The organism is Arthrobacter sp. zg-Y844, from assembly GCF_024385465.1.
GTDB lineage: Bacteria > Actinomycetota > Actinomycetes > Actinomycetales > Micrococcaceae > Arthrobacter_B.
Genome location: NZ_JANFLS010000002.1, coordinates 338,451 through 452,941, shown reverse-complemented (window position 1 = coordinate 452,941; position 114,491 = coordinate 338,451). Strand labels below are relative to the sequence as shown.

The following is a 114,491-nucleotide window of genomic DNA, read 5'->3' as shown; positions in this document are numbered from 1 at the left end:
GACCGCGTCCCTGCTCGATGAGGTGCCCGGACTGGGACCGTCCAAGCGGCAGGCGCTGCTCAAGCACTTCGGCTCCGTGAAGAAACTGCGTGCCGCGACCGAGGAGGAACTCCTGGAGGTGCCGGGCATCGGCCCGGCCATGGCCGCCAACCTGCGCAGCCGCCTGGCGGACAAGGAAACGGCGGGAGTTCCGGCGGTCAATATGGCCACCGGCGAAATCCTGGAAACTTAGTTAGGCTTGGGAACCGGCGTGTCGGCTTCGAACCGTTCGGAGTTCTTCGAAAAGCAGGACAATCAGGATGGGATCACAGTAATGACGCAAGAGGACGGCTTGACCGTAGTCAAACCGGAGGAATCGGAGCTGCTCGTAGTCACGGGCATGTCCGGAGCCGGGCGCAGTACCGCCGCCAATGCGTTGGAAGACCACGGCTGGTACGTCGTCGAGAACCTGCCTCCGATGATGCTCGGCACCCTCACCGAGCTGGTCTCCCGGATGCCCCAGTCCATCCCGAAGCTGGCCGTGGTGGTCGACGTCCGCAGCAAGGAACTCTTCCAGGACATCCGCGAAGCCCTGCGCAACCTGCGCGCCGCCGGCGTCACCTACCGCCTGCTGTTCCTCGACGCCGATGATTCCACCCTGGTCCGGCGCTTTGAACAGGGACGCCGCCCGCATCCCCTGCAGGCCGACGGCAGCATCCTGGACGGCATCGCCGCCGAACGCGAGGTCCTGACGGAGCTGAGGGAGTCCTCCGACATCGTCCTGGACACCTCCAAGCTCAATGTCCACGCACTGGCCACCGCCGTCACGGAGCTGTTCACGGAGTCCGGCCCGATTGTGCTGCGCCTGAACGTGATGAGCTTCGGTTTCAAATACGGACTGCCGGTGGACGCGAACTACGTCGCCGATGTCCGCTTCATCCCCAACCCGCACTGGGTTCCGCAGCTGCGCCCGCACACCGGACTGGACGAAGACGTCCGCGACTACGTCCTGCAGGCCAAGGGCACCGCGGAGTTCCTCGACCGCTACGTGGACGCCCTGGAGCCCGTCATTGACGGCTACCGCCGGGAAAACAAGCACTACGCCACGATCGCCGTCGGCTGCACCGGCGGCAAGCACCGCTCCGTGGCCGTCACGGAGGAACTGGCCAAGCGCCTGGCCCAGCTTCCGCACGTAACGGTCAGCTCCCACCACCGGGATCTGGGGCGCGAGTAATGTCCTTCCTCACCGGACCCCTGCCCCTGATTCCCGAGGGGAAGGGGCGTGAGAGCGGGAGCGGATCGATCGTCGCGCTCGGCGGCGGCCACGGGCTGTCCGCCTCCCTCTCGGCCCTCCGCCTGCTCACTACCGACCTCACGGCCATCGTTACGGTGGCGGACGACGGCGGCTCCTCCGGCCGCCTCCGCCGGGAACTGGGCGTCCTTCCGCCCGGGGACCTTCGGATGGCCCTGGCGGCGCTCTGCGACGACACTGACTGGGGGCGCACCTGGCGCGACGTCATGCAGCACCGCTTCCGGTCCCAGCCCGGTGTCGAAGGTTCCCTGGACGACCATGCCCTCGGCAACCTGCTGATTGTCACGCTCTGGGAGCTGCTGGGGGATCCCGTCGCCGGACTCCAGTGGGCCGGCGCCCTGTTGGGTGCCCGCGGCCAGGTACTGCCGATGTCCACCCTGCCGCTGACCATTGAAGGAGACGTCCTTCGGCGCACCGCCGACGGAGACCTGTTCGAGACCATCAGCGGCCAGGCCAGCCTCGCCGCTGCCGGTGCGCGCAGCAACGTCAGCGACGTCCGGCTGCTGCCCGTCGACGCGCCGGCGTGCCCGGCCGCGCTGGAAGCAATCGACCTGGCCGACTGGGTGGTCCTGGGACCCGGCTCCTGGTACACGTCGGTCCTGCCGCACCTGATGCTGCCGCAGCTTAGGGACGCGTTGTGCGCCACATCGGCCAAACGCTGCCTGACCATGAACCTCAGCAATGAGACAACCGAAACGTCGGGGATGACCGCCGTCGACCACTTGGCCGTCATCCGCCGCTACGCACCGGAGTTCAAGGTGGACGCCGTGCTGGTGGATCCGTCGGTGGTGGCGGACAAAGCGGCCTTCGAGGACGCTGTAGCAGAAATGGGCGGCCGTCCGGTCTTCGGTAAGGTGGGGGCAGCGTCGGGGCGTCCGATCCATGATCCGCTCCGCCTCGCGACCGCCTTCCACGATATTTTTGGGGAGAATTAGGAGTGTATTTGTGGCGTTAACCGCAGCTGTAAAAGAGGAACTGTCGCGTCTGGACGTGAAGAAATCCTCAGTCCGCAAGGCCGAGGTGTCGGCAATGCTACGTTTTGCCGGCGGCCTGCACATCATTTCCGGACGGATAGTCATCGAAGCCGAGGTAGACCTCGCGTCTACTGCCCGACGGCTGCGGGCAGCCATTGCCGAGGTCTACGGCCACGCCAGCGACATCATTGTGGTGTCCGGCGGGGGACTGCGCCGCGGCAACCGCTACGTGGTTCGGGTGGTCAAGGACGGCGAATCACTCGCCCGGCAGACCGGCCTCCTGGATGCCCGCGGACGTCCGGTGCGGGGGCTGCCCTCCGTCGTCGTGAACGGTTCCGCGGCCGACGCGGAGGCCGTCTGGCGGGGCGCCTTCCTTGCCCACGGTTCACTCACCGAACCCGGGCGCTCCTCCTCGCTTGAAGTCACCTGCCCGGGACCTGAAGCTGCCCTGGCCCTGGTTGGATCCGCCCGTCGGATCGGCATCGCTGCCAAGGCACGCGAGGTGCGCGGTGTGGACCGCGTGGTAATCCGCGACGGCGACACCATCGCGGCCCTGCTCACCCGGATGGGTGCGCATGACGCGCTCATGGTGTGGGAAGAGCGCCGGATGCGCAAGGAAGTACGCGCCACGGCGAACCGGCTTGCCAACTTCGACGACGCCAACCTCCGCCGCTCCGCGCAGGCCGCCGTCGCGGCCGGCGCCCGGGTGGAGCGTGCCCTGGAGATCCTCGGCGAGGACGTCCCGGAGCACCTGCGCTACGCCGGCGAACTGCGCGTGGCCCACAAGCAGGCCAGCCTGGACGAGCTGGGCCACCTGGCCGACCCGCCCATGACCAAGGACGCCATTGCCGGGCGGATCCGGCGGCTGCTGGCCATGGCTGACAAGCGGGCAGCGGAACTGGGCATTCCGGGTACTGAGTCGAGCGTCACTCCGGAAATGTTGGACGAATAGCGTTATTGCATAGGATGGAAGCCTGCTGCCTTTCGGCGGCACAACGAGTTTCCGGACGGGAATTCCGCCCGGAACTTTGATCCGACACCAACGGAGGATTTTCGTGAACGAATACACACTGCCGGAACTGCCGTACGATTACGCGGCCCTTGAGCCGCATATTTCCGCACGCATCATGGAGCTGCACCACGACAAGCACCACGCCACCTACGTGGCCGGCGCCAACACCGCCCTCGCCCAGATGGCAGAGGCACGCGACAAGGGCGAGTTCGGCACCATCGGCAAGCTGTCCAAGGATCTGGCCTTCCACCTTGGCGGCCACACCAACCACAGCATCTTCTGGAACAACATGTCCCCGGACGGCGGCGACAAGCCCGAAGGCGAACTGGCAGCAGCCATCGATGAGTTCTTCGGTTCCTTCGACGGTTTCCGCGGCCAGTTCACTGCCGTGGCCAACTCCATCCAGGGCTCCGGCTGGTCCATCCTGGCCTATGAACCGCTGGGCAAGAACCTGGTCATCGAGCAGCTCTACGACCAGCAGGGCAACATCCCGGTGGGCACCATCCCGCTGCTGATGCTCGACATGTGGGAGCACTCCTACTACCTGGACTACGCCAACGTTAAGGGCGACTACGTCAAGGCATGGTGGAACATCGTGAACTGGGCCGACGTCGCCGCGCGCTTCGACGCCGCCCGCACCGGCGCCAAGAGCCTGATCGTCCCGGCTTAGTCTTGAGCCCCTGCCGCACATTTGTGCGGGTGCCCCGGTCCCTACGGAGACTGTGACGCGTAAGATAAATCCGTAGGTCCGGTCCCGCCCGGTGCTTTCGGGCACCGGCGGGACGGGGCCACGGCGCCGCGGCCGGAAGGGTTTCCCAAGCGGAAGTGTCAGGCCGCAGTCAGTCCGGTGGCTTCTTACCATGAGGTCACGCAGCTCTCGATTGAACCCCTACTCAAGGAGACAGAACAGTGACTACTCGTGTTGGAATCAACGGATTCGGGCGTATCGGCCGCAACTACTTCCGGGCGGCCCTGGAGCAGAACGCCGACCTCGACATCGTCGCGGTAAATGACCTCACCAGCCCCGAGACCCTCGCCCACCTCCTCAAGTACGATTCAGTCACCGGACGCCTGGGTGCCGATGTCAAAGTCAGCGAGGGCAACATCGTTGTCGGGGGCAAGACCATCCGCGTACTGGCCGAGCGGGATCCCTCGAACCTCCCCTGGCGCGATCTCGGCGTAGACATCGTCATTGAGTCCACCGGATTCTTCACCAAGGCCGAGGACGCCAGGAAGCACATCGACGCCGGCGCCAAGAAGGTCCTGATCTCCGCGCCGGGCAAGGGCGCCGACCTCACGGTTGTTATGGGGGTCAACGACGGCGACTACGACCCGGCGTCCCACAACATCATCTCCAACGCCTCCTGCACCACCAACTGCCTCGGCCCGCTGGCCATGGTCCTGCATGAGGCGTTCGGCATTGAACGCGGCCTGATGACCACCGTCCACGCCTACACCGCAGACCAGAACCTGCAGGACGGCCCGCACCGCGACCTCCGCCGGGCCCGCGCCGCAGCGCTTAACATCGTCCCGACCACCACCGGCGCCGCCAAGGCCATCGGCCTGGTCCTGCCGGCCCTTGACGGCAAGCTGGACGGCTTCGCGCTGCGCGTGCCGGTACCCACCGGTTCGGTCACCGACCTCACCGTGACGGTTTCCAAGGAGGCCACGGTGGAACAGATCAACGATGTCTACAAGACCGCGGGCAACGGACCGCTGGCGGGCATCCTGCGCTACACGGACGAGCCGATTGTCTCTTCCGACATCGTCACCGATCCTGCCTCGTGCATCTTCGACTCCGGCTTGACCCGCGTTATGGGGAACCAGGTGAAGGTCGTGGGCTGGTACGACAACGAGTGGGGCTATTCCTGCCGTCTGGTGGACCTCACCAAGCTTGTCGGCTCAAAGCTTTAATCAACCGAGTACGCAAAGGTAGACATGACTGTCAAAACTCTCCCCGACCTGATCAGCGAAGGCGTTGACGGCAGGTACGTCCTCGTCCGCTCCGACCTGAACGTCCCGCTCGACGACGGCCGGGTTACCGACGACGGACGCATCCGGGCGTCGATTCCCACCCTGCAGACCCTCGTGGAGCGCGGTGCCAAGGTTATTGTGATGGCCCACCTCGGCCGCCCGAAGGGCAAGCCGGACGAGAAGTACTCGCTGCGTCCCGCCGTCGACCGCCTCGACGAACTCTCCATCTTCCCGGTGGAGTTCGCCGAGGACGTGGTTGGCGACAGTGCCCGCAGCCTGGCAGCCTCCCTGGCCGCCGGGTCCGTCCTGGTGCTGCAGAACATCCGCTTCGATCCGCGCGAGACCTCCAAGGACGACGCGGAACGCCAGGCGCTGGCAGGGGAGCTGGCGGCCCTGACCGGCGGCAACGGCGCCTACGTGGATGATGCCTTCGGTGCCGTGCACCGCAGGCACGCCAGTGTTTACGACGTTGCCGAGGTGCTGCCCGCCTACGAAGGAGGGTTGGTGCACACCGAGGTCGAGGTCCTCAAGCGCCTCACCGAGAACCCGGAGAAGCCCTATGTGGTGGTTCTGGGCGGTTCCAAGGTGTCCGACAAGCTGGCAGTGATCGAGAACCTGATGGACCGGGCCGATTATCTGCTGGTGGGCGGCGGCATGGTCTTTACCTTCCTGGCAGCACAGGGCCACAAGGTCGGCGCATCACTGCTCGAGGCAGACCAGATCGAAAACGTGAAGGGTTACCTGAGCCGGGCCAAGGAGGTGGGCTGCGAGTTTGTGCTGCCCACCGACATTGTGGTGGCGGATAAGTTCGCTGCGGACGCCGACGTCGACACCGTTCCGGCCGAGGGCATGGAGGACAGCCGCTTCGGCGCTTCCGGCATCGGCCTGGATATCGGCCCCGACTCCGCTGCCGCCTTCGCCGAGCGGATCCGCCACGGCAAGACCATCTTCTGGAACGGCCCGATGGGCGTGTTCGAGTTCGAAGCCTTCGCCAACGGCACCCGTGCCGTGGCCCAGGCTTTGAAGGACTCCAGCGGCTTCAGTGTCGTCGGCGGCGGCGATTCAGCAGCGGCCGTCCGCAAGCTGGGCTTCTCGGAAGCCGACTTCGGGCACATCTCCACCGGCGGCGGCGCCAGCCTCGAATACCTCGAAGGCAAGGCCCTTCCCGGCCTTACCGTCCTCGACAAGTAAAACCCAAGGTGCGGGTCCGCTGTTCCAGCGGGCCCGCACCCGCATGTCCCATCCCGCCCGGCCTCAGCGCCGGCGCACCGCGAGTAAGAAACCGGAGTAACCATGACCACCTCCACGAACGGCAAGTTCGACCGCACACCCCTGATCGCCGGCAACTGGAAGATGAACATGGACCACGTCCAGGGCATCACCCTTTTGCAGAAGCTGGCGTGGACGCTGAGCGACGCACGGCATGATTACGGCCGCGTGGAAGTTGTGGTGTTCCCTCCGTTCACCGACCTGCGCAGCACGCAGACGCTGGTAGCGGGCGACAAGCTGAAGGTGGAATACGGCGCGCAGGACCTGTCGCCCAACGATTCCGGCGCGTACACCGGTGACATCTCCGGCCAGTTCCTCGCCAAGCTCGGCTGCAGCTACGTCCTCGTGGGGCACAGCGAACGCCGGTCCGTCCACGGCGAGAGCGACGAGCTGCTGAACGAAAAGCTCAAGGCTGCCTACCGCCACAACCTCGTGCCCATCCTCTGCGTTGGCGAAGGTCTCGAAGTCCGGCAGGCCGGGGATCACGTGATCCACACCCTGGAGCAGGTCCGCAGGGACCTCGCGGGACTGGATGCCGAGCAGGTGTCACGCCTTGTCATTGCCTACGAGCCCATCTGGGCCATCGGTACCGGTGAAGTTGCCGGCCCCGAGGACGCCCAGGAAATGTGTGCCGCCATCCGTGCCGAAATCGCGGACCTGTACGACGATGCCGTTGCTGCCAAGACGCGCCTGCTCTACGGCGGCTCGGTGAAGGCGGCCAATGCAGCAAGCATTCTGGGGGAGCGGGACGTGGACGGCGTGCTGGTAGGCGGCGCCAGTTTGGATGTAGGCGAATTTGCTAATATTGTCAGGTTCGAACAACATCTGGTGACTGACTGAACTGCAGCTGAAGGGCGCCGCAGCGGCGTCTCCAATCCATGAGTCACCCGAAAGGCCGTAAGTGGAAATTCTGAAGATCGTCCTGCTGGTGCTCCTTGCGATCACGAGCCTGCTGCTGACGCTGCTCATCCTGCTCCACAAGGGCCGCGGCGGCGGCATGTCGGATATGTTCGGCGGCGGCATGACCAGCAGCCTCGGATCCTCCGGTGTTGCCGAAAAGAACTTGAACCGCTTCACGGTGGCGCTGGCGCTCTCCTGGGGCTTGGTCATCGTGGCCCTCGGGCTGATCCAGCGCTTCGCCGGCGAAGCGTAGGCAGCAGCGCAGCAATAGCTTAAAAGGAATGGCCCCCGGATGAGTCCGGGGGCCATTCCTTTTAAGCGGGTCGGGCCTAGTCCTCGTCGCCGGCGTCGCGGTCTTCGGAGTCGAAGAGCCGCTGGGACAGCTGCGATGCCGCTGCCTGGTCAATCAGCCACCGGGTCTTGGTGCGGCCGTGGGCACCCGCGGCCGGGACCTGGATTTCCCCCGCGCCGGCGAGAGCCAGGCCCACGGCGCCGGCCTTGTCATTGCCGGCGACACCCAGCCACACCTCGAACGCCGTGTTGATGCTCTCCAGGGTGAGCGAGATCCGCTCCGGCGGCGGCTTGGGAGCATCCCGCACGGCGACCGTGGTGGCGCCGACGGTCCGAACGCCCGGGGTTTCGGGGAAGAGGGACGCAATGTGCGCGTCCGGCCCTACCCCGAGCAGCAGGACGTCAAAGCGGGGGAGCCGCGGGTCCACAGGTTCGAACCCGGTTGCCAGGTGTTCGGCGGCGGCGGCGTCGGCCAACTGCCGGGCATAGTCGGCTGCGGCGTCTTCCACCGTCTCCGCCTCATTGGCGGAAGCGACCGCGTGGATGCGGCCGGCCGGGACGCCAAGCGGATCCAGCATCGCCTGCCGCGCCTGCAGTGAGTTCAGCTCCGGATCGCCGGCCGGCAGGAACCGTTCATCGCCCCACCAGAAGTTGACCTTCGTCCAGTCCACCGCTGTCCGCGCCGGATTGGCCGTCACAGCCTCCAGCGTCGCGATGCCCACGGTTCCGCCCGTGAGCACCACGGTGGCCTCTCCGCGCCGGCTCTGGACGTCTACGAGCTTGGTGATCAGCCGCGCTGCCGTTGTGGAGACGAGCGCCTGGGGATCCGGGTGGATGCTGACGCCTTTGGGGGAGTGCTTCATGCGTCCGCCCCTTCCTTGGACAGGCACGCAGCCAGCCCCTCGGTAAGTACTTCTCCGAACACTTCGTCCGGATCCAGCCGACGCAGTTCCTCCGCCAGGCAGTCGCGCAGGGTGCGGCGCGGCAGCGCAATCTGCTGCTCCGGCTGCCCCGGCTGGGTCAGATGCGCGGTGACCTGGTCCGGCCGGGCCAGTTCCACGTCTCCGTCGCCGCGGCTAAACACTACCCTGTGGATGCCGGTTCCGGCTTCCCCTTCGATGATCTCCAGCGGTACTTTCAATGCCTTTTTCAGCCAGGCGGCCAGCAGGAAGGTGCTGGCCGAGTCCGAGGCACCCTCGACGACGACGGACCGGACCTGGGCCGCTCCGCCACCGTCCAGGACGGCGGCGAGCTGGACGCGCCAATTCGTCAACCGGGTCCAGCTCAGGTCGGTATCCCCGGCAGCGTAGCTGTCCGCCAGGCCCAGCAGCGCCTTCTTCGGATCATCCTCCGTGGCGGCATCGGTAATCCGGCGGTGGGCAATGCAGCCCAGCGGAGTCTGCGCCGGATCGGAAGGAACTCCGTGCGGCCACCAGACCACTATGGGAGCGTCCGGCAGCAGCAGGGCGGACACCAGGGATTCGCTTTCCCCCGTAAGTTCGCCGTACCCGGACAACACAATCACTTCCGAGGCACCGGCGTCGCCGCCCACCCGGATCTGCGCGTCAAGGCGGGTTTTCTCGTCCGGGCTGCCCTCGGCCAGCACGATGATGCGGCACGGGTGTTCCCTGCTGGCCTCGTTGGCGGCGGCGATGGCCTCCTCGACGAAGTCCGGCTGGGTATCCACCACCAGGGTCAGCACACGGCCGAGGGTGACCACGCCGCCCTTTTCGCGCATGGCAACTATTTCCTTGGACACCTTGGAGGTGGTGGTGTCCGGCAGTTCTACTATCACGGCCTTCTCCAGGTCCTTCCGTCTTGGGCGAGCAGCTCGTTGGCGGAGTCCGGCCCCCAGCTACCGGGAGCGTAAGGCTCGGGCTGGGTGTCGAGCGACGCCCAGTATTCTTCGAACGGATCCACGATCTTCCAGGACAGCTCGACTTCCTGGTGCCGGGGGAAGAGCGGAGGCTCACCCAACAGCACGTCCAGGATCAGCCGTTCATAGGCCTCGGGGCTGGACTCGGTGAAGGAGTGCCCGTAGCCGAAGTCCATGGAAACGTCGCGGACCTCCATCTGTGTGCCCGGTACCTTGGAGCCGAAGCGGATGGTGGCACCTTCGTCCGGCTGGACACGGATGACGACGGCGTTCTGGCCGAAGTCGTCACCGTTGTGTTCGCGGAACAGCAGATTGGGGGCACGCTTGAAGACGACGGCGATCTCGGTGACGCGCCGGCCCAGCCGTTTACCGGCCCGCAGGTAGAACGGGGCTCCGGCCCATCGGCGGGTATTGATATCGAGCCGGATCGCGGCGAACGTCTCGGTCTTGGAATCCGGGTTGAACCCTTCCTCTTCCAGGAAACCGGTGACCTTCTCACCGCCCTGCCAGCCGCCTGTGTACTGGCCGCGGGCGGAACTGCGGGAGAGGTCCTCCGGCAGCCGGACGGCAGCCAGGACCTTCTCCTTTTCCGCGCGGAGGTGGTCCGCATTGAAGGAAATGGGTTCCTCCATAGCGGTCAGCGCCAAAAGCTGCAGCAGGTGGTTTTGGATCACGTCACGGGCGGCGCCCACGCCGTCGTAATAACCCGCCCGACCGCCGATGCCGATGTCCTCGGCCATGGTGATCTGCACGTGGTCCACGTAGTTGGCGTTCCAGATCGGTTCGAACAGCTGGTTCGCGAAACGCAGCGCCAGGATGTTCTGGACCGTCTCCTTGCCGAGGTAGTGGTCGATGCGGAAGACCGAATCGGCGGGGAAGACCGATTCCACCACGTTGTTGAGTTCCCGGGCTGAGGCGAGGTCGTGGCCGAACGGCTTTTCAATGACCACCCGCCGCCACTTGCCCTCGGAGGTCTTGGCGAGGCCGTGTTCGGAAAGCTGCTGGCAGACCTGTTCAAAGGACTTGGGCGGCACGGAAAGGTAGAACGCGTGGTTCCCGCGGGTTCCCCGTCGTTCGTCCAGGTCCTCGAGGGTCGCCTTGAGTTCCTCGAAGGCTTCACCGCTGTCGAATCCGCCTTCGACAAACCGGATACCCTCAGCCAGCTGCTTCCACACGCCCTCATTGAAATCGGTCCGGGCATGCGCCTGCACCGCTTCCTTCACCTGGGCGGCGAACTCCTCGTGGCTCCACGGCCGGCGGCCGAAGCCCACCAGCGAGAAGCTGGGCGGAAGCAGGCCGCGGTTGGCGAGATCGTAGACCGCCGGAATGAGCTTCTTCCGGGCCAGGTCTCCGGTGACGCCAAAGATCACCAGGGAGGACGGACCGGCGATCCGGCTCAGCCGGCGGTCCCGTGGATCCCGGAGCGGGTTGCCCTTCCTGGTCTTTTCCTTGGCGGGCATTTACTTACTGCCTGCTTCTACGGCGAGGGCCCGCACGACGTTTTCGATTTCACGGACCCCTTCGTCGCGGTTCAACAGGTGCAGCCGCAGTACCGGGCGGCCCTGGTCCGCGAGGACCTGCGCGTCACCGGCAGCCTGCGCACTGATGAGTTCACCGAAGGTGAAGGGCCGGTCCGGGATGCCGATGTCCTGTGCCGGCTTACCGGTGATCTGCAGGTAAACTCCCTGCGCCGGGCCGCCCTTGTGGAACTGGCCGGTGGAGTGCAGGAAGCGCGGACCCCAGCCGAAGGTCACGGGACGGCCGGTGGCTGCAGCAAGCTCCGGACGGATCTGCTCCAGTTCTGCCTGCCGGAAACGGTCGAGGTAGGCCTGGACGCTGAGGTAGCCGTCCGTGCCGAGTTGCCGGAGCAGGGCTGCCAGCGCGCCCCGCAGGGTGTGCGCCGTGCCGAGGAGGTCAGCCGGCCCGCGCACCTCGACGGACCCGTCAATGAAGGACGGTTCCGTGGGCTCCGGGGTAGCGTCAAGCAGGCCGCGTGCCGCCTTCTTCGCAGCTTCGACATCCGGCTGGTCAAACGGATTGATGTTCAACAGGCGTCCGGCCACCGCGGTCGCGAATTCCCAGAGCATCATGGAGCTGCCCAGACTGCCGGAAACCACTATCTGGTCTCCTTCGGGGAGGACCTCGGAATCAACGGGGACAATCCGTACGGTAAGCACGTCGCCGGCACCGGAAACCATCTCCGGGGCGCCGGGTTCGACGGCGACGGGCAGCAGGCCCGTGCCGAGCTTGCCGGTGGATTCCGCGATCAGCTGCTCTGCCCAGTCGGGGAAGCCGGCCAGTCCGGAGCCTTCGTCCACAATGACGATCTTGTTGCGCAGCGGGTCGGTCCCGCCGAGTGCTGCGCCGAGTTCCAGGCCGATGTTGTCCGGCGCGTCGTCCCGCAGGATTTCCGCCGTCATCTCGGCGTCGTCCAGCAGGGTTTCAATGTCGGCTCCGGCCAGGCCCGAAGGCACCAGGCCAAAGGCCGTCAGGGCGGAGTAGCGTCCGCCGACGTTGGGGTCGGCGTTGAACACGGCGCGGTAACCGGCCTCGCGGGCCGCCGCGTCCAGCGGCGACCCGGGGTCGGTGACAACCACTATGCGGGACCTGGCGTCGATACCGGCGTCGGTGAAGGCCTGTTCGAAAACCCGGCGCTGCGAATCCGTCTCCACCGTGGAACCCGATTTCGAGCTCACGACAATGACGGTTTCGGCCAGCCGGTCTCCAAGGGCGGCCGCAACGACGTCCGGGTCGGTGGAATCCAGGACTGTCAGGTCCACGCCCGCAGTGCGGGTAATGACCTCGGGTGCCAGGGAAGAGCCGCCCATGCCGGCCAGGACCACGCGGGTCACTGACTCGGCGGCGAGCTCTTCCCTCAGCGCCGCTATCTGTCCCACGAGCGGCCGGGAGCTTTCTCCGGGGTTGAGCCAGCCCAGGCGGATGGACGCCTCGGCTTCGGCATCGGGTCCCCAAAGGGTGGGATCCTGGGCCACGAGGCGGGAGGCAACTTCATCCCCCACGAGTTCGGGCACCTTGGCATCGACGGCAACGCTGGCCGCCCCGGCTGCTTCAAAGGACAGTGTGGTCATTTTTTCCTATGCCTCTTTCGCGGTATCCAGTGCGGTCTGAACGGTCTGGAGGAGTTCGCCCCAGCTGACCACGAACTTATCCAGGCCTTCGGTCTCCAGCTGCTCCACAACGTCGTTGTAGGAGATGCCAAGGCCGTCCAGCTGGTCCAGGACGGCATTGGACTCGGCGTACGTGCCGGTGATGGTGTCACCGGTGACTTCGCCGTGGTCCGCAGTGGCTTCCAGCGTCTTTTCCGGCATGGTGTTCACCGAGTTCGGCGCCACGAGGCCGGTAACGTACAGGGTGTCCGGCAGGGCCGGATCCTTCACGCCGGTGGAGGCCCAGAGCGGGCGCTGGGCGTTGGCACCGGCCGCGGCCAGCACCTGCCAGCGTTCGCTGGCGAACTGCTCTTCGAAGACCTGGTAGGCCAGGCGGGCGTTGGCCAGGCCGGCCTTGCCCTTCAGGCCCTTGGCCTCGTCGGTGCCGATGCCGTCCAGGCGCTTGTCGATTTCCGCGTCCACGCGTGAGACGAAGAAGGACGCCACCGAGTGGATGGTGGAGAGGTCGTGCCCGTTTTCCTTCGCCTGCTCAATGCCGAGCATGTACGCGTTGATGACCTCGCGGTAGCGCTCGAGGGAGAAGATCAGGGTCACGTTGACGCTGATGCCCGCGGCCAGCGTGGCAGTGATTGCCGGCAGGCCTTCCTGGGTGGCAGGAATCTTGATCAGCACGTTGTAGCGGCCAACCTTGTCGAAGAGTTCCTTCGCCTCATTGATGGTGCCCTGCGTGTCGCGTGACAGGCGCGGATCAACCTCAATGGACACCCGGCCGTCAACGCCGTGCGTGGCCTCGGCTACGGGGGCGAAGACATCGCAAGCCTGGATGACGTCGTCGGTGGTGATCTCGAAGACGGACTTGTCGACGTCGGCGCCCGACCGCGAGAGCTGCTGCACCTGTGCGGCGTAGGACTCGCCGTTGGCCAGTGCGGCAGCGAAGATGCTCGGGTTCGTGGTCACGCCGACCACGTTGCGCTCATCGATGAGCTTCTTCAGGGAACCGGAAACAATCCGTTCACGGGAGAGGTCGTCGAGCCAGATGGAGACTCCGGCTTCGGAAAGCCGGGCGGTGGGAGTGGAAGTCATTGTTTGATGCTCCTTAACTAAGGGGATTACTGCTGGTCGCCGGTCTCGGTGGACTGTGCTCCGGAAGCGGCACCGGTTGTGCCGTCGGGGGCGGATCCGGTGCCGCCGACAGCGGCGAGGGAGTCCCGGGCAGCCTGGGCCACGGCGTCGGCAGTGATGCCGAATTCGCGGAACAGCGTCTTGTAGTCGGCGGAGGCACCGAAGTGCTCCAGGGAGACGCTGCGGCCCGCGTCGCCGACGATTTCACGCCAGCCGAGGGCAATTCCCGCCTCGACGGAAACCCGGGCTCGGATGTCCTTGGGCAGTACCGACTCGCGGTATTCCTTGTCCTGCTTGTTGAACCACTCGATGCTCGGCATGGATACCACGCGGGCGGCTACGCCTTCGGCAGCGAGTGCTTCGCGGGCTTCAACAGCCAGCTGGACCTCGGAACCGGTGCCGACCAGGATGACGTCCGGCGTTACGACGCTTCCGTCGCGGACGGCTTCGGCAAGCACGTACCCGCCGCGGGCGGCACCTTCGGCGGAGCCGAACTCGGTGGCGGTGGCAGCGCCGGCGCCCCGCGCATAGGTCGGGATGTTCTGGCGCGTCAGCACAATGCCGGCCGGGTTCTCGGTGTTCTCCAGGATGGTCCGCCACGCGACGGCCACCTCGTTGGCGTCGCCCGGACGGACGACGTCGAGCCCCGGGATTGCGCGCAGGGAAGCGAGCTGCTCCACCGGCTGGTGGGTGGGACCGTCTTCGCCCAGGCCGATGGAATCGTGGGTCCAGACGTAGATGGCAGGCACGCCCATCAGTGCGCCGAGGCGGATGGCCGGACGCTGGTAGTCGCTGAAGATCAGGAACGTACCGGAGAAGGCGCGCGTGTTGCTGTGCATCGTGATGCCGTTGACGATCGATGCCGCGGCGTGCTCGCGGATGCCGAAGTGCAGCACCCGGCCGTAGGGGTTGCCGGACCAGGCGTTGGTCTGCTTCCCCGCGGGGATGAAGGAGGGGGAGCCTTCAATGGTGGTGTTGTTGGACTCGGCGAGGTCGGCGGAGCCGCCCCACAGTTCCGGCAGTGCCGGGCCGATGGCGGAGAGGACCTTGCCCGAAGCCGCGCGGGTGGACATGTCCTTGCCGGCCTCGAAGACGGGCAGTGATGCCTCCCAGCCCTCCGGCAGCTCGCCCTTTTCCAGGCGGGCCAGCAGTGCGGAGCCTTCGTTGTTGGCTTCCTCCCAGGCCTTGAAACCTTCGTTCCACTTCTCGTGCGCCTCGGCGCCGCGGGCGACTGCCTGGCGGGCGTGCTCGAGGACCTCGGGGTCGACGTCGAAGTTCTTGGCCGGGTCGAAGCCCAGGGTTTCCTTCAGCGCGGCCACTTCATCGGCGCCCAGTGCGGAACCGTGGATCTTGCCGGTGTTCTGCTTGTTCGGCGCGGGCCAGCCGATGATGGTGCGCAGGGAGATGATGGACGGCCGGCCCGTTTCGGCCTTGGCTGCCATCAGGGCGTTGTAGAGCTCGTGAACGTCCTCGACGTATTCGCCCGTCTTGGTCCAGTCCACCCGCTGGGTGTGCCAGCCGTAGGCTTCGTAGCGCTTGAGCACGTCTTCGGTGAAGGCAATGTCGGTGTCATCTTCGATGGAGATGTGGTTCTCGTCGTACAGGACTACGAGGTTGCCCAGTTCCTGGTGCCCGGCCAGTGAGGAGGCCTCGGCCGTAACGCCTTCCTGCAGGTCGCCGTCGGACGCAATGACCCAGATGGTGTGGTCGAACGGGCTGGTCCCTTCGGCGGCGTCGGCGTCGAGCAGGCCGCGCAGGCGGCGCTGGGCGAACGCGAAGCCAACCGAGGACGCCAGGCCCTGGCCCAGCGGGCCGGTGGTGATTTCCACGCCGTCGGTATGGCGGTATTCCGGGTGGCCGGGGGTCTTGGAACCCCAGGTGCGCAGGGACTGCAGGTCCTCGAGTTCCAGGCCGTAGCCGGAAAGGAAGAGCTCGATGTAGAGCGTGAGGGAGGTGTGCCCGGGGGAGAGGACGAAGCGGTCGCGGCCAATCCACTGCGGATCGGACGGGTCATGGCGCATGACCTTCTGGAACAGAAGGTAGGCGGCCGGAGCCAGGCTCATGGCCGTGCCGGGATGGCCGTTGCCGACCTTCTCCACGGCGTCGGCAGCCAGGACGCGGACGGTGTCCACTGCCTTGCGGTCCGTCTCGGTCCAGATCAGTTCTTGCTCTTCCATATGTGGCACGTTTACCGGGCCCCTCTCTCTACAGACAACCGGCGCCGTACAGCGCCGGACATGCCCGGAAGCCCCCGTGAACGGGGTGCGTCCGGTTCCATTACCACTACAACCAACGGCAGACGCAAATCGATACCGCGTTCACGGCATAACTTGTTCCGCGTTCCGCAGCCGAGGCCGCGGATACTGCTTAATGCTGTTTGTTGCTTTTCCCGTGCCGCAGCGTAATTAGCCGCGGGAAAGGTCCGTTCCAACCTTATCGTCTAAGGCTGCTTCCTGCCCGCCCCTGCGGCATGATCCCGGCCTTCGGGCCGGCGCCGTTCCGATTCCTGCACGTGTGCAGGCGCATGCGTATTCCATGCTTCGATTTCTACAGCCGATAGAGGTTATGATGAGGACGGACTTTTTCGTTCCAGATTGGATAAAGTGATCGCTTCGTGACTACCCAGCATGCCGAGTCCCCGGTCCACACGGGGAAGATGACGGCGGGCCGCAAGGTCCGGGCATACGTGGCGCTCACCAAACCGCGTGTCATCGAACTCCTGCTCGTGACCACCCTGCCCACCATGATCTTCGCCGAGCAGGGACTTCCGTCCCTGGGCCTGATCCTGGTCACCATGATCGGCGGCGCACTGGCAGCAGGAAGCGCCGGTGCCTTCAACTGCTATATCGACCGCGACATGGACAAGCTGATGAAGCGGACAAAGAACCGTCCGCTGGTCACCGGCGAGGTGTCCCCGCGGGAGGCCATGGTCTTTGCGTGGGTGCTGGGCATAGTCGCCATTGCCCTGCTCTGGTTCGGGGCCAACCCGCTCACCGGCCTTCTGGGCCTCGGAGCAATCCTCCTGTACGTGGTCTTCTACACGCTGATCCTCAAGCGCCGCACCACCCAGAACATTGTCTGGGGCGGCGCCGCGGGCTGCATGCCCGTACTCATCGCGTGGGCTGCCGTCACCGACAAGGTGGAATGGCCGGCCATCATCCTGTTCATGATCATCTTCCTGTGGACGCCGCCGCACTACTGGCCGCTGTCCATGAAGTACGGCGAGGACTACCGCAACGCCAGCGTGCCGATGCTCGGCGCGGTTGCGGGCGCCAAGCTCGTCTCCGTCCAGGTGGTGTTGTACGCCTACGCCACCGTCGCCTGCTCGCTGCTGCTGGTTCCCGTGGGCGGTGCCGGCTGGGTCTACACCATTGCCGCCCTGCTCTCCGGCGGCTGGTTCGTGGCCGAGGCCCACAAGCTGCATTCCCGTGCGCAGCGCGAAGAGCTCAATGACAAGTCCGCCATGAAGGTCTTCCACCTGTCCATCAGCTACCTTACGATCCTCTTCCTGGCCCTGGCCGTGGATCCGTTCGTGGGCGGCGCGCTGGTCTAGCCTTCCGCTTTACGGTGGCCGGATCCCCTTAGGGGTCCGGCCATTGTTGTGTCCGGGCTTCTCTGTTTCCAGGGTTCGCCGGGGCGTTCCGGGGGCAGAACGCGCTCCGGGCGCCGCGCGCTTCGGGCGCCGTGCGCTTCGGGCGCCGTGCGCTTCGGGCGCCGTGCGCTTCGGGCGTTCCGGAACGGCGGCAACGAAACTCCCTGCTCGCAGAGCTCGCAGGGAGTATTAAAGCCGCCTAACCCGGAACGTCCTCCGCGCCCGTTACAGCACCCCGTGCCTCTCCCGTGCCGGTCCGTGCGTGTGTTCACCCAGAACGTGCCGCATCCTCCGTTAGGACGTGCCGATCCACTGCCCTTTGAATGCAGCAGCCCCGGCCAGTGCAGTTCCGAGCGGGTATTCCCACCACATGGTGTGCTGTTGCTGCGGAAGCGGTTATGCCAGCCGGAACCTCGTTGTGAAGCGTCGAAAGAGCAGATAACGGCCTTCAGAACCCGGCATAGCCCCGTTATCTGCTCAGCCGATCCAGTGTCGGGGTGGGGCGGGACAGGGGCCGGCCGGCAGAAGACCCGGCCGGGCCGACCGGTCCCAGCCAGGCCCGGAGACAGAAGAAGGGCCGGACCCCGTCAGGAGTCCGGCCCTTCTTCGGAAAGTGCGCCCGTTACCTGCGAACGGTCCGGGTCTTCCGCGCCCGCCGGGCCTGCTGGACCGCAATCGCGGCCCCGCCGGGAACCTGCTTGTTGAAGCCGATATAGACGGCCTGGGCGGCTGCGGCCGTCAGCAGGCAGGCGCCGAGCATGTGCAGGGCCACCAGCGCGATGGGCAGGTGCAGGAAGTGCTGCACGTAGCCGATGGCTGCCTGTGCCAGTACGACGACGCCCAGCACCATCACGGCCCGGCGCACCCGGGCATCGGTCGCCCTGCGGACCACCAGGTACAGGGCCACGGCCAGCGCAAAGACCAGCAGGTAGACGGGCACCACGTGGATGCGGGTGATCAGGTCCGGGTTCAGGCCGTTACGCGCAGCTCCGTGGTCGCCGGCGTGCGGGCCGGAACCGGTTACTACAACGCCCAGCACCACGGTCAGGGCGGACAGGACGCCGATGGCACCCAGTACGGGGCGGAGGTTTTTATCCGCCAGCGGAGCATGGCGTGCCTGGAGGTCCATCGCGGAAAGCCTTGAGCGGTTCACCATGACCACGGCCACGGTGATCATGATGGTGGAGGCAAGGAAGTGCAGGCCCACAACCCACGGGTTGAGGTCCGTCAGGACGGTGATCCCGCCGATGACGGCCTGGGCCGGGACGCCGGCCAGCAGGGCGATGGAAAGCCACCAGAGATCACGGCGTTCGGACCGCAGGCGCCACACGGAGAAGACCATCGCAAAGGCAATTGCCGTCAGCACGAAAGTGAGTAGCCGATTGCCGAACTCGATGACGCCGTGCAGCCCCATCTCGGGGGTCGTAACGAGGGAATCGGCCGTGCACAGCGGCCATTCAGGACAGCCGAGCCCGGACGCCGTCAGGCGCACGGCACCGCCGGTCACCACGATTACTATGTTGGCCACCAGTGAGGCCACGGCAAGGTTGCGGATAAGGCGTCCGGCCACCGGCAGCTGGCTGTTCGATTGCCGGGCGGGGACACCGGCCGAGGTTGATGACACGGTTTCTAACTCCATTTGAACCAGCGGACAGCACCCAGGCCGCCCAGTATTGTCCACGCCAGAAGGATCAGCGTGGCGGAAATGTTGAACTGCGAGTCGATCAGGGCCGAGCGCAGTGCGTCACCAAGGGCCGCAGAGGGGAGGACCTCGATAAACGGCTGCAGTACATCGGGCAGGTTGCCTACCGGGATGATGATACCGCCGGCCGCAGCAAGGAGGATCCACAGCAGGTTGGTTATGGCCAAGGTGGCCTCAGGCCGTACGGTGCCGGCGACCAGGAGGCCGAGGGCAGTGAACGCCACCGCGCCGAGCACCAGCTGCACGGCGGCCGGCAGCAACCCGCTCAGCTCCGGCTGCCAGCCGAACAGCAGCGCCGCTACGGAGACCAGTACCACCTGGATGGCCAGGACGGCCAGGACCGCAATGACCTTCCCGGCAATCAGACCGGTGCGGCCCAGGGGAGTGGTGGACAGGTAGCGGAGCACGCCGTACCGGCGGTCAAAGCCGGTGGCGATGCCCTGCCCGGTAAACGCGGTGGACATGGCGCAGAGCGCGAAGATGCCCGGGGCTGCCATGTTGATCCGGCTGGTTCCGTAGCCGTCCAGCAGGGGAGTGACCACCAGGGCCACCATGGCCAGCAGCGGCAGGACCACGGCGAGGATCAGCTGTTCGCCGTTGCGCAGCATCGTCAGTGCCTCATACCGGCCCTGGTTCAGGATGCGCGCCGGCAACGATGCGGGAGCACTCAACGGATGGTCCTTCCGGACAGGTCGAGGAAAACGTCCTCGAGGGTACGCGAAGCCATGTGTACTGAAGAAGGCAGGATGTTCCGTTCCGCCCACCACACGGCCAGTGCGGCCAGGTCGTGGGGCGTCAGCGCCCCGCGGACGGCGTAGTGTCCGGGTGCGGCCTCCTGCACCTCCAGATGGTGCAGCCGTCCTGAGGCGAGGGCGACGACGTCGAGCCCGGGTTCAGCGTCGAACGTCAGCAACCGCTGCTCGGCGGGGGAGCCGGTGGCGGAGGTGAGTTCGGCTACGGTGCCCGAGGCGACGGTCTTGCCGGCGTCGATGATGTAGACGTAGTCGGCCAGCTTCTGCGCGTCGTCCATCAGGTGGGTGGTGAGGATGATGCCGAGACCCTCGTCGCGCAGCTCGGAGATCAGGTCGAACACGATCTGGCGGGACTGGGGATCCAGGCCGGCGCTGGGTTCGTCCAGGAAAAGGACCTCGGGGCGGCCGATCAGCGCCGCGGCCATGGCCAGTCGCTGCTTCTGCCCGCCGGAGAGGCGCCGGATGCCGGTGTTGGCGAAGCTGCGGATACCCAGGCGGTCCACCAGCTCGGCGACCGGCCGGGGTGCCTCGTACATGCGGGCCACATGCTCAAGCAGGGCTACGGGACGGGCCGACGGCGGGAGTCCGCCTTCCTGGAGCATCACGCCTACGCGGCTCCGGAGGCGGGCATCCGCACGGTAAGGATCCTGTCCGAGCAGGCGGATTTCCCCGCCGTCAATGGACTGCAGGCCCTGGGCGCATTCAAGCGTGGTGGTCTTCCCCGCTCCGTTGGCACCAAGGAGGGCAGTGACGGATCCGCGGCGGGCACTGAAGTCGACGCCGGCCAGCACACGGATCATTTTGCCGTCGAGACCAGCAACCGGGCCGCAGTCCTTGATCAGACCTTTAATGGTCAGGCAGGGTTCATCGATAGGCACCTGCATATTCTACGTTAGGTAGTACAGGACCCCGGCACAGGCATCACGCGCGATGGACCTTGGCGATGGCAAGCCTTGCCTTAGTGGAATCGGGGAACAGATTAGGTCATGCTTGTGTTGTGTATTCTGTGAGCAACTCTGAGACTAAGGCGGCGGCCGTGCCGAGCGCTGCCCGCGAAGCGGAGGAGCGCACCCGGGACAAAGTGCTGGGTGCGGTTCTGGAGCACGGCCCGGTCAGTGCCGCGGAGCTCGGGGAACGGCTGGGCTTCACGCCCGCCGCCGTGCGCCGCCATCTTGACGCCCTCTCAGGGAAGGGCCTGATCCAGGTCAAGCTTGTCCGCAATTCCTCATCCGGTGCAGGAAGGCCGGCCCGGCGGTACGTATTGAGCCCGCAGGGACAGGCCCACCTGGGCAACGATTACCTCGACATCGCCACCGAGGCGCTGCGCCAGCTTGGTGCAGCCCTTGGCCCCCAGGCAATCGAGGCGTTTGCCGCGGAACGGTTCGGCCGGATGGAGGATCGCTACCGACCCGTCGTCGACGCCGCCGGTCCCGAACTCGCCGACCGCGCCGAAGCGCTGGCCGCCGAACTGACGAAGGACGGTTTCGTCGCGTCGACCACCATGATCGGCGCCACGGCGAAAAAGAGCACGCTGCTGAGTATCCAGCTGTGCCAGGCGCACTGCCCCATCCAGGGACTCGCCACGGCCTACCCCGTCTTCTGTGACAAGGAGACCGAAGTTTTTGCCCGCCTGCTGGAGGTGGACGTCCGCCGACTGTCCACGCTCTCCCGCGGCGGCCATGTTTGTACGACCCACATTCCCGTGGGTCGGACCCGATCCGCGCCGCAGGTTCCACTGCACGCCGAGACCAACCAGTCCACATCCATTCATCAGCAAGAAAGGCCGTGATGACGGATCAAGTAACCCAGAAGCCAACGGCACCTTCCATGGTGCCGGAGTCTGTGATTTCAGACATCCTGGAGAAGAACCCCGAACTCGAGGGCATCGGTACATACGAGTACGGATGGGCAGACTCGGACGTCGCCGGTGCAACCGCCCGCCGCGGCCTGAGTGAGGAAGTCGTCCGCGACATTTCGGCTAAGAAGAACGAGCCGCAGTGGATGCTGGACCTTCGCCTCAAGGGCCTGAAGTACTTTGAGCGCAAGCCGATGCCGACCTGGGGCGCAGACCTCTCCGGCATCGACTTCGACAACATCAAGTACTTCGTCCGATCCACGGAGAAGCAGGCCAACACCTGGGAAGACCTCCCCGAGGACATCCGCAACACGTACGAGAAGCTCGGGATCCCCGAGGCTGAGCGCGGCCGCCTGGTTTCCGGCGTCGCAGCGCAGTACGAGTCCGAGGTTGTCTACCACCAGCTCCGCGAGGACCTGGAACGCCAGGGCGTCATCTTCCTGGACACCGACACCGCGCTGAAGGAACACCCGGAAATGTTCCAGGAGTACTTCGGCACCGTCATTCCCGTCGGTGACAACAAGTTCGGCTCGCTGAACACTGCCGTGTGGTCCGGCGGTTCCTTCGTGTACGTCCCCAAGGGCGTCCACGTGGAGATCCCGCTGCAGGCCTACTTCCGTATCAACACGGAGAACATGGGCCAGTTCGAGCGCACCCTGATCATTGCGGACGAGGATTCCTACGTCCACTACATCGAGGGCTGCACCGCACCGATCTACACCTCGGACTCGCTGCACAGCGCCGTCGTCGAAATCATCGTGAAGAAGGGCGCACGCGTCCGCTACACGACCATCCAGAACTGGTCCAACAACGTGTACAACCTGGTCACCAAGCGCGCCATTGCACACGAGGGCGCCACCATGGAATGGATTGACGGCAACATCGGCTCCAAGGTCACCATGAAGTACCCGGCTGTCTACCTGGTCGGCGAGCACGCCAAGGGTGAGACCCTGTCCATCGCCTTTGCCGGCGAGGGCCAGCACCAGGACACCGGATCCAAGATGGTCCACATTGCCCCGAACACCAAGAGCTCCATCATTTCCAAGTCCGTGGCCCGCGGCGGCGGCCGCGCCGCCTACCGCGGCCTGGTCCAGGTCCGCGAAGGCGCCACGCACTCGGCCAACACCGTGCGCTGCGACGCCCTGCTGGTGGACACCATCTCCCGCTCGGACACGTACCCGTACGTGGACATCCGCGAAGATGACGTCACCATGGGCCACGAAGCCACTGTCTCCCGCGTCAGCGAGGAGCAGCTGTTCTACCTCATGTCCCGCGGCCTTCCCGAGGACGAGGCAATGGCAATGATCGTGCGCGGCTTCATCGAGCCGATCGCGCGTGAACTGCCGATGGAATACGCCCTTGAACTCAACCGCCTCATCGAACTCCAGATGGAAGGAGCCGTCGGTTAATGTCGAAGCTTAACGACGTCGTCGAAACCGTGACCGAAAAGGTCAGCAATGTAGTGGAGGAGGTCAAGGCCAAGGTTGGTTCCCCCAAGGAAACCAGCCGTGTGCGCATTGACGGCTTCACCGAGGAGGGCGAAAACCTCTCCCCGCTGAACGAGGCCTCCTCACCGCTGGGCGGCGACAGCAGCAAGTCCCACAGCCACGGTGGCGGAGAGGGCATCCCGGACAGCTCGCGCGCTGGCCGTACCACCTCGTTCCACCGGGCTGACTTCGGCAAAATGACCGGCCGCGAAGAAGACTGGCGGTTCACCCCGCTCAAGCGCCTGCGCGGACTGCATACTGCGGACCTCGACGGAACAGCTCCCGAGCTGGCAGTCGTCGCCCCCGACGGCGTGCTGGTCGAGAGCATTGCCCGCACCGACGCCCGCATCGGCTCGGCCGGCATCCCCGAAGACCGGGTTGCCGCCGCCGCGTGGGAAGACTTCCGCGAGGCCACTGCCGTAACCATTCCCGCCGAGACCGTAGTTGAAGGCAGCGTCACGCTGACCATCAACGGTGTCAGCAAGGATCCGGCCGCGCAGCACATCGTCATCACCGCGGAGAAGTTCTCCAAGGGCGTTGTGGTCCTGGACCACAAGGGTTCGGCAGTGCTGTCCCAGAACGTCGAAATCGTGGTCGGTGACGGTGCGGAACTGACCGTCGTCTCCGTCCAGGACTGGGACGACGACGCCGTGCATGCCTCCGCGCAGTACGCGAAGATCGGCCGCGACGCGAAGTTCAAGCACGTCGTCGTCAGCCTTGGCGGCGACCTGGTGCGCGTCACCCCGTCTTCCAAGTTCACCGCCACCGGCGGCGACGTGGAAATGTTCGGCCTGTACTACGCCGACGCCGGCCAGCACCTTGAGCAGCGCCTGTTCGTGGACCACGCAGTGGCGAACTGCAAGTCCCGCGTTATGTACAAGGGCGCCCTGCAGGGCCGCGACGCGCACACCGTGTGGGTTGGCGACGTCCTGATCCGCAAGGAAGCAGAAGGCACCGACACGTACGAAGTCAACCGCAACCTGCTGCTGACCGACGGCGGCCGCGCCGACTCCGTACCGAACCTGGAGATCGAAACCGGACTGATCGAGGGTGCCGGCCACGCCAGCGCCACCGGCCGGTTCGACGACGAGCACCTGTTCTACCTGATGGCACGCGGCATCCCCGAGGACACCGCCCGCCGCCTGGTGGTCCGGGGCTTCCTCACCGAGATCATCCAGCAGATCAAGGTACCTGCCCTGGAAGAGCGTCTCACCGACGCTGTCGAGCGCGAGCTCGAAGCCTCCGGAGCCTACTGAGACCCTAGTCCGGGTGCCGGATCATCCCGGCACCCGGACCCTCTCGCCTTCCATCCCCAAAGCTTAGTAACGCACCCGCGGGTGCAAAGGAGAAAGCCAACTCGCATGTCTACTCTTGAGATCAAGGATCTTCACGTCAGCATTGAGACCGAACAGGGCCGCAAGCCGATCCTGAAGGGTGTCAGCCTGACCATCAAAACCGGTGAGACGCACGCCATCATGGGCCCCAACGGCTCCGGCAAGTCCACCCTGGCCTCCACCATTGCCGGTCACCCGCGCTACAGCGTGGACAGCGGCTCCATCACGCTCGACGGCGAAGACGTCCTGGCCATGAGCGTTGACGAGCGTGCCCGCGCCGGTCTCTTCCTGGCCATGCAGTACCCGGTAGAGGTTCCCGGCGTCACCATGACCAACTTCCTGCGTACCGCCAAGACCGCGCTCGACGGCGAAGCCCCCTCCCTGCGCCACTGGACCAAGGACGTCAAGGCGGCCATGGCCGACCTTCGCATCGATGCCGACTTCGCCCAGCGCAACGTCAATGAAGGCTTCTCCGGCGGCGAGAAGAAGCGCGTCGAGATCCTCCAGATGGAACTCTTCCACCCGAAGATCGCCATCCTGGACGAGACCGACTCCGGCCTCGACGTCGACGCCCTGAAGATCGTTTCCGAAGGCGTTAACCGCGAGCACTCCAAGGGCGGCATGGGCACGCTGCTCATTACGCACTACACGCGTATCCTTCGTTACATCAAGCCCGACTATGTGCACGTCTTCGTTGATGGCCACATCGCCGAGCAGGGCGGGCCCGAACTTGCCGACCGCCTCGAAGAAGAAGGCTACGACCGCTTCACCGGCGCCAACGCCGCAGCCGGCGCGTAGTAAAGACAGCTGAAGGAGCAAATATGAGCGACTCCGATCTGGCCTCCACGTCCCTTGAGGACGTCGAAGAGGCCCTCAAGGACGTCATTGACCCCGAGCTCGGGGTGAATGTCGTTGACCTTGGCCTGCTCTACGGCTTGAAGTACGCCGAGGACGGCGCACTGCTGATCGACATGACGCTGACGACGGCGGCCTGCCCGCTGACCGATGTGCTTGAAGAGCAGACCGCCCAGGCCCTGGACGGCGTCGTTGATGAGTGGCGCCTGAACTGGGTATGGATGCCGCCGTGGGGACCTGACAAGATCACCGACGACGGCCGCGACCAGATGCGGGCCCTCGGCTTCAACATCTAAAGGTTCGGCAGCTAGCTAGTCGAACAGGCAGGGCCGCTTCCCCAATGCGGGGAAGCGGCCCTGCCTGCGTGCTAGCGTGTGCGCCATGGGGAACAGCACACATTTTCATGACCAGTATCTGGCGGCGTGGAACGAAGCCATGGCAACGGGCGACAGCGCTCCGATCGAATCCTTCCTGTCGCCGGAGTACCACGGCTGGCTGGGGCAGGACGCAACCGCCACGGAGCCGTTTGATGCGGCGACGGCGCGCGAGGGATTTGGCGGCACAGTGTCCGCCCTGCGGGGGAGTACCGTGCATGCGGACTTCCGGACCGTTACGCCCCGCGGCCGGGACGAGGCTGTGGTGTTCTACGAGATGACCTACCGTTCGGGCGGCGAGGTGACAGGGCGGGCCCTGCTGATGGAATCCTGGCGGCTCCAGGACGGCCGGTGGATGCTCTGCCGCGATTTCACCGAAGTGAACGTCGGGCAGCCGGCTTCCTAGGATGCAGGAGCAGTCTTTGCCGCCGCTTTACGCCCACATGATCGAGTGCGGCGTGGTTGATCTGGATCCGTGGCACCTGCTGCGCGGGGAAACGCAGGTGAGGCGGGCACGGCACATTGAGCAGGTTTTCCCGGGATGGGGGATCGTTCCCTTTGCCCGCAGGACCGACAACGATGACGTTGCGTGCTGGACCGGCAGCAGCGTTGTGGTGATCGACGACTGGGACGTGTGGTCGACCGACGGAAAGCCGATACGCCACGTTCAGGATGAATACCCCTCGATGGAGGAGTGGCTTTTGGCTGCCGTGCGTGACTTCGTTGAGTTCGACTGGAGCTGAGGAAAGTGGAACCGATGGCTAAGCCACCAAGCCGGACAGGGATCAGCCGGGTGTTATCCCATGCGCTCCGCCATGCTCCGGAAGAGTATTCGCTGGAGCTGGATCCGGAGGGTTGGGCGCCGGTTTCTGACGTGCTCGCTGCGCTGCACCGGCTGGGACCGGAGTGGACATCCGTTGATGAGAAGGAACTTCACGAGGTGCTGGAAGCTGCGGAGAAAAAGCGGCACCAGATAAGGGACGGTCGAATTCGTGCCGTGCACGGGCATTCCGTACCGGTGGAGCCGGCAGGGGAGCCAGGTTCACCGCCGGCGGTGTTGTTCCATGGGACTTCGCCTGCTGCTGTGCCGCAGATCCGTGCAGCCGGAATTCTGCCCATGCGGCGGCAGTACGTCCATCTGTCGGACTCCGTGGAGCAGGCGCGTCAGGTGGGACAGCGCAAGGACGCCGATCCCGTGATCCTTACGGTGGATACCGGGGTCGCCGTGGCCCAGGGGGTATCTTTCTACCAATCGGATTCAGGAGTCTGGCTGGCCGGGGCCGTTCCAGCGTCCGCTGTTGGGCTGCTGGAAGCCTGAGCTGAGGGGCAGGTTCGGTCGGCGTCGGCCCTTGTGCCCGAGTCGATGGTCCGTGAACAGGCCAACGGAACTGCCGTGTCCGGGGTAGGTAGTTGAGTTGGAAAAACGGGTATTTCCGGTTTCGGGGTCAGGCCGGTTTGGGCCAGTTTTCGGGCCTGGAATGTCAGTGCGGGATGAAATCCTGAGGTATGGATCACCTCGGGAACACCGAACGGACAATCGAAGAACCAGGCAGTGAACGCCCCCAGCCGGAAGGCATGGCGGGTGAAGGGGATGCGCCCCGTGCTGCCTGCACCCTGGCGGTGTATCGGGCGGAACTGGACGCCGAGCCAGACGCTGATGGTGCCGCTCAGGTCGGAAGTCCTGACGCCGAATATCCGGACGGCTTCACCGGGACACTGGCACTGCAGAACCTGGAAGCCTTTGACGAACAGACAGTCGGCGAAGCCCTGTCCCGGATGGCCCATTTGATGTCCTGGGTGCAGGCACTGCAAGCCCGCCTGATCAACCGCATGGAAGAGATCTTCCGGGAGGACTTTCGTGCCGCGTCGGGGCGGCTCGAGCCCGGGATGGCGTTCAGCCTGGCGGCTTCCGAATGCGCCGCCATCCTGAATATCCCGCAGGTCACCGCCCAGCGGATGATGTTCGAAGCGGACAGGCTGTGCAGCACCCACACGGCCACCCTGACCGCCTTGGAAGAAGGACAGCTGAGTTACCAGCACGTACAGGTCGTACTGGACCAGTGCCTGAACGTTCCACCGGATCAGCTCCCGGAATTCGAGGCGGACCTGCTGGCGGCTGCGGCCGGGCAGACGCGGGCCCAATTCTCCTGCAAGGCACGGCGTCTGAGGGAACGGAAGTTTCCGGAGACCATAAGCAAGCGGCACCTGACCGCGTTCGAACAGCGCAAGGTCACTCTGGACCGGGAAGAGGACGGCATGTCCTGCCTGTCCGCGCACCTGCGTGCGGCTGAAGCCCAGCAGATCTACACGGCCCTCAGTACTGCAGCCTGGGGCGAGCAGTCCGCGGGGGATTCCCGGACAGCAGACCAGCTCCGTTCCGACATCCTCGCCCAGCTGCTGATGGGCAGCAGCCGTGGACTCTTCGCCGCGGCGGGAACCCAACGTGGGGCCGGAACCCGAAATAGGGCCGGGCACGCCGAAGATTCCGGGTGCTTCGCCGGTGGCGGGGACACCGGCGATGACACCGGAGGTGCCACCCAGCGCAACGGAGACATCGTCGGCTCGGAAGGCACCAACGTTCTAACGACCGGGCCGGACGAGGGGATCATCCCACGAACGGAAATCATGGTCCTGATCAACGCCGAAACCCTCTTCGGCGCCGACGACCAGCCAGCAGAACTGCACGGTTACGGTCCCATCAGCGCTGAAGCCGCCCGTAGGTTGGCTAGGAACGCCGTCGGGTGGACCGGACTGGCGCAGGACCCGCACACCGGAGAAATCCTCGGGGTGGGACGACGCCGAAAGGTCCCGGCCGGGCTCCGGCGTTGGCTTCGGGCCAGGGACGGAACCTGCAGATTCCCCGGCTGTCGGGTCAGTACAGCGAATTCGGACGTTGACCACACCATCGACTGGGCACAGGGCGGGCCTACAGACCATGGGAACTTGGAACACCTGTGCCGTCGACACCACCGGTTCAAGACCCTGGGTTATTGGAAGGCCTGCCAGCCCGAGCCTGGAGTTATTGAGTGGACTTCGCCTACCGGAAGGGTTTACCGGACCGAGCCGTTCCTGGAACTCGGACCGCCGGACGCGGGTCCGGGTCCGGGTACGGGTACGGGTACGGGTACAGATTTCAGGCAAGTGCCACAGACGGACGCGGTGCTACAGGATGACGTGCTGCAGGACTCTCTGCCGGAACAAGCGCCACCATTCTGATGCCGCCTTCCCGCCCGGCGAAACGCGACCGGAAGGCAGGCCCAGGAACGGGACAGCCGCCCGCCAGACCCTACGGGCGGGATCCGGCCAGACCCTACGGGCGGGACAGGTCCGCAGCGCTGAAGGTATCGCACTTTTCCAGGCTGCCGCCATCGTTATAGCCGGCCAGGAACCAGGCCTGGCGCTGCGCGCTGGAACCGTGGGTCCAGCTCTCCGGGTTCACCTGACCGGTGGCCGAAGCCTGGATCCGGTCATCACCGATAGCGGACGCCGCAGAGAGGGCGTCACTGATATCGGCTTCGGTGAACGGAGCCAGGAAAGGCACGTCCGAGCCCGGAGCCGGCTGGTCCGCCGCATGCCGTGCCCACAGGCCGGCATAGCAGTCGGCCTGCAGCTCGGTGCGTACGGAGGCGGAGTCCGCACCCTGCGGATCGGCGTTCCGGCCGGCACTGGAGCCGGTGATCTGCTGGATGTGGTGGCCGAACTCGTGCGCGACCACGTATTCCTGCGCCAGCGGACCGCCGGAGGAACCGTAGTTGGTGACGAGGTCGGAGAAGAACGCGGTGTCGTAATAGGTCTGCTCGTCTGCCGGGCAGTAGAACGGCCCGACAGCGCTGGTTGCCGTGCCGCAGCCGGTGGTGGTCCGGTCGGTAAAGAGCACCACGCCGGGCTCCGTGTAGGTCAGGCCGTAACCGTCCAGGTACGGTTCCCAGAAGCTGTCCAGGCTTTCGGCGGTGCCCAGGATGCGGCAGTCCAGCCGTTCGTTGGCGTCTTCGCCGTTCAAGCAGGTGTCGATGCTCTCCGACTGCGCCTGGCCGGCGGCTACACCGGAGCCGTCGCTCAGGCCGAGGCCGTCAATCACGTCCGACCCGAAGAACAGGGACAGGATCAGCAGCAGCCCGCCGCCCAGTCCGCCGCCGACCGCAATGCCCTTACCCTTGCCGCGCCGGTCACTGACCCGGGAGGAATCCAGGCGCGCGTTGTTATTGAAACTCATGCCCTCAGGTTATCGGTTGCCTTGGTCAACCTTCGTGTCGGAGCTTTCCCCGATACCGCGTGCGGCCAGCGCATCACCGGTCTGCCGGGCATAGGCAACCGCACGGATCACCACGGGGACGGTCAGTGCGCGGGGATTACGCTCCAGTCCGCGGGCCATGGCAGATTCACGGACATCCCGGGCGGACCCGAGGAGGAACGGAATGCTGCGCAGCATCAGCGCCAAGGTCAGCCCGAAACGTTCCGGGTCCGCACCGAGCGGTTGCAGCGGGCGGACCAGCGACACGAGCCCGTCCAGCAGCACCTGCGGTGCAGTGGTCAGTGTCAGCAGCCGAGCCGCCACTACGCAGACCGCAATGCTGCCGGTCACCAGGACCGCTGCCAGCACGCCGGACGCCCACCACTGGAAAACCCCCAGCAGCAGCAGGACCGGCCACATCAGCTTCAGCGGCACCCAGGCCTCCCGCAACAGCCGGGCGCCGGCATAGGCGGCCAGCACCAGGACTGCGGCAACCACCAGCACCACAGGGGAGCGCGCCGCCAAAACAGCAACGGACAGCACAACCAAAGCGCCCGCCTTCATGCCCAGCGGTGCCGCATACACGGGCGTAACGCCGGGGCGGTAGGCGCCCAGCAGGTCGTAGGAGCCAGTGGAACGCTTCATCGCACCCCCAGCGCCAGCGCCCGGTACGCCGCAATACCTTCGCGCGGGCCGCCGTCGAACACCACCGCGCCGGCATCCATCACCAGCACCCGATCGGCGTCTGCGGCGAACTCCAGGTCATGGGTGGTGTAGATGACCTGCTGCGGCAGGGAGGCAAAGACTTCCCGCAGCCGGGCGGTGTTCCTCAGGTCCAGCAGTGTGCTGGGTTCGTCTGCCACCAGCACTGCAGGCTCAACCGCCAGCACCGAGGCCAGGGCCATCAACTGGCGTTCACCGCCGGAAAGGTCGTAGATGCTTCGGTCCGCCAACTCCAGCAGCCCCAGCGCCGCCAGCCGGGCCTCGGCCGCTGCGCGCCGCTGGGACCTGTTCCGGATCGAGGCACGCAGGGACAGTTCGACGTCGTCCCGCCCCGTGGGCATCACGAGCTGCGAGAGGGGATCGGTGAAAACGAACCCGACCCGCCGCCGTACATCCGCGCCTTGCCGGGCAGTGTCCAAGCCGTCCACGCTGACCGTGCCGGTATCCGGCAGCACCAGCCCGTTCAGCAGCTTCAGCAGCGTGGACTTGCCCGAACCGTTGGCGCCGACGACGGCGGTGCGGGGAGTGTCCAGCGTCAGCGACAGCAGGTGCAGTATCGGTTCCGCGGACTCCCCGGCTGCCCCGGGTGGAATGACGGAAACGTCCTGCAGCTGGATGCAGGGCATCAGCGGCCGCCGCGATCCGGAACAGCCATACGCGGAAAGGCCTTGAAGACACTGACGGCCACCGCAGCGGCAAGCAGGTTCTTGACCACGTCACCGGGCCAGAACGCCATGTCCGCTGCCAGCGCTGCCGGGAACGACAGGTGCCCGTTGAGCATGAGCCCCGCGATGCCGGCCGGATGCACCACTGCGAAGCTCGTGGCCAGTCCCGCTGCGAACAAGAGAACCGACCTCCCCTTACGGGCACGGCGCAGCACCAGGCCGGCAAGCAGGCCGACGACGGCGGCCGCCACCGGGAAGGACAGCAGGTACCCCGCCGACGGTCCGGCCAGGACACCCAGGCCGCCGCGGAATCCGCTGAAGACCGGCAGGCCGGCCAGGCCCGCTACCAGGAAGAGGCCCACAGCCGCTGCTCCGCGTCCGGGACCAAGGAGCATTCCGGTCAGCATGACCGCCAGCGTCTGCAGGGTGATCGGCACACCGGCTCCCAGCGGCACGCCGGGAAGGATCGAGAAGACGGCGGTGAGGGCGGCGAAGACAGCGATCAGGGACAGGTCGGCCGAGGTCCACCGGGAGCGCCTGTAGCCGGGGGAGCCGGGGGTGCCAAGGGCGCCGGGGGTGCCGTGGGAGCCCCTGGAGCCGTGCGTGCCAGTGCCGGGGAGGGGTCGCGGCGCGTTGGCCGATGTGTTGTTCATCGCTGCACTTTTCCTTGTAGGGGAAGAAAAACGGTCCGGATTTCGTTTCGAACATTAGCTGCGCCGGAGCGGGATTCCATTGGAGGTTTTCTACAAATGGGCATCGGCGGCTAGACTGGAAAGGCTGTTACGGCCAACCAGGCCCCCATGACCGGTCATTGTGACCCTTCCCGCCTCGGTGGAATCCCACCGTTCAAGGCCCGCGCACCGCGCAGCGTATCTGCAATACAAAAACCTTCGAAAGGTCCACTGAGTGATTTCCGTATCTGGTCTCGAGCTGCGTGCAGGCGCACGGCTGCTCATGGAAGCGGTTTCATTCCGTGTTGACAAGGGAGACAAAATCGGACTGGTCGGCCGCAACGGCGCCGGCAAGACCACCCTCACCAAGGTCCTCGCCGGTGAAGCCCTCCCGGCCGCCGGCACGGTGAAGCGCGTCGGCGAGATCGGCTACCTGCCCCAGGATCCGCGCACGCCGGACATGGACCAGCTGGGCCGGGACCGGATCCTCTCCGCCCGCGGCCTGGACAAGGTTTCCGCGCAGCTGAAAAAGTGCCAGGACGAGATGGCCAGCGATGATCCGAAGATCTCGCAGAAGGCCATGAACCGGTATGACCGGCTGGAGTCCGAGTTCCTCTCGGCCGGCGGCTACGCGGCAGAGTCAGAGGCAGCCTCCATTTGTGCCAACCTGGCGCTGCCGGACCGCTTGCTGAACCAGCCCCTGAAGACCCTCTCCGGCGGCCAGCGCCGCCGTGTGGAACTGGCCCGCATCCTGTACTCCGATGCCGAGACGATGCTCCTCGACGAGCCCACCAACCACCTCGATGCCGATTCCATCGCCTGGCTCCGGGAGTTCCTCAGGAACCACACCGGCGGGCTGATCGTGATCAGCCACGATACCGAGCTGCTTGAAGCGACCGTCAACAAGGTCTTCAGCCTGGACGCCAACCGCGCCACCATCGATATCTACAACATGGACTGGAAGCGCTACAAGGTCCAGCGCGAGACGGACGAGCGCGCCCGCAAGCGCGAGCGTGCCAACACCGAAAAGAAGGCCGGCATCCTGCTGGCCCAGGCAAACAAGATGAAGGCCCGTGCGTCCGGTGCCTCCGCGGCCCAGAGCATGCTCAAGCGCGTGGACCGCCTGATGGGCGGTTTGGACGCAGTCCGCGCCAGTGACCGCGTTGCTGCGCTGCGCTTCCCGGATCCGGCACCGTGCGGCAAGACGCCCATGACCGCCGAGGGCCTCAGCAAGAGCTACGGGTCCCTGGAAATCTTCACCGACGTGGACCTCGCCATTGACCGCGGTTCAAAGGTAGTCATCCTGGGCCTCAACGGCGCCGGCAAGACCACCCTGCTGCGCATGCTGGCCGGCGTCGACAAGCCGGACACCGGCAAGGTCATTGCCGGACACGGGCTGAAGGTGGGCTACTACGCCCAGGAGCACGAGACCCTCGATACGGACCGGACCGTTCTGGAGAACATGCGTTCCTCCGCACCCGATATGGACGACGCCGAGGTCCGCAGCGTGCTGGGTTCCTTCATGTTCAGCGGCGACGACGTCGAGAAGAAGGCCGGAGTCCTTTCCGGCGGCGAGAAAACCCGCCTTGCGCTGGCTACCATCGTGGCGTCCTCCGCCAACGTCCTGCTGCTGGACGAACCCACCAACAACCTGGACCCCGCGTCGCGCGCCGAGATCCTGGGCGCCCTGAGCAACTACACCGGTGCCGTGGTGATGGTCAGCCACGATGAGGGCGCGGTTGCGGCGTTGAACCCGGAACGCGTAGTGCTCCTGCCGGACGGCGACGAGGACCACTGGAACGAGAACTACCTCGACCTGGTGACCCTGGCCTAACCGCCGGCCCATCCCGCACATAAAGGCGGCCCTGCTCCAATCGGAGCAGGGCCGCCTTTATGTCTCTGGGAGCAGATGCCTGCGGAAGCGGCGGGCTAGAACCCCTGGGCGTCCAGGATCGCGTCCTCTTCCTCTTCGCCGGTGGGCCCGCGCTTTTTGCGGCGCGGCGGACGACGCCGGGACGGAGTCGGGTGGGCGGCGATTATTTCATCGTCGTCCTCCTCGTCTTCATCGTCGATGCCGTCGTAATAGCGGTTCAGGGCTTCCTGGCGTGCGGCGTACCCCAGCCCGATGAACATCATCAGCGCGAACCCGTACCACTGCAGTCCGTACGAAAGGTGCAGGCCCTCGTCCACCTCCGGCCGCGGTGCGCTTTCTGGTGCGACGGCGGCCCCCGGGTCCTCGCTGGCCATGAGCCCGTAGGAGCCCTGGTGCAGCGGATAGTCCAGCTGCTCCGCGAAGGCGCCGAGATCGATGGAGGGAAGCTGGCCTTCAGGGGCGCTGCGGGCCAGGGTGGGTTCGGTTGCCTTGATCCGGGCCACCACGCTCACCCGTCCCTCGGGGGCGGCAGGGATGCTGTCCGGCCGGCCGGCCTCGTCGTCGCCGATCGGCAGCCAGCCGCGGTTGACCGCCACGCTGGTGCCGTCGTCAAGCTTCAGCGGTACCAGGACCTCGTAGCCGGGCCGGCCCTTCAGCGGGCGGTTGCGGATGATGCGCTGCTCGGAGGAGTCATACGTTCCCTCAAGCTTCACGGGCAGCCATTCGGCTGCTTCGTCGTACGTGTCGAAGTAGTCCCTGGCCTCGTCATAGGGGACCGGTGCGGCGTCGTAATTGGATTCGATCCGGGCGCTGTCGGCGAGGGAGGCTTCGCGGCGGTCCATCTGCCACCGGCCCAGCCCCACACAGGCGGCCGCAAGGATGCAGACGAGGACAAACCAGCCCAGCCACCGGGGCGAAAAGAGGAAACGGTACATCTACGCCGTACCGCCTTCAGTGCTGCCGTCCAGCGGGAGGGTTTCCTTCCAGAGGCCGCGGGTGCGCAGGTAATCCTCCAGCCAGTCCCGGTGCTCATCGCAGGCAAGCCAGGTCTTGCGGCGTTCCGGGGTATGGATGCGGGGGTTGTTCCACAGCAGCTGCCAGCTCGCGTTGAGCCGGCACGCCTTCCGGGAGCACACCGGGGTCCCGGCGCCGGCGTCCGGGGTGCCGGAGAGGGAATCGAGGAGGTTCATGCTGGGGGATCAGGCCTTGTCTTCGTCGTCATTGATGTTGTCGTCATTGTCTACGATTTCGCCCGACAACACAGTGGTTTCGGGGCTTTCACCGGGTTCTTCGGCTGCCCGCGGAGCGTCCAGCGCAGTGGCCGGCGGACGCTCTATCATCGCATCAGAGCCGGTCATAAGCCGGGTATCCGAGCCTCCGTTGGCGATGACGACCGCGAAGTAGGGGAGCACCACCGCTCCGGCAATCACCACCCACAACAACCAGCCGTGCACGAAGAACATCAGGAACAGGCAGACCACACGGATACCCATGGACACGCTGTACTTGATCATGCGGGCGCGCATTTCGTCCGTGTGCGGGCTGGGCGCGTCAGTGATTCTGGGGACGCTGTCCCCGCGGTTTGTGTCCCTAACCATCAGTAGCCATCGGTAGTCTTCCTCACCCTCCAAACAGGTTCGTTCATTCTCTCACTAGCGGCGGCGTTGCAGAAGTTGAATCCGTCGCACGTAGGATCGAGGAAACCCCCAATCGCTGGCTGAAAGAAGGAACATCCGTGCAGAACACGACAGAGAACTCATCCGGCCGCAGCGTCCTGGTGACCGGAGGAAACCGCGGAATCGGGCTGGCAATTGCCAAGTCGTTCCTGGCCGCAGGTGACCGCGTGGCCATCACATACCGCAGCGGCGAGGTTCCCGACGGGATGCTGGGCGTCAAGGCTGATGTGACGGATATGGCATCGGTCGACGCCGCATTTACCGAGGTGGAGGCCGCTCACGGGCCGGTCGAAGTCCTCGTAGCCAATGCCGGGATCACCCGGGACACGCTGCTGCTGCGGATGAGTGAAGAGGATTTCTCCGACGTCATCGACACCAACCTCACCGGCGCCTTCCGTGTGGTCAAGCGTGCCTCCAAGGGCATGCTCCGGATGAAGAAGGGCCGGGTGGTGCTGATCTCCTCGGTGGTCGGACTGTACGGATCGCCCGGGCAGATCAACTACGCCGCCTCCAAATCCGGGCTGATCGGCATTGCCCGTTCCCTCACCCGCGAACTGGGTTCCCGCAACATCACGGCAAATGTCGTGGCTCCGGGGTTCATCAACACCGACATGACCCGCGCCCTGCCCGAGGATACGCAGAAGAACTACCTGTCCTCCATCCCCGCCGGCCGGTTCGCCGAGCCGGAGGAAGTTGCCAACGTGGTGCGCTGGATTGCCGGCGACGAGGCAGGCTACATTTCCGGTGCAGTCATCCCGGTCGACGGCGGCCTGGGCATGGGGCACTAGCACGGCCCAACGCGGGGCTCCGGAATCATTGGAGGTTTCCTCAACTGCCAGCCGGCCCGCCGGCTGGCAGGATGGGTTCAAAGAGCTGAACGCTTAGATACTTTCTACAAAGAGGAGTTCACATGGGTCTGCTGGAGGGCAAAGCCGCGATAGTCACCGGATCATCGCGCGGAATCGGAGCCGAAGTGGCCCGGTTCCTGGCAGCCGAGGGTGCCGGCGTCGTCGTCAACTACCGCCAAAAGGCACCGCGTGCCAACAAGGTGGTCGCCGCCATTGAGGAAGCCGGCGGACGCGCAGTCGCCGTTGGCGCGGACCTCACCGCGCCCGAGGGGACAGCTGCCCTGGTGGCCGCCGCGCAGGAAAACTTCGGCGGCCTCGACATCCTGGTGCTCAATGCCTCCGGCGGCATGGAAACCGGTGTGGAAGAGGACTACGCGCTGAAGCTCAACCGCGACGCGCAGGTCAACATGCTCACCGCCGCGCTCGAAGTGATGCCCGCCGGTTCGCGGGTGGTCTTCGTCACCAGCCACCAGGCGCACTTCATTCGCTCGGTACCGACCATGCCCGAATACGAAGCCGTTGCCCTCAGCAAGCGCGCCGGCGAGGACGCGCTGCGCAGCATGCTCCCGCAGCTGGAAGAGAAGGGCATCAGCCTGGTGGTGGTCTCCGGCGACATGATCGAAGGCACCGTGACGGCAACCCTGCTGGACCGGGCCAACCCGGGCGCCATCGAAGCCCGCCGCGAGGAAGCCGGAAGGCTTTACTCCGTGCAGGAGTTCGGCGCCGAAGTAGCCCGCATGGCCACGGCCGACGTTCCGTCCGGGCACACCGAATACGTGGGCGGTGCGGACTACCTGGCCGCCGGAGCGGCAGGCGGACCCGCCTAGAGCTTCACGAAGTGCTGAACCACGTCCAGCTGGGGCAGGTTCAGCACGGCATCCGCGGCGGCCTGCACTGCCGGTTTGGCGTTAAACGCCACGCCCAGTGCGGCCGCCGCGAGCATGTCCAGGTCATTGGCGCCGTCGCCCACCGCAATGGTGTGCCCGGGTGCCACACCCAGCTCCCGAGCCCACTCAGCCAGGGAGCGGGCCTTGACCGCACGGTCCACGACTTCCCCCGACACGGCGCCGGTCAGCACCCCGTCCTCGATTTCCAGCAGGTTCGCCCTGCGGAAGCTGAGCCGCAGGCGGTCGGCCAGCGGATCAAGCACCTGGGTGAAACCACCCGACACCACGGCAACCCCGTGCCCGGCCGCAAGGAACTCCTTCACCAGCAGTTCCGCGCCGTCGGAAAGCTCAATCCGGGCACCCACTTCGTCGATGACGGACGCCGGCAGCCCGGCAAGCGTTTTCACCCGGGCGTGCAGGCTCGCAGCAAAATCCAGTTCCCCGCGCATGGCGGCCTCGGTCACCGCGGCCACCTCCGCTTCCCGTCCTGCGTGCGCCGCCAGCAGTTCAATGACTTCCTGTTTGATCAGGGTCGAGTCCACGTCAAGCACCAGCAGCTTCCGGGCATCCTCGAGGAGCGACGGCGGCACCACGGCGCTGTGCTCACCGCCCGGCCTTGCCGGCACGGCTGCCGCGGCTGCTTCGACGGCGCGCCGCAGCCGGGGGAGGCCGCCGTCGTAGCCCACGTAAAGCTTGGACACGGTGTAACCGTTCCCCGCAGCGTTCTCCAGTTCCAGGATCCGCGCCCCCAAGCCCGAGACGGCACTCTGCACCGCCCCCAGATAGGCGTCGGACAGGTCCCGCCCGTAGCTGACGACACTGTATTCGGGGGAGTTCGGCATGGTTTCCGTTCTGATCGGGTCCAACGGGTGGGTACGTGTTTGCTACGGGGATCCGGCCGCGTCTGCATGGCCGCCGGCGCGCATCGTTTCGCCAATGCCCCTTTCTTTAGCCTAATGTCTAGTGCTATGAGTGATGTTCTTGAATTTGCCGGCGTAAGCGTTGTCCGCGGCGGCAAAAACCTGTTGGACGGCGTCAACTGGCAGGTCAAGGAGGGGGAACGCTGGGTCATCATGGGCCCCAACGGTGCCGGAAAGACCACGCTGCTGCAGATTGCCAGCGGTCGGATGCACCCCACCCGCGGCGTAGCGGGAATCCTCGAGGAAGTCCTCGGCGCGGTGGACGTCTTTGAACTCCGCCCGCGTATCGGCCTCGCCTCCGCGGCATTGGCCGGGCAGATCCCAGAAGACGAAACAGTGCTCAACGTGGTGCTCACCGCGTCCTACGGGATGACCGGGCGCTGGCGCGAGAAGTACGAAAAGCTCGACGAACGGCGCGCCTTCCGCCTCCTGCACGAGTGGGGCATGTCCACCTTCATGAACCGCCGCTTCTCCTCCCTCAGCGAAGGGGAGCGCAAGCGCGTTCAGATTGCCCGCGCCCTGATGACGGATCCGGAACTGCTGCTGCTGGACGAGCCGGCCGCCGGCCTGGACCTCGCCGGCCGCGAGGACCTGCTGTTCCGGCTCGGCGAACTGGCCCGGGACGAGGAAGCACCGGCCATGGTTCTGGTCACCCATCACCTGGAAGAGGTCCCGACCGGTTTCACCCACGCCCTGCTGCTCCGCGAAGGCGGCGTGGTGGCTTCCGGTCCCATCGACGAGGTGTTCACCGAGGAACACCTGAGCACCGCCTTTGACCTGCCGCTGGATCTGCGCCGCGAGGGCGGCCGCTACTCGGCCACTGCCCGGCGCGGCTAGGAGCAGTTTCCGGGTGAACCTCCAGTATTTGCTGTCCGCCGACGATCCCCGCGTCTACGACTACACCTCCCTCACGGACACCTCCCTCCGGAAGCGGCGGGAACCGGAGGAAGGCATGTACATCGCCGAATCCTCCAAGGTCCTGCGCCGTGCGGTCGACGCCGGACACCGCCCGCGGTCCTTTTTCCTGGCCGAGAAATGGCTTCCGGACCTCGCGGACATCCTGGCCCGGTTCCCGGATGTGCCTGCCTACGTAGGTACGCCCGAGGTCCTGGAACAGATCACCGGGTTCCACCTGCACCGCGGCGCCCTCGCGGCCATGGAACGCCCGGCACCCCTGGACCTGCCCGGCCTGCTGGGTACGGCCCGCAGGATCGCGGTGCTGGAAGACATTGTCGACCACACCAACATCGGTGCGATCTTCCGATCCGCAGCCGCCCTGCAGGTGGACGCCGTGCTGGTGACGCCCCGTTGCGCCGACCCGCTGTACCGCCGGGCCATCCGCGTGAGCATGGGTGCCGTCTTCCAGGTTCCGTGGGTTCGGCTGACGGACTGGCCCGGTCAACTTGGACAGCTCCGCGAAGCCGGCTTTGTGACTGCTGCCCTGGCACTGCGGGAGGATTCCCTGACCCTGGATGAACTGAGCGCCCGCCGCGACGAGCGCCTGGCCCTGGTCCTTGGCACGGAAGGCGACGGATTGGCCGAAACGACCCTCGCCGGCGTCGACCTGGCCGTGCGCATCCCGATGAGCGGGGGCGTCGATTCGTTGAATGTGGCCGCCGCCAGCGCCGTCGCCTTCTGGGAGTGTCGGCCCTAAGGCCGCCGGGCGGCCTGCTGCCCTTACCCTGCAGCCCCTCAGGTGCCAGACTGTGCGCAGTCATCCACCCTTCGAGGACAACAGCGGAGCTGCCATGGAATCCCGTGCAAGCACCCGGCCAGGCAAGGTCCTGGCGCTGTGCGCCGGATTACTGCTGACCGTTTCGGCCTGCGGCCCCACAGCCGGACAGCTGCAGGAACGGGACTCATCCGCTTCGGCGGCACCGTCGGCCACCGGACGTGGTGCTGCCGAGCCGTCCCGCACCGCCCATCCCACCCAGCCGCCGGCGCCCGTTCCCGCAACCACCGCTCCGCCGACGCGGGTGGGTGTCACCGGCAGCCAGGCAGGCATGCCGCAGCCGGTCCAGGATGCCTGCCAGTGGCTCCTCCGTCGGGATCCGGAGCCGGCGTCCGGCGCGGAAGCCGGGGCCTGCGTCTCTGCCGCCATGGCCGCAGGCGGAGGCGGCATCCAGACCCTTCGGACCGACACCAGCTGGCTCCCGGCGGGCACATACAGTGTCCGGTTCGCCAGCGGCCCTGACTTTGCCATGACCCTGCAGGACACGGATACGGACCTCTCCATCACCATCCGCGAGGGGCAGCGGGTGCTGCACAAGGAGAACCAGGACATCTCCGCGGACCGGGACGGCACGGCTGAAGAGGCCTATGCGGCGATCCTTGCCGACGCCGCCGAGCTGACCGTCCGGCCGGAGAAAGTAGCCGCACTGCTGGCGCCGGCGGAAGAGGTCGCCGTCCGGTACGGGGCAGTGCTCGACGGGGAGCCCTGCACGCAGATCAGCGGCAGCTTCGACACAGGGGATTTGGACACAGGGGATTTGGACACCGGGGACTTAGACACCGGGGATGCGCAGCAGCGAGGAAACGAAACCGGACCTCCGGACGGCTCATCCGCGGTGCTTCCGGCCGGATCGTTTTCACTCTGCCTGGATGATTTTTACCGGCCCCTGAAGATTGAGATCACCGGACTGAACCAGGGCATCACCTCGACGATCACCGCGGTCAACGCCCAGTGGGGCACCCGCCCGCTCTCCTGAACCGAGGGTCGAAGGGTTTCCTGCCGGCCCGTGAAATGCGCTAGTATGGGTTGCTGGCCGAATGTACGGCCGTTAAAGCTTTCAACCACACTGTGCCTGGCAAAATCCAGGCACCAAAAGAAGGTAAAACTGTGAAGTCTGATATCCACCCCAAGTATGCTCCGGTTGTCTTCCGTGACCTCGCGTCCGACACCGCTTTCCTGACGGCCTCCACCGCCACCTCCTCCAAGACGATCGAGTGGGAAGACGGAAACACCTACCCGCTCATCGAGGTGGAAATCTCCTCTGCATCGCACCCGTTCTACACGGGCAAGCAGCGCATCATGGACTCCGCCGGCCGCGTGGAGCGCTTCAACGCCCGCTTCAAGGGCTTCGGCGCAAAGAAGTAGCCAGTAACGGAAATACAGCAGTACTTAGAGAAAGGTCCGCCGGCATCAGCCCGGCGGGCCTTTCCCTGTAACAGGGGGCCGTGCGGTCCCGGCAGAGCGGTTCGGAGCTAAGGAGTCTTGATGGCAAGCACGGATAACAAGGGGCGCCGGCACGGGGAATACAAAGTTCCCGGCGGAAAACTTGTTGTAGTGGATCTGGAAGTCCGTGACGGCAGGCTGGCCGATGTGTCCCTTGGCGGCGACTTCTTCCTGGAACCTGATGAAGCACTCGGGGATATCAATGCCGCCCTCGAGGGGCTGCCTGCCGAGACGACGTTCGGTGATATTGCCGTAGCCGTCCGCTCCCGGTTGTCCCCGGATGTGGTCCTCTTCGGCTTCTCGCCCGAAGCCGTGGCCACCACCGTGCGCCGCGCCCTGGGTAAGGCCACCGGCTGGGGCGACCACCAGTGGGAGATCATCCCGCCCACCCCGCTGTCCACCCACATGCATGTAGCCATGGACGAGGTCCTGGCGGAGGAAGTGGGCGCCGGCAAGCGCAACCCCACGCTCCGGTTCTGGGAATGGGAGTCGCCCTCAGTGGTGATCGGCAGCTTCCAGTCCCTGAAGAACGAGGTGGATCCGGAAGGTGCGGACCGGCACGGCGTCACCGTTGTCCGGCGCATCACCGGCGGGGGTGCCATGTTCATGGAGCACGGCAACGCCATCACCTACTCCCTCTACGTTCCCCAGTCCCTGGTGGACGGACTCAGCTTCGCGGATTCCTACCCCTTCCTGGACGGCTGGGTGATGGAATCCCTGAAGAAGCTCGGAATCTCCGCCTGGTACGTTCCGCTGAACGACATTGCCACCGACCAGGGCAAGATCGGCGGTGCCGCGCAGAAGCGCTTCAGCAGCGGCGGAATGCTGCACCACGTCACCATGTCCTACAACATCGACGCGGACAAGATGGTGGAGGTGCTGCGCATCGGCAAGGAAAAGCTCTCCGACAAGGGCACTACCAGCGCCAAAAAGCGCGTGGACCCGCTTAAGCGGCAGACCGGGCTTTCCCGCGAAGACATCATTGCAACCATGATGGACACCTTCGCCGCGCGTTACGGCGCCGTGGAGGCATCGATCTCCGACGAGGAGCTTGCCCTCGCGGAGCAGAAGGTCGCCGAAAAGTTCGACACCCCGGAGTGGCTGAGCCGCGTTCCCTAACCCGCGGGCCTGCGGGCCGTCGAACTACCCGGTGGCGGTCCGTAGGCCTAGACTGCGGAGATGGAGAAAAAGTCGCTGACCGCCCTCGCCCGCCAACACATGGAATCCTCACGGCAGGCGGCCAGCGGACGCAGCGCCTCCACCGTCTACGGCGGACACGAGCACGTGCTGCGGCAGACCGTGATCGCCCTCCGGGCCGGGTTTGTTATGGACGAGCATGAGAATCCGGGCGAGGCTACGGTCTACGTCCTCAAGGGCCGGGTTGCCCTCGCTGCCGAGGGAAACAGCTGGGACGGCTCCGCGGGAGACCTGCTGATTGTTCCGCAGGCACGGCACTCCGTCGAGGCCCTGGAGGACTCAGCCATCCTCCTCACCGTCGCCAAGCCGCAGCTGGCCTGACCCCAGGCCTACAGTCCGGCCGCCTGGACGCGCAGGGACCGAAGCAGCTGGTCCTGCTGCTCGATAATGATCCTGCGCAGCGCGCCCGGCGCATGGGGATGGAGCTCCAGCCATTCGACCGATTTCTGCACCACCGGATGGTCGGCCGGCACCATGCCCGCTGCTGCGTCCTGGTGCCCCGGGTAGAGCCCGCCGACCACGCGTGAAGCCAGCTCGATGCTGCGCGCGGACCAGACCCCCGTAAGGGAGGCGAAATAGTCCTCTATGTATCCGTCGAGCAGCTCGTGGCTGCCCAGGCCGAACCCGGTGATCGTGGCCGAGAGCAGTTCATTGGAGAGAGTGTCGGAGTGCACTGCTGCCTGCCATGCCGCGGCCTTTACCTCCGAATCCGGGAAGGCAGCCGCAGCGGTGGTGTGGCCCACCCGGCCCGACGCCGTGGTATCCCGTTCCAGCTCCGCGTCCAGTTCCGCGCGGGTCGCGGAATCTGTGGCCGCAAGCGCAACCCAGAGGCGCCAGCGAAGATCGGAATCCACTGCCAGGCCTTCGATGCCGGCGCTGCCGTCCAGCAGTCCGCGCAGGAGCTGGTTGTAGGTGCTGCTGCGCCGTCCGGCGCCGGCGGCGGCCCGGGCCCAGATGATCTGCCGGTCGCTGCCAGGTGCCGCCGACTTCAACTGCTCGGCAATATGCGCGTAGAACTCCTCACGCAATCCGTCCCGCCGCGACGTCGGTGCGTAGTACTCGATGGCACTGAGGGCGTTGTCCAGCAGTACCTGCAGGACGCCGGCACCGCTTTCCTGCGGCGCCACCCGCTGGACCAGCCGTACGTAGTCCTTGGCACTGAGGACACCGTCACGGACGCTGTTCCACAGAGCTGAGAGCGTGATGGCCCGGGCCAGGGGATCGCTGAGCCGGTGCAGGGACTCCAGCAGGGTGCCCAGCGACGCGTCGTCGAAGCGGATTTTGGCGTAGGTAAGGTCCTCGTCATTGAGCAGCAGAAGCGCCGGACGCTGCCTGCCGAGCAGTTCGGGTACCTCCGTCCGTGCACCGGCGACGTCCAGTTCCACGCTGTCGGTGCGGACCAGCGCGCCGGCGGCGTCGAAATCGTACAGGCCGACGCGGAGCCGGTGCGGCCGGGGGACCTGTTCGCCGCTGACCGGATCCGGAGCATTCTGCCGGATGACCACGGACGTGTAGGCACCGGCGTCGTCGGTTTCGGTCTCCGGAACCAGGACCGGAACACCTGCGGTCTGGAGCCACCGACTGGACCACAGCGCCATATCCCTGCCGGACGCCGCTTCCAGGGCGCCGAGGAGATCCGCGAGTGTGGTGTTGCCGAAGGCGTGGGCCCGGAAGTACCCGCGGGCGGCTTCGATAAAGGTATCGAACCCGACGTAGGCCACCAGCTGCTTGAGCACCGAGGCACCCTTGGCATACGTGATGCCGTCGAAGTTCTGCTTCGCTGCCTCCAGATCGGGAATGTCCGCCACGATGGGGTGCGTGGTGGGCAGCTGGTCCTGGACGTAGGCCCACGCCTTGCGCCGGTTCGCGAAGCTGACCCACGAGTTGGTGAAGTCGGTGGCGCGGTCCACGGCCAGGGCGCCCATGTAGTCCGCGAAGGACTCCTTGAGCCACAGGTCGTCCCACCATTTCATGGTCACCAGGTCGCCGAACCACATATGCGCCATCTCATGCAGGATGGTGTTTGCCCGCGCCTCGTACTGCGCCTCCGTAGCCCGGGAGCGGAACACATAGGCCTCCGTGAAGGTCACCAGGCCGGGATTCTCCATGGCGCCGAGATTGTACTCGGGAACAAAGGCGGAATCGTACTTCCCGAAGGGATACGGGAAGGCAAAGAGGCGGTGGAAGTAGTCCAGTCCCCGCTTAGTGACCGCGAAGATGTTTTCCGGGTCGAAATACCCGGCCAGGGAGGAACGGCAGTACGCAGCCAGCGGAACGTGCAGATCGGTGCCGTCGTCGAGCCGGACGGACCACTCGTCATCGGCGCGGTGGTACGGCCCGGCGAGGACTGTGGTGATGTAGGTGGAGATGCGCTGGGTGGGGGCGAACTCCCACCGGCTCAAGGTGCCGTCACCCAGCGGTGTCCGCTGCGTTTCGACGCCGTTGGAGGCCACTTCCCAGCCGGTCGGTGCCGTTACGGTGAAACTGAAGGATGCCTTCAGGTCCGGCTGCTCAAAGTCGGCAAACACGCGCCGCGCGTCGGCGGGCTCGTACTGCGTGTAGAGGTAGGTCTGCCCGTCCGCCGGGTCGCGGAAGCGGTGCAGGCCCTCGCCGCTGCGGCTGTACAGCGCCGTGCCGTCCACGGTGACGGTGTTTTGCTCCTGCAGGCCGGGCAGGTGGATCCGGGATTCGTCCACAACGTCCGCCAGGTCCAGCTCGACGCCGTTCAGGACCACCGAGGATACGCCGCCGTGGATGAAGTCCAGGAACGTCCCGGCACCGGGCTCTGAACAGCCGAAGGTTATGGTGCTTCGCGACCGGAAGCCTGCGGCGTCCTGGTCCCGGGCATTGCCCAGGTCCAGCTGGACGTCGTAGGAGGTCACGGACAGCAGGCGGGACCGCAGAGCGGCTTCGTCACGGCTCAGGTTCTGGTTAGGCACTTGTTCATTCAATCACTTCTGCAGGCCCCGGCGGTGCCGCATGACGTGGCCGGCTCCGCACGCGGCTCCGAACCGCTGCTGCCTGCAGTCGTTCCATCACTGCAGTGAAGGACAACGAGGCCAGCACTATGAAATACGGCGCGTAGAGATAGAGGAACCGCGCGCGGGCCTCGAAGAGCAAAAGGAACAGGAGCAATCCGAGCAGTGCAATCCGCATTGCCGAAAGCTCCGGGCGGAGGAGGCGGGGCGTCCGCAGGAACAACGGCACGGCCACGAGGGCAAGGACCGCGAACCAGGTTCCCTGCCAGAGGGAGAGCAGCCAGTGGAAGTTCGGACGGGTATTGCCGAACAGGTCCTGGATGCCTTGGTCTGCCGGGCGGGACGAAAGGAAATCTTCCCCGGTCAGCACTCCTTCGCCCCAGGAGAAGAAGGAACCGTCTCCGGTGAACCACGCCAGCTTGTGGTGAAGGAAGACAACGTAGCCGCCCGGTCCCATGCTGGACACCCGCTCCGCGTACGTTTGCACCCCTTGCCGGAATTTCTCCTCTTCGCCGGTGAGGGCAACCGTGCTCTGGTAATCATCCTCGTTGTACGTGCCGTAGTAGGGGCCGTGGGGTCCCTGCGTAGTGCCTGCTCCGACCTTCAGGAAATGGCCGGGGTTCATCGCGCGGGGATTGTCCTCGATATCGAACGCAATGACCGGGGTTTGTTGTTCGAAGGCCGCGATCAGCCGGTTGCCGATGAAGAAGCTCCCCCCAACAACCACAACCGCCAGAATCAGGACTCCGGGGGTCTTCCGGGATGCGAGCAGGCATACCGCCGTGATGCCGGCAGCCACCACGCAGATCAGCACGGTGGGTTTGATTCCGTAGCCCACTGCGGCCACCGCACCCGCAAGGATCCACAGCGGCACGCGGACGGCAAGCCGGGCCGAACGGCGGGAAGCAAGCAGCAGGCAGAGGATCAGGACGGTGAACAGCACGCCCGCCGTGTCCGAGTAGAGCACTCCCGCCCACGGTGAGAGAACCAGAAAGACAGTTGTCGGCACCAGCGAAACGGCGGCGGCTGTCCGGCCGCCCAGCATGCGTACCGCGCAATAGGTCAGCACCGTCCCGGTGAAGAGCACCAGCCCGTTGAGGAACGCCGTGATCATTCCCAGGTCCTGGTAGCCGAGCGAGAGCGCGAACTCGTAGTACGCCGCCACCAGCAGCACCAGGAGCAGGTTGTTCGGGTTGGTCTCGAAATAGGGGGTGACGGAGTCAGCGGTTTTGCCTGCCAGTCCGGCGGCGGCATCGGCGATTGCATGCGCGTCCCAGTCCGGGGGCAGCCGAACGGCGTAGGCCACCCGCAGCTGCAGGATCAGCAGCAGGACCCACACCGCTGCCCACGGCAGGTACGTCAAGGCGCGGTGCCGCTCAGCCAGCGGCGCCGCTTTTCGCAGCAGCCAATACAGCCCCGCCATCAGCACCGGCACGGACGCCGCGGCCAGAAGGGCCCATCCGGTGCGGTACCGCGAAATGCCGTAGTGCGGGTCAACCACGTTGGTCAGCAGGGACCACAGGATCAACGCACAGAGCACCAGGCCGGCAGCAGCCGGTAAGTCCGCGGGCCGCCGGCGGGATCGCGACGACGCGGCATGACGCCGTTGGACGCCGCCGACGGTGTGTTGCGCAACGCCTTCTCCGGACATGGCTCACGAGTCCTAGTTGGCTGGCGGGGGAGTTGGGTGGCGGGACTGGTTCTGCCCTGGCGGAACCCCGGTCCCACTATCCGGCCAGCAGCACCGCCACGGCTAGGCCCAGCCCGGATATCAGGGCCCACGAGGTCAACGCCGCTGCCGCCGCGCGGAAACCGGAGGCGAACAGCGCCTTCACCCGGACACCGGCCCCCAGTGCAAACAACGCCGCGGCAAACAGCAGTTCCTGCAGGACGGCGGCGGCTTCCAGCGCCGCCCCGGGCAGCACGCCCCAGGTGCGGACCAGGATCAGCGCGAGGAACCCCAGGACAAACAAGGGGACCAGCGGAGGGCGCTTGCCCTGCACCGGAAGCTGCGCCTCTGCGCGGCGGGCCAGCAGCCCGGCGGCTGCGGTCATCGGGGCCAGCAGCACCACCCGCGCCAGCTTCACGACGACGGCCGCCGCCAGCGCCGCGGTTCCTGCGGTCTGCGCCGTGGCGACTACCTGTCCGACGTCGTGCACGGACGCCCCGGCCCAGGAGCCGAAAACTTCCGGCGGCAGGTGCAACACCCTGCCGGCAAGCGGCAGCGCTGCAATGGCCAGCGTGCCGCAGAGGGTTACCAGGGCGACCGGTACCACCGTTTCTTCGGTGCGGGTCCTGCGGACTGCGGCCATTGCCCCGATGGCGGAAACACCGCAGATGGAGAACCCTGCAGCGATCAGCACCGGTTCATCACCCGGAAGGCGGAACAACCGGCAGATGACGTAAGTCCCCGCGAACGCCGCCAGCACCAGCGCCACGATCAGCAGCAGTGCTGTCCAGCCCAGTCCCGCGATATCGACCAGCGAGACCTTCAGCCCCAGCAGCACGATTCCGAGGCGCAGGAATTTGCGCGCGGCCAGGGCCAGTCCGGGCTTCCAGGAGCCGACGGCCCGGTCCGCGGTACCGGGGAGGTTCGCCGCCAGCAGGCCCAGTACGACTGCTGCCGTCAGGACAGGCACCGCCGGCAGGAGCAGATGCACCAGGAAGGAGGCGGCGACGGCGGCCGCAGCGGTCAGCAGCCCGGGGACGGTGCGTTGCAGGCGGGCACGCCGGGAGGGCGGCACGGGGGAGGATGCGGCGGTGGAGGCTGCGGAGGAATCTGGCACGTTTACACCCTGCCGCAGACGCTGCCGTTATCCAAAGCGCTCCAGCTTTCCGCCTTCCCGGCCCGGGCCGCCCGCCGTTGGCATACTGCTGCCAAGGCCTGCGTTGCTACCATTGGGGCACCATCCTCAAGGAACCGGGAAGCGCCCATGAGTTCGCAAGGCAACAGTGGAAGCGTCCCAGGCGTTTCCATGCAGCAGCAGATCCAATCCCCGTGGTTGTTCCCCGCAGAAGAGGTGGCAGCGGCGCTGGGAACCGACCCGGAGACCGGGCTCGACGCCGGCGAAGTCCGGGACCGGCTGGCCCGTTACGGGCCGAACCAGCTCGCCGAGGGCAAAAAAGTACCGGTGTGGCGGAAGGTCCTGGCCCTGCTCTCGGACCGGCTGACCATCGTCCTGATCATCGCCGCGGTGGTCAGTGCCGTGGTCTCCCGCGAGTGGGAAACCCCGGTGGTGATCCTGCTGGTCATCATCCTCAACACCACCCTGAACTATGTGCAGGAGCAACGGGCCGAGAACAGCCTGGAAGCCCTGCGCAACGCGTCGGTCGACAGCTGCCGGGTGCTGCGGTCCGGCAACGCGGTAACGGCGGAACGGACGGAGCTGGTGCCCGGCGACGTCGTGCTCCTTGAGGCGGGGGACAGCGTGCCCGCGGACGGACGGCTGCTGGAGGCCGTGCGCCTGCAGGTGGCCGAGGCGGCCCTCACCGGCGAGTCCAAGCCCACCAACAAGATGGTCGCCCCGCTGTCGGATCCGCAGCTGCCGGTCGCGGACCGCACCAACCTGCTGTTTATGGACACCGATGTGACCCGAGGGCGCGGCGTGCTGCTGGTTACGGGGACCGGCATGGAAACCCAGATCGGCACCATCGCGCATTTGCTGGGCAGTACCGCGGAGGAAAAGACCACCCTGCAGCGCAGCATCGACCAGCTGGCACGGATCCTGACCTATATCGCCTTCGCCGTCGTCGCCCTCGTGTTCGTGCTGGGGCTGCTGCGCGGGGACAGCTGGGAAGACCTGTTCCTGACCGCCGTTTCACTGGCCGTGGCCACCATTCCCGAGGGGCTGACCGCCGTCGTGGCCTTCACCCTCGCCATGGGTGCCTCCCGGCTTGCCGCACGCGGAGCGATCATCAAGCAGCTGGCAGCCGTGGAGACCCTCGGCAGCACGTCGCAGATCTGCACGGACAAGACCGGCACGCTCACCCTCAACGAAATGACGGTGCGGCGGTTGTATTCGCCCGAGGGCCGCCGGTTCAGGGTGACCGGAAACGGCTATTCCACGGACGGAAAGATCCTCAGCCCTGACGGGCAGTCCGCCCCCTTGCCGCCGGAGGCGTTTATGGCCATGGCGCTGTGCAATGACGCCTCGGTCGAGGACGGCAGGCTGACCGGAGACCCGACCGAGGGCTCCCTCGTGGTCCTGGCGGAAAAGGGCGGGATCGACGTCGCCGGCGCCCGTGCCACCCACCGGCGCATCGCCGAAGTTCCGTTCGACTCCGACTACAAGTTCATGGCCACGTTCAACCGATCCGACGACGCCGCGGCCGCCGTGCACTGCAACGTCAAGGGGGCGCCGGGCGTGGTCCTGGACCGGACAGCGTTCCTGCAGACCCCGGACGGCCTGGTTCCGCTGGACCCCGAGGAACGCGCGCGCATCTCCCGCGACGTGGAGTCCCTGGCCAACGCCGGCCTGCGGACCATGGCGGTAGCCGGGCGGGTACTGGATGCACCGCTGCCGTCCAGCCCGGATGCGCTGTTTGCCGAGGCAGCCAACCTGGTGCTGTACGCCGTCGTCGGGATCCTGGATCCGCCGCGGCAGGAGGCAGCCGAAGCCATTGCCCGGGCGCGGGCCGCCGGGATCGACGTGCACATGATCACCGGGGACCATCTGGTCACGGCCTCGGCGATTGCCAGGGACCTCGGGATCGAGGGCAGGGCCGCTGCGGGCACGGCGCTTGACGCCATGGATGATGCAGAGCTGCGGCGGCAGGCGCCGCAGCTGGGGGTGCTGGCCCGGGTTTCCCCCGAACACAAGATCCGGATTGTGGAGGCGCTCCAGGCGGACGGCTACATCGTGGCCATGACCGGCGACGGCGTGAATGACGCTCCGGCGCTGAAACGCGCCGACATCGGGATTGCCATGGGCATCACCGGCACCGACGTGTCCAAGGGTGCGGCCAAAATGATCCTCACCGACGACAACTTCGCCACCATCGTGGCGGCCGTCGAAGAAGGCCGCGGCATCTACGACAACATCCTGAAATTCGTCCGGTTCCAGCTGACCACCGCCTGGGGCTTCGTGCTGATCTTCCTCGCGGCGGCAACCTTCGGCTTCGCCGGCGGGGCACCCTTCACCGCACTGCAGATCCTGTGGGTGAACATCATCATGGACGGTCCGCCCGCCCTGGCCCTCGGTGTGGACCGGACCGACCCGGACGTGATGAAAAAGCCGCCCCGGCCGGCCACCGAGCCCCTGCTCACAGGCCGGCGGATCGCCGTGCTGACAATGCTCGGCATCGTGATGGCGGTGGGTACCTGCACCGTCCTGGTCAATGCTCCGCGGTGGTTCCCCGAAAGCGCCGGCAGTACCAACTTCGCCACGACCATGGCCTTCACCACCTTCGTGTTCTACCAGGTGTTCAACCTGTTGAACGTCCGCTCCGAAACCGGCAGCGTCTTCACGCTGCGGACCTTCACCAACCGCGCCATCTGGGTTTCCCTCGTCGCTGTGGTGGTGCTGCAGATCCTGGTGGTGCAGCTGAGCATCTTCGCGGGCATCTTCGACACGGTGCCGCTGACCTCAGCGCAGTGGTTCCTCTGCTTCGCCGTCGGGGCGACCGTCCTGGTGGTCTCCGAGATCGGCAAGGCGGTGCAGCGGCTGTCCGCCCGCCGTCGTCGGCCGGGGCCGGTGCCGAAGGCCTACCAGGGGGAGGGCTTGTAGTCCTTGAGGAAGACCCCGTACTGGTCTTCGCCGTTTTCGCCCATCACGATCGGGTCGTAGACGCGGGCCGCGCCGTCGACCAGGTCCAGGGGCGCGTGGAAGCCTTCCTCCGCCAGGCGCACCTTGGTGGGGTGGGGACGCTCGTCGGTGATCCAGCCGGTGTCCACGGCCGTCATGAGGATCCCGTCCGTTTCCAGCATTTCCTCGGCACTGGTGCGCGTGAGCATGTTCAGCGACGCCTTGGCCATGTTGGTGTGCGGATGGCCGGGTCCCTTGTAACGGCGGGAGAACTGCCCTTCCATGGCTGAGACGTTCACGATGTACTTCCGCCGTGCCGAAGACGCCGCCATCGCGGGGCGGAGCCGGTTGACGAGCAGGAACGGCGCCGTGACGTTGCACAGCTGCACCTCCAGCATTTCCAGCGGGTCCACCTGGTCCACCACCTGCGTCCAGCTGTTGATCGGCGCCGTGTCCGGGACCAGCCCGCCGGCGTCGATTGCCGTTCCGGCCTCCATCCGCGCCAGCGACGAAGAGCCGGCGGTGAGCGCCAGGGCAGTGACGGCGTCGGCTGCCAGCACCGGATGCGCGGCGACTGACCCGGCCAGCGCCGTGGGGTGCGCGTCATAGGTGTGCCCGAAGGTGACCAGCTCGGGCATGGGACCGTCCGGCAGCGGTGCCAGTTCGGCGTCGGTCAGCGGGCGGTAGGCGTTGGAGGACCGCCGGACGGTCTGGGCGGCATTGTTGATCAGGATGTCCAGGGGACCGGCCTCCGCCACGGACTCGGCAAGCGAGATGACCTGGGCCGGGTCGCGCAGGTCGATGCCGACAATGCGCAGCCGGTGCAGCCAGTCCGCGGAGTCTTCCATCGCGGCAAAACGGCGTGCAGCGTCCTTCGGGAAGCGGGTGGTGATGGTGGTGTGCGCACCGTCGCGCAGGAGCCGCAGGGCGATATACATGCCGATCTTCGCGCGGCCGCCGGTCAGCAGTGCCCGCCTGCCGGTCAGGTCGGTGCGGGCGTCCCGCTTGGTGTGGCTGAAGCCCGCGCACTCGGGGCAGAGCTGGTGGTAGAAGGCATCCACTACGGTATAGGGCTGCTTGCAGATGTAGCAGTTGCGCGGCTTGAGCAGCGTGCCGGCGGACGGTCCGTGCGCCGCGGTGGTGAGCTGCGCACCGCGGGTTTCATCATCAATCCGGTCAGCGGCGCCGGTGGCCGTGAGGGCGACGACGGCGCGGTCCGCCTCGGCGACGGCGGTGCGCTTTTCGTTCTTCCGGTGCTTCTTCACGGATTTGAACATCTTGGCGGTGGCCCGCCGGACCGCGACGTAGTCGGGGTTTTCTTCCTCCAGGACATGGATGGAAGCCAAGACCTTCAGGGCTGTCTGGATTTCTTCCGGGCTTAGTTCAGGGGTACTCATGGGGGCCTTTACGCTCATCGGCACCGGAGGATCCACAGTGCAGGCGCACCGTGTGCGCCTTCCGAGGATACCGGAGAAGACCGCAGGCACCCGTATCGGGGGCGGGGGCACCGGGATATCTCACACCCGGCACCCCGCCCCTGACCGTTTAGTTCTCCGGGACGCGCTGTCCCTTGCTGAGCACGGTGAGGCCGGACTCGGTCACGGTGAACCCGCGGCTGAGGTCCAGTTCCCGGTCCACGCCCACGGTGGCACCGGCGGGGATGCGCACGTTCTTGTCGATGATGGCCCTTCGGACCACCGCGCCCTCACCCACATGCACCTTGTCCATCAGCACCGAGTCGGTCACCTCGGCGTTGGAGGCTACGTAGACGTCCTGCGCCAGCACGGACCCCGTCACTGTGCCGCCGGAGATCACGGTGCCGTCGGACACGATCGAGTCGACGGCGGTTCCGGCCTGGTCGGAGGCGCTGCGGACGAACTTGGCGGGCGGGGAGATGCTCTGCCGCGTGTAGATGGGCCACTTCAGGTTGTACAGGTTGAACGCCGGCAGCGGCGAAATCAGGTCCATGTTCGCGTCGTAGTAGGAATCCAGGGTGCCCACGTCACGCCAGTACTGGTGGTCGCTGCCGGTGGCACCGGGAATGATGTTCCGGGTGAAGTCGTAAACGGCAGCATCGCCGCGTTCCACGAAGTAGGGAATGATGTCCCCGCCCATGTCGTGCTTGGTGACCAGGCGCTCCTCGTCCCACTGCAGCGCCGAGACCAGGGCATCGGTGTTGAACACGTAATTGCCCATGGAGGCCAGGAAGCTGCCCGGATCATCCGGAAGTCCGGGGGTGGTCTCCGGCTTTTCCACGAACGCAGCGATGCGCTCCGGGTTCTCGGAATCGGTTTCGATCACGCCGAACTGGTCCGCCAGGTGCAGCGGCTGCCGCACGGCGGCAACGCTGACCGACGCGCCGGAAGCAATGTGCGCCTCGACCATCTGGGAGAAGTCCATGCGGTACACGTGGTCCGCACCGATGACGACGACGATGTCCGGCTGGGCATCCTCAATCAGGTTCATGGACTGGTAGATGGCGTTCGCGCTGCCCAGGAACCAGCTTTTGCCCACCCGCTGCTGTGCGGGCACGGAGGCTACATAATTCTGCAGCTGGGTGGAAAGCCGCCAGGTTTCAGAAATATGCCGATCCAGGCTGTGGGATTTGTACTGGGTCAGGACCACGATCTGCAGGTACCCGGAGTTCACCAGGTTTGAAAGTGCGAAGTCGATGAGGCGGTATCGTCCGGCAAAGGGAACCGCCGGTTTAGCCCGATCTGCTGTGAGCGGCATTAGCCGTTTACCCTCGCCGCCTGCGAGAACTACTGCCAGGACCTTCTTTGGCGCCATTGTCATGAACCTCTTCCGAAAATAAGTCTACTGACTTCAGACTAGATCACTGGTTGCCCGGTGCACTACGTTGGTTTAGTGCGAGTAGATATTGTGTCGAAGGAATTCCCGCCGGAAATCTACGGAGGAGCAGGCGTTCACGTTGCCGAGCTCAGCCGGGTCCTGGCCGGAGAAGTAGATCTCCATGTGCATTGTTTCGGGGCCCCGCGCCCCGAAGATTTCCACGGAGCCAAAGTAAAGAGTTATGCGGTGCCGGCGGAACTCCAGTCCGCGAATCCTGCCGTGCAGACCCTCGGGACAGACCTTGAAATCCTGGGCGGACTGGCCGGAGCGGACCTGGTCCATTCACATACCTGGTATGCCAATATGGCCGGCCACCTGGGATCGCTGCTGCACGGCGTTCCGCACGTGCTCAGCGCCCACAGCCTGGAGCCGCTGCGGCCTTGGAAAGCCGAGCAGCTCGGCGGGGGATACGCCGTCTCCTCCTGGGTGGAGAAAACCGCCTACGAGGCAGCCGCCGCCATCATCGCCGTATCCGAGGGCATGCGCCAGGACATCCTGCGCAGCTACCCCGATGTGGACCCGGACCGGGTTCGGGTAGTCCACAACGGCATCGATGTGCAGCAGTGGCAGCCGGATATCGACCCCGACGGCGTCCGTGCCCTCGACATTGATCCGGACCGTCCCAGCGTGGTCTTCGTCGGCCGCAACACGCGCCAGAAGGGTGTGCCCTACCTGCTGCGCGCGGCGGCAATGCTGCCGCCGGAGGTCCAGCTGGTGCTGTGCCTCGGCGCAGCCGACACGCCTGAACTGGCTGCGGAAACCGCCGTGCTGATCGAGGAACTGCGGCGCACCCGCACCGGCGTCGTGGTGATTGAGCGCATGCTGCCGCGCGCCGAGCTGATCAAGGTCCTCTCCATCGCCACCGTGTTCGCCTGCCCGTCGGTCTACGAGCCGCTGGGCATCGTGAACCTCGAGGCCATGGCCTGCGGGACCGCCGTCGTCGCCAGCGCCACCGGGGGTATCCCCGAAGTCGTCGATACCGGCGTCACCGGGCTGCTGGTGCCCATCGAGCAGGTCACCGACGGGACCGGCACGCCGCTGGACCCGGAGAAATTCGTGCGGGACTTCGCTGCTGCGCTGACCGAAGTGGTCACGGATACGGAGCTGGCCCGGCGGATGGGCGAGGCCGGCCGCATCCGGGCGACCGAGCAGTTCTCCTGGGAGTCCATCGCGGAGGAGACCCTCGCGGTGTACCGCTCCGTCCTGGCCTAGGCCGGGCGTGGGATCCGAACGCCGAAAGGGCGCCACCGCACAGTGTGCGACGGCGCCCTTTCGGCTTTAGCCTGCCCGGCCTGCCCGGGGACCCGGGAGAGGCTACTTCCGGCCGGACTTCTTCTGCTCGGCCTTCCGGCGGGCAATCAGGACCTTTTCGTCCACCGGCGCGGCGCCGCTGGCACGCAGCAGGCGCTGGTACTCCATGGCTTCGTCCTGGCGGACCTTCTCAGCGCCCGAAGCAATCCGAGCCCGCAGGTGCTCCTGGCCGTAACCGAACGAGTCGACCAGGTCCAGGGCATGCGGGCGGATCTTGGCCAGCAGGCGGTTGATGTACGGGCCCAGGGTGCGGGCACGCTGTGCGGACAGGCGCCCGTTCATGAGGTACCAGCCCACGTTCTTTTCAATCAGGCGCAGCCCGAACAGGTCGCGGACCCAGGTCATGACCTGCCGGGTGCCGGCATCCTCGATCCGTTCCAGCCCCCGGGTGAAGGCCTCCCACTGGAGCAGTTCTGCGTGCGCACGCGCTGCTTCGATCAGGGCGTGCTGGTTCTCGTTGAACACCGCCGCGCCCTTGTCCTTCGGCAGCCCGCGGGCTTCCTTAAGTGCGGTGGCAACCTCCGCCACCATGGTGCCCACGCGGTCTGCCAGCAGGTCATGCTGGGTGCGCGGATCGCGCAGCGCAATGGCGGATTTCTTCTCCGAGCCGGAGTCACGGAAGGACTGGGCAATCCTGCGCAGGCCCGTGCGGTGCAGGGTCACGTCCGTGGCCTGTCCCACCACGTAGCGGGCAAGCACGCCGAAGTCCGCACCGGCGAATTCCTTGGCGTAATCGGCCAGCAGGCGCTTGGCAACCAACTGCAGCAGCACCGTGTTGTCACCCTCGAAGGTGGCATAGATATCCAGGTCCGCGCGCAGGGACGTGAACCGGTTCTCGGCCAGGAACCCGGCGCCGCCGGTGGCTTCCCGGCATTCCTGCAGCGTGTCCAGGGCGTGCCAGGTGGAGAGGGACTTCAGGCCCGCGGCAAGGGTTTCCAGGTCCTGGCGGTCTGCGTCCGTGTCATGTGCACCGGAGAAGACGTCGTCGAACTTATGCAGCAGTTCCTCGTGGGCGAACGTGGCAGCGAACGTGGTGGCCAGCAGGGGGAGCAGGCGGCGCTGGTGCTGCTGGTAGTCCATCAGCACCTCTTCCTTGATGTCGGAAGCACCGTTGAACTGGCGGCGCTCGGTGCCGTACTGGATGGCCGTCTTCAGCGCCAGCTTGCTCGCGTTGACGGCTGCACCGTCGAGCGAAACGCGGCCCTGCACCAGGGTGCCGATCATGGTGAAGAAGCGGCGTCCGGGGCTGCTGATGTCCGAAGTGTAGGTGCCGTCCGCGGCGACGTCGCCGTACTTGTTCAGCAGGTTGGTGCGGGGGATGCGCACATTGGAGAAGTGCAGCCGGCCGTTGTCGATGCCGTTCAGCCCGCCCTTGATGCCGTCATCCTCGCCGCCGATGCCGGGCAGGAAACCGTTGTCGTCGCGAAGCTCCACATAGAACGCGTGCACTCCGTGGTCCACGCCCTGGGTGATGAGGTGGGCGAAGACGACGGCGGCTTTGCCGTTGACGGCGCCGTTGCCGATGTAGTCCTTCCAGGCGGCACGGAAGGGGGTGTTGATGATGAATTCTTCGGAGGCGGCGTCGTACTCCGCGGTGGTGGCGATGCTGGCAACGTCGGAACCGTGGCCGGTTTCCGTCATCGCGAAGCAGCCCGGAATCTCCAGGCTCATGATGCCGGGCAGCCACTTTTCGTGATGCTCCCGGTTGCCCAGGTGCATCACGGCGGAACCGAAGAGACCCCACTGGACGCCGGCCTTGATCTGCAGGGACGGATCGGCCACCACGAGTTCGGTAAAGCCCGCGACGTTTGCGCCGTGGCTGTCTTCGCCGCCCACGTACTTGGGGAATGCGCCGTGGACGGACTTGCTCTCCACCAGGATCTTCAGCTGGTCCATGACCCGCTCACGGTGCTCGGTGTACGTCAGCCCCGCGGGCGTATGCATGGCTTCCATGCCTGCGATCTTGCGGGCCGCGAGCCGCTTCTCGGCCCATTTGCCGAGCAGGACCCGGCCAAGTGCCTCGACGTCCACGACGGCGGCATCGTTGTCGCTGATCGTGGCGCTGGCCGGAAGCTGCCGTTCGGTGGGGGAAAGTGTTTGCGTCATTGCGTTTCCTTCTCGTGGGTGGAGGGAGTAACTGGAGGGGTCGGGAGCGGATGCCCCCGGTCGTAGCCGATGCCGTCAAAGAGCCAGGCGGTCAGCTGGTCGGTCATTTGTTCTTCGGTCGGCTTCCCGGGGCCGGGGGGAGCGGCAATCCAGCGCTCACCGGCTGCCCGGATCATCCCGAGTGCCGCCGTGGGCCAGTACTGCGCGGTAGCGCTGGCCTCGGGCGGAACCTCCCGGCCCGCCAGGTAGTGGCGCATGGCCGAGTCCATCATTGCGGTGATGGTTTCGAAGAAGGAGGAGAGGGTGCTGTCGATCTGTCCCGGCCCGCCGTCGGCCAGCTGGCCGGTCACGAACAGGTAGACGTTGGGGGAGGTTTCGGCCATCTGCAGGTAGGCCGAGACCATGGCGCGCAGGCCCGACCTGGCGGAGGGGGCGGTACGGCCTGCATCCAGGATCTTTTCCTGCATCCGGGCCACCGCCATTTCGCCCATTGCCTTCTGCAGTCCGGCCTTGTCCCCGAAGTAGCGGTAGAACACGGACTTCGATGTCCCGGAAGCGGCGGCGATCTCTTCCATCGACGCCGCGCAGCCCAGGGTATGCACGGCCCGGCGGGCCGTCTTGATGAGGGTACGACGGCGCTCGGCCCGGTGCGCTTCCCAGCGGAGGGCACGGCCGTCCGCGGCCGGTGACGGCGCGGAAGGATCTTCCAGTACGTTGTTCACGATACTGAGCGTATCAGGTACGCTGGGTTACAGTAACTGGCGTCACACCAACCCCCATGCACTCCCAAGGAGAACGACGAATGGCTGCACAGCCTGAATCCGCACGAGCTACACCCACGAACAACGGCGCCGGGTCTTCGGTGCGCAAGGCGGTTGTGATCGGCGGAAACCGCATTCCCTTCGCCCGCTCGGGCGGCAAGTACACCTACAGCTCCAACCAGGACATGCTCACCGCGGCCCTCGACGGGCTGATTGCCCGCTTCGGCCTGCAGGGCGAGCGGATCGGCGAAGTAGCCGGCGGAGCCGTCCTCAAGCACTCACGCGACTTCAACCTGACCCGCGAAGCGGTCCTGGGCTCGGCACTGTCGCCGGAAACCCCTGCCTATGACGTGCAGCAGGCCTGCGCCACGGGCCTTGAGACAGTGGTCAGCCTGGCCAACAAGATCAAGCTGGGACAGCTGGAATCCGCTATTGCCGGCGGCGTCGACTCCGCCTCGGACGCGCCCATCGCCGTGAGCGAAGGCCTCCGCCGTGCACTGCTGGACCTCTCCCGCGCCCGGACCACCAAGCAGAAGCTGGCTGCGGTCGCAAAGATCCGTCCCAAGGACCTGTCCCCGAACGCGCCGTCCACCGGCGAACCGCGCACCGGACTGTCCATGGGCGAGCACCAGGCCCTGACCACCGCCCAGTGGAAGATCACCCGCGAGGCCCAGGACGAGCTGGCCTACAACAGCCACCGCAACATGGCCGCCGCCTACGACCGCGGTTTCTTCGACGACCTCGTGACCCCGTACCGCGGCCTGGCAAAGGACGCGAACCTGCGCCCCGACACCACCATGGAAAAGCTTGCCAAGCTCAAGCCCGCCTTCGGCAAGTCCCTGGGCGATGACGCCACCATGACCGCCGGCAACTCCACCCCGCTGACCGACGGCGCCTCCGTGGTGCTGCTGGGCTCCGAGGACTACGCCCGCGAACATGACCTGCCGATGCTGGCGAACATCGTGGATGCCGAAGCCGGCGCCGTCGACTTCGTACACGGCAAGGACGGGCTGCTGATGGCCCCGGCCTTCGCTGTTCCCCGCCTGCTGGCCCGCCACAACCTGACCTTCGACGACTTCGATTTCTTCGAAATCCACGAGGCCTTCGCCGGAACCGTTCTCTCCACCCTGGCCGCCTGGGAGGACGAGGAATTCTGCCGGACCCGGCTCGGCCTGGACGCCCCGCTGGGCAGCATTGACCGCAGCAAGCTCAACATCAACGGTTCCTCGCTGGCCGCCGGCCACCCGTTCGCCGCCACCGGCGGACGCATTGTCGCCTCGCTGGCCAAGATGCTGCACGAAAAGGGTTCGGGCCGCGGCCTGATCTCCATCTGCGCTGCCGGCGGCCAGGGCCTCGTCGCGATCCTCGAGGCACGCTAACCATGAGTGACACCTACCTGAACCTCGTGAACAGCGGTTTCACCAAGGAACTGTCCAAGAAGCTCGGCCTGCCCCGGCCGGCCATCCTGCGGCGGTTCGACCCGGCCAAGCCCCTGGTGCCGGGGCCGGTCCTCGTGCTCGGCAAGAGCGCTGCCGCCGATGACCTCTCCAAGCTGCTCCTTGGCTGGGACCAGGACGTCCGTCGGCACGCCACGCCCAAGGAAAAGCTCGGCGCCATCCTGATCGTGCTCGACGACGCCGCGGCGCCGACGGACCTGGGCGAACCTACCCTGGCCGCCGGTGCGGCCCTGCGGGACCTCGCTCCCGGCGGCCGGGTCATCACGGTTTCCCGGCCCGCCGGGGAAGCCCAGGACCCGGCCGCCGCAGCGGCCCGCCAGGGTGTTGACGGCACGCTGCGCTCCATTGCGCACGAACTGCGCGGCGGAGCGACGGCCAACGGCATCGTGCTGGCCAACGGCGTGCAGGCAACCGCGCCCTCGGTCGCGGCGGCACTGCGGTTCCTGCTCTCGGGCAAGAGCGCCTACGTCAGCGGTCAGTTCATCACCGTCGGTTCCGACGCCGGTGAACTTCCGGCGGACTGGAACGCGCCCCTCGCCGGCAAGGTCGCGGTGGTCACGGGTGCCGCCCGCGGCATTGGTGCGGCCATCGCCCGCGTGCTGCACCGTGACGGTGCATCCGTGATCGTGGTGGACGTGCCTGCCGCCGGAGAACAGCTGGCGAAGGTGGCCAACGAAATCTCCGGCACCGCACTCCAGGTCGATATCACCCGCGAAGACGCCGCGGACCGTATCCTGGCCCACGCCGTCGAACGCTACGGGCACCTGGACATCGTGATCCACAACGCCGGCATCACGCGTGACAAGCTGCTGGCCAACATGGACGAAGCCCGCTGGGGTTCGGTCATTGCCGTCAACATTGCCTCGCAGCTGCGGATGAACGAAACCTTCCTGGCCTCCGGAGGCTTCAGTCCGGAAGGCCGCATTGTTTCGCTGGCTTCCACCAGCGGCATTGCCGGCAACCGCGGCCAGACCAACTACGCAGCTTCCAAGGGCGGCGTCATAGGCATGGTCCGTGCCACCGCACCGCTGCTGGCACCGCGCGGCGGCTCGATCAACGCCGTCGCGCCGGGCTTCATTGAAACCGACATGACCGCTGCCATTCCCGCCCTGACCCGGCAGGTGGCCCGCCGGCTGTCCAGCCTGCAGCAGGGCGGCCTGCCCGTGGACGTGGCCGAGACCATTTCCTTCCTCGCCTCCGACTCCGCGGCCGGCGTCAACGGCCAGGTCGTACGGGTCTGCGGGCAGAACATGGTGGGCGCATGAGCGATACCCAGCTGAGCGAGATCCCCACGCTCGGGCGGCTTTATGCAGGTGCAGTGGGCAGCGCGGCGAAGTCGCGCCTGTCACCGTCCAAGGCCGCGGGCACGCTGACGTCGGACCGGCACGTAGTCCGCGGAGCGTCCGTGGACCTGGCCCGGCTCACCGATTTCCAGCGCCTGGTCCAGCACAGCGCCAGCGACTACCTGCCCACCGGATACGTGCACACCTTCGCGTTCCCGGTGGCCATGAGCCTGATGGCGCGCGAGGACTTCCCGCTGCCCCTGCTGGGCATGGTGCACCTGCGCAACGAGGTGCAGCATCTACGGCCCATCCACTACGGCGAAGCGCTGACGGTGACGGCGTGGGCGGAGAACCTCGCCGGGCACCGTGCCGGCACCCAGGTGGAACTCGTCGCGGAGGTCACTGTTGAGGCCGGCGGCAACCCGGAAACCGTTTGGCGGGGCCGTTCCACCTATCTGGCCAAGGGCGTCTTCCTGCCGAAGTTCGACCGCCCGGACAAGTCTGCGGCGCGCGCGGAGTTCGTTCCCCCGCTCCCGACGGCGATGTGGCGACTGGGTGCCGACGCCGGCCGCAACTACGCCCGGGTCTCCGGCGACTTCAACCCCATCCACCTGAGCCGCCTGTCGGCGAAGGCACTGGGCATGAAGCAGTCCCTGGCCCACGGCATGTACCTGGCCTCACGGGTCGTCGCGGACACCGTGCAGACGCACGAGGGCCCGTTCCAGTGGAGCATCGACTTCGAGGCTCCGGTGTTCCTGCCGGCCACCGTTGCCGTAGCCATCTCGGACGACCAGACGCCCGACGGCTGGGCAGGCTCCACCTTCACGGGGTGGAATCCGCGTTCGCAGCGCCGGCACTTCTCCGGTTCGGTATCTCCCCTGGATCCGAACGGCGCGGGGCCCAACGGGTTCGGCGCCGCAACCCGGGCCTGAGCACACCTCAGACACAGCCCGTCCGCCTCCGGCAACGCCCGGAAGCGGACGGGCTTGGATGTGCCTGATGCTAAGGTTCCCTCATGATTGATGCTGCCGGCCTGCTGGTTGCCGCCAAGGAACTCGACGCCGCCGATCCCCTCGCGGGCTACCGGGACCGGTTCCTGCCGGCAGAGGGAGTCGGGGCGTACCTGGACGGGAATTCGCTGGGCCGCCCGCTCCGCGCCACCGCCGAAAACCTGCAGGATTTCGTCTCCCGCCAGTGGGGCGGACGGTTGATCCGCGGCTGGGACGAGCAGTGGCTCGAGCTGCCCGGCCGGATCGGCGACGCACTCGGCGAGGTGGCGCTCGGCGCCGCCCCCGGACAGTGCATCGTGGCGGATTCCACCACTGTGCTGCTCTACAAACTGGCCCGCGCCGCCGTTGCCGCCCGCCCCGGCCGGTCCGAGATCCTGCTCGATGCCGACAATTTCCCCACGGACCGGTACGTCCTGGAAGGCGTGGCCTGGGAATGCGGGCTGACCCTGCGCTGGGTGTCGGCCGACTACGCCGGCGGAGTGAGCGCCGAGGCGGTGGCGGACGCCGTCGGGCCGCAGACGGCGCTGGCCGTGTTCAGCCACGTGGCCTACCGCTCCGGCTACCTTGCCGAGTCAGCGGCAATCAACGAGATTGTGCACGACGCCGGCGGCCTGGTCCTGTGGGACCTGTGCCATTCGGCAGGCGCCGTTCCCGCCGAGCTGGACGCCGAGGGCGCGGACTACGCCGTCGGCTGCAGCTACAAGTACCTCAACGGCGGACCGGGCGCGCCGGCCTGGGCCTACGTGGCCGCCCGCCACCAGGCGGACTTCTCCCAGCCCATTCAGGGCTGGCTGGGCTCCAGTGACCCGTTCGGCATGGCGCAGGGCTATGTTCCGGCCCAGGGCATCCGCCGCATGGTCTCGGGCACCCCTCCCATCCTGGGCATGCTGGCCATGCAGGACATGATTGCCCTGATCCGGGAGGCAGGCATGGATGCCGTCCGTGCGAAGTCGCAGGCGCTTACCGAATACGCCGTCACAGCCGTGGACGCGCTGCTGGTGCCGCGCGGCGTCGTGCTGGCCTCGCCGCGCGATCCGGAGCGCCGCGGCAGCCACATCACTGTCGACCATCCGAAGTTCAAAGCGGTGACCGCCGCGCTCTGGGAGCAGGGGATCATTCCGGACTACCGCAATCCGGACGGCATCCGGCTGGGCCTGTCGCCCCTGTCCACGTCCTTCGTGGAGACCTTCACCGGGATCGAAGCGATTCTGGGCGAGCTCCGGGGCTAGCCGGGCCTCACGCCTGGCCCGCTTTGACCGCCAGGACCGGGCAGGCAGCCTCCAGCAGCACACGCTGGGAAGTGCTGCCCAGGAAAAGCTTGCCCACCGGCGTCCGGTGCCGGATCCCCAGCACCACCAGCCGGGCCCCGTGCTCCTGGGCAGCCTTCAGGATTTCCTCGGAGGCATCAAAATCCCCCATGGGGTGAAGCAGGACGTGCGGAACCCCGCTGCCCTCCAGGACGCCGGTCAACGTCTGCAGGTAGTCCGGGGTATGTTCCGGCCGCGGCTTGCGCGTGCTCTCCACATTGACCACCACGAGTGCGGTGGCCAGGTCCCGGGCCGCACGGAGCGCAGCACGCAGTGCTGTTTCCCCCTCCGGTGTGGGGACATATCCGACGACGACGCTCATGGCTTCCTTCTTCCTGCCTGCTTCATCGCTGGCTCGCTCAACTCAGCTGTGTGGGGTCGCTGAAACGGGTTTTACGCGCCTTGACCGCCCGGTTCCAGATCCAGGTGAGCACCCACAGAGCCAGTCCGAGCAGCAGCAGCAACCCGGCAATCCGGTACTCGATGGCGTCCTGCGCCCAGGGGCCAAGCAGGAAGGCGCAGGTTACGGCACCGATGAAGGGCATGATGCCGGGGGAGCGGAAGTGCGGCCGGTCCACCGGCGTGCGGCGCAGGACAATGCAGGCGATGTTCACCACCGTGAAGACAGCCAGCAGCAGGAGCGCGGTGGTTCCGCCCAGCGCGGTCACCGTTTCCCGGCCCATGAAGTTCGTGACCACGATGATCAGGCCGGCTGCGATGGCCGTCGTGAAGACAATGGATGCCCACGGAGTGCGGCGTCCGGGAAGGACGGCGGACAGTGCGCGGGGCAGGACGTCCTGCTTCGCCATGCCGTAGAGCAGGCGGCTGGCCATCAGCATGTTGATCAAGGCGGTATTGGCCACGGCAAAGATGGAGAGGAACGGATAGATGGTGTCCACGGGGAGGTTGGGAGCACCGGCACGCACCACTTCCAGCAGCGGGGTGGCGGATTCGGACAGCTGGCCCACCGGCACCACGGCCACGGCTGCGATGGACACCAGGAGATAGACGGAGACCGTGATGGTCAAGCCGGTCAGCATGACCTTCGGGAAGATCCGGGCCGGGTCGCGGGTCTCTTCCGCCATGTTCACCGCGTCTTCAAAACCGACCATGGAGAAGAAGGCCAGGGCGGTGGCTCCGGTCAGGGCCAGGAACACGCTCTTGCCGGTTTCGGTTTCAAAAACGACCACCCGGGAGAAGTCCGCGTTGCCCTGGGTCATGGCCCAGAACCCGATGACAATCACGATCAGGAGCCCGGTCAGCTCAATGGCCGTCAGCACGATGTTGAACTTCACGCTTTCCGCGGCACCCCGCAGGTTGACCACCGCCAGCAGCAGCATGAAGGTGACAGCGATCGCCGTGACCCCGGTCTGCCCCCACTCCAGCTGAAATCCCACAATGAAATTCTCGGCAAGGAATTTCGACGCCGTTGACGCGGAAGTAATCCCGGAGCAAAGCACCCCGAAGGTCACGAGGAAGGTCAGGAAATGCACGCCGAAGGCCTTATGCGTGTACAGGGCTGCACCGGCGGCCTGCGGATACTTTGTCACCAGTTCCAGGTAGGACAAGGCAGTAATCGTCGCCACTGCGAAAGCGAGCAGGATCGGAGCCCAGGCCGCACCGCCGATTTCGCCGGCCACCTGTCCGGTCAGGGCATAGACACCGGTGCCCAGGATGTCGCCGACGATAAAGAGCAGCAACAGTTTGGTGCCCATGACCCGCTTGAGTTCGGGCTGGACGGTTTCCGCCTTGATGTCAGCCATGGCTGTCCTTCCGGGCGTTCAGGGATGCCGCGTTGGTCGGTATTCTGCGCGGTGGCGCCGTCTTTAGGCAATGGGCTGCGGTGAGGGTTTACCCGGGTGCCGCGGGAATTACCCGGACCGCGCCGATCCGCCGTCCCCGCACGCCGAGTACCTCGAGCCTGCAGTCCGGGCCCTGCACCGTGTCACCGGGCCGGGCCATCCGGCCCAGCTGCTCCAGGATGTACCCGGCCACCGTTTCATACTGGCCCTCAGGCAGGCCGACGCCTGTCAGCCGTTCGAACTCCTGCAGGATGAGTGCACCGTCCACCACCAGCTGTCCCTTTTCCCTGCGGTAACGGTCCTCGGGGTCCCGGCCTGTGTCGTACTCGTCGTAGATTTCCCCGACCAGTTCCTCCACCAGGTCTTCCAGCGTGACAATGCCGTCAGTGCCGCCGTATTCATCCGCCACTATTGCGATGTGGCTGTTCTCCCGGCGCATCCTGCCCAGGGACGGCAGGACTGCTGCGGTCCCCGGCAGGAACAGGACGGGCCGGAGGATGTCGGCTACGGTGCGGTCATCCGTGCCCGTCACGTCCGGGTCCGGCATCAGGTCCCGGACGTGGATGAACCCCAGGATGTCATCCACCGATGCGCCGGTAACCGGGTACCGGGAATAGGGCTGGTGCCGCACCCGGTTCCTTGCTTCCTCCAGCGGAAGGTCTGCCCGGACAAACACCACTTCGGTCCTGGGCCGCATCACCTCCTGCACCAGCCTGGTGCCCGCTCCGAAGACGTCCGAAAGAATCCGGCGGCTGTCCTCGGCAAGCATCGGACTCGCCGCCACCATGTCCCACAGTTCCTGGCTGCTCACCGGCACGGTCTTGACGTTCGGATTTCCGCCCAGCAGGCGCACCACGGTGTCGGTCGAAAAGGAAAGCAGCCGGATGGCGGGGCGCATCAGCACGGCAAACAGGTTCAGGGCGGGGGAGAGGAACCGCGCGTAGAGGACGGCATTCTGCATGGCCAGCCGCTTGGGCACCAGTTCCGAGAACACCAGGGAAAGGTAGGCCACAACGAGGGTCAGCAGGATGAACGCCGTTGCCTCCGCCGTCGGCTGCGGCAGCCCCCACTGCCGCAGCAAGGGCACAACCGCCGGTGCCAGCGCCGAGGCGCCGTACGCAGCCGAGAAAAAACCGGAGAGGGTAACGCCGATCTGGATCGCGGACAGGAACAGGTTGGGGTTGCGGGCCAGGAGTGCTGTGCGCCTGCCCTGCTTCCCGGTTCGCTCGATGGCGCTGATCTGGCTCTCGCGGAGCGACACCAGTGCCATCTCCGCACCGGCGAAGATTCCGCCCAGCAGAATGAAAAAAGCCACGAGCAGGAGATTAAAGACTCCGCTGCCGTCCATGGTGCGAGGGTACCGAAGGGCGGCGGGTGATGTGAGTCAAAGATCACACGGATTGGTTCCGGACAAACAAAAAAGTCCTCCTGGAATCCGTAGATTCCAGGAGGACTTCGCTGTGCGCGGAGGGGGACTTGAACCCCCACCCTCGTTAGAGGACTAGCACCTCAAGCTAGCGCGTCTGCCATTCCGCCACCCGCGCTTGGGTGATTTCCACAGGCTCTTCAGTTGTTCAAAAGCTGTGGAAGCAACGGGAAAAACTCTAACACGGTTTAGGCGCGAACCACGAATCGGCCCAAGCCGGAGGCAGATTGGTGTCCCTCGAAGGCGCAATACGGCCCATCCTCCCGCTGCTCTGGCTAAGCTGGCTGCACAGTTCATCGAAGGAGAAGCCCCATGCCTACAGACGTCCGTGCCGAGCAGCCCCGCGCCGAAGACGAGGTGGCCCGGATCTGCCAGGAGCTCATCCGTTTCGACACCTCCAACTTCGGCGACAATTCGGGGCCGGGGGAGCGCGCCGCCGCCGAGTACACCGCCGGGCTGATCGAAGAAGCCGGGTTGTCCGCCGATCTCTTTGAGTCTGCCCCCGGCCGCGCCTCCGTGGTCACGCGGATGGAGGGCACCCACTCCTCCCTGCCCGCCCTCGTTGTGCACGGCCACCTTGACGTGGTTCCGGCGCAGAAAGCGGACTGGACCGTGGACCCGTTCAGCGGCGAGGAACGGGACGGCCTGATCTGGGGACGGGGGGCCGTGGACATGAAGGACATGGATGCCATGATCCTGTCCGTGATGCGTTCCATGTCCCGCACCGGAACACGTCCGCGGCGGGACATTGTCTTCGCGTTCTTCGCCGACGAAGAAGCCGGCGGCGACTACGGCGCACGCTGGGCCGTGGAACACCGTCCGGAACTTTTTGACGGCGCCACCGAGGCCATCTCAGAGGTGGGCGGATTCTCGGCCACCATCGGCGGGAAGCGGACGTATCTACTGCAGACAGCGGAAAAGGGCATCTCCTGGCTGCGGCTGGTCGCCCACGGCCGTGCCGGGCACGGCTCCCAGATCAACACCGACAACGCCGTCACCCGGCTGGCCCGCGCCGTCGCCAATATCGGCAGCCACCCCTGGCCCATCGAACTGACGGACACCACCCGTGCCTTCCTGGACGGCGTCACCGAACTGACCGGCGTCGAGTTCGATCCGGAGAACCCGGACCGGATCCTCGCCGAACTGGGGACCGTTGCCCGGTTTGTGGGTGCCACCCTGCAGAACACCTCCAACCCGACCGTGTTGAAGGCCGGGTACAAGCACAACGTCATCCCCGGCACCGCCGAGGCCCTGATCGATGCCCGGACCCTGCCCGGGCAGGAGGAACAGGTGCTGGCCACCATCCGGGAACTGGCCGGCGAAGGCATCGACATCAGCTACGAGCACCAGGACGTGTCCCTCGAAGTGCCGTTCAAGGGAAACCTGGTCGACTCGATGATCTCCGCCCTGCAGGCAGAGGATCCCGGGGCCCCGGTGCTGCCCTACACGCTTTCGGGCGGCACCGACAACAAGTCCCTCAGCAGGCTGGGCATCACCGGGTACGGCTTCGCCCCGCTACGCCTGCCGGAGGACCTGGACTTCACCGGCATGTTCCACGGCGTCGATGAACGGGTTCCGGTGGACTCCCTGAAGTTCGGCACCCGGGTCCTGTCCCGGCTGCTGACCGACTACTGATCCCTGCCCCGCCTTTCGAAGGAGAACCCCTTGCCGGCCCCCGCCGATATCCTCACCCCGGAACTGCTGGAGCGCCTGCGCTCCCGTGCCGCGGGCTATGACGAAACCAACAGCTTCTTCACCGAGGACCTGGCGGACCTGCGCGCCGCGGGCTACCTCGCCCTGTTCACCCCAACGGATGAGGGCGGAGTCGGATTGGGGATTCCCGACGTCGTCTCCTGCCAGCGGCTCCTGGCATCAGCCGCGCCGGCGACGGCGCTGGCAGTGAACATGCACCTGGTCTGGTGCGGCGTGGCGCACCTGCTCGCACTGGCGGGAGACCACTCGCTGGACTTCGTGCTCCGCGAGGCGGCGGCGGGCGAGCTGTTTGCCTTCGGCGTGTCCGAGCCGGGGAACCCCGCCGTACTCTTCGATTCGCACACCGCGGCCCGTCCGACGGGCGACGGCGGCTACGCCTTCACCGGCACCAAGATCTTCACCAGCCTGTCCCCGGCCTGGACCCGACTGGGAATCTTCGGGAAGGATGCGTCGGACCCGGAGGAGCCGCGGCTGGTCTTCGGGTTTGCCGACCGCGGAACCGGGGGCATCACCATCGCGGATGACTGGGACACCATGGGCATGCGGGCCAGCCAGTCCTGTACCACCCGCCTGGACAACGCAGTGGTGCCGGCCGGGCGGATGGTCCGTTCGACGCCGGTGGGTCCGCACCGCGATGCCTTTGTCTTCGGAATTTTCGCCTTGTTTGAGACCCTGCTGTCCGCCGTCTATACGGGCATCGGGGACCGCGCCGTGGAGTTGGCCGTCGAGGCCGCCTCCGGCCGTGCCGGGCGCGACGGCGCTCCGGCGTCGGCGGACCCCGCTACCCGTTGGAAGATTGCCGACGCCGCGCTCCGGATGGACGGCGTCCATCTGCAGCTCGGCGCTGTGGCGCGGGATCTGGAGGAGGGGACGGACCACGGCAGCTACTGGTTCCCGCTGCTTTCCGGCCTGAAGTACCGGACCACCGAAACGGCGCGCGGCGTCGTGGAAACCGCTGTCCGGGTAGCGGGCGGGCGCAGCTATTTCCGGGGTTCCGAGCTGGAACGGCTCTACCGCGACGTCCTCGCCGGAATGTTCCACCCCTCGAGCGAGGACTCCGTGCATGCCGGCGTGGCCAACGCCGTCCTGGGCCCGGTGGAGTAGGGCCCGGTGGAGTAGGGCCCCGTGGAGCAGGGCCCGGTGGAGTAGAGCCCCGTGGAGCAAGGAAGGTCGGAGGCTAGGTGGTCCGCTGGACCCGCAGGACTCTTCGGCGCAGCCAGAATCGCCGTCCGCCGCCGCTGTAGATGCGGCTGCGGTGCAGTTCCCACTTGCCGTATTCTGCGTGCTCGACGAGGCGGCGCCGAGCATCGGGCAGCGATTCGTTCGGGTCAACCGACACCACCAGGTACTCGTAGTCCCGGGAGTTTTCGCGCCGGCGGGAGACATCAGGTGCAAGAATTTGTTCGCGCATTTCCCTCCAATTTTCCCTACTTTACCGATAACGTCTAGGTCATGAGCATAGATCCGCGCATCGCGCTCCAGTCCCTTGTCGCTGCGTTCGAGGAACACCTCGCGGCCGCGGCCGCACGACGCGGTGACAAGGATCCAGTGGTCGAAAGCGCGTACCTGGCCATCGCCGATGCCTTCGAAGTCTATGAGGAAGTGCTTTACGACGCCTACGGCGAAGTGACGCCGCTGGAGATCTACGAAGACGATGAGGACGAGGACGACTACGACACCGCGGACGAGGTGGACGAAATCCTGGAGGATCCGAGCGTCGGAGACCAGGACAACGGCAACCCGCTGGGACGTTCAGCCAACCGGTAGCGGTGGTGAACGGCTGCGTCGCAGGAGTCAATTAGAGTCTTAGGTGTGAATTGGTTTGAAGCGATCTTCCTTGGCCTGATCCAGGGCCTGACAGAGTTCCTCCCCATCTCCTCCAGCGCTCACCTGCGCATAGTGGGGGAGTTGCTGCCCGGAGCCCAGGACCCGGGAGCGGCCTTTACCGCCATTACCCAGCTCGGCACGGAAACCGCCGTCGCGGTGTATTTCTGGAAGGACATTGTCCGGATCATCAAGTCCTGGTTCGGCTCCCTGTTCGGCCGGGTACCGCGCAATGATCCGGATGCCCGCATGGGCTGGCTGATCATCATCGGCACCATCCCCATCGTGGTCCTGGGCCTGCTCTTCCAGGACCAGATCGAAAGCACCTTCCGCAGTCTCTGGATCGTCGCCACCATGCTGATTGTCTTCGGCATCATCCTGGCGGTGGCTGATACGGTCGGCCGCCAGGAGCGCAAACTGGACCAGCTCACCTATCGGCACGGCATCCTCTACGGCTTCGCCCAGGCCCTGGCGCTGATTCCCGGCGTTTCCCGGTCAGGCGGCACCATTACCGCGGGGCTGCTCATGGGCTACACCCGCGAGGCCGCCGCCCGGTATGCCTTCCTGCTGGCCATTCCCGCAGTGTTCGGCAGCGGGCTGTTCCAGCTGGTCAAGTCGCTGGACGAGCCCATGCCCTACACCGCCCTGCAGACCGGCGCCGCTACGGTGGTCGCCTTCGTTGTGGGCTTCATCATCATCGGCTGGTTCCTGCGTTACGTCTCCACCCGCAGCTACCGCCTCTTTGTCTGGTACCGCATCCTTCTCGGCATCTGCATCTACCTCCTGCTGGGCTTCGGCGTCCTTACCGCCTAGCCGTGCCCGTTAGAGTGGAGGGGTGATTGCCTGGAAATCTTCCTCCCTGCCCTCCCTGCCCGGAAAGTCGGACGACGTCCGGCTTTATGACACGGCCGCACAGGCCCGGGTGACCGTGCGTCCCGGCGGCGAAGCGAGCATGTACGTCTGCGGAATCACTCCGTACGACGCCACGCACATGGGCCACGCCTCCACCTACGTGGCGTTCGACCTGCTCAACCGCCAGTGGCGCGACGCCGGGCACACCGTCCGGTACGTCCAGAACGTCACCGACGTCGATGATCCGCTGCTCGAGCGCGCCACCGCCACCGGTGCGGACTGGCGGGAGCTCGCACAGGAACAGACGCAGCTTTTCCGTGACGACATGGAGGCCTTGAACGTCCTGGCGCCGGACCACTACATCGGTGCCGTAGAGGCAGTGGAGTGGATCGTGCCGGTGGTGGAGGACCTGATGGACCGCGGCCTGGCCTACCGGGTTTCCGGCAGCGGCGCAGAGCCCGACGGCGACCTGTACTTCGACGTGGAGGCCGCTTCCCGCCTGGCCGAAGGCGATCCGGATGCCTGGTGGCTGGGACAGGTTTCGCACCTGACCCGGGAACAGATGCTTCCGGTCTTCGCAGAGCGCGGGGGAGACCCGGAGCGTCCCGGCAAGCGGAACGCCCTGGACCCGCTGCTGTGGCGCATGGCCCGTACCGGCGAACCGTCCTGGGACGGCGGCCGGCTCGGTACCGGACGTCCGGGCTGGCACATTGAGTGCTCCGTCATCGCCCAGCGTTTCCTGCCCCGTCCGTTCACTGTGCAGGCCGGCGGCTCGGACCTGGTCTTCCCGCACCACGAAATGAGTGCCGGACACGCCTTTGCCTGCGAGGGCACACCGCTGGCCTCGCACTACGCCCATGCCGGCATGGTGGGGCTGGACGGGCAGAAAATGAGCAAGTCCCTGGGCAACCTGGTCCTGGTTTCCCGGCTGCGTGCCGAGGGAGTGGAGCCGGCCGCCATCCGCCTGGTGCTGCTCTCCCACCACTACCGCACGGATTGGTTCTGGACCTCCGACCAGCTGCGCGGCGCCGAGGAACGCCTGGTGGCGTGGCGGAAGGCCCTGCAGTTCACCAATGCCGACGACGCCGCCGCGCTCCTGGAGCAGATCCGCGCCGCGCTGGCTGATGACCTGGATGCTCCGGCCGCGTTGCAGGCCGTCGACGCCTGGGCCGCTGCCGCAGTCCGCAGCGAAACGGCGGGAAGCCAGGCGGGCGCCGAACTCGTCTGCGCCTCGCTGAATGCCCTGCTCGGACTCCAGCTCTAGGCGGAACGCCGAACCGCGGTTCGGCGCTGCTCAGTCCCGGCGTCGGCGCTTCAGGTACCGCTCGAATTCACGCGCAATCGATTCGCCGCTGGCTTCGGGGAGTTCCGCCGTGTCCTTGGCCTCTTCAAGCTGGCGGACGTACGCCGCAACTTCCGGGTCCTCGGTTGCGAGCTCGTCCACGCCGCGTTCCCAGGCTTCGGCCTCTTCGGTCAGCAGATGCGTGTCCAGGGGCGCCTGAAGCAGCTCCTCGATCCGGTTGAGCAACGCCAGCTGCGCCTTGGGTGAGGGTGCCTGCCCCACATAGTGCGGTACGGCCGCCCAGAGCGAGATGGAGGGGATGTCCGCCAGGCCGGCCATTTCGGACACCACGCCCACAATGCCGATGGGCCCCTCGTAGGTGGAAGGCTCCAGGCTCAGGCTTTCCTGCAGGTCCGGTTCCTCGCAGGAAGCGCTCACCGGGATGGGCCGGGAATGCGGAACATCGGCGAGCAGGGCACCGGCCAGGACAATGCAGTCCACGTCCAGTTCCTTGGCCAGGGCGATGAGCTCGGCGGTGTAGGCCCGCCACTTGTAAGAGGGTTCGACGCCGGTAACGAAGATGATGTCCAGGTTGCTGTCCGGCACCTCGGCACGGGAGATCCGCGTCGTCGGCCACTTGATCCGATGACCGCCCGAAGCCGTCCGTTTCAGCGACGGTCTGGTGAACTGGAAGTCGTAGTACTCGTCCGCGTCGATACTGGCTATTTTTTCGCTGTCCCAGTGCCGGCTCAGGAATTTCAGGGCATCGGAGGCTGCTTCACCCGCATCGTTCCAACCTTCGAACGCGGCCAGCATCACCGTGACGCGTTCGGAGGACGTCCCGTCGCCAAAAAAGTCCTGGAGGCCTGTGGCTTCAAAGCCTTCGGTATTGCTCACCACTTCACACTATGCCCCGTCCGCCCCGCATGTCAGGACCGGGCAACGGCGCTTCGCGTAGAGCAAAAGAAACACCGGCTTCCGCTGCCCCGTAGACTTAGGGCATGCCCCTCCTTTCCGATTCTTCCCACAGCCACGCCGACGCAGCACTGCAGGCAGTTTTCTGGGATATGGACGGCACGCTCGTGGATACCGAGCCGTATTGGATCGCCGCCGAAAAGGAACTGACCTCGGATTTCAACGTTGATTGGACGGACGCCCAGGCCGAGGCTATGGTCGGCCAGGCCCTGGCGGTCAGCGCCGGCATGCTGCAGCGAGCAGGTGTCCCCTTGGAAAACCGCGAAATCATCGACCGGCTGATCGGACAGGTTGCGGCACATGTCCGCCGCGAGGTGCCCTGGCGCCCCGGCGCCCGCGAGCTGCTGGCCGAGCTGCAGGCCGCGGGTATTCCCTGCGCCCTGGTCACTATGTCGGAGCCGGTGCTCGCGCAGGAAATCATCCGCTCGCTTCCCGCCGGGACGTTCGACGTCGTGGTGACCGGTGACATGGTCAGCCGCGGCAAACCGGATCCCGAGCCGTATCAGCTGGCCTTCGACACGCTCGCGCGCTCCCTTCCTGGCCTGGACAAGGCCGGCGTGGTCGCCGTCGAGGACTCCCTGCCCGGGGCAACGTCGGCGCAGGCGGCCGGCCTGGTGACCCTGACGGTCCCGAACTTCGTTCCGTTGCCGCCGGGTGCCTTTGAGCACGAATGGCAGTCCCTGGCCGGCCGCGGAATAGACCAGCTGCGCGAGCTGCTTCCCGGTTCCGTCCTGGAGTCCGCTAGGTGAGCAGCAACGGGCCCGCCGGAACGGAACGCCGGGAAGGTATCCCGCTGGGCAGCATTGCCGGAGTACCGGTAACCCTGGCGTATTCGTGGTTCCTCATTGCCGCGTTCATCGTCGCAGTGTTCGGACCGCAGGTGCGGGACGCTTTCCCGAGCCTTGGGGCCGGTGCCTTTGCCGTGGCCCTGGGGTACGCGGTCCTGCTGCTGCTCTCGATCCTGGCGCACGAGGCCGCGCACGCCTTGACCGCCCGCGCCTACCACTGGCCCACCTCCAAGATCGTCCTCACGCTGTGGGGCGGGCACACCCAGTTCGGGGACCTGCGCTCCACCCCGGGACGCTCCCTGCTCGTCGCCCTGGCGGGCCCGGCAGCCAATTTCCTGCTGGCGGCAGCCGGATTCGGGGTCCTGCAGCTCCTTTCCGAAGGCAGCGTGGCTGAGCTGGTCACCTTCATCTTTGTATCCGCCAACGTGCTGATAGGCGTTTTCAACGTCCTGCCCGGGCTGCCCCTGGACGGCGGACGCATTGTGGAAAGCGCGGTCTGGAAGATCACCGGATCGCAGGAACGCGGCACGGTCGCAGCCGGCTGGGCCGGACGCATCATCTCGGTCCTGCTCCTCGCCGCCGTTTTCGTTCCGCCCTACCTCCGGGGAGAGACGCCCTCACTGAGCCTTGTCCTGCTGGCCGCCCTGCTGTGCGGCTTCCTCTGGATGGGGGCAGGTTCTGCCATCTCCAACGCGCGGGTGCGCCTGCGGCTCCCGCAGGTCAGTGCCGGTGCACTGATGGAACCGGCCGTGTCCCTGCCCGGCGGGGCACCCGTCGGCGAGGCACTCCGGCTGGCCCGCGAGTATCCGGACGCCGCCGTGGTGCTCACTGCCGCAACCGGCCAGCCGGAAGCCGTTGTGGACCGCGGCGCCCTTGCCTCGGTTCCCCACGAACAGGCCGCCCAGGTGCCGGTGAGCGCCGTCGCCCGCCCGCTGGCTGCCGGCGCCTATGTTCCCGAAGCCGCGGCCGGACAGGAACTCGTCCAGTACCTGGCCAAACTGCAGGGCAGCGAATACGCGGTCATTGACCGGGACGGAACGGTTACCGGCCTGCTGCGCCAATCCGCCGTCGTCGCCGCCGTCACCGGCAAGCCCGCCCCGCGGCGCTGACAACCTCCAGCTTTTACCTGCCGGCACAAGCACGCCGGCACCCATAATCCAGCAAGAGAACCAAAGGAATACCATGAACTCCGATAACCAGGCGCAGGCCGCCGCTGCACCCCACGGTGCCGAGATCCGCAGGGGACCGCTCCGCCCCGGGGAACGGGTCCAGCTCACCGATGAGAAGGGCCGCCGCAACACCATCACCCTCACCGAGGGCGGCGCCTTCCACACACACCGCGGTTACCTGCAGCACGACACCGTCATCGGACTGCCCGAAGGGTCCGTGGTGTCCAACACCGCCGGACACCAGTACCAGATCCTGCGTCCGCTGCTCTCGGACTTCGTCCTGTCCATGCCGCGTGGTGCCGCCGTCGTCTATCCCAAGGACGCCGCCCAGATTGTCACCATGGCGGACATCTACCCCGGCGCCCGCGTGGTGGAAGCCGGCGTCGGCTCCGGCGCCCTGAGCATCTCGCTGCTGCGTGCAGTCGGTGACCACGGCACCCTGCACTCCTTTGAACGGCGCGAGGAATTCGCGCAGATCGCCCGCGGAAACGTGGAAACCTTCTTCGGCGGGCCGCATCCGGCCTGGGACATCACCCTCGGGGATTTCCAGGACGAAGTCGTGAAAACCGAAGAGCCCGGCAGCGTGGACCGCGTGGTCCTGGACATGCTCGCTCCCTGGGAATGCACCGACGCCGTAGCCACCGTGCTCGCCCCGGGCGGCGTGTGGATCTCCTACGTCGCCACCGTCACCCAGCTCTCCCGCACCGCGGAAGCCATCCGGGCAGACGGCCGCTTCACCGAGCCGGACGGCTGGGAATCCATGGTCCGCGGCTGGCACCTCGAGGGCCTGGCCGTACGCCCGGACCACCGCATGGTGGCCCACACCGGCTTCCTGCTCACCGCGCGCCGGCTCGCAGAAGGTGCCACCGGGCTCGTGGCCAAGCGCCGCGCTTCGAAAACCAACTTCAGCGAAGAGGACCTCAACGCCTGGACCCCCGCGGCCGTGGGGGAGCGGGAAGTTTCCGCCCATAAGCTGCGCCGTGCGGCCAAGGATGCCAGCTCCACCGTGCAGCGCGGAGCCCTCGAAAACGCCGAAAAGTTCCAGCAGGAGACCGACACCCCATAACGGGGGTAACCGGCTAAACACAAGACGCCGGACCCCGTGTATCTTCAGCAGCGCTGGGTTACTGTCATTGAACAGACCCAGAGCTACGTGAAGGCGGTCGGTATGATGGCTGAACCCGAAAACGTCGGACCCGGGACCGGGGAATCCCGCCCGGTGTCCGCAGCGGCTGTAGCAGGCACCGAAGCACGCCAATTGAATGTCCTTCGGGACAAACTCCGGAATCTGGACCGGCAGCTCGCTGCCCTTACCCACAACAACGCCCGGCTCGTGACCATGCTGGAGACCGCGAAAGCCGAAATCATCCGGTTGAAGGATGCCCTCGAAAACGAGGGAGCAACACCCTTCAGCTTCGGCACCGTCATCGGCGTGAACCAGCGCCGCGAAGCCGAACCCGGCGTGACGACCATCGCGGCAGTCCAGGAAAGCCTGGACATCATCCAGTCGGGCCGCAAACTCCGGGTTGCCGTTTCGCCCCTCCTGGACCTGGGCCAGATCGTCCCGGGCCAGGAGGTGCTGCTGAACGAATCCCTTACCGTCATTGCCGCCCTCGGCTTCGAACGCGCCGGGGAACTCTTTACGGTCAAGGAACTCCTGGAACCGGACCGGGTGCTGGTGATCGGCCGGGCCGACGACGAGCGCGTGGTGCGCCTGAACGGGCCCCTGAGCCGGGAAAAGGTCCGGGTGGGGGATGCCCTCACCGTGGACACCCGCATCGGCTACGCATTGGAAAAGATCCCGCGCAGCGAAGTGGAGAACCTGGTCCTCGAAGAGGTCCCGGACATCTCCTACGCCGACATCGGCGGCCTCGGACCGCAGATCGAGCAGATCCGCGACGCCGTCGAACTGCCGTTCATGCATCCCGATCTCTACCGCGAACACGGCTTGAAGCCGCCCAAAGGCATCCTGCTCTACGGCCCTCCCGGCTGCGGCAAGACGCTCATTGCCAAGGCCGTGGCACACGCCCTCGCGGCACGGGTGATGGAGCAGACCGGTACGCTTGGTGCCCGCAGCTACTTCCTGAACATCAAGGGACCCGAACTGCTGGACAAGTACGTGGGGGAGACCGAACGCCACATCCGCCTGATCTTCGGCCGCGCCCGGGAGAAGGCCTCCGACGGCAGCCCCGTGGTGGTGTTCTTCGACGAAATGGATTCGCTGTTCCGCACCCGCGGCACCGGGGTGTCCTCCGACGTCGAAACCACCATTGTTCCGCAGCTGCTCAGCGAAATCGACGGCGTCGAGAAGCTGGAAAACGTGATTGTCATCGGCGCCTCCAACCGGGAGGACATGATCGATCCGGCCATCCTGCGGCCCGGCCGCCTGGACGTGAAGATCAAGATCCAGCGCCCCGATGCCGAAGGCGCGGCGGAGATCTTCGCGAAGTACCTGACCCCGGACCTGCCGCTGCACCGCGACGACCTTGCCGAGCACGGCTACGATCCGGTGGAAACGGTCAGTGACATGGTCCGGCGCACGGTGGAGAAGATGTACGCCGAGGACAAGGCCAACGAATACCTGGAGGTCACCTACGCCAACGGGGACACCGAGATGCTCTACTTCAAGGATTTCAACTCCGGTGCCGTCATCCAGAACGTGGTGGACCGGGCCAAGAAGTACGCCATCAAGGACCTGCTGCAGCTGCACCAGCGCGGCCTGCGCATCGAACACCTGATGCGCGCCGTCGTGGACGAATTCCGCGAGCATGAGGACATGCCCAACACCACCAACCCTGATGACTGGGCACGGATTTCGGGGAAGAAGGGCGAACGGATCACCTACATCCGCACCATCGTCCAGGGCAAGGCCGGCCAGGAACCGGGCCGGACCATCGAAACGGCGGCCAACCCGGGACAGTATCTGTGACCGTCCGCCGTGTCATGGGGACGGAAACCGAGTACGGCGTGCTCGCTCCGTCCCTGCCGACCGCCAACGCCACCGTCCTGTCCAGCCAGATCGTCAACGCGTACGCGGCCACGCTGCGGACCGGGACGGGCAACCTGTCGGGCACCCGCTGGGACTACACCGACGAGGCGCCGCTGAACGATGCGCGCGGATTCGCGGTGCCCCGTGCCGCTGCGGATCCCACCCAGCTGACCGACGAACCGCCGGTGCTGGACGCCGAACAGATCGCCATGGAGGGCGGCGGACCCGCAGCACTATATGGAGAACAGACGCAGGACAACCCGGTGCTGATGAACATGGTCCTGGGCAACGGGGCGCGGCTGTACGTGGACCACGCCCACCCGGAGTACTCCTCGCCCGAAGTCACCCGGCCCCGCGACGCCGTGCTGTGGGACAAGGCCGGGGACGCCGTGGTGCTGTCCGCCATGCGGCATATCGCCAGGATGCCGGGATTCGCACCCGTCAACCTGTACAAGAACAACACCGACAACAAGGGCGCCTCCTACGGGTCGCATGAAAACTACCTTGTTCCCCGCAGCGTTCCTTTCGGAGCCCTCGTGAGCGGACTGGTGCCGTTCTTCGTTTCCCGCCAGGTCATCGCCGGTTCCGGCCGGGTGGGCATCGGCACCAACAACCAGCGCCAGGGATTCCAGCTGAGCCAGCGGGCGGACTTCTTCGAAACGGAAGTGGGGCTGGAAACCACCATCCGCCGCCCGATCATCAATACCCGGGACGAGCCGCACGCCGTAGCGGAAAAGTACCGGCGCCTGCACGTCATCATCGGGGACGCGAACCTCAGCGAGGTATCCGCCCTGCTGAAGATCGGCACCACCTCGCTTGTCCTGTCGATGATCGAAGCCGGCAGCGCCCCCGCCGTCGAGCTGCGGGACCCGGTGGGCGCACTGCAGGCCATCAGCCACGACCCGTCGCTGGAACAGCTGGTGGAACTGACGGACGGCAGGATGGTGACCGGCCTGGACCTGCAGGAGATCTACTTCGAAGCAGCAGCGGCACACTCCCGCGCCGGCGGAGGAACGGACGCAGACACCGAAGACATACTCGCCCGCTGGTCCGCTTTGCTGGGCACCCTGAAGCGCGACCCGCTGGAGGCAGCCGCTTCCGTGGACTGGGTGGCGAAGCTGAAGCTGCTGCAGGCCTACCGCGAGCGCGACGGGTTGGCCTGGTCGGACGCCCGGCTGCACCTGGTGGATCTGCAGTACTCGGATATGCGCCCGGAGAAGGGGCTGTACTACCGGCTGGCGGCCCGGGGCCAGATGGAACGGGTGCTTACCGACGAGGAGATTGCCCGTGCCGTCACCTCCCCGCCGGACGACACCCGTGCCTACTTCCGCGGGAACTGCCTCACCCGTTTCCCCAAGGAAGTGATCGGAGCAAGCTGGGATTCGATCATCTTCGAACTGCCCTCCCGGCGGCGGCTCCAGCGGATCCCCACCCGCGAGCCGCTGCGCGGCACCAGGGCCCTGACCGAGGAACTCTTCAACGCATCAGCCGATGCGGAGGATTTTGTCACCAGACTCCTGACCGGTTCCGACGCCGCCGTGGCACCATAGGACTAGGATTCATCCCCCGGGCAAGAAAGGGCTAGGCATCATGGCAACCCAGGACCGCAAAAACACCGGAACGCATCCCGTCGAAGAAGAAGAAACCGAGGCCGTCCCGCCCCCTGCAGCCGAAGCGGAAGCTTCCACTGAGACTGAAGGCGTGGACGACCTGCTGGACGAGATCGACGGCGTGCTGGAGAGCAACGCCGAAGAGTTCGTCCGCGGCTTCATCCAAAAGGGCGGTCAGTAACGGATGGCCCCCCGGGACCCCGCCGCCTCCATCCATCAAGCCCCGTCCTCTTCCTTTACCGACCATCTCGCCCTTCACCGCCCCGAACTGCTGCCGTCCTCCCGATCCCTGGGACCGGCGTCGCACGGTTCCGCGGGGGAGCTCGCCCCGCAGGCCACCACCATCGTTTCCCTCACCTACGCAGGGGGAGTCCTGATGGCAGGGGACCGGCGGGCCACGATGGGCAACATGATCGCCAGCCGGCACATCAAGAAGGTCTTCCCGGCGGACAACTACTCCGTGCTCGGGATCGCCGGTACGGCAGGGCTCGCCCTTGACATGATCCGGCTGTTCCAGGTGGAACTGGAGCACTACGAGAAGATCGAGGGAACGCCTATGAGCCTGGACGGCAAGTCCAACCGGCTCGCGGCCATGGTGCGCTCCAACCTTGCGCTGGCGCTGCAGGGACTGGCCGTTGTCCCGCTTTTTGCCGGGTTCGACACCCAGCGGCGGACCGGCCGGCTCTTTTCCTACGACGTCACCGGAGGCCGGTATGAGGAATACGAGCACCACAGCGTCGGGTCCGGGTCCGTGTTCGCACGCGGCGCCCTAAAAAAACTCTGGCAGCCGAACCTCGACGAGGAGGATGCGGTCCGGGTGGCCGTGGAGTCCCTCTACGACGCGGCCGACGACGATTCGGCCACCGGCGGCCCGGACATGGTCCGGCGTCTGTGGCCGGTGGTCTATGTCGTCAACAGTGCCGGCAACCGGGAGATCCCCGAACGGGAACTGCAGGAACTCTCCCGTGACCTCATCGCAAGGCGCACCGCTGCCGGACTGGAGGCGTAGCCGTGACCCAGCAGTTCTACGTCTCACCCGAACAACTGATGAAGGACCGGGCGGACTTCGCCCGCAAAGGCATTGCCCGGGGACGCTCGGTAGTGGTCCTGACCTGCAGGGAAGGCATTGCCCTGGTGGCGGAGAACCCTTCACCGTCCCTCCATAAGCTCAGCGAGATCTATGACCGGATAGGCTTCGCCGCCGTCGGCAAGTACAACGAATTCGAGTCCCTGCGCCAGGCCGGCATCCGGTTCGCGGATGTGCGCGGCTACTCCTATTCCCGCGACGACGTCTCCGCGCGCGGGCTGGCCAGTGTCTACGCGCAGAGCCTCGGCTCGGTTTTCACCACCGAGGGAAAACCGTTCGAGGTGGAGCTGGCCGTCGCAGAGGTAGGGGAGGATCCGTATTCGGACCGCCTGTACCGCTTGAACTTCGACGGCTCCATCGCGGATGAAAGCAATTACACGGTGATGGGCGGGCAGGCGGAGATCGTCAACGAAGCCCTCAGCCGGTCCTGGAACCAGGACGCCGATTTCGGCTCCGCCATCCGGACGGCGGTTCAGGCGCTTTCCGCCACCCGCGCAGCCAACGGTTCGGGCAACGGGCAGGCACCCGAACCGCTGGGCGCCGGACTGCTGGAGGTCGCCGTCCTGGACCGGAACCCGCTTTCCACCCGCGGCACCGTCAGGGCGTTCCGCAGGATAAACACCGTTGAGCTGGACCGTTTGCTGGCCAGCGCGGAAGGAGACTGATGGACCGCAGGATCTATGGAGTCGAAACGGAATTCGGCATTGCCTATTCCGGGCCCGATTCGCGTCCCCTTTCCCCCGAGGAAGTGGCCCGCTACCTCTTCCGCAAGGTCGTCAGCTGGGGCCGCTCATCAAATGTCTTCCTGACCAACGGCTCACGCCTCTACCTCGACGTCGGCTCGCACCCGGAGTACGCCACCGCGGAGTGCGACGACCTGGCACAGCTGGTGGCCCATGACCGCGCCGGCGAGCTGATCCTGGAAGACCTGGTGGAGGAGGCGGAGGACCGGCTCAAAGCCGAAGGCTTCAACGGCAACGTCTACCTCTTCAAGAACAACACCGACTCCGCCGGAAACTCCTACGGCAGCCACGAAAACTACCTCATTCCGCGCCGCCTCGAATTTTCCCGGCTGGCGGACGTCCTCATTCCGTTCCTGGTCACCCGCCAACTGCTGGTCGGTGCCGGCAAGGTGCTCAAGACCCAGTCCGGTTCCCTCTTCGCGTTTTCCCAGCGGGCGGACCACATCTGGGAAGGCGTCTCCTCTGCGACCACCCGGTCCCGGCCCATCATCAACACCCGGGATGAGCCGCATGCCGACGCCGAGCACTACCGCCGGCTGCACGTGATAGCCGGAGATTCGAACATGTCCGAGACGACCATGCTCCTCAAGGCCGGGTCTGTCGACCTGATGCTGCGGATGATCGAGGCCGGCGTCCTGATGCGGGACCTCCGCCTGGAGAACCCGATCCGCAGCATCCGGGAAACCTCCCATGACCTCTCCGGCCGGCAGCCGCTGAAACTGGCCAACGGCTCCACGATGTCGCCGCTGGACCTGCAGCGCATCTACCTGCAGCGCGTCCAGGACTTCGTCGCAGCCAACGGTGAGCACAACCGGCATGTCGGACGGATCATCGATCTGTGGACACGCACGCTGGACGCCATCGAATCCGGCGACCACTCCGGGATCGATACGGAAATCGACTGGGCCATCAAGAAAAAACTGGTGACCCGGGTGGCAGAGCGGCACGGACTCGAGATGTCTTCCCCGCGCCTGGCCCAGGTCGACCTGACCTACCACGACATCTCCCGGCGCCGCGGATTGTTCTACCTGCTGCAGTCCCGCGGCGAAACGGCCCGTGTGGTGGAGGACAGCGACATCAAGGAAGCCGTGGACCAGCCGCCGCAGACCACCCGCGCCAAGCTGCGCGGCGACTTCGTCCGCCGTGCCAAGAATGCGAACCGCGACTTCACGGTGGACTGGGTGCACCTCAAGCTTAATGACCGTGCCCAGCAGACGGTGCTGTGCAAGGATCCTTTCGCGTCCGTCGATGAACGGGTCGAGGCGCTGCTGTCCACTCTCTGATCCCTCTCCGCCGGCGTCCGCCGGCGCTGCCCCGGAACCTTACCTAGGCTTCATCCAGCTGGACCGGCTAGTCTGGGGCGTATTGCGGCCGCGTGGCGTCTCCCTGCCCGGCGTACCGGCAACTACGGTAAGGCCGCCCTGCTCACTGTCCACCACTGAAAGAAGTACTGTGCGTAAAGTACTAGCAATCCTCCTGCCCTTCCTGCTGTTCCTCACCGCCTGCTCCGGCGGCGATGAAGCCAAGAGCAGCGGGCCGTTGTCCTCCGTGAAGATCGAGCGCGGCGACGAAGAAACCTCCGTCCCAAGCGTCGACTTCGATAAGCCGCTGAGCGCCGACGAGCCCACCCTGACCCGGGTCAACGACGGTGACGGCGACAAAGTAGCCGAGGGCCAGACGGCCATGATCCGCCTCGCGATCGTCAACCCGGAAGACGGCACGGTCGGCCAGGAAACCTACAGCGGCGAAAACGCCGAAGGCATCGCCGTGGACGAGAGCCTGAAGTCCGGCAATTCGCAGATGTATGACGCACTGCTCGGCGCTCCCGTGGGCTCGGATTTCGCGTATTACATTCCGGCCAATGAAGAAGCCGGAACCGAAGCGAATTTCCTCGTCTTCACCATCACTGATGCGATGGACACGGTCCCGACGTTGAGCCCGGACGAAGCTGCTGCCCGGAACACCGACGGCACCCTGCTGATGAGCAGCGAAGACGTCACGGCCCTTGAAGACGAAGGGAAGCTTCCCGAGGTTTCCTTCGCCGAAGACGGCACCCCGTCCATCACCATCCCGGAAGGCGCCGAGGAACCGGAGCGCCTGGTAGTGAAGGTCCTGGAAGAAGGCGACGGTCCGGTGCTCGAATCCACCGGGACCGTGGTAGCCGATTACCTCGGTGTCGGCCTGCGGGACGGCGAGATGTTCGACTCCAGCTACGAGCGCGGCGAACCTGCCGAGTTCCCCCTGGCGAACGTGATTCCGGGCTGGACCTACGGCCTGGCCGGTCAGAAGGCCGGCTCCAAGGTCCTCTTGGTCCTGCCGTCCGAGCTGGCCTACGGTGATCCTGCCGGCGGCAGCAGCCCCTCGGGTCCGCTGGTCTTCGTCGTAGACATCAAGGAAGTCAAGTAGCCTTAACTCCTGACCCACCAGACATAAGGAGCACCAATGTCATTCGGAAAGCGTGAATACGACCGCCAGAAGCCGGAAATCGATTTCCCGGCCCACGATGCCCCCACGGATCTCGTTATCGAGGACCTCGTGGTCGGCGACGGCCGGGAAGTAAAGGCCGGAGACACGGTTTCCACCCACTACGTGGGCGTCGCCTTCTCCACCGGCGAGGAATTCGACGCGTCCTGGAACCGGGGTACACCCCTGGACTTCCGTGTGGGCGTCGGCCAGGTTATCCAGGGCTGGGACCAGGGCCTGCTGGGCATGAAGGTCGGCGGCCGCCGCCGGCTCGAGATCCCTTCCTCGATGGCCTACGGGGACCGGGGCGCCGGATCCGCCGTGGCTCCGGGCGAGTCGCTGATCTTCGTAGTGGACCTGCTCGGCGTCCGCTGATCCGTCCCTCCTGCCAAGGGCGGAACCGCTGTCACCTGCGACGGCGGTTCCGCCCTTTCGCATGTCCCGGCCCGGAAGGAAGGTAGATTAGCTCCCGTGTCCGCCAAGAGAACCGAACGCCTGCTGAATCTGGTCATTGCGCTGCTGTCCACGCGCAGGGGCTTCACCAAGCACGAGTTGTTCGAAGAGATTGAACTGTATTCCGAAGCCTCCACGGCAGATGCCCGGGAAAAGCTCTTTGACCGGGACAAGGCCTTCCTCCGTGAGCAGGGCATCCCGGTGGAGTCCTACAGCGAAGAGACCATGTTCGAGGACAACACCACGCAGCGCTACCGCATCCGGCAGGACGCATACCGGCTTCCGGGTGTCCGGTTCACGCCCGAGGAATCCGCCGTCCTGACCCTGGCCGCCCGCATGTGGGACCAGGCATCGCTGGGCTCCGCCGCCGCCCGCGCCCTGCGCAAGCTCCACGCCCGGGGGGTACTTCCCGACGACGCCGCGGCCATCCCCCTCCAGCCCAGCATCCGCACCAATGACGCGCATTTCGACGAGATCTGGCGTGCCGCCACCACCCGCACCCCGGTAACCTTCGGCTACCGGCCGGTCGGCAGCACGGAGCAGTCCGTCCGGCAGGTCCAGCCCTGGGGCATGGGCAGCCGCTTCGGCCACTGGTACCTGGTGGGCTACGACCTGGACCGCGGTGCGGAACGGATCTTCCGGCTTTCCCGGATGGAAGGGCCGGTACGGCTGCGGCCCGGCGCCTACACCGTCCCCGCGGAGTTCGACATCGACGCCTCGCTCGCTTCCCTGGACGACGTCTACGCGCCGCGGCCGGCAGCAGTGGACGTGGACCCCGGCGCCGGGGCGGCCCTGCGGCTGCAGGCAGAATCCATCGAGCCCGGAAACGCGGGCCGGGACCGGCTGCATCTCCGGGTCCGCGATCTGGATGCGCTGGCCGCGGACACCGCCGCCCTCGGTGCGGCCGCCGTCGCCGTCGAACCGGCCGAATTTGCCGACGCCGTCCGTACCGCCCTCGCGCGGGCCCTGGACACCCAGCGCCGGCCGCTGCCCGGGTTCGAACTGGCCGCCTCCGCCGCTCCCGCCCGCCGTCCGGCGTCGGGCGCGCAGGACCACCTCACCCGCCTGCTGGACCTGGTGCCCTACGTCCTGGCGAACCAGGGCGCGGACATGAACGAGACCGCCGATGCCTTCGGTGTCAGCAAGGAACAGCTGGGCAAGGACCTGAACCTGCTGTTCGTGAGCGGCCCGCGGCATTACCCCAACGGGCTGATGGACGTCAGTTTCGACGACGACCGGATCTACATCGAGAACGCCGAGAACCTCTCCGAGCCGGTGCGTTTCGGCATGGACGAAGCCGCGGCCCTGATCGTGGGGTTGGACACACTGTCGGCACTGCCGGGCATCGGTTCCTCCGCCGCAGTTGCCAGCGCCCTGGAGAAGCTGACCGAAGCGGCAGGGGAGGCCGGCGGCGTCGGCACCGCCGTCGCGGCCCGCCTGGACGACGAATCCGACGGCACCGTACTGGCCGAACTCCAGCAGGCGATCAGCGGCACGCGCCAGCTTGAACTGCGCTATCTGGTCCCGCGCCGCGACGAAGTCACTCTCCGCACCGTTGACCCGAGGCGGCTCTTCTCCGTGGACAACACCTGGTACCTGGAAGCGTGGTGCCACCGGGCGGAAGCGCCGCGGAATTTCCGGGTGGACCGGATCCACGGCGTGCGGGACACCGGCCCGGCGCTGACCCACGCCCCGGAGCCGGGGGCCGCATTCCCCGCCAGCCTGTTCACGCCGGGACCCCTGGATCACCGGGTCACAATGGTCCTGGACCCCGCCGCCCTCTGGGTGGCCGAGGCCTACGACGCCGAACGGCAGGCCCCGCTGGCGGACGGACGGACCGCCGTGGAACTGCGCACCGCGGATACCGGCTGGATCCCGGCTTTCACTGCCCGGCTGGGCGGAGCAGCCGCGGTCGCGGCGCCGGACGAACTGCGTTCCGCCACCCTGGCCTGGCTGGAGGCCGCCGCCGCGAACTACCGGCCTGCCTAGCCTCCGGTCCGGCCGGGCGGGCAGTCTCCACTATGCTGGGGATATGCCTTGGTGGTCCTGGATACTCATTTGGCTTGCCCTCGCGGCAGGCGCTGCGGCTTTCTACGCCCTGATCGGCTACCGGCTCTTCCAGAGGTTCCTCGGTATTCTCCGGGAATTCGAAGCCGCATCTGCGAAGCTGTCCCTACGCACTCCGGATACCGTTCCGTCCACCGTCCTCGAAGAAGAGCCTGCCGGCATCTTCACGGATCCGGACGAAGCACGGAAGGCCTACGACGCCGGCAAGGCGGCCCGCCGGGAGGCCCGGCGCCTGCGCCGCATCGAGCGGCGCACCGCCAAGGGACAGCCGCGCGCGTGGCGGGATTTCCCGGAACTCTGACATAGAATATTCTCCAACGAAAGGACACCGCCATGAGGCTTGAAGGCTGGCAAATCATCGTCATTGTTGTACTGGCCATTCTGCTCTTCGGCGCTCCGAAGCTTCCGGGGCTGGCAAGGAGCTTGGGGCAGTCCCTTCGCATCTTCAAATCCGAAGTCCGCCAGATGAAGGACGACAGTCCTTCGACCACGGCGCCCACCGATCCGGTGGAGGGGAAGGTAGTGCACCCCGCACCGCAGCAGAAGGCGTCCGAACAGACGTTCTTCCCCGGACAGACTCCGCCCTCTGGCACCCCCGGCGGGTCCCCGGATTCTGCGGGTAACCCGCCAACCAGCCGCTAGCAGCCGTGGCGCTGAACAAAGGGCGCAAATCCAACCCCGAAGGGCGGATGGCCCTCAAGGAGCATCTGCGGGAATTCCGCAACAGGCTCTTCAAATCGGCCATCGCCGTGGTGCTGGGCACCGTGGGCGGGTTCTTCGTCTACCTGCCGGTTTTTGAGGCGCTGACCCGGCCGCTCCTGGACGCAGGCAACAGCGGCGGCCGTTTCACCACCATCAACTTCGAAGGCGTCGCTACTCCGTTCGACCAGATGGTCCAGGTCTCGGTATTCGTGGGGCTTGTGGCCTCCAGCCCGGTGTGGCTCTACCAGGCCTGGGCGTTCATCACGCCCGGCCTCAAGCGCAAGGAACGCCGCGCGGCCCTGGGCTTCCTGGCCGCCGCCGTTCCGCTGTTCATCGGCGGTATTGTCCTGGCGTGGCTGATCCTGCCCCAGGCCGTGCGGGTGCTTACCGACTTCACGCCCGAGGGCGGGTCCAACGTCATTACGGCTTCGGTCTACCTAGCCTTCGTGCTGCGGTTGCTCCTGGCCTTCGGCATCGCCTTCCTGATTCCGGTATTCCTGGTGGGCCTGAACCTGGCCGGCCTGTTGAGCGGGCGGACCATCATCAAATACTGGCGGATCACCGTCTTCCTGATCTGCCTTTTCGCCGCCATGGCTGCCCCCGGCGCCGACGCCCTGAGCATGTTCTACCTCGCCGCGCCGCTGCTGCTGCTGTTCGCCGTAGCAGTGGGCATCTGCCTGCTCAATGACCGGCGCCGGGTCCGGAAGCAGGCCGAGCGGGAAGCAGCAGTGGAAGCCGAAGCGGACACCGCCACCCCCATCGACAAGCTGTAAGGCCATGGACGCGTTCGCCCACCGATGATATTGGCGTACTGCGGCGGGCGCAGCGCATAGGCTTGGTTCATGACTTCTCCTTCGGAGCGGTACCTTGCCGCAAAACAACGTTCCGAACATTCCAAGACGCAGCTGGGGGTCTTCGAGCAGTCGCTGGGCTTCGAACTGGACGCTTTCCAGTCGGAAGCCTGCCGCTCCCTCGAAGCCGGGCGCGGCGTCCTCGTCGCGGCTCCCACGGGGGCCGGCAAGACAGTGGTGGGGGAGTTCGCCGTCTATCTGGCCCTGCAGAACGGCCTGAAGGCCTTCTACACCACCCCCATCAAGGCCCTGAGCAACCAGAAATACAGTGAGCTGGCGGCCGCCTACGGCAGTGACCGGGTGGGCCTGCTGACCGGAGACACCAGCATCAACCCGGACGCCGACGTAGTGGTGATGACCACCGAAGTGCTGCGGAACATGCTCTATTCCAACTCGGACACCCTCATCGACCTGGGCTACGTGGTCATGGACGAGGTGCATTACCTCGCGGACCGGTTCCGCGGGGCGGTCTGGGAAGAGGTCATCATCCACCTGCCTTCCGACGTCCGGGTGGTTTCGCTCAGCGCCACCGTGTCCAATGCCGAGGAATTCGGCGCCTGGCTGGACACCGTCCGCGGCGACACCGACGTGGTGGTTTCAGAGCACCGTCCGGTTCCGCTCTGGCAGCACGTGATGGTTGGCCGCGACATCTTCGACCTGTTCGAATCCGATGTTTCCTTCGACGAGGCGGCCGATGAGCATCCCGGCGCCAAGGAACGCTACCGGGTCAACCCCGAGCTGATGGAACTGGCGCGGGCCGAGTCCCGCGTCAACCAGCGCGGCCACTGGGGCGGTCCACGCGGTTCCTCCCGCGGCGGACGCCGTGACTCCTCCCGCGGAGGGAGGCCCGGCGGCCACGGCGGCGGCCACGGCGGGCCGCCGATCACGCGCATCCAGCGGGCATCGCGGCCGCAGGTCATCGCCCAGCTGGACCGCAACGGCCTGCTGCCCGCCATCACCTTCATCTTTTCCCGCAACGGCTGCGAGGGCGCTGTACGCCAGTGCGTCGAGTCGGGGCTTTGGCTGACGGACGAAGACGAGCGCCGGGAGATTGCCCGGGTGGTGGACGAAGCCACCCAGGACATTCCCGAAGAAGACCTCGAGGTGCTGGGGTTCTGGACGTGGCGCGAAGGCCTGGTGCGCGGTTTCGCCGCCCACCACGCCGGCATGCTGCCCACCTTCAAGGAAGTGGTGGAACGCCTGTTCGCCGCCGGGCTGGTCCGCGCGGTTTTCGCCACCGAAACGCTGGCGCTGGGCATCAACATGCCGGCACGGTCGGTGGTGCTGGAAAAGCTGGACAAGTTCAACGGCGAAGCGCACGTGGACATCACCGCCGGCGAGTACACCCAGCTGACCGGACGGGCAGGACGCCGCGGGATCGACGTCGAGGGCCACGCCGTGGTGCTCTGGCAGCCGGGCACCGACCCCGCTGCCGTGGCGGGCCTGGCCTCGCGGCGCACATACCCGCTGAACTCCAGTTTCCGGCCCACCTACAACATGAGCATCAACCTCATCGCGCAGTTCGGGCGGGAACGGGCGCGCGGGATCCTCGAGTCCTCCTTCGCCCAGTTCCAGGCGGACCGGTCCGTGGTGGGCCTGGCGAAGCAGGTCCGTTCGCGTGAGGAATCACTCGCCGGCTACGAAAAGGCAATGACCTGCCATCTGGGGGACTTCAACGAATACGCGGCCCTGCGCCGGCAGCTCTCGGACCTGGAAAACACCGCTTCAAAAACCAAGGCACGGAATCGGCGGAGTGCTGCCGCAGCCTCGCTGGAGAACCTGCGCCCGGGGGACATCGTGTTCCTTCCCGCCGGCCGGAACTCCGGCCACGCCGTCGTACTGGACGTGGATGCCTCCGCCCGCGAGGTGCGGCCGGCGATCCTGACCGAAGACAAGCAGATCCGGCGCATCAGCGCTGCCGACATCGATGACGTCCTTGAACCGGTCTCGCACATCCGCATCCCCAAGTCCTTCAACGCGCGCTCACCCAAGGACCGCCGCGATCTGTCCTCGTCGCTGCGCAACGCATTGCACGACCATCGGCCGCCGCGGCCGGCGTCGGCCCGCGCCAATGCCATGCACACGGCGGGCACCCAGCGGCAGGAGCAGGCGATCGCAGAGCTGCGCCGGAAAATGCGGGCGCATCCCTGCCACGGCTGCAGCGAACGCGAAGACCACGCCCGCTGGGCCGAGCGCTGGTGGAAGCTGCGCCGGGAGACCGACAACCTCGTCGGACAGATCCGGGGCCGCACCAACACCATTGCCAAGACCTTCGACCGGGTCTGCGAGGTGCTGACCAGGTACGGCTACGTAGCCCCGGACGAGTCCGGCCTCGACGCCGTGACCCCGGCCGGCCAGAAACTGCGGCGCATCTACGGCGAAAAGGACCTCCTCGTGGCCCTCTCGCTGGAGCAGGGCGCCTTCACCGACCTCGACGCCGCCGAGCTGGCCTGCCTGGCCTCCGCCCTGGTCTACCAGGCGAAGCGGGAAGAGCGCGGGCTGCGGCCGAAGATGCCGAGTGTTTCGCTGGAGTCGGCGGTGGACATCGTCATCCGCCAGTGGTCCGAGCTCACGGACCTCGAAGAGGCGTCCCGGCTGCCGCAGACCGTCGAACCCGAACTTGGCCTGGTCTGGCCCATGTACAAGTGGGTCAAGGGCAAGCACCTGCAGGTGGCCCTGAACGGCACTGAGCTGGCTGCGGGGGACTTTGTCCGCTGGGCCAAGCAGGTGATCGACCTGCTGGACCAGCTGGCCAAGGTCCCGGACCTGCCGGCCGGCATGCGCCGCCGCTTCCTGGACGCCATTTCCCTGGTGCGGCGCGGCGTCGTCGCCTACTCCAACGTCGGCGACTGAACCGCCGCCACCCTCCATCGCCCTACAGAAAACAGGTGAGTCCTTGAACGGCAGTCCCATCCCGAGCGCCCGCACCCTGACGCTCTACCGCAACGGTTCGGTCTACAGCGCCGGCGATCCCTTTGCCACCGCAATGCTGGTCGACGGCGATACCGTCGCCTGGGTGGGGTCGGAACAGGCCGCCACCTCCATCCAGGACAGCAAGATGGACGTAGTGGACCTGCAGGGCGCATTGGTGGCGCCCGGATTCGTGGATTCCCACGTCCACACCACCGAGCTGGGCATGTCCCTGGTGACGCTGGATCTGAGCGGATGCACCTCCCTCGACGATTTGCTGGACAAGGTCCGGGACCATGCGGCAGGGACCGCGGGCCTGATCCTGGGGTCCAACTGGGACGAGTCGCGCTGGCCGGAACGGCGCGCGCCCACCGCGGCCGAACTCGACGCAGCCTCCGGCAACCGCGCCGTGTACCTCTCCCGCTCCGATGTGCACTGTGCGGCCGTCTCCGGCACGCTGGCGGCCGAACTCCGGCTGCAGGAGTACGACGGCTGGGACAACGGCTTCGTCGTCCGTGCCGCGCACGACGCCGCGCGCACCGTAGCGCGCGACGCCGATCCGGACCAGCGCGGCGTCTTCCAGCTGGCTGCCCTGAAGCATGCGGCCTCCCGCGGGGTGGTGGCAGTCGCGGAAATGGCCGCCCCGCACATTGCGCCGCCGGAGGACCTGCGCCGGTTGCTGGGCCTGGACGGTCCCCTCAGCGACGAGGCGCTGCCGCAGATCCTGCCGTACTGGGGCCAGCTGGCCGAAAGCGAGGCGCAGGTAGCCGGACTGGTGGACTTCTTTGAGGGCCGGCTGCTGGGCCTCGCCGGCGACCTGAACATTGACGGGTCCTTCGGTGCCCGGACGGCTGCGCTGCGCGAGCCCTACGCCGACCGGCCCGACACAAGCGGCACCATGTACCTGACTCCGGAACAGGCCGGGCGGCACTTGGAGCTCATGACGAAGGCCGGGCTGCAGGGCGGTTTCCACGTCATTGGCGACGCAGGGATGGACACGGCGCTGGCCGGGCTCCGCCTCGCTGCCGAGGCCGTCGGGGAAGCAGCCGTCCGGGCTGCCCACCACCGGCTGGAACATGCGGAACTGACCGATGACGCCGCCATTGCCGAACTGCTGCGCTTCGGCGTCACTGTCAGCCTGCAGCCCGGGTTCGATGCTGCATGGGGCCATCCCGGCGGACTGTATGAACAGCGTCTGGGGGACAGGCGCGGAAATATGAACCGGATGGCCTCCCTGCTCTCCGCCGGTGTGCCCGTTGCCCTGGGTTCCGACACTCCCGTCCTGCCGCTGGATCCCTGGTCCGGTGTGCGCGCCGCTGTGTCCCATTCCAACCCGAAGGAGCGGGTCTCGGCGAGGGCGGCGTTTATCGGCCATACCCGTGCCGGTTGGCGTGCGGCAGGGGAGAGCAATTTCATGCGGGGCCAGCTGGCCGCCGGAGCACCGGCGTCCTTTGCGCTCTGGGAAGTGCAGGAACTGATGGTCCAGACGCCGGATGCGAACGTATCCGCGTGGAGCACGGATCCGCGCGCCGGCACGCCGCTGCTGCCCGCGCTGGACAACGGAGACGAGCCGCGCTGCCTGCAGACGGTCCACAACGGCAAAGAACTGTACCGCGCTCCGGATCTTGCCTGAACAGCGAAACAACCTGCGTGCTTCGGCCTCCTCCACACCGCGTCTGACCTGCATGGACATGGAAACGTCCTAGTCAGGGGCCATATTGACAGGGGCTAGCCAGCACGTAGTCTATGAGGACCGTAGTCGGGTCCGGCCTTTTGAGGTATACCGAGCGCTGTCCTGGAGCTGTTTCCAGGCTGCGCTTCGGGTGCCTTCGGCCGGCCCGTACTGCCATGGCCTGTACTACGCGCACCGGAGCAGCTGCTCCGCGGGTGACGGTTACCGGGTCCAGCATTACACAACCGGGTGGATTCAACCGTCAGTAGAAAACAGGGCCGGCAGTTCGCCGGTACTGGCCCGAAGACGGCTGGATCCGCCCGGTTGCGCTGTCCCGGGCTGCAAGGCGCTGACCCGAGGGGCCGCGTACTCCCATATACTGGATAGTCTGCCGGGGGAGTAACCCCGTCCCTGCCGCGAACAACGCGGCGTGCGTCCGCTGAAAGGCTTACTGAGTGCGTGTCCTGACTATCATCCCCACTTACAACGAGATCGAGTCGCTCCCCATCACACTGAAGCGGCTGCGGGACGCAGTTCCAGATTCGGATGTACTGATCGCGGACGATAACAGCCCGGACGGCACCGGCGGCTACGCCGACGAAGCCGCTGCCAACGATCCGAAGGTGCATGTGCTGCACCGCAAGGGCAAGGAAGGGCTCGGAGCTGCGTACATTGCCGGCTTCCGATGGGGCCTGGAACGCGGCTACGACATCCTGGTCGAAATGGACGCCGATGGTTCGCACCGCCCGGAAGAGCTGCCCCGCCTGCTTGAAGCCTCCAAGGCGGGTGCCGACCTCGTCATCGGTTCCCGCTGGGTCACCGGGGGATCGGTGGTCAACTGGCCGTTCCACCGAAAGCTGCTTTCCCGCGCCGGCAGCACCTACTCGCGGTTCATGCTGGGCATCCCTGTCCGGGACATCACCGCAGGCTACCGGGCCTTCCGCCGCGGCACGCTGGAGCAGTTGGACCTGGGCGCCGTCGAGTCCGTCGGCTACGGCTTCCAGGTGGACATGACCTTCCGTGTGGCACGCCTGGGCCTGAAGATCACCGAGGTGCCGATCACCTTCGTCGAACGCGAACTCGGTGACTCCAAGATGAGCGGCAACATTGTCGTTGAGGCAATGGCCAATGTGACCCGCTGGGGTCTGACCGCCCGCTGGCGGAAGCTCACCGGACGCGGCTGAGCCGAAAAGAAAAAAGCGGGGCAGCTGCCGTTTGGCAGCCGCCCCGCTTTTTTGTCTCTAAGCGCCCTTGTCCGTTCACCGGACCAGGGCACCGCAGGGATCTAGGCGCTGGTGCGCTCTCCGCGGCGTTCGCGCAGGATCGTCAGGCGGTCCTGGAGGATCGTTTCAAGTTCCTCGATGCTGCGTCGTTCCAGCAGCATGTCCCAGTGCGTCCGCACCGGCTTGTCGTTGCTGGTGTCCGGCTTCTCGCCGTCCACCAGAAGCGCTTCCTTGCCGGTCTTGGAGATCCAGACCGGAGGAACGTCCGCTTCGGCAGCGAAAGTTACGAAAACACGCTCGCCGTCCTCACAGCGGTATTCCACCCGCTGGCGGGGAGCCGGCTCCACACCGGATTCAGTCTCCATGCTCTGCGCGCCCAGGCGCATACCCCGCAGGCTACGATCGCTCATCTTTTCTCCCTCTTCAATCCGCTGGATCCGCTGGCGGATCCCTTGTTATGCCGGTGCCGTACCCGCCTGCCGCCCGGAGGCGGACCGGCAGGGTGCCTAAGGCTGGCCGTCACAGCCAATACAACGCCGACGACGCCGCAGCTGTTCCCGTCGGCGGTCCCGTTCGGTGCCGCAGCTATTGTCCGGCAAACAACCGATTATACCGGCACCGAACGGGAATCGGCTAACAGGGGGAGCGGAGGGGCTAGGCTCCGGCTGCAGGGCCGGTGGTCTGGGCCGGGGTGCTCCCGTTGGATGAGTGCATGGCCGCGTCCGGCACAAAGTCGCCCAGTGCGCTGCCGACACCCTTGAGGGCTTCGCCGAGCTCGCTGGGAATGATCCACAGTTTGTTGGACGTGCCTTCGGCCAGCTTCGGCAGGGTCTGCAGGTACTGGTAGGCCAGCAGCTTCTGGTCCGGATTGCCCTTGTGGATGGCATCGAAGACCTTGGCGATGGCCTGGGCCTCGCCGTCGGCCCGGAGGATCGCGGCTTTGGCGTCACCCTCGGCAGCGAGGATGGCGGCCTGCCGGCGGCCTTCGGCGGTGAGGATCTGCGACTGCTTGGTGCCTTCGGCCGTCAGGATGGTTGCGCGCCGTTCCCGCTCGGCCCGCATCTGCTTCTCCATGGAATCCTGGATCGACAGGGGCGGTTCAATGGCCTTGAGCTCCACCCGGGAGACCCGGATGCCCCAGCGGCCGGTGGCGTCGTCCAGGACGCCGCGCAGCTGGCCGTTGATCTGGTCACGGGAGGTCAGCGCCTCTTCCAGGTTGAGGCCGCCCACCACGTTGCGGAGCGTGGTGGTGGTCAGCTGTTCCACTGCCTGGATGTAGTTCGCGATCTCATAGGTGGCTGCCCGGGCGTCGGTGACCTGGAAGTAGACCACGGTATCGATGGAAACCACGAGGGAGTCCTCGGTGATGACCTGCTGCGGAGGGAAAGACACTACCTGCTCACGCAGGTCCAGCAGGGGCAGCATCCGGTCCACAAAAGGAACCAGGATGGTCAGGCCGGGATTCAATGTGCGCTGGTACTTGCCAAGCCGTTCCACCACGCCTGCCCGGGCCTGCGGGACGATCTTGACCGCCTTGACCAGGATGACCAGTACAAAGATCACCAGGACGGCGAGAATTACTAGGACTGCTGTTCCACTCATGTTCCCCCTTGCGTTCCGCGGGTGCCGGCGGCTCCCGCGGTTTGGTTCAGCGGGATCCCTTCCGGAAATGCCCGCATTCGGTTTGGCGGCTTTGCCGCCGGTTCTTCAGGATGCCGCTTTTGTTTCCGTTCCCGCAGCCTGGACCAGGGCGGTGGCACCCTCGATGCGTGCGACGCTGACCTCGACGCCCGCGGGAAGCGGGGATCCGTCAACGCTGCGGGCAGTCCACGTGTCGCCGCCGATTTTCACCGTTCCGGAGGAACCCGTCACGGATTCCAGCGTCAGCGCAGGCGCGCCTATTATCCGGTCGATATTGGACAACTGGTCCTTGTCGCCCTTCTGCAAGTGCTTCAGGGCGACCGGGCGGACTACGCCGATCATGAGTACGGAGACCACCGCGAACACCACCACCTGCAGGAAGAGCGGGGCGGCGAAGAACGACGCCAGCATAGCGGCCAGGGCGCCCACGGCGAGCATGCCGAAGAACAGGTCCAGGGTAAGGGCCTCCACGGCGGCGAATCCGAGGAAAAGCACCAACCAGAGGGCCCAGCCGTAGCTGAGCATCCATTCGAAGACATCCTGCATCCGTTTTCCCCTTATCTTCCGGACAGTTCCGCTTGTCCTGGTTGTTCCCCCGCCTTTGGCGCCGGTAGCGCGCGGCGTCGGTTACCGGGCGTTTAGTACATTCTGCCCGAGACCGTGCCGCAGACCTAGGGCTACGGGCGGCGGAAGGATAACGTTTTGTGCGTCCGCGCTCAGTCCGCGCGGAAGATCTGCAGGGTGAAGGACGCAGTCACCTCGACGGGGTCGGGCAGGCCGGCCAGGGTCTGTTCAAGGGCAGACTGCTCCAGGTGCCGGGCGGAAGGACCCATCATCACGGCGTTTCGAACGTCCGCTTTGCCCAGCTGCATGGAGTACGTGCACTGTGCGGTCTGCACGGGAGAGAAACCGGGCGACAGGGACGCGCTGACCCGTTCTTCCTTTTCGGCGGCGATACCCAGCATCGCCGCGCCTGCCCTGATTTCCTGCAGGTGCCCAGGCTGCGGAGTCACCACTGCCAGGATGCCGCCGGGAGCCAGGACACGGCGGAATTCGGACGGGTTCCTCGGCGCGAAGACATTCAGGACCACATCCACGGAGGCATCCCGCAGCGGTAGCCGCCGCCAGACGTCCCACACCAGTGCGTAGCTTCCCGGCAGCGCACGGGCCGCACGGCGCAGCGCGTACTTGGAAATGTCCAGTGCCACCGCGGCGGCCCCGGGAAGCGGCCGAAGCACCTCGGCGAGGTAGTAGCCCGTGCCGGCGCCGGCGTCGAGAACCGCTCCTGCGTGAGGTGCTGCTGCCGATACGAGGCGTGCCAGCTCGGCCGCCATGGGTTGGTAGTGCCCGGCCGCGAGGAAGTCCGTGCGGGCCTGCACCATGGCGGCAGTGTCGGCCTGGAACTTGGTGCCGCCGCCTGTGAGGAGATTGAAGTAGCCCTGCTTGGCCGCATCATATCGATGGCCGGCAGCGCAGCTGAGGGAACGGTTGCCCGAATCGGGTTCGAGGCTGCTGCCACAGACGGGACAGACCAGCAGCGGCAGGGAAGGCATGAGTCCATCCTAAGGCGGCGGTTGGCCCCGGCGGCCGCGGACATTAGGCTTCGGAGCGTGAAACCATGTGACCTGCCTCTCCTGAATTCCCTGTCCGCTCCGGCCGTCCATCCCGATGCCCTGCACTGCGTGGTCTCAGTGACCCGGCCGGACTTCACCGCCGATGCCTATACCGGGCAGCTGTGGCGGGTTCCCCTGACGCAGGGAGGCCGGCCGCGCCGGCTCACCCGCGGTTTCCGGGACACGTCGCCGAAGTACAGTCCCGACGGTTCCAGCCTCGGGTTTCTGCGTGCGGCACCGGGGGAGCCGGCCCAGCTGTTCATCCTCGGTGCCGGCAGCGGGGAGCCCGTCCGGCTGACTGACGCATTGCTGGGCGTGTCCTGGTTCAATTTCTCGCCGGACGGCCGCAGCGTGGTGTTTTCCGCCCGCGTACCGGAGGAAGGCCGGTACGGAACCACGGACGGCGTGGGTTCCGCCGCTGAGGATCCCCGGCTCATCACCACCTTCAAATACCGGATGAACGGGGTGGGCTACACCGGCGACAAGCCCGTGCAGATCTTCCACTTGGTCTTGCCGGACCTCGACGCCGAGCCGCACATCGAGCCGCGGGGCCGGGCCAAGGACGGCGCCGAGTCCGGAAAGGGCCTGCCCGAGGCCGTCCAGCTGACTTCCGACGCAGCAGACCATCTGCAGCCGGTGTTCACGGCGGACGGCGGCCGGATCCTGTTCACGTCCTCCCCGGACCTGGATGCGTCCCTGGTGTCCGATGTCTTCAGCATCCACCCCGACGGCACCGGCCTGACCCGGCTTACCAACCACGACGCCGGCAACCCGCTGACGGTTTCGGACCCGGTGGAGAGCACCAACGGGCACTGGCTGTTCTATCTGGGCCAGGAGGTTTCCGTCACCGGCACCGATTTCGTCGCCCGGAACACCGCACTGTATGCGGCCCCGGCAGCGGATCCAACGGCAGTGCGCCGACTGACGGATCCGGAGAGCGCTGACCTCGCAGAGGGTACCGTGGTGCCGCACCACGGCGCCGAGGTGCTGGTCTTTCGCCGGACGCGCGGGGCAGGTGAACTCCTGGCCGTGGATCCGCGCGGACGCGTGGAAGTCCTGGTGGCGGGGCCTCGGGTCGTGGAAACGGCCGGGTCCGCGGGCGGCACAGTGGTGGTCGGCTACACCGACCCGCGGACGGCCGGCGACCTCGCCGTCGTCGACGCCGGCGGCCTCCGCCCCATCACGGACTTCTCCGACGCGCTGCGCCGGGAAACCGCAGTGACGCTGCCGGTGGAGGAAACCCATCCCTCCGGGGACGGCTATCCCGTGCACGGCTGGCTGGCGCTGCCCGAGGGGCCCGGCCCGCACCCGGTGCTGCTGAACATCCACGGCGGTCCGTTCGCCCAGTACGGCTGGGGCTATTTCGACGAGACACAGGTCTACACCAACGCCGGTTACGCGGTGCTGATGTGCAACCCCCGCGGGTCAGCCGGCTACGGGCAGGCGCACGGCCGAAGCATCAAGGAAGCCATGGGCACCCTGGACCTGGCCGACGTGCTGGCGTTCGTAGACGGTGCGCTGGCCGCGCATCCGGAACTGGACGGAAGCCGGCTGGGTATCATGGGCGGATCCTACGGCGGCTATCTCACGGCATGGACCATCGCGCACGACCACCGGTTCACTGCCGCCGTGGTGGAACGCGGCTTCCTGGATCCCCTGTCCTTTGTCGGCTCCGCGGACATCGGCTGGTTCTTCAGCGCCGGCTACACCGGCACGGATCCGGCCGCCGTGCAGGCGCAGAGCCCGATGGCGTGCGTGGACTCCGTCCGCACCCCCACGTTCGTGGTCCATTCCGAAGAGGACCTGCGCTGTCCGGTGGAACAGGCCCAGCGGTATTACACCGCCTTAAAGCTGCGGTCGGTGCCTACCGAGCTGCTGCTCTTCCCGGGCGAAAACCACGAGCTCTCACGCAGCGGCACGCCGTGGCACCGGCGGCGGCGCTTCGAGCATCTGCTCGCATGGTGGGCCCGCTGGCTGCCGACGCCGCAGAACCCGGCCCCGGAGCAGGCCCGCACGCCGGAGCCTGCGCGTGCCTAGAACCTGGCTGACCTAGAACCTGCCGAGCCTGGAACCTGCCGACCCTAGAACCCGCCTGGCCTAGAAGCCCAGTATCCGCTGGGCCTCGCCGATACCCGGTGAGGCCCAGCGGCGGGCGTATTCGGCGTTGCTGCACAGGGACCGGGGAAGCATCTTGTCCACGTACACGGTTCCGAAGAGATGGTCCGTTTCATGTTGGACTATCCGCGCCTGCCAGCCGCTGAAGCGCTCCATGCGCTGCCGGGACTGCAGGTCGGTGTAGTCCAGCACCACGGAACGGGGCCGGCGGACCACGCCTTGGTAGCCCTCGAAGGACAGGCAGCCTTCGAAGAACGCGGCGGTCTCGTCTCCGTCGGCTTCGTACCGGGGATTGATGATGGTGAAGAACGGCAGGGGAACCCGCTCCCGGAGGGCGGAGGCCTCGGCACCGGCGTCGAAGGTGTCTTCCAGCACCGCGATCTGGAGCGGAATACCCAGTTGGGGTGCAGCCAGTCCCACGCCGGGGGCGGCATGCATGACCCGGCGCATGAGCGCAACGAGAGCGTCCAGTTCGGCGGCGTCCAGTTCGCCGTCGAAGGGCAGCGCCTCACGGCGGAGGGCGGGGTGCCCCAGTTGGACTATCGGCACGAGCTCCTGCTCAAGCATCGGCAGGACCAGGTCGCGCAGCAGGGCGGTGGAATCTGTGGGCACCGCTTCATCCTAGTGGCCGCTACGGTGTTCGCGCGCAGCCAGGGCGGCGTAACGTCGTGGGCACCATGACCGAGCAGCAGACGTACAGCGTCCTGGGGCGGTATCCGGGTTTCGAGTTGCGCCATTACCCCGCGCACCTCGTGGCCCAGGTCACCGTGAATGCAGGCTTCCAGGGGGCGGGCAATGCCGGCTTCCGGCACCTCTACGCGTACATCAGCGGGAGGAACTCGTTCCTGCTCCCGCCGGAACAGGCGCCGTCCGGTACCGACGGGCAGATCCTGGCGATGACGGCTCCGGTCCTGCTGGAGCCAAGCCCGATTCCGGGAGCCTTCTGCGTGGCTTTCGTCCTGCCCGCGGAGCTGACTGCTGCCGCCGCCCCGGTACCTGAGGATCCGGCCGTCAGCATTGTTTCGGTGCCGGGTCAGACGGCGGCTGCTGCGGCGTTTTCCGGCCGCTGGAGCGAAGCCAACTACCAAAGCCATCTCCATACCCTGCTGGCTGCAGTATCTGCCGAAGGGTTCTCCCCTCTGGGCGGTCCGCGCTTCGCGCGGTTCGACCCGCCGTTCCGGCCGTGGTTCCTGCGCCGCAATGAAGTGGTTCAGGACGTGGAGGGGCCGGGGGATTGAAGCGGCAGCGCACTGATGCCGGGCACCGGATCGGAGGCAAGCCGCGCATGGGTTTCCACGTCGAAGCGGTCCTTGCCGTAGCGCAGTTTCGACCGTTCGATACCCTCCGGCCGGAACCCGGCGTTCAGCGCCACCCGGCAGGATGCGGGGTTGTTGGTCCGGTGTCCCAGCTCGAGGCGGAAAAGGCCGCCGTCGCCGAGGGCCCAGGCTGCTGCGGCCGCGACGCCGCGGGAGGCCAGGGAATGTCCCCGCGCGGACGGAGCGAGCCAATAGGAGACCCAGGCGGTCTGGAGATACCGGGAGGCCTGTCCGACGTCGTCGAGCCGGCAGCCCAGCTGGTGCTCGAGCCCAGGATCGGCGGCGAACGCCGCATGGAGGGACGGAGCGTCGGCCTGCGTCCAGGCACGCAGCAGGGGAGCGGCCCGCATCCGGCGGTTATGCCGCAGGCGGGACGAATCCCAGTGGCAGCAGGTCTCCCGCGGAAATGCTGACCGGGCCCTCCGGCGTTGGCAGGATCACGCGGATCCCGGGGTAGTAGTCGGCAAGGACCTGCCGGTCCCGGCCGCACGGGCTTTGGACACCGCGGCCATGGTTGCCGACGGCGACAATGCAGGTGGGCTCGGCGGCTCCGGCCGCCCGTGCCGTGCCCAGGGCAACAAGTTCGGCGCAGGGACCGCCGGTGAAGTGATAGAGGTTCACACCCGCGTGCATCCCGCCGTCGGCCGTGCGGACCGCCGCGCCCATGGTGTGGATGCCGTCTTCGTCGGGCCCGGCGTCGGTGGCAGCGTCAATGGTGCACCGGGCCAGGTCCACGAGTGCCCGGTCCGCAGGGGTGAGCGGCAGGGCGGACGGGGGAAGGGAAGTAGGCATGCGCAGAGTCTACGGCGCGGGTCCGGCCGTTAAAGACAAACAGCCGGGTCCGCCGTCTGGCGGAACCCGGCTGGGCGGCTCGGGGAGTGACTAGCCCTCGCAGTCCACGCAGTAGGCCTCGCCGTTTTTTTCGCGGGCAATCTGCGAACGGTGGCGTACGAGGAAGCAGGACATGCAGGTGAACTCGTCTGCCTGCGGGGGAACCACCTTGATGAGCAGTTCCTCGCCGGAAAGATCCGCACCCGGAAGGTCGAAACCGTCAATGGCGTCTGACTCTTCGACATCGATGACTGCTGTCATCGCTCCGCCACGCTGCTGAGCTTTCAGACCCTCGAGGGAGTCTGTGTGCTGGTCTTCTTCCTTGACGCGCGGGGCATCGTAATCGGTAGCCATTTTCTTGTGCTTATCTCCTGATTGTGGGGGTGAAGCGTAGATCATATAGGGCAACGAAAGTCGCTGCACCAAACCGTACAGGCGTGGCGGGCCACGGATGACGAAATACGGCAGGAAAGTGATCAACGTCCCGTCGGAACTTTGTATTCCCGCTTTCATGCCCGGGCCGGCCGGGGCCAGGTCACCCTGCAGGGCACGGCAGGGCAGTGTTGAGCAGCCGGTTATGTCAATCCGCGCAGCCCCGACCGAGCAGCTGATCGGGGCATTATGTCAACCCGGGAAGCTACGCCTTGCGCGGCTGGCGCCGGCTGAAAGGCGCGCGACCAGGTCAGGCGGTTTCCCGGGCAGGGCAGGGGCCGAGCGGCGGTTATGTAAAGCCGTGCAGATCACCCAACCGGGTTCCCGGAGGACGTTATGTCAACTGAGTACGCGGCGGCGCATCGGGCGCCAAGGGGACGGAAACCGTCGGACCTGGTCAGCCGTTTTGGGGCCCCCAGCCGTTGGCGGCCTTTCAGTACGGGACAGCATCCACGGCGCCGGAGCCTGCGCGGAAAACGACGGACGCTGGTAATTTCCGGAAAATGCGGCGAAAACGGGGGATTAGCGGGCAATCGGGGCCGGATGGACGATTGGGGAATATCTGTGGTTTACGCCACTTCCGGCACCCCGTTTATAACGCCGATAATCTACATTATGTCAACTAGCGTTGAGAAGGGGGTTCCCCCGGGGCGGGTTCCCCGGCCCGGAGGGCCAGGCTCGCACGGAAACCGTCCTGCACCCACAACCGGCGGCTTGATAGACAAGCGGCTGACCGAATGCCGAATTCCCGGGCCGACTCTCCGGCAGCATCCATGCCTCACGACGGACGCCGGTCCGTTCCGCTTGTGTACAGCTGATGCTGTTGGATCGCCCGCAGGCAGCATCAGCTGTACACAAGGTGCGGCTGATTCCCACAGGATCCCGAGGTTTGTGACGCATGGGGAGAAAATGAACCCTCCAGTCACATACGCCCCACTCAGTGGGACGCTGTGCGCGGCGGGACTTCCTGGTGCGCGGAGCCGACCTCTCCGGGCCGGGCCCGGCCCACTCGCCTGGGCCTACTCGCCTGGGCCTACTCTCCTGGGCCTACTCCCCTGGGCCACTCCCCTAGGCGCGCCGCGCCGTGACCAGCAAGTACTCCCAGTCCATGGCCGTGTTGCCCGTGCCGGCGCTGAACCGGCTCGCCAGTTCCAGCAGTTCCTGATCCAGTGCTGCAGCACGGTCCGGGCTGTCCCCGAGCGATTTGTACACGGCGAGGGTGGGACCGTAGTTCGCTTTGAAAAAGCCCAGGAACTCCTCCGGCGTCGCGAACCGGTCAACACGAAGGGTCCGGCGTTCGGCGGTGAAATTCCGCACCTTGCCCGCCAGGAGAGACTCCACATGCTCGGGGTTTCCCCACAACGGCGGCGGCTGCGCTCCGGGAGGCGGAGGCGGCGCGTACGGCTTCATGGCGGCGAACATGCGCCCGATGAATCCTTCCGGGGTCCAGTTGATCAGCCCGATCCTTCCGCCGGGCCGGCACACACGCACCATTTCCGACGCCGCCGGCCCGTGGTGCGGAGCGAACATCACTCCGACGCAGGAGATCACCGCGTCGAAGGAGCCGTCCGCGAACGGAAGCGATTCGGCGTCGGCCACCACCCAGTTCAGGTACGCACCCCGGGACTGCGCTATCCGTTTGCCCGATTCGAGGAGTTCCGGTGTCAGGTCCGAGGCTGTCACGGCGGCGCCGGTCTCCGCCGCCGGAATTGCTGCGTTGCCCGTACCCGCCGCGATGTCCAAGACCTCATCCCGGTCCGTAACACCGCAGGCCTCCACCAGCACCGGTCCCAGGCCGGGAATGATCTCGCTGGCCACGGCCGGATAGTTCCCGAGCGCCCATACCGCCCGGAGCTTCGCCTTCAGTTCCCGGTCGGGGCTGGTTTGTGTGTCCGTCATGATCCTCACGTCCTTGCGTTTGAGGGGCTTGCATTGCGCCCCTTGTGCTGCCTGACCCCGTCAGTGTCCGATCCCGGCGTGTGCGGTGCCGTGTGCAAGGCCGGCAAGGTCAGCCCGCAGCCGGGGATTGGTGATGCGGGCGGCCAGCAGCGGAATAGCCGTTTCCACGGCCGAGTCCCCCAGCGCCGCCCGGAAGGAATAGGCCCGGACGGTGAGCTCGTCGTGCCCGTAGCGGCTGGACAACTCGCTGAGCTCCCGTGCGTACACGAGTGCCAGCGGGGGATCCGAATGCAGCGCAACCGTGCAGGCGAATTCCAGGTTCCGTCCCCGGAACCAGCGGTACCAGGGGTCGGGGCGCAGCCCGCGGCGGATCCACTCTCCCGCAGCAGCCCGGTCGCCGGCAGCCAGCAGGACCCGGGCCTTGGCCTGGAACGCCGAGTCCAGATAACAGCGGTCCCCGAACGCCTCGGCCAGCGCGACCGCGTGGTCGGCCAGCTCCGCCGCTTCCACCGAAGCGCCGGAAAGCAGATATGCCTCGCTTCTCAGGGCCTCCACCAGCGGTCGGAACGCGGTCCAGTGCTCACTCGCGAGGAGCATCAGGGACGCGTCCAGTTCCTCAGCGGCGGTGCCGTGCTGCCCGGTCAGCAGGTATAGCCGGCCCAGCATGGCACGGGCGAACGCCGCCTGCCGGAGGTTGCCGCCGTCGGTACTCAGGCCCGTCGATGTGGCCAGCGCTTCGGCGGCTGCGGGATAGTCAGCGGTATCGGTGGCCAGCATTCCGCGGACGCCCAACACCCTGGCCGTTTCGTCCGCCAGTCCGGCCGCCGACGCCAACGCCAACGCCCGGGCCAGCCAGCGAATCCCGCTCGCCGGGAAGCCGCGCTGCACGGCGAGGAATCCCAGTTCCCGGTACGCGGCAGCCTGCACGGCAGGACTGCCGTCCGGCCCGGAGAGGGACACCACGCGGTGCAGCAGGTCGGCGACCTCGGCGCCGCGGCCGCCGGCACCGTGGATCAGGGCTCCCGCCAGGGCCAGAAGTGCCTCGGCCTGCAGCTGGCGGTTCCGGGTCCGTTCGGCCAGGCCGCCGGCCACCCGCAGGTGCGCCAACGCGGGCGTGGCGGCACCGGCGGCGAGGCAGGACGCGGCCGCTTCCAGATAGGACCTGACCGCGACGGCGGTGGCCGGCAGGGCACTGATCCTGACATCCGGGGCGGCCAGGGCCTGCTGGACTTCAGCGGGCATGCCCAGGCCAAGGTGTTCGGCAAAAAGGCGGGTGCACCGGGCGGCCTGGTCCCGGGCTCCGCTGCGGTCCCCGACGGCCAGGAGGGCGCGGACAAGCAGGGCATGGAAGTCACCGTTCAGCGGGTCCAGGCGAACGGCCTGCCCGGCGAACTTCACGGCACTGCCGGTATCGCCGTCGGCGAGGGCAGCCAACCCCTTTTCGTAGGCCGCTGTTTCAACGAAGTGCCGCAGCCGGTGACGTTCCACGGTCAGCCAGGTATCGAAGCCGGGGCAGTCAGCGAACTCCAGCCGCTCAAGGAGTTCGGCGGACGCGGTGTCCGCTGACCAAGGTGCGGCGGTATCGGCGTCGCAGGACGACGACGGCGGCAGCCGCAGGATCAGCGGGTCGCCCTGCAGCACCGAGCCCGGGCCCAGCACGCGGCGCAGATCCGACAGGTGCCAGCGCAGCGCCCCGAGCGGATCCCCGGCATCGGGAAACAGCATCGCGGCCAGCTGGCCGCGCGGAGTGGGAATGCGGTGCAGCAGCAGATAGGTGAGCAGCCCCCAACCCTTCCGGCCACGGGGCTGCCTCCCGTCACCGGCTGGGCACTCGATCGACGGCGGCCCCAGCAGGCGCACCCTAATCCCGGCCATGCACCACACTGTAGGACCCGGTCCGGCTGGCCGAAAGGCCGGGACGCAACCAGACACGCGGCATCGCCGCCGTCGGCTGAACGGCTGCTGGCACTGAGGCTGCCCGCACTCCGGCGCCAGGAAAATTCTTCTCTGCTGTCGATATCCATCCTGCCCGTTCGACGTCATAGTAGGAGGCGCATCAGCACCTTCCATAAAACAAGCAGCAAGGAGAGTGCCATGAAGTACATGTTCATCATGCGGGCCACCGACGAGGCGCTGCAGGCGTCCAAGGCCATCCCGTTTGAGCAGATCATCAACCAGATGGGTGCCTACAACGAGTCGATGATCAATGCCGGAGTGATGATCGGAGGCGAAGGCCTGGCGGACGTCTCCGAGGGCAGCGGGTTGGTGGTGGATTTCTCCGAGGATCCGCCGCTGGTCACCGACGGCCCCTACGGCGAAACCCACGAACTCTTCAACGGATTTTGGATTGTGCAGGTGGGCTCCCGTGAGGAGGCCGCGGAGTGGGCCAGCCGTGCGCCGCTTGGTCCCGGGTCCAAACTCGAGGTCCGGCGCGTGAATGAAGCCGACGATTTCGCCGACTTTGCGGACAACGAATACATCCGGAAGGAAGAGCTGTGGCGTCAGGAAGAGGAGAACCTGAACGCGGAGAACAGATAGCCGTGGATTCCGCGGCAGCAGTCCGGGGACGCCTCGATGCCCTGTGGCGCATCGAAGGCGCCCGGATTGTGGCTGCCCTGGCCCGGGTGACCGGCGACGTCGGCCTTGCCGAGGACGCCGCGCAGGACGCCGTCGCCGAGGCCCTGGCCTCATGGAGCGGAACCGGCATTCCCCGCAACCCCGGTGCCTGGATCAGTACGGTGGCCAAACGCCGGGCCATCGACAGGTGGCGGCGGGCCGAGCGGCTTCAGGACCGCTACGAGATGCTGGCACGCCGGGCGCAGGACGAGGCAGCCCCGGAGTGGGACCCGCTGCCCGACGATGTGCTTCGGCTGCTGTTCACGGCCTGCCATCCGGTGCTCTCCACGGAGGCACAGATTGCCTTGACCCTGCGGGTGGTGGGGTCGCTGCGCACCGACGAAATTGCCCGGCTGTTCCTGGTCCCCACAGCCACAGTGCAGCAGCGCATTGTCCGGGCCCGGAAAACCCTGGCGGCGGCCAGGGTTCCCTTTGAACCGCCGGAGCCCAATGAGTGGACGCCGCGGCTGCGCGGGGTGCTGCATGTCATCTACCTGATGTTCACCGAAGGGTACGCGGCGACCAGCGGCGAGAACTGGACCCGACCGGACCTGGCGAACGAAGCGCTGCGGATCGGAAGGGTCCTCGCCGGACTGGTCCCCCGGGTACCGGAAGCACACGCGCTGGTGGCCCTGCTGGAATTCTCCGCCTCCCGCTTCGCCGCCCGCACCGGTCCCGGCGGTGCGCCCGTCCTGCTGGCGGACCAGGACCGCACCCGCTGGGACCGGGCGCAGATCCACCGCGGCGTGGCCGGCCTTGCCCGTGCCGACGGGCTGTCGGAGGAACTCGGCCTCACACGCGGGAGCTATGCCCTGCAGGCCGCTATCGCGCAGTGCCACGCCACGGCCGCACGGCCCGGGCTCACGGACTGGCCCCGCATCGTGGTGCTCTACGAAGCACTGGGGCGGCTCTCCCCCGGTCCCGTGGTTGAACTGAACCGGGCGGTGGCAGTGTCCATGGCGACAGGCCCGGAAGCTGCCTTGGCCATCGTGGACCGCCTGGCGGCCGAAGGTGCACTGCGGGGATCCCATCTGTTGCCCAGTGTGCGGGCCGAGCTGCTGGCAAGGCTCGGCCGGACGGACGAGGCCCGGGCCGAATTTTCTGCTGCCGCAGCCCTGGCCCGGAACCGCCGCGAACGGGAGGTGCTCGAACGCCGGGCCGCCGCCCCCTGAGATGTCAGCTGTGCCACACCCGTTGGTAGAGTCCAGGGAACGCATAAACGCCGCATACCCGAAGGACCGCCTTGACCGCTTCCGCACAGCCGTTCCACGCCGACCCGATGAAGGATCCGCACTGGTGGCGGCAGGCCGCCGTCTACCAGATCTATCCGCGCAGCTTCTCGGATTCGAACGCAGACGGCCTCGGTGACCTGCCCGGCATCACGGCCAAGGTTCCGTACCTTGCGCAACTGGGGGTCGACGCCGTCTGGCTGAGCCCGTTCTACCCCTCGGCGCTCGCGGACGGCGGGTACGACGTCGACGACTACCGCGCCGTCGATCCGCGCCTGGGCGGCCTGGACGACTTCGATGACCTTGCCGCGGCACTGCACTCCGCCGGCATCAAACTGATCGTGGACATCGTCCCGAACCACTCCTCCAACCGCCACGCCTGGTTCCAGGAAGCGCTGGCGTCCCCCAAGGGCTCCCCGGCCCGCAACCGGTACATCTTCCGGGACGGAACAGGACCCGGCGGAAGCCTGCCGCCCTCGGACTGGCAGTCTGTCTTCGGCGGCAGCGCCTGGGAGCAGGTGCCGGACGGGCAGTGGTACCTGCACCTGTTCGCCCCGGAACAGCCCGATTTCAACTGGGAGAACCCCGAGGTGCGCGCGGAGTTCCTCACCACCCTGCGCTTCTGGTCCGACCGCGGTGTGGACGGCTTCCGGATAGATGTGGCCCACGCACTGGCGAAGGACCTTACCGAGCCCCTGGCAGCCAGCGCCGAGCTGACGCCGGAAGGTGACGGTGTCGACGGCGGCCACCCGTTCTGGGACCGTGACGAGGTCCACCAAATCTATGCCGAGTGGCGGAAGCTGTTCAACGAGTACGATCCTCCGCGCACGGCGGTTGCCGAGGCCTGGGTGCATGCCTCGCGCCGCGGGCGGTACGCCAGTCCCGAAGGCCTGGGCCAGGCGTTCAACTTCGACCTGCTCCAGGCGGACTTCGATGCCGCCCGGTTCCGGGAGGTCATCACTGCCAACCTGGACCAGGCCGCTGCCACCGGAGCCTCCTCCACCTGGGTGCTGTCCAACCACGACGTCGTCCGGCACGCCACGCGGTACGGCCTGCCGCCCGCTCCGGCAGGCAGCAAAAAAGGACAGGACGGAAAAGCGTGGGTCTTCTCGGGCGGCACCGAACCGGCGCTGGACCGCGAGCTGGGCCTGCGTCGGGCGCGGGCCGCCACGCTGCTGATGCTCGCGCTGCCGGGTTCGGCCTACCTGTACCAGGGGGAGGAACTGGGCCTGCACGAAGTGGCGGAGATCCCGGACGCAGACCGGCAGGATCCAACGTTCCACCGCAACGCGGGTGTGGACAAGGGCCGTGACGGGTGCCGGGTACCCCTGCCCTGGACCGCGGAAGGCCCGTGCTTCGGCTTCGGCACCGGCTCCGCCCATCTGCCCCAGCCCGGCGACTTCGCGCGGGCTGCCGTCTCCGCCCAGGAGCAGGACGGGGACTCGACCCTGAATTTCTACCGCCGTGCCTTGGAGCTGCGCGGAAAGCAGCAGGGTCCGGAGGAACTGCTCTGGGTCCGGAGCGCGGCTACCGTGCTGCACTTCCAACGGCCCGGCGGGTGGCAGAGCATCACCAACTTCGGCGGTGCGGCCATCGAACTGCCGGAAGGGTCCGTGCTGCTCAGCAGCGGCGCACTCGAGGGCGGCCTGCTGCCGCCCGACACCACCGCCTGGCTGGCCTAGTCCGGACCCCGGACCCGGGACCTGTTGTGCCCGGCACCTGTTGACGGGGACGGCCGGGTGGCTAACGTGGTGGGGACGGCATTCCCGTATGCCGGCCGGTACTGATGATCAGCCCGTACGTCAAAGGAGGTCCGTCATGGACCCGATCCCCGGTATCAACGTTTCAGTTCCGCCCAGCGGCCCGGGCTGTGTGGAATGCGCCGAGCAGCAGGGGTGGTGGTACCACCTGCGCCGGTGTGCCGAATGCGGGCACATCGGCTGCTGCGACAGCTCCCCCGGGCAGCACGCCACCCTTCACGAACAGCAGTCCGGGCATCCCGTGATCCGCAGCTTCGAACCCGGGGAGGACTGGTTCTGGAACTACGCGGAGTCCTCGGTCTTCGCGGGGCCGGAGCTCGCCCCGCCGGCCCACCACCCGAATAGCCAGTCTGTTCCCGGACCGGCTGACCGGGTGCCGCCGGACTGGCAGGAACTGCTGCATTGAAACGCCGGGACAAGGCTGACAGGTCTACACTGTAAACATGACTAGAACCTACATTGTGACCGGATCCGCCTCCGGCATCGGAGCAGCAACCGCCGCCATCCTGAAGGAGCGCGGCAACACCGTCATCGGCGTCGACCTGCGCAACGCCGACGTCGAAGCGGACCTGAGCAAGCCCGAGGGCCGCTCCGCCGCCGTCGCGAAGGCCGTGGAACTTGCCGGCGGGAACGTCGACGCAGTCATCGCGTGCGCCGGCATTTCCGCCCCGGCACCCATCACCGTTGCCGTGAACTTCTTCGGCGTCACGGATTTCCTGACCGAACTGGCCCCGACCCTGGCGAAGAGCAGCGCCCCGCGCGCCGCCGTCGTCAGCTCCATGGCGAGCCTGCAGCCCAACTCCCCCGAACTTGTCGACGCCATGCTCGCCGGCAACGAGGAGGAAGCCCTGCGGATCGGCCAGGCGCTTGCCGACAACGGCCCCCAGACCGGCTACCTGAACTACCCGTCCAGCAAGCGGGCACTGAGCCGCTGGGTCCGCCGCGAGAGCATCACCCCCGCCTTTGCCGGCGCCGGGATTCCGCTGAACGCGGTTGCACCGGGCACCGTGCTCTCCGCCATGACGCGCGACCTGCTGTCCACCCCTGAAGGCCGGGCCATGGTGGATTCCAACGTGCCAATGCCGCTGAACGGCCACTCGGAACCGGAAGTTATTGCCCGCCTCCTGGTCTGGCTGACCTCCGAAGAGAACACCCACACCACGGGGCAGACCATCTACACCGACGGCGGCGCCGACGCCACGCTGCGCGGCGACGACATCTGGTCCTAACCAACCCAACCGCCCCTCGGCGGAACCGTTGGCGCCGGTGAGGACTACCTCCCGGCGCCGGCGGCTCGCCCGGCCGCAGTGCGCCCGGCCGCAGTAAGACCTGGGCCGGCGCCCCCGCGGGGATCGGCAACCAGGAACTGGAACCGTCCCTGCCACCGACCGCACCACCCACACCGCCCCGCCCCACGCCCGCGGGATGCCGATCCAGCACGGTCGGCAGAACCATCACACGCACGAACAGTGCCGGCACCATCAGTGCCGGTTGGTTGATCAGCCCGATACGGCCTGCAGCCGACGTCGTCCCCCTGCACCCGCCGCGAAGCCGTGCGCCGGCACGGAACCTACGCAGCAGACGGGCTGCGCCCAGGCCACTCCCCTGTCTTTGCCCGGCCCGGGCCGGGAAGCTCCAGTGCGCGCATTTCACCCAGCCGGTCTTTTTCTGACATGATGTTGGTATGTTCCCAACACGGTGTTGGCAACATTTCCAGCAATCCACCAAGGGGTTCCGATGTTCCTAGCGCTTCGAGAGTTGCGTTTTGCCCGGGCCAGGTTCGGACTGATGGGTGGCGTCGTCGCCCTCATCGCCGTTCTTATGGTCCTTCTATCCGGCTTGTCCTCCGGACTCGTCAACGACGGCGTGTCCGGCCTGAAAGCCATGCCAGCCACCGCCTTCGCCTTCAACGAGGGCACCAAGACCGACAATGCCTTTTCCCGCAGCGTGGTGGACGAGCACCAGGCCGCCGTCTGGGCCGAGCAGCCCGGCGTGGAAGAGTCCGCGCTGATGGGCACCGCCATGATGAATGGCACCACCGGCAACGGCACCCAGGTTGACCTGGCCCTGTTCGGGATCGAGCCCGGTTCCTTCCTGGCCCCGACCGTCGGCGAGGGCCGCAGCATGGCCGCCCCGAACGAGATCGTGGTGTCCGCCACCGCAGCTGAAGAAGGCCTGCACATCGGCGACGTCGTCACCCTGGAGCGGATCGGCGTCGAGCTGACCGTAGTGGGCTACACCGACGGTCAGGAGACTTTCGGACACGTTGACCTCGCCTACCTCCCGCTGGACACCTGGCAGTACCTGGCGAGCGGACAGAGTGCCCCCGGAACGCCGACCACTGACACCATGTCCCGCGTCGACTTCGACACCGCCAGCACGGTTGCCCTGAAGGCAGCCGACGGTGCGGACATCGATTTCGCCGCCGGCGATGAAGCCGCCGGAACGGTCACCTCGACCCTGGCGGAGTCCTTCAACGCCTCCCCCGGCTACTCCGCCGAAACCATGACCCTGGAAATGATCCAGATCTTCCTGTACGCCATCTGCGCCCTCGTGGTCGGAGCGTTCTTCACGGTCTGGACCATCCAGCGGAAGCATGAACTTGCGGTGCTGCGCGCCGTAGGCGCCTCCACCGGCTACCTGCTGCGTGACGGACTGCTCCAGGCGGCCATCATCCTGGTGACCTCCACCGTCGTCGGCATTCTCGCCGGCCTCGCCATGGGGGCCGGACTGAGCGGTACGGCCATGCCTTTCGCGCTTGAGGCCACTCCCATCTTGACGGCCACGGTCCTGACGATCGTCCTGGGCCTGGTGGGCGCCGCCCTGGCCATCGTCCGGATTTCCCGCGTAGATCCCCTTGCAGCCCTTGGAGGACAGAGATGAGCACCGCCACTGAAGAACGCACCCCCGGCACGCGTACCGGCGGACTGCTGATCGAGTCCGCAAACCTCGCCCTGGGCGACGGTGACAGCACGGTGCAGGCCCTGGATAACGTGTCGCTGACCGTCCGGCCCGGTGAGATGGTCGCCATCGTCGGCCCGTCCGGCGCCGGAAAATCCAGTCTGCTGGCCGTGGCCGGGGCCCTCACCACCCCCGATTCCGGAACGGTCCGGGTCAACGGTGTGGATCTGGGCACCTTGGGCAAGGCGGCCCGGGCCCGGTTCCGCCTGCAGGAGATCGGCTTCGTGTTCCAGTCCGGGAACCTGATTCCGGCACTGAATTCGGTGGAACAGCTGCGCCTGATGCAGAAGCTTGCCGGAAGCCGGGACACGCTCGATCCGCTGGAGCTCCTGGCGGCAGTGGGCATGGACCACAAGGCCCGGAGCCGTCCGGACCAGCTGTCCGGCGGTGAGCGCCAGCGCGTCGGCATTGCCCGCTCGCTGGTAAACCGGCCCTCGCTGCTGCTTGTGGATGAGCCCACTGCAGCACTGGACCGCGCCCGCAGCCAGGACGTGGTTGCCCTGCTCGCCCGGGAAACCCATGAGCGCGGCGTTGCTACAGTTATGGTGACGCACGATCACGACGTCCTGCACCATTGCGACCGCGTCGTCGAGATGGTGGATGGTCGCCTCTCAAGCTAGCCAGAGCACGAACAGGAGGGCATAAGTGCCCCGAATTACTGCCCCCACGGTGGCCGAACACCGGGCGGCACAGCAGCGGGCGCTGCTTGATGCGGCACGCACCCTCCTGGCCCGCACGGGCGAGGCCCCCAGCATGGCCGAAGTGGCCGCACTGGCGGGCCTCGCCCGTCCGAGTGCCTACCAGTACTACAAGTCCCGCCAGGACCTGCTGCATGCCCTGGTGCTGGATGTGTTTCCGCGCTGGACCCGCCGGGTGCGCGAGGCCATGGATGCGGAACCGGATCCCGCAGACCGCATCCTGGCGTACGTCCTGACCAACATCGCGCTCGTCGCAGAGGGCGAACACGCCGTCGGCAATGCGCTGGCCGCCGTCGCCCCCGGCGAGGAACTGAACAACCAAAGTGCCATGATGCACCGCCAGCTGCTGACCCCGCTGATGGACACGCTCACGCTGCTGGGGGTGCCGGAGCCGCAGGTCACTGCCGAGCTCATCAACGCCATCGTGCACTCGTCCACCCGGCTGCTCGAATCCGGGACCGCCCGGGAGACAGTCGAGGAGCGCGTCCGGGAGCTCCTCGGCCCCTACGTCCGCGACAAACGCTCCACCCATCCCGCCCGGGAGGACTCCGCATGACAGACACGACCGTTCGATCCGCAACGGCCGTCCGGACCTGGCCCTGGGTTCTCGCTTCGGACCTCGTCCTCATCGTCGTTTTCGCCGCACTCGGCCGGCAAAGCCACGAACACGGCTTGGCCATGCTCGGCATCCTCACCACCGCGCTGCCGTTCCTGCTGGCCTGCCTGCTCTCCTGGGCGGCCATGCGCGCCTGGCGGCGTCCGGCACGGCTATGGCCCGACGGCGTCGTCATCTGGCTCGGAACCGTAGCCGCCGGCCTGGGTATCCGTGCGCTGGCCGGCGGCGGCACCGCCGTCAGCTTCCAAGTAGTCACCCTGGCAGTGCTCGGGGTGTTCCTGCTCGGCCAGCGCGCGGTGTGGACAGTGATTTCCCGCCGCCGGCGCGGTTCCATCGACTAGGCTCAAAGAGAGCACCACTCAACGCAACCGCATTAAAACCCCACCGCATTTAGACGCCACCGCATTTAGAAGCCACCGCGCTAAAAGACCCGCAGGGAAGGCCCTCCATGATCACCGCTTTCGTACTCATCCAGACCGACTCCGCCAGGATCCCGGAATGCGCCGAGGAAATCTCCGAGATCGACGGCATCAGCGAGGTCTACTCAGTGACCGGCGAATGCGACCTGATTGCCATCGCACGGGTGCAGCGCCACGAGGACCTCGCCGATGCGATTGCCAACCGCCTGTCCAAGGTCGACGGCGTGATCGGAACCACCACGCAGATCGCGTTCCGTGCCTACTCGCAGCATGACCTGGA

At 66.6% G+C, this 114,491-nt stretch carries 108 protein-coding genes and 1 tRNA gene (2 of these 109 cut by a window edge); 69 read left to right on the top strand and 40 right to left on the bottom strand.

The features are described from left to right. The 9 genes from uvrC to secG form a co-directional block, all read left to right on the top strand. On the top strand, positions 1–232 hold the final stretch of the coding sequence (gene uvrC / locus NNX35_RS08925) for an excinuclease ABC subunit UvrC (RefSeq protein ID WP_255766167.1). 1,775 nt of this gene lie to the left of the window's left edge; only the last 232 of its 2,007 coding nucleotides appear in the window; its start codon lies beyond the left edge, outside the window; its stop codon occupies positions 230–232. A gap of 81 nt (positions 233–313) precedes the next feature. Further along, positions 314–1,213, top strand: coding sequence for an RNase adapter RapZ (gene rapZ / locus NNX35_RS08920; protein ID WP_227933489.1), 900 nt, complete (start codon positions 314–316; stop codon positions 1,211–1,213). Then, the gene (gene yvcK / locus NNX35_RS08915; protein WP_255867539.1) at positions 1,213–2,226 is read left to right on the top strand and encodes a uridine diphosphate-N-acetylglucosamine-binding protein YvcK; all 1,014 of its coding nucleotides are present in this window, start codon (positions 1,213–1,215) and stop codon (positions 2,224–2,226) included. The genes rapZ and yvcK overlap by 1 nt, the downstream gene beginning before the upstream one ends. 10 nt (positions 2,227–2,236) lie before the next feature. After that, positions 2,237–3,217, top strand: coding sequence for a DNA-binding protein WhiA (gene whiA / locus NNX35_RS08910; RefSeq protein WP_227921727.1), 981 nt, complete (start codon positions 2,237–2,239; stop codon positions 3,215–3,217). A gap of 103 nt (positions 3,218–3,320) precedes the next feature. Further along, on the top strand, positions 3,321–3,947 hold the full coding sequence (locus tag NNX35_RS08905) for a superoxide dismutase (protein WP_255766169.1): 627 nt from the start codon (positions 3,321–3,323) through the stop codon (positions 3,945–3,947). A gap of 239 nt (positions 3,948–4,186) precedes the next feature. Continuing rightward, the gene (gene gap, locus NNX35_RS08900) at positions 4,187–5,191 is read left to right on the top strand and encodes a type I glyceraldehyde-3-phosphate dehydrogenase (RefSeq protein ID WP_255766170.1); all 1,005 of its coding nucleotides are present in this window, start codon (positions 4,187–4,189) and stop codon (positions 5,189–5,191) included. Between the two features lie 24 nt (positions 5,192–5,215). Next, the gene (pgk, locus tag NNX35_RS08895; protein ID WP_255867538.1) at positions 5,216–6,442 is read left to right on the top strand and encodes a phosphoglycerate kinase; all 1,227 of its coding nucleotides are present in this window, start codon (positions 5,216–5,218) and stop codon (positions 6,440–6,442) included. A gap of 102 nt (positions 6,443–6,544) precedes the next feature. Further along, a complete protein-coding gene (tpiA, locus tag NNX35_RS08890) occupies positions 6,545–7,360 on the top strand; it encodes a triose-phosphate isomerase (protein WP_255867536.1) in 816 nt (271 codons plus the stop codon). Positions 7,361–7,421: 61 nt separating this feature from the next. Continuing rightward, the gene (secG, locus tag NNX35_RS08885) at positions 7,422–7,673 is read left to right on the top strand and encodes a preprotein translocase subunit SecG (protein ID WP_255766173.1); all 252 of its coding nucleotides are present in this window, start codon (positions 7,422–7,424) and stop codon (positions 7,671–7,673) included. 76 nt (positions 7,674–7,749) lie between these two features. Here the strand turns inward: secG and pgl are convergent, their stop codons facing one another. From pgl to tkt, 6 genes are read right to left on the bottom strand one after another with little or no spacing between them, the layout of a single operon-like run. Further along, positions 7,750–8,574, bottom strand: a complete 825-nt coding sequence (pgl, locus tag NNX35_RS08880) for a 6-phosphogluconolactonase (protein WP_255766175.1) — start codon at positions 8,572–8,574, stop codon at positions 7,750–7,752. Beyond that, positions 8,571–9,506 (bottom strand): glucose-6-phosphate dehydrogenase assembly protein OpcA, encoded by a 936-nt coding sequence (locus NNX35_RS08875; protein WP_255766176.1) that lies wholly within the window; start codon positions 9,504–9,506, stop codon positions 8,571–8,573. Before NNX35_RS08875 ends, pgl begins: the two co-directional genes overlap by 4 nt. Beyond that, a complete protein-coding gene (gene zwf / locus NNX35_RS08870; RefSeq protein ID WP_255867535.1) occupies positions 9,503–11,047 on the bottom strand; it encodes a glucose-6-phosphate dehydrogenase in 1,545 nt (514 codons plus the stop codon). The genes NNX35_RS08875 and zwf overlap by 4 nt, the downstream gene beginning before the upstream one ends. Beyond that, entirely contained in the window at positions 11,048–12,676 is a 1,629-nt protein-coding gene (locus NNX35_RS08865) for a glucose-6-phosphate isomerase (protein WP_255867534.1), read from the bottom strand. 6 nt (positions 12,677–12,682) lie between these two features. Beyond that, positions 12,683–13,798: a transaldolase gene (tal, locus tag NNX35_RS08860; RefSeq protein ID WP_255766179.1), complete on the bottom strand. Its 1,116-nt coding sequence runs from the start codon at positions 13,796–13,798 to the stop codon at positions 12,683–12,685. A gap of 26 nt (positions 13,799–13,824) precedes the next feature. Further along, entirely contained in the window at positions 13,825–16,014 is a 2,190-nt protein-coding gene (gene tkt, locus NNX35_RS08855) for a transketolase (RefSeq protein WP_255867533.1), read from the bottom strand. A 437-nt stretch (positions 16,015–16,451) separates the two neighbouring features. Between tkt and NNX35_RS08850 the strand changes: the two genes are divergently transcribed. Further along, positions 16,452–17,390 carry a heme o synthase gene (locus tag NNX35_RS08850; RefSeq protein ID WP_255867532.1) on the top strand — a complete coding sequence of 313 codons (939 nt, stop codon included), beginning with the start codon at positions 16,452–16,454 and terminating at the stop codon, positions 17,388–17,390. 661 nt (positions 17,391–18,051) lie between these two features. Here the strand turns inward: NNX35_RS08850 and NNX35_RS08845 are convergent. The 3 genes from NNX35_RS08845 to NNX35_RS08835 are packed head-to-tail and all read right to left on the bottom strand — an operon-like array spanning position 18,052 to position 20,767. Then, a complete protein-coding gene (locus tag NNX35_RS08845; RefSeq protein WP_255867531.1) occupies positions 18,052–19,053 on the bottom strand; it encodes a COX15/CtaA family protein in 1,002 nt (333 codons plus the stop codon). A gap of 5 nt (positions 19,054–19,058) precedes the next feature. Next, the gene (locus NNX35_RS08840; protein ID WP_255867530.1) at positions 19,059–19,802 is read right to left on the bottom strand and encodes an ABC transporter permease; all 744 of its coding nucleotides are present in this window, start codon (positions 19,800–19,802) and stop codon (positions 19,059–19,061) included. After that, positions 19,799–20,767, bottom strand: a complete 969-nt coding sequence (locus tag NNX35_RS08835) for an ABC transporter ATP-binding protein (protein WP_255867529.1) — start codon at positions 20,765–20,767, stop codon at positions 19,799–19,801. The genes NNX35_RS08840 and NNX35_RS08835 overlap by 4 nt, the downstream gene beginning before the upstream one ends. Positions 20,768–20,919: 152 nt before the next feature. Here NNX35_RS08835 and NNX35_RS08830 point away from each other — a divergent pair, with 152 nt between their 5' ends. The 9 genes from NNX35_RS08830 to NNX35_RS08790 all read left to right on the top strand — a co-directional run bounded on the left by NNX35_RS08830 (position 20,920) and on the right by NNX35_RS08790 (position 29,004). Continuing rightward, positions 20,920–21,672: a metalloregulator ArsR/SmtB family transcription factor gene (locus NNX35_RS08830; RefSeq protein WP_255766186.1), complete on the top strand. Its 753-nt coding sequence runs from the start codon at positions 20,920–20,922 to the stop codon at positions 21,670–21,672. Beyond that, complete coding sequence (gene sufB, locus NNX35_RS08825) at positions 21,672–23,147, top strand: Fe-S cluster assembly protein SufB (protein ID WP_269436537.1); 1,476 nt, start codon at positions 21,672–21,674, stop codon at positions 23,145–23,147. The genes NNX35_RS08830 and sufB overlap by 1 nt, the downstream gene beginning before the upstream one ends. Then, the gene (sufD, locus tag NNX35_RS08820) at positions 23,147–24,481 is read left to right on the top strand and encodes a Fe-S cluster assembly protein SufD (protein ID WP_255766187.1); all 1,335 of its coding nucleotides are present in this window, start codon (positions 23,147–23,149) and stop codon (positions 24,479–24,481) included. The genes sufB and sufD overlap by 1 nt, the downstream gene beginning before the upstream one ends. A gap of 105 nt (positions 24,482–24,586) precedes the next feature. Continuing rightward, complete coding sequence (gene sufC, locus NNX35_RS08815) at positions 24,587–25,357, top strand: Fe-S cluster assembly ATPase SufC (RefSeq protein ID WP_227921696.1); 771 nt, start codon at positions 24,587–24,589, stop codon at positions 25,355–25,357. A gap of 23 nt (positions 25,358–25,380) precedes the next feature. Next, complete coding sequence (locus tag NNX35_RS08810; RefSeq protein ID WP_227921694.1) at positions 25,381–25,710, top strand: metal-sulfur cluster assembly factor; 330 nt, start codon at positions 25,381–25,383, stop codon at positions 25,708–25,710. Between the two features lie 85 nt (positions 25,711–25,795). After that, on the top strand, positions 25,796–26,194 hold the full coding sequence (locus tag NNX35_RS08805) for a nuclear transport factor 2 family protein (RefSeq protein WP_255867528.1): 399 nt from the start codon (positions 25,796–25,798) through the stop codon (positions 26,192–26,194). Between the two features lie 16 nt (positions 26,195–26,210). Then, a complete protein-coding gene (locus NNX35_RS08800; RefSeq protein WP_255867527.1) occupies positions 26,211–26,531 on the top strand; it encodes a hypothetical protein in 321 nt (106 codons plus the stop codon). A gap of 14 nt (positions 26,532–26,545) precedes the next feature. Continuing rightward, positions 26,546–27,106 (top strand): RNA 2'-phosphotransferase, encoded by a 561-nt coding sequence (locus tag NNX35_RS08795; protein ID WP_255867526.1) that lies wholly within the window; start codon positions 26,546–26,548, stop codon positions 27,104–27,106. A gap of 188 nt (positions 27,107–27,294) precedes the next feature. Beyond that, entirely contained in the window at positions 27,295–29,004 is a 1,710-nt protein-coding gene (locus NNX35_RS08790; protein WP_255867525.1) for an HNH endonuclease signature motif containing protein, read from the top strand. Positions 29,005–29,098: 94 nt separating this feature from the next. Here the strand turns inward: NNX35_RS08790 and NNX35_RS08785 are convergent, their stop codons facing one another. Genes NNX35_RS08785 through NNX35_RS08770 form a run of 4 tightly spaced genes read right to left on the bottom strand, consistent with a single transcriptional unit; the run spans position 29,099 to position 32,060 of the window. Continuing rightward, the gene (locus NNX35_RS08785) at positions 29,099–30,001 is read right to left on the bottom strand and encodes a neutral zinc metallopeptidase (RefSeq protein WP_255867524.1); all 903 of its coding nucleotides are present in this window, start codon (positions 29,999–30,001) and stop codon (positions 29,099–29,101) included. Positions 30,002–30,010: 9 nt separating this feature from the next. Next, positions 30,011–30,664: an energy-coupling factor transporter transmembrane protein EcfT gene (locus tag NNX35_RS08780; protein ID WP_255867523.1), complete on the bottom strand. Its 654-nt coding sequence runs from the start codon at positions 30,662–30,664 to the stop codon at positions 30,011–30,013. Further along, positions 30,661–31,368, bottom strand: coding sequence for an energy-coupling factor ABC transporter ATP-binding protein (locus NNX35_RS08775; RefSeq protein ID WP_255867522.1), 708 nt, complete (start codon positions 31,366–31,368; stop codon positions 30,661–30,663). The genes NNX35_RS08780 and NNX35_RS08775 overlap by 4 nt, the downstream gene beginning before the upstream one ends. Continuing rightward, positions 31,368–32,060, bottom strand: coding sequence for a biotin transporter BioY (locus NNX35_RS08770; protein WP_255867521.1), 693 nt, complete (start codon positions 32,058–32,060; stop codon positions 31,368–31,370). The genes NNX35_RS08775 and NNX35_RS08770 overlap by 1 nt, the downstream gene beginning before the upstream one ends. Positions 32,061–32,313: 253 nt before the next feature. On the opposite strand from NNX35_RS08770, the gene NNX35_RS08765 reads away from it, so the two are divergent. Continuing rightward, the gene (locus NNX35_RS08765) at positions 32,314–33,912 is read left to right on the top strand and encodes an ABC-F family ATP-binding cassette domain-containing protein (RefSeq protein ID WP_255766200.1); all 1,599 of its coding nucleotides are present in this window, start codon (positions 32,314–32,316) and stop codon (positions 33,910–33,912) included. Positions 33,913–34,007: 95 nt separating this feature from the next. On the opposite strand, the gene NNX35_RS08760 is transcribed toward NNX35_RS08765, so the two are convergent. From NNX35_RS08760 to NNX35_RS08750, 3 genes are read right to left on the bottom strand one after another with little or no spacing between them, the layout of a single operon-like run. Next, complete coding sequence (locus NNX35_RS08760; RefSeq protein WP_255867520.1) at positions 34,008–34,886, bottom strand: SURF1 family protein; 879 nt, start codon at positions 34,884–34,886, stop codon at positions 34,008–34,010. Further along, a complete protein-coding gene (locus NNX35_RS08755) occupies positions 34,887–35,141 on the bottom strand; it encodes a hypothetical protein (protein ID WP_255867519.1) in 255 nt (84 codons plus the stop codon). It abuts the gene before it with no gap. 9 nt (positions 35,142–35,150) lie between these two features. Beyond that, entirely contained in the window at positions 35,151–35,549 is a 399-nt protein-coding gene (locus NNX35_RS08750; RefSeq protein ID WP_255867518.1) for a DUF3099 domain-containing protein, read from the bottom strand. Between the two features lie 137 nt (positions 35,550–35,686). On the opposite strand from NNX35_RS08750, the gene NNX35_RS08745 reads away from it, so the two are divergent. Continuing rightward, positions 35,687–36,415, top strand: coding sequence for a beta-ketoacyl-ACP reductase (locus NNX35_RS08745; protein ID WP_255766204.1), 729 nt, complete (start codon positions 35,687–35,689; stop codon positions 36,413–36,415). A gap of 122 nt (positions 36,416–36,537) precedes the next feature. Then, positions 36,538–37,302 (top strand): SDR family oxidoreductase, encoded by a 765-nt coding sequence (locus tag NNX35_RS08740; protein WP_255867517.1) that lies wholly within the window; start codon positions 36,538–36,540, stop codon positions 37,300–37,302. Here the strand turns inward: NNX35_RS08740 and serB are convergent. Continuing rightward, a complete protein-coding gene (gene serB, locus NNX35_RS08735; protein WP_255867516.1) occupies positions 37,299–38,204 on the bottom strand; it encodes a phosphoserine phosphatase SerB in 906 nt (301 codons plus the stop codon). The genes NNX35_RS08740 and serB overlap by 4 nt on opposite strands. A 126-nt stretch (positions 38,205–38,330) precedes the next feature. On the opposite strand from serB, the gene NNX35_RS08730 reads away from it, so the two are divergent. From NNX35_RS08730 to NNX35_RS08705, 6 genes are all read left to right on the top strand, one after another. Next, positions 38,331–39,119, top strand: coding sequence for an ABC transporter ATP-binding protein (locus NNX35_RS08730; protein WP_255867515.1), 789 nt, complete (start codon positions 38,331–38,333; stop codon positions 39,117–39,119). Between the two features lie 13 nt (positions 39,120–39,132). Next, positions 39,133–39,936: an RNA methyltransferase gene (locus NNX35_RS08725; protein ID WP_227921660.1), complete on the top strand. Its 804-nt coding sequence runs from the start codon at positions 39,133–39,135 to the stop codon at positions 39,934–39,936. Positions 39,937–39,988: 52 nt separating this feature from the next. Beyond that, on the top strand, positions 39,989–40,990 hold the full coding sequence (locus NNX35_RS08720; protein ID WP_255867514.1) for a hypothetical protein: 1,002 nt from the start codon (positions 39,989–39,991) through the stop codon (positions 40,988–40,990). A gap of 131 nt (positions 40,991–41,121) precedes the next feature. Then, positions 41,122–41,379 (top strand): type B 50S ribosomal protein L31, encoded by a 258-nt coding sequence (locus NNX35_RS08715; RefSeq protein ID WP_146361982.1) that lies wholly within the window; start codon positions 41,122–41,124, stop codon positions 41,377–41,379. 120 nt (positions 41,380–41,499) lie between these two features. Further along, positions 41,500–42,576 carry a biotin/lipoate A/B protein ligase family protein gene (locus tag NNX35_RS08710; protein WP_255867513.1) on the top strand — a complete coding sequence of 359 codons (1,077 nt, stop codon included), beginning with the start codon at positions 41,500–41,502 and terminating at the stop codon, positions 42,574–42,576. 60 nt (positions 42,577–42,636) lie between these two features. Further along, positions 42,637–42,975 carry a cupin domain-containing protein gene (locus tag NNX35_RS08705; RefSeq protein ID WP_255766214.1) on the top strand — a complete coding sequence of 113 codons (339 nt, stop codon included), beginning with the start codon at positions 42,637–42,639 and terminating at the stop codon, positions 42,973–42,975. Between the two features lie 8 nt (positions 42,976–42,983). Here NNX35_RS08705 and pepN read toward each other — a convergent pair whose 3' ends face one another. From pepN to NNX35_RS08690, 3 genes are all read right to left on the bottom strand, one after another. Next, positions 42,984–45,593, bottom strand: a complete 2,610-nt coding sequence (pepN, locus tag NNX35_RS08700) for an aminopeptidase N (protein ID WP_255867512.1) — start codon at positions 45,591–45,593, stop codon at positions 42,984–42,986. Between the two features lie 4 nt (positions 45,594–45,597). Beyond that, positions 45,598–47,283: a hypothetical protein gene (locus NNX35_RS08695; RefSeq protein ID WP_255867511.1), complete on the bottom strand. Its 1,686-nt coding sequence runs from the start codon at positions 47,281–47,283 to the stop codon at positions 45,598–45,600. 76 nt (positions 47,284–47,359) lie between these two features. After that, positions 47,360–48,376, bottom strand: coding sequence for a putative sulfate exporter family transporter (locus NNX35_RS08690; protein WP_255766586.1), 1,017 nt, complete (start codon positions 48,374–48,376; stop codon positions 47,360–47,362). A gap of 231 nt (positions 48,377–48,607) precedes the next feature. Between NNX35_RS08690 and NNX35_RS08685 the strand changes: the two genes are divergently transcribed. Next, a complete protein-coding gene (locus tag NNX35_RS08685; RefSeq protein WP_255867510.1) occupies positions 48,608–51,358 on the top strand; it encodes a cation-translocating P-type ATPase in 2,751 nt (916 codons plus the stop codon). On the opposite strand, the gene NNX35_RS08680 is transcribed toward NNX35_RS08685, so the two are convergent. Together NNX35_RS08680 and glgC are read right to left on the bottom strand one after the other, a co-directional pair. Beyond that, positions 51,337–52,773: an SDR family oxidoreductase gene (locus tag NNX35_RS08680; RefSeq protein ID WP_255867509.1), complete on the bottom strand. Its 1,437-nt coding sequence runs from the start codon at positions 52,771–52,773 to the stop codon at positions 51,337–51,339. The genes NNX35_RS08685 and NNX35_RS08680 overlap by 22 nt on opposite strands. Positions 52,774–52,921: 148 nt before the next feature. Next, entirely contained in the window at positions 52,922–54,172 is a 1,251-nt protein-coding gene (gene glgC, locus NNX35_RS08675) for a glucose-1-phosphate adenylyltransferase (protein WP_308219733.1), read from the bottom strand. 72 nt (positions 54,173–54,244) lie between these two features. Between glgC and glgA the strand changes: the two genes are divergently transcribed. Further along, the gene (gene glgA, locus NNX35_RS08670) at positions 54,245–55,441 is read left to right on the top strand and encodes a glycogen synthase (RefSeq protein ID WP_255867508.1); all 1,197 of its coding nucleotides are present in this window, start codon (positions 54,245–54,247) and stop codon (positions 55,439–55,441) included. A gap of 102 nt (positions 55,442–55,543) precedes the next feature. Here glgA and NNX35_RS08665 read toward each other — a convergent pair whose 3' ends face one another. After that, positions 55,544–57,646: an acyl-CoA dehydrogenase gene (locus NNX35_RS08665; protein ID WP_255766220.1), complete on the bottom strand. Its 2,103-nt coding sequence runs from the start codon at positions 57,644–57,646 to the stop codon at positions 55,544–55,546. Next, complete coding sequence (locus tag NNX35_RS08660; protein WP_308219732.1) at positions 57,643–58,368, bottom strand: TetR/AcrR family transcriptional regulator; 726 nt, start codon at positions 58,366–58,368, stop codon at positions 57,643–57,645. The genes NNX35_RS08665 and NNX35_RS08660 overlap by 4 nt, the downstream gene beginning before the upstream one ends. 80 nt (positions 58,369–58,448) lie before the next feature. On the opposite strand from NNX35_RS08660, the gene NNX35_RS08655 reads away from it, so the two are divergent. From NNX35_RS08655 to NNX35_RS08640, 4 genes are all read left to right on the top strand, one after another. Further along, positions 58,449–59,786, top strand: a complete 1,338-nt coding sequence (locus NNX35_RS08655; protein WP_255867507.1) for an acetyl-CoA C-acetyltransferase — start codon at positions 58,449–58,451, stop codon at positions 59,784–59,786. 2 nt (positions 59,787–59,788) lie between these two features. Further along, positions 59,789–61,129 carry a 3-oxoacyl-ACP reductase gene (locus NNX35_RS08650; protein WP_255867506.1) on the top strand — a complete coding sequence of 447 codons (1,341 nt, stop codon included), beginning with the start codon at positions 59,789–59,791 and terminating at the stop codon, positions 61,127–61,129. Continuing rightward, positions 61,126–62,079 (top strand): MaoC/PaaZ C-terminal domain-containing protein, encoded by a 954-nt coding sequence (locus tag NNX35_RS08645; protein WP_255867505.1) that lies wholly within the window; start codon positions 61,126–61,128, stop codon positions 62,077–62,079. Before NNX35_RS08650 ends, NNX35_RS08645 begins: the two co-directional genes overlap by 4 nt. Before the next feature lie 83 nt (positions 62,080–62,162). Beyond that, entirely contained in the window at positions 62,163–63,386 is a 1,224-nt protein-coding gene (locus NNX35_RS08640) for a kynureninase (RefSeq protein ID WP_255867504.1), read from the top strand. Between the two features lie 7 nt (positions 63,387–63,393). On the opposite strand, the gene NNX35_RS08635 is transcribed toward NNX35_RS08640, so the two are convergent. From NNX35_RS08635 to NNX35_RS08620, 4 genes are all read right to left on the bottom strand, one after another. Continuing rightward, entirely contained in the window at positions 63,394–63,786 is a 393-nt protein-coding gene (locus tag NNX35_RS08635) for a universal stress protein (protein WP_255766225.1), read from the bottom strand. Between the two features lie 37 nt (positions 63,787–63,823). Next, entirely contained in the window at positions 63,824–65,227 is a 1,404-nt protein-coding gene (locus NNX35_RS08630; RefSeq protein WP_255867503.1) for an APC family permease, read from the bottom strand. A gap of 88 nt (positions 65,228–65,315) precedes the next feature. After that, positions 65,316–66,614, bottom strand: coding sequence for a hemolysin family protein (locus tag NNX35_RS08625; RefSeq protein WP_255766227.1), 1,299 nt, complete (start codon positions 66,612–66,614; stop codon positions 65,316–65,318). A gap of 113 nt (positions 66,615–66,727) precedes the next feature. Further along, positions 66,728–66,810: transfer RNA gene (locus NNX35_RS08620), tRNA-Leu, on the bottom strand. Positions 66,811–67,004: 194 nt separating this feature from the next. Between NNX35_RS08620 and NNX35_RS08615 the strand changes: the two genes are divergently transcribed. Both NNX35_RS08615 and NNX35_RS08610 read left to right on the top strand, forming a co-directional pair. Next, positions 67,005–68,327 carry a M20/M25/M40 family metallo-hydrolase gene (locus tag NNX35_RS08615; RefSeq protein ID WP_255867502.1) on the top strand — a complete coding sequence of 441 codons (1,323 nt, stop codon included), beginning with the start codon at positions 67,005–67,007 and terminating at the stop codon, positions 68,325–68,327. 30 nt (positions 68,328–68,357) lie between these two features. Further along, the gene (locus NNX35_RS08610; protein WP_255867501.1) at positions 68,358–69,509 is read left to right on the top strand and encodes an acyl-CoA dehydrogenase family protein; all 1,152 of its coding nucleotides are present in this window, start codon (positions 68,358–68,360) and stop codon (positions 69,507–69,509) included. 73 nt (positions 69,510–69,582) lie between these two features. Here NNX35_RS08610 and NNX35_RS08605 read toward each other — a convergent pair whose 3' ends face one another. Continuing rightward, complete coding sequence (locus NNX35_RS08605) at positions 69,583–69,816, bottom strand: DUF5703 family protein (protein WP_229951905.1); 234 nt, start codon at positions 69,814–69,816, stop codon at positions 69,583–69,585. Between the two features lie 41 nt (positions 69,817–69,857). On the opposite strand from NNX35_RS08605, the gene NNX35_RS08600 reads away from it, so the two are divergent. The 3 genes from NNX35_RS08600 to mshC are packed head-to-tail and all read left to right on the top strand — an operon-like array spanning position 69,858 to position 72,345. Then, entirely contained in the window at positions 69,858–70,172 is a 315-nt protein-coding gene (locus NNX35_RS08600) for a hypothetical protein (RefSeq protein ID WP_255766230.1), read from the top strand. Positions 70,173–70,217: 45 nt separating this feature from the next. Further along, positions 70,218–71,042 carry an undecaprenyl-diphosphate phosphatase gene (locus tag NNX35_RS08595; protein ID WP_255766231.1) on the top strand — a complete coding sequence of 275 codons (825 nt, stop codon included), beginning with the start codon at positions 70,218–70,220 and terminating at the stop codon, positions 71,040–71,042. A gap of 22 nt (positions 71,043–71,064) precedes the next feature. Further along, the gene (mshC, locus tag NNX35_RS08590; RefSeq protein WP_255867500.1) at positions 71,065–72,345 is read left to right on the top strand and encodes a cysteine--1-D-myo-inosityl 2-amino-2-deoxy-alpha-D-glucopyranoside ligase; all 1,281 of its coding nucleotides are present in this window, start codon (positions 71,065–71,067) and stop codon (positions 72,343–72,345) included. 30 nt (positions 72,346–72,375) lie between these two features. Here mshC and NNX35_RS08585 read toward each other — a convergent pair whose 3' ends face one another. Further along, positions 72,376–73,260 carry a PAC2 family protein gene (locus NNX35_RS08585; protein WP_255766233.1) on the bottom strand — a complete coding sequence of 295 codons (885 nt, stop codon included), beginning with the start codon at positions 73,258–73,260 and terminating at the stop codon, positions 72,376–72,378. Positions 73,261–73,364: 104 nt separating this feature from the next. On the opposite strand from NNX35_RS08585, the gene NNX35_RS08580 reads away from it, so the two are divergent. The 18 genes from NNX35_RS08580 to NNX35_RS08495 all read left to right on the top strand — a co-directional run bounded on the left by NNX35_RS08580 (position 73,365) and on the right by NNX35_RS08495 (position 94,026). Next, on the top strand, positions 73,365–74,087 hold the full coding sequence (locus NNX35_RS08580) for an HAD family phosphatase (RefSeq protein ID WP_255867499.1): 723 nt from the start codon (positions 73,365–73,367) through the stop codon (positions 74,085–74,087). Then, on the top strand, positions 74,084–75,235 hold the full coding sequence (locus NNX35_RS08575; RefSeq protein WP_255867498.1) for a site-2 protease family protein: 1,152 nt from the start codon (positions 74,084–74,086) through the stop codon (positions 75,233–75,235). Before NNX35_RS08580 ends, NNX35_RS08575 begins: the two co-directional genes overlap by 4 nt. 73 nt (positions 75,236–75,308) lie before the next feature. After that, a complete protein-coding gene (locus NNX35_RS08570) occupies positions 75,309–76,361 on the top strand; it encodes a tRNA (adenine-N1)-methyltransferase (RefSeq protein ID WP_255867497.1) in 1,053 nt (350 codons plus the stop codon). Positions 76,362–76,463: 102 nt separating this feature from the next. Continuing rightward, on the top strand, positions 76,464–78,224 hold the full coding sequence (arc, locus tag NNX35_RS08565; RefSeq protein WP_370647002.1) for a proteasome ATPase: 1,761 nt from the start codon (positions 76,464–76,466) through the stop codon (positions 78,222–78,224). A 14-nt stretch (positions 78,225–78,238) separates the two neighbouring features. Continuing rightward, entirely contained in the window at positions 78,239–79,834 is a 1,596-nt protein-coding gene (gene dop / locus NNX35_RS08560) for a depupylase/deamidase Dop (protein ID WP_255766588.1), read from the top strand. Between the two features lie 40 nt (positions 79,835–79,874). Then, positions 79,875–80,075, top strand: coding sequence for a ubiquitin-like protein Pup (locus NNX35_RS08555; protein WP_227921592.1), 201 nt, complete (start codon positions 79,875–79,877; stop codon positions 80,073–80,075). A 3-nt stretch (positions 80,076–80,078) separates the two neighbouring features. Continuing rightward, complete coding sequence (gene prcB, locus NNX35_RS08550; protein WP_255766237.1) at positions 80,079–80,903, top strand: proteasome subunit beta; 825 nt, start codon at positions 80,079–80,081, stop codon at positions 80,901–80,903. Between the two features lie 2 nt (positions 80,904–80,905). Continuing rightward, positions 80,906–81,646: a proteasome subunit alpha gene (prcA, locus tag NNX35_RS08545; RefSeq protein WP_255766238.1), complete on the top strand. Its 741-nt coding sequence runs from the start codon at positions 80,906–80,908 to the stop codon at positions 81,644–81,646. After that, entirely contained in the window at positions 81,646–83,007 is a 1,362-nt protein-coding gene (gene pafA / locus NNX35_RS08540; RefSeq protein WP_255766239.1) for a Pup--protein ligase, read from the top strand. The genes prcA and pafA overlap by 1 nt, the downstream gene beginning before the upstream one ends. A 169-nt stretch (positions 83,008–83,176) precedes the next feature. Beyond that, positions 83,177–84,130, top strand: a complete 954-nt coding sequence (locus tag NNX35_RS16185; protein ID WP_255867496.1) for an FKBP-type peptidyl-prolyl cis-trans isomerase — start codon at positions 83,177–83,179, stop codon at positions 84,128–84,130. Between the two features lie 36 nt (positions 84,131–84,166). Beyond that, the gene (locus NNX35_RS08530; protein ID WP_255766241.1) at positions 84,167–84,562 is read left to right on the top strand and encodes an FKBP-type peptidyl-prolyl cis-trans isomerase; all 396 of its coding nucleotides are present in this window, start codon (positions 84,167–84,169) and stop codon (positions 84,560–84,562) included. Positions 84,563–84,658: 96 nt separating this feature from the next. Further along, entirely contained in the window at positions 84,659–86,629 is a 1,971-nt protein-coding gene (locus NNX35_RS08525; protein WP_255867495.1) for a WYL domain-containing protein, read from the top strand. Positions 86,630–86,672: 43 nt separating this feature from the next. Continuing rightward, positions 86,673–87,008: a hypothetical protein gene (locus tag NNX35_RS08520; RefSeq protein ID WP_255766243.1), complete on the top strand. Its 336-nt coding sequence runs from the start codon at positions 86,673–86,675 to the stop codon at positions 87,006–87,008. A gap of 32 nt (positions 87,009–87,040) precedes the next feature. Then, a complete protein-coding gene (gene tatA / locus NNX35_RS08515; RefSeq protein WP_255766244.1) occupies positions 87,041–87,349 on the top strand; it encodes a Sec-independent protein translocase subunit TatA in 309 nt (102 codons plus the stop codon). A 5-nt stretch (positions 87,350–87,354) separates the two neighbouring features. After that, entirely contained in the window at positions 87,355–88,182 is an 828-nt protein-coding gene (gene tatC / locus NNX35_RS08510) for a twin-arginine translocase subunit TatC (protein WP_255766245.1), read from the top strand. 69 nt (positions 88,183–88,251) lie between these two features. After that, the gene (locus NNX35_RS08505; RefSeq protein WP_255867494.1) at positions 88,252–91,113 is read left to right on the top strand and encodes an RNA helicase; all 2,862 of its coding nucleotides are present in this window, start codon (positions 88,252–88,254) and stop codon (positions 91,111–91,113) included. Positions 91,114–91,156: 43 nt separating this feature from the next. After that, positions 91,157–92,803, top strand: coding sequence for an amidohydrolase (locus tag NNX35_RS08500; protein ID WP_255867493.1), 1,647 nt, complete (start codon positions 91,157–91,159; stop codon positions 92,801–92,803). 494 nt (positions 92,804–93,297) lie between these two features. Continuing rightward, a complete protein-coding gene (locus tag NNX35_RS08495; protein WP_227921564.1) occupies positions 93,298–94,026 on the top strand; it encodes a polyprenol monophosphomannose synthase in 729 nt (242 codons plus the stop codon). Between the two features lie 101 nt (positions 94,027–94,127). Here NNX35_RS08495 and NNX35_RS08490 read toward each other — a convergent pair whose 3' ends face one another. The 4 genes from NNX35_RS08490 to NNX35_RS08475 form a co-directional block, all read right to left on the bottom strand. Then, positions 94,128–94,475, bottom strand: a complete 348-nt coding sequence (locus tag NNX35_RS08490; protein ID WP_227921562.1) for an RNA polymerase-binding protein RbpA — start codon at positions 94,473–94,475, stop codon at positions 94,128–94,130. 244 nt (positions 94,476–94,719) lie between these two features. After that, on the bottom strand, positions 94,720–95,667 hold the full coding sequence (locus tag NNX35_RS08485) for an SPFH domain-containing protein (protein WP_255867492.1): 948 nt from the start codon (positions 95,665–95,667) through the stop codon (positions 94,720–94,722). A gap of 105 nt (positions 95,668–95,772) precedes the next feature. After that, entirely contained in the window at positions 95,773–96,252 is a 480-nt protein-coding gene (locus NNX35_RS08480; protein WP_255862988.1) for an NfeD family protein, read from the bottom strand. A gap of 170 nt (positions 96,253–96,422) precedes the next feature. Then, a complete protein-coding gene (locus tag NNX35_RS08475; RefSeq protein ID WP_255766250.1) occupies positions 96,423–97,259 on the bottom strand; it encodes a putative RNA methyltransferase in 837 nt (278 codons plus the stop codon). Between the two features lie 57 nt (positions 97,260–97,316). On the opposite strand from NNX35_RS08475, the gene NNX35_RS08470 reads away from it, so the two are divergent. After that, positions 97,317–99,356 carry a S9 family peptidase gene (locus tag NNX35_RS08470; RefSeq protein ID WP_255867491.1) on the top strand — a complete coding sequence of 680 codons (2,040 nt, stop codon included), beginning with the start codon at positions 97,317–97,319 and terminating at the stop codon, positions 99,354–99,356. 60 nt (positions 99,357–99,416) lie between these two features. Here NNX35_RS08470 and NNX35_RS08465 read toward each other — a convergent pair whose 3' ends face one another. Continuing rightward, positions 99,417–100,046, bottom strand: a complete 630-nt coding sequence (locus tag NNX35_RS08465; RefSeq protein WP_370647000.1) for a peptide deformylase — start codon at positions 100,044–100,046, stop codon at positions 99,417–99,419. Positions 100,047–100,111: 65 nt separating this feature from the next. Between NNX35_RS08465 and NNX35_RS08460 the strand changes: the two genes are divergently transcribed. After that, positions 100,112–100,672 carry a heme-binding protein gene (locus tag NNX35_RS08460; protein WP_255867490.1) on the top strand — a complete coding sequence of 187 codons (561 nt, stop codon included), beginning with the start codon at positions 100,112–100,114 and terminating at the stop codon, positions 100,670–100,672. On the opposite strand, the gene NNX35_RS08455 is transcribed toward NNX35_RS08460, so the two are convergent. From NNX35_RS08455 to NNX35_RS08435, 5 genes are all read right to left on the bottom strand, one after another. Further along, positions 100,645–101,100 carry a GNAT family N-acetyltransferase gene (locus NNX35_RS08455; RefSeq protein ID WP_255867489.1) on the bottom strand — a complete coding sequence of 152 codons (456 nt, stop codon included), beginning with the start codon at positions 101,098–101,100 and terminating at the stop codon, positions 100,645–100,647. The two genes, NNX35_RS08460 and NNX35_RS08455, sit on opposite strands and share 28 nt — an antisense overlap. A 7-nt stretch (positions 101,101–101,107) precedes the next feature. Then, on the bottom strand, positions 101,108–101,542 hold the full coding sequence (locus NNX35_RS08450; RefSeq protein WP_255867488.1) for a cytidine deaminase: 435 nt from the start codon (positions 101,540–101,542) through the stop codon (positions 101,108–101,110). A 90-nt stretch (positions 101,543–101,632) separates the two neighbouring features. Beyond that, positions 101,633–101,935 carry a DUF4193 domain-containing protein gene (locus NNX35_RS08445; protein WP_227911407.1) on the bottom strand — a complete coding sequence of 101 codons (303 nt, stop codon included), beginning with the start codon at positions 101,933–101,935 and terminating at the stop codon, positions 101,633–101,635. Positions 101,936–103,081: 1,146 nt separating this feature from the next. Further along, complete coding sequence (locus NNX35_RS08440) at positions 103,082–103,912, bottom strand: class I SAM-dependent methyltransferase (RefSeq protein ID WP_255867487.1); 831 nt, start codon at positions 103,910–103,912, stop codon at positions 103,082–103,084. Positions 103,913–103,972: 60 nt separating this feature from the next. Beyond that, positions 103,973–105,787: a BTAD domain-containing putative transcriptional regulator gene (locus tag NNX35_RS08435; RefSeq protein WP_255867486.1), complete on the bottom strand. Its 1,815-nt coding sequence runs from the start codon at positions 105,785–105,787 to the stop codon at positions 103,973–103,975. Positions 105,788–106,006: 219 nt separating this feature from the next. On the opposite strand from NNX35_RS08435, the gene NNX35_RS08430 reads away from it, so the two are divergent. From NNX35_RS08430 to NNX35_RS08385, 10 genes are all read left to right on the top strand, one after another. Beyond that, positions 106,007–106,450, top strand: coding sequence for a YciI family protein (locus NNX35_RS08430; RefSeq protein ID WP_255766257.1), 444 nt, complete (start codon positions 106,007–106,009; stop codon positions 106,448–106,450). Positions 106,451–106,452: 2 nt separating this feature from the next. Beyond that, complete coding sequence (locus NNX35_RS08425; protein ID WP_370647030.1) at positions 106,453–107,700, top strand: RNA polymerase sigma factor; 1,248 nt, start codon at positions 106,453–106,455, stop codon at positions 107,698–107,700. A 107-nt stretch (positions 107,701–107,807) separates the two neighbouring features. Continuing rightward, positions 107,808–109,439 carry a glycoside hydrolase family 13 protein gene (locus NNX35_RS08420; protein ID WP_255867807.1) on the top strand — a complete coding sequence of 544 codons (1,632 nt, stop codon included), beginning with the start codon at positions 107,808–107,810 and terminating at the stop codon, positions 109,437–109,439. A 136-nt stretch (positions 109,440–109,575) separates the two neighbouring features. Continuing rightward, positions 109,576–109,923, top strand: coding sequence for a UBP-type zinc finger domain-containing protein (locus NNX35_RS08415; RefSeq protein WP_255862981.1), 348 nt, complete (start codon positions 109,576–109,578; stop codon positions 109,921–109,923). 37 nt (positions 109,924–109,960) lie between these two features. Continuing rightward, positions 109,961–110,746 carry an SDR family oxidoreductase gene (locus NNX35_RS08410; RefSeq protein WP_255867485.1) on the top strand — a complete coding sequence of 262 codons (786 nt, stop codon included), beginning with the start codon at positions 109,961–109,963 and terminating at the stop codon, positions 110,744–110,746. A 508-nt stretch (positions 110,747–111,254) separates the two neighbouring features. Continuing rightward, entirely contained in the window at positions 111,255–112,400 is a 1,146-nt protein-coding gene (locus NNX35_RS08405) for an ABC transporter permease (RefSeq protein ID WP_255867484.1), read from the top strand. Next, positions 112,397–113,098, top strand: coding sequence for an ABC transporter ATP-binding protein (locus NNX35_RS08400; protein ID WP_255766261.1), 702 nt, complete (start codon positions 112,397–112,399; stop codon positions 113,096–113,098). Before NNX35_RS08405 ends, NNX35_RS08400 begins: the two co-directional genes overlap by 4 nt. Positions 113,099–113,123: 25 nt before the next feature. Continuing rightward, on the top strand, positions 113,124–113,732 hold the full coding sequence (locus NNX35_RS08395) for a TetR/AcrR family transcriptional regulator (RefSeq protein WP_255766262.1): 609 nt from the start codon (positions 113,124–113,126) through the stop codon (positions 113,730–113,732). After that, complete coding sequence (locus NNX35_RS08390; RefSeq protein ID WP_255867482.1) at positions 113,729–114,133, top strand: DUF3054 domain-containing protein; 405 nt, start codon at positions 113,729–113,731, stop codon at positions 114,131–114,133. Before NNX35_RS08395 ends, NNX35_RS08390 begins: the two co-directional genes overlap by 4 nt. A 107-nt stretch (positions 114,134–114,240) precedes the next feature. Further along, a protein-coding gene (locus NNX35_RS08385) for an Lrp/AsnC family transcriptional regulator (protein WP_227921514.1) crosses the window boundary here: on the top strand, positions 114,241–114,491 show its 5' portion. 31 nt of this gene lie beyond the right edge of the window; only the first 251 of its 282 coding nucleotides appear in the window; its start codon is at positions 114,241–114,243; the stop codon falls past the right edge of the window.

Bases quoted from the DNA above. Each gene is read 5' to 3' on its own strand.
- rapZ (WP_227933489.1), top strand. From the start codon at position 314: ATGACGCAAGAGGACGGCTTGACCGTAGTCAAACCGGAGGAATCGGAG.
- yvcK (WP_255867539.1), top strand. From the start codon at position 1,213: ATGTCCTTCCTCACCGGACCCCTGCCCCTGATTCCCGAGGGGAAGGGG.
- pgk (WP_255867538.1), top strand. From the start codon at position 5,216: ATGACTGTCAAAACTCTCCCCGACCTGATCAGCGAAGGCGTTGACGGC.
- tpiA (WP_255867536.1), top strand. From the start codon at position 6,545: ATGACCACCTCCACGAACGGCAAGTTCGACCGCACACCCCTGATCGCC.
- pgl (WP_255766175.1), bottom strand. From the start codon at position 8,574: ATGAAGCACTCCCCCAAAGGCGTCAGCATCCACCCGGATCCCCAGGCG.
- zwf (WP_255867535.1), bottom strand. From the start codon at position 11,047: ATGCCCGCCAAGGAAAAGACCAGGAAGGGCAACCCGCTCCGGGATCCA.
- NNX35_RS08865 (WP_255867534.1), bottom strand. From the start codon at position 12,676: ATGACCACACTGTCCTTTGAAGCAGCCGGGGCGGCCAGCGTTGCCGTC.
- tal (WP_255766179.1), bottom strand. From the start codon at position 13,798: ATGACTTCCACTCCCACCGCCCGGCTTTCCGAAGCCGGAGTCTCCATC.
- tkt (WP_255867533.1), bottom strand. From the start codon at position 16,014: ATGGAAGAGCAAGAACTGATCTGGACCGAGACGGACCGCAAGGCAGTG.
- NNX35_RS08835 (WP_255867529.1), bottom strand. From the start codon at position 20,767: ATGCAGGTGCCTATCGATGAACCCTGCCTGACCATTAAAGGTCTGATC.
- sufB (WP_269436537.1), top strand. From the start codon at position 21,672: ATGACGGATCAAGTAACCCAGAAGCCAACGGCACCTTCCATGGTGCCG.
- sufD (WP_255766187.1), top strand. From the start codon at position 23,147: ATGTCGAAGCTTAACGACGTCGTCGAAACCGTGACCGAAAAGGTCAGC.
- sufC (WP_227921696.1), top strand. From the start codon at position 24,587: ATGTCTACTCTTGAGATCAAGGATCTTCACGTCAGCATTGAGACCGAA.
- NNX35_RS08810 (WP_227921694.1), top strand. From the start codon at position 25,381: ATGAGCGACTCCGATCTGGCCTCCACGTCCCTTGAGGACGTCGAAGAG.
- NNX35_RS08805 (WP_255867528.1), top strand. From the start codon at position 25,796: ATGGGGAACAGCACACATTTTCATGACCAGTATCTGGCGGCGTGGAAC.
- NNX35_RS08795 (WP_255867526.1), top strand. From the start codon at position 26,546: ATGGCTAAGCCACCAAGCCGGACAGGGATCAGCCGGGTGTTATCCCAT.
- NNX35_RS08790 (WP_255867525.1), top strand. From the start codon at position 27,295: ATGGATCACCTCGGGAACACCGAACGGACAATCGAAGAACCAGGCAGT.
- NNX35_RS08785 (WP_255867524.1), bottom strand. From the start codon at position 30,001: ATGAGTTTCAATAACAACGCGCGCCTGGATTCCTCCCGGGTCAGTGAC.
- NNX35_RS08780 (WP_255867523.1), bottom strand. From the start codon at position 30,664: ATGAAGCGTTCCACTGGCTCCTACGACCTGCTGGGCGCCTACCGCCCC.
- NNX35_RS08775 (WP_255867522.1), bottom strand. From the start codon at position 31,368: ATGCCCTGCATCCAGCTGCAGGACGTTTCCGTCATTCCACCCGGGGCA.
- NNX35_RS08770 (WP_255867521.1), bottom strand. From the start codon at position 32,060: ATGAACAACACATCGGCCAACGCGCCGCGACCCCTCCCCGGCACTGGC.
- NNX35_RS08760 (WP_255867520.1), bottom strand. From the start codon at position 34,886: ATGTACCGTTTCCTCTTTTCGCCCCGGTGGCTGGGCTGGTTTGTCCTC.
- NNX35_RS08755 (WP_255867519.1), bottom strand. From the start codon at position 35,141: ATGAACCTCCTCGATTCCCTCTCCGGCACCCCGGACGCCGGCGCCGGG.
- NNX35_RS08750 (WP_255867518.1), bottom strand. From the start codon at position 35,549: ATGGTTAGGGACACAAACCGCGGGGACAGCGTCCCCAGAATCACTGAC.
- NNX35_RS08740 (WP_255867517.1), top strand. From the start codon at position 36,538: ATGGGTCTGCTGGAGGGCAAAGCCGCGATAGTCACCGGATCATCGCGC.
- serB (WP_255867516.1), bottom strand. From the start codon at position 38,204: ATGCCGAACTCCCCCGAATACAGTGTCGTCAGCTACGGGCGGGACCTG.
- NNX35_RS08730 (WP_255867515.1), top strand. From the start codon at position 38,331: ATGAGTGATGTTCTTGAATTTGCCGGCGTAAGCGTTGTCCGCGGCGGC.
- NNX35_RS08710 (WP_255867513.1), top strand. From the start codon at position 41,500: ATGGCAAGCACGGATAACAAGGGGCGCCGGCACGGGGAATACAAAGTT.
- NNX35_RS08705 (WP_255766214.1), top strand. From the start codon at position 42,637: ATGGAGAAAAAGTCGCTGACCGCCCTCGCCCGCCAACACATGGAATCC.
- NNX35_RS08695 (WP_255867511.1), bottom strand. From the start codon at position 47,283: ATGTCCGGAGAAGGCGTTGCGCAACACACCGTCGGCGGCGTCCAACGG.
- NNX35_RS08685 (WP_255867510.1), top strand. From the start codon at position 48,608: ATGCAGCAGCAGATCCAATCCCCGTGGTTGTTCCCCGCAGAAGAGGTG.
- NNX35_RS08680 (WP_255867509.1), bottom strand. From the start codon at position 52,773: ATGAGTACCCCTGAACTAAGCCCGGAAGAAATCCAGACAGCCCTGAAG.
- glgC (WP_308219733.1), bottom strand. From the start codon at position 54,172: ATGACAATGGCGCCAAAGAAGGTCCTGGCAGTAGTTCTCGCAGGCGGC.
- NNX35_RS08665 (WP_255766220.1), bottom strand. From the start codon at position 57,646: ATGACGCAAACACTTTCCCCCACCGAACGGCAGCTTCCGGCCAGCGCC.
- NNX35_RS08655 (WP_255867507.1), top strand. From the start codon at position 58,449: ATGGCTGCACAGCCTGAATCCGCACGAGCTACACCCACGAACAACGGC.
- NNX35_RS08650 (WP_255867506.1), top strand. From the start codon at position 59,789: ATGAGTGACACCTACCTGAACCTCGTGAACAGCGGTTTCACCAAGGAA.
- NNX35_RS08645 (WP_255867505.1), top strand. From the start codon at position 61,126: ATGAGCGATACCCAGCTGAGCGAGATCCCCACGCTCGGGCGGCTTTAT.
- NNX35_RS08640 (WP_255867504.1), top strand. From the start codon at position 62,163: ATGATTGATGCTGCCGGCCTGCTGGTTGCCGCCAAGGAACTCGACGCC.
- NNX35_RS08635 (WP_255766225.1), bottom strand. From the start codon at position 63,786: ATGAGCGTCGTCGTCGGATATGTCCCCACACCGGAGGGGGAAACAGCA.
- NNX35_RS08630 (WP_255867503.1), bottom strand. From the start codon at position 65,227: ATGGCTGACATCAAGGCGGAAACCGTCCAGCCCGAACTCAAGCGGGTC.
- NNX35_RS08625 (WP_255766227.1), bottom strand. From the start codon at position 66,614: ATGGACGGCAGCGGAGTCTTTAATCTCCTGCTCGTGGCTTTTTTCATT.
- NNX35_RS08615 (WP_255867502.1), top strand. From the start codon at position 67,005: ATGCCTACAGACGTCCGTGCCGAGCAGCCCCGCGCCGAAGACGAGGTG.
- NNX35_RS08605 (WP_229951905.1), bottom strand. From the start codon at position 69,816: ATGCGCGAACAAATTCTTGCACCTGATGTCTCCCGCCGGCGCGAAAAC.
- NNX35_RS08600 (WP_255766230.1), top strand. From the start codon at position 69,858: ATGAGCATAGATCCGCGCATCGCGCTCCAGTCCCTTGTCGCTGCGTTC.
- NNX35_RS08580 (WP_255867499.1), top strand. From the start codon at position 73,365: ATGCCCCTCCTTTCCGATTCTTCCCACAGCCACGCCGACGCAGCACTG.
- NNX35_RS08570 (WP_255867497.1), top strand. From the start codon at position 75,309: ATGAACTCCGATAACCAGGCGCAGGCCGCCGCTGCACCCCACGGTGCC.
- arc (WP_370647002.1), top strand. From the start codon at position 76,464: ATGATGGCTGAACCCGAAAACGTCGGACCCGGGACCGGGGAATCCCGC.
- dop (WP_255766588.1), top strand. From the start codon at position 78,239: ATGGGGACGGAAACCGAGTACGGCGTGCTCGCTCCGTCCCTGCCGACC.
- NNX35_RS08555 (WP_227921592.1), top strand. From the start codon at position 79,875: ATGGCAACCCAGGACCGCAAAAACACCGGAACGCATCCCGTCGAAGAA.
- prcB (WP_255766237.1), top strand. From the start codon at position 80,079: ATGGCCCCCCGGGACCCCGCCGCCTCCATCCATCAAGCCCCGTCCTCT.
- pafA (WP_255766239.1), top strand. From the start codon at position 81,646: ATGGACCGCAGGATCTATGGAGTCGAAACGGAATTCGGCATTGCCTAT.
- NNX35_RS08530 (WP_255766241.1), top strand. From the start codon at position 84,167: ATGTCATTCGGAAAGCGTGAATACGACCGCCAGAAGCCGGAAATCGAT.
- NNX35_RS08520 (WP_255766243.1), top strand. From the start codon at position 86,673: ATGCCTTGGTGGTCCTGGATACTCATTTGGCTTGCCCTCGCGGCAGGC.
- tatA (WP_255766244.1), top strand. From the start codon at position 87,041: ATGAGGCTTGAAGGCTGGCAAATCATCGTCATTGTTGTACTGGCCATT.
- NNX35_RS08505 (WP_255867494.1), top strand. From the start codon at position 88,252: ATGACTTCTCCTTCGGAGCGGTACCTTGCCGCAAAACAACGTTCCGAA.
- NNX35_RS08490 (WP_227921562.1), bottom strand. From the start codon at position 94,475: ATGAGCGATCGTAGCCTGCGGGGTATGCGCCTGGGCGCGCAGAGCATG.
- NNX35_RS08485 (WP_255867492.1), bottom strand. From the start codon at position 95,667: ATGAGTGGAACAGCAGTCCTAGTAATTCTCGCCGTCCTGGTGATCTTT.
- NNX35_RS08480 (WP_255862988.1), bottom strand. From the start codon at position 96,252: ATGCAGGATGTCTTCGAATGGATGCTCAGCTACGGCTGGGCCCTCTGG.
- NNX35_RS08475 (WP_255766250.1), bottom strand. From the start codon at position 97,259: ATGCCTTCCCTGCCGCTGCTGGTCTGTCCCGTCTGTGGCAGCAGCCTC.
- NNX35_RS08460 (WP_255867490.1), top strand. From the start codon at position 100,112: ATGACCGAGCAGCAGACGTACAGCGTCCTGGGGCGGTATCCGGGTTTC.
- NNX35_RS08455 (WP_255867489.1), bottom strand. From the start codon at position 101,100: ATGCGGGCCGCTCCCCTGCTGCGTGCCTGGACGCAGGCCGACGCTCCG.
- NNX35_RS08450 (WP_255867488.1), bottom strand. From the start codon at position 101,542: ATGCCTACTTCCCTTCCCCCGTCCGCCCTGCCGCTCACCCCTGCGGAC.
- NNX35_RS08445 (WP_227911407.1), bottom strand. From the start codon at position 101,935: ATGGCTACCGATTACGATGCCCCGCGCGTCAAGGAAGAAGACCAGCAC.
- NNX35_RS08440 (WP_255867487.1), bottom strand. From the start codon at position 103,912: ATGACGGACACACAAACCAGCCCCGACCGGGAACTGAAGGCGAAGCTC.
- NNX35_RS08435 (WP_255867486.1), bottom strand. From the start codon at position 105,787: ATGGCCGGGATTAGGGTGCGCCTGCTGGGGCCGCCGTCGATCGAGTGC.
- NNX35_RS08430 (WP_255766257.1), top strand. From the start codon at position 106,007: ATGAAGTACATGTTCATCATGCGGGCCACCGACGAGGCGCTGCAGGCG.
- NNX35_RS08420 (WP_255867807.1), top strand. From the start codon at position 107,808: ATGAAGGATCCGCACTGGTGGCGGCAGGCCGCCGTCTACCAGATCTAT.
- NNX35_RS08415 (WP_255862981.1), top strand. From the start codon at position 109,576: ATGGACCCGATCCCCGGTATCAACGTTTCAGTTCCGCCCAGCGGCCCG.
- NNX35_RS08410 (WP_255867485.1), top strand. From the start codon at position 109,961: ATGACTAGAACCTACATTGTGACCGGATCCGCCTCCGGCATCGGAGCA.
- NNX35_RS08405 (WP_255867484.1), top strand. From the start codon at position 111,255: ATGTTCCTAGCGCTTCGAGAGTTGCGTTTTGCCCGGGCCAGGTTCGGA.
- NNX35_RS08400 (WP_255766261.1), top strand. From the start codon at position 112,397: ATGAGCACCGCCACTGAAGAACGCACCCCCGGCACGCGTACCGGCGGA.
- NNX35_RS08390 (WP_255867482.1), top strand. From the start codon at position 113,729: ATGACAGACACGACCGTTCGATCCGCAACGGCCGTCCGGACCTGGCCC.